This window comes from Pseudomonas sp. XK-1, assembly GCF_038069885.1.
Classification (GTDB): domain Bacteria; phylum Pseudomonadota; class Gammaproteobacteria; order Pseudomonadales; family Pseudomonadaceae; genus Aquipseudomonas.
Window position 1 is genome coordinate 110461 of sequence record NZ_JBBPES010000005.1, and the last position, 109327, is coordinate 219787.

At 64.6% G+C, this 109327-nt stretch carries 106 protein-coding genes (2 of these 106 running past the window's edge); 44 read left to right on the plus strand and 62 right to left on the minus strand.

What is annotated here, in order from left to right; translation table 11 throughout:
• On the plus strand, window positions 1-653 hold the 3' portion of the coding sequence (locus WMW70_RS14305) for a protein kinase (protein WP_341438138.1). 943 nt of this gene lie to the left of the window's left edge; 653 of the gene's 1596 nt are visible here — the last part of the coding sequence; its start codon lies off the left edge, out of view; it ends in the stop codon at window positions 651-653.
• Window positions 654-704: 51 nt separating this feature from the next.
• On the opposite strand, the gene WMW70_RS14310 is transcribed toward WMW70_RS14305, so the two are convergent.
• The 3 genes from WMW70_RS14310 to WMW70_RS14320 form a co-directional block, all read right to left on the minus strand.
• Window positions 705-1172 carry a GNAT family N-acetyltransferase gene (locus WMW70_RS14310; RefSeq protein WP_339461171.1) on the minus strand — a complete coding sequence of 156 codons (468 nt, stop codon included), beginning with the start codon at window positions 1170-1172 and terminating at the stop codon, window positions 705-707.
• A 247-nt stretch (window positions 1173-1419) separates the two neighbouring features.
• Window positions 1420-2232 (minus strand): ethanolamine ammonia-lyase subunit EutC, encoded by an 813-nt coding sequence (gene eutC, locus WMW70_RS14315; RefSeq protein WP_341438139.1) that lies wholly within the window; start codon window positions 2230-2232, stop codon window positions 1420-1422.
• A 14-nt stretch (window positions 2233-2246) separates the two neighbouring features.
• A complete protein-coding gene (locus WMW70_RS14320; RefSeq protein WP_341438140.1) occupies window positions 2247-3641 on the minus strand; it encodes an ethanolamine ammonia-lyase subunit EutB in 1395 nt (464 codons plus the stop codon).
• A gap of 240 nt (window positions 3642-3881) precedes the next feature.
• On the opposite strand from WMW70_RS14320, the gene mpl reads away from it, so the two are divergent.
• The 3 genes from mpl (at window position 3882) to WMW70_RS14335 (ending at window position 6284) form a co-directional block, all read left to right on the plus strand.
• Window positions 3882-5234, plus strand: a complete 1353-nt coding sequence (gene mpl / locus WMW70_RS14325; RefSeq protein WP_341438141.1) for a UDP-N-acetylmuramate:L-alanyl-gamma-D-glutamyl-meso-diaminopimelate ligase — start codon at window positions 3882-3884, stop codon at window positions 5232-5234.
• 134 nt (window positions 5235-5368) lie between these two features.
• The gene (ubiX, locus tag WMW70_RS14330; protein ID WP_325508233.1) at window positions 5369-6001 is read left to right on the plus strand and encodes a flavin prenyltransferase UbiX; all 633 of its coding nucleotides are present in this window, start codon (window positions 5369-5371) and stop codon (window positions 5999-6001) included.
• Window positions 5994-6284: a YceK/YidQ family lipoprotein gene (locus WMW70_RS14335; protein WP_341438142.1), complete on the plus strand. Its 291-nt coding sequence runs from the start codon at window positions 5994-5996 to the stop codon at window positions 6282-6284. Before ubiX ends, WMW70_RS14335 begins: the two co-directional genes overlap by 8 nt.
• 50 nt (window positions 6285-6334) lie before the next feature.
• On the opposite strand, the gene WMW70_RS14340 is transcribed toward WMW70_RS14335, so the two are convergent.
• The 5 genes from WMW70_RS14340 to WMW70_RS14360 all read right to left on the minus strand — a co-directional run bounded on the left by WMW70_RS14340 (window position 6335) and on the right by WMW70_RS14360 (window position 13641).
• On the minus strand, window positions 6335-7201 hold the full coding sequence (locus WMW70_RS14340; RefSeq protein WP_341438143.1) for an MBL fold metallo-hydrolase: 867 nt from the start codon (window positions 7199-7201) through the stop codon (window positions 6335-6337).
• Between the two features lie 203 nt (window positions 7202-7404).
• Window positions 7405-8583: an acetyl-CoA C-acetyltransferase gene (locus tag WMW70_RS14345; RefSeq protein ID WP_341438144.1), complete on the minus strand. Its 1179-nt coding sequence runs from the start codon at window positions 8581-8583 to the stop codon at window positions 7405-7407.
• A gap of 125 nt (window positions 8584-8708) precedes the next feature.
• The gene (locus WMW70_RS14350) at window positions 8709-10481 is read right to left on the minus strand and encodes an acyl-CoA dehydrogenase C-terminal domain-containing protein (protein ID WP_341438145.1); all 1773 of its coding nucleotides are present in this window, start codon (window positions 10479-10481) and stop codon (window positions 8709-8711) included.
• Window positions 10482-10551: 70 nt separating this feature from the next.
• On the minus strand, window positions 10552-11925 hold the full coding sequence (locus tag WMW70_RS14355; RefSeq protein ID WP_341438146.1) for a solute carrier family 23 protein: 1374 nt from the start codon (window positions 11923-11925) through the stop codon (window positions 10552-10554).
• A 93-nt stretch (window positions 11926-12018) separates the two neighbouring features.
• Window positions 12019-13641: an acyl-CoA synthetase gene (locus WMW70_RS14360; RefSeq protein WP_341438147.1), complete on the minus strand. Its 1623-nt coding sequence runs from the start codon at window positions 13639-13641 to the stop codon at window positions 12019-12021.
• 258 nt (window positions 13642-13899) lie between these two features.
• On the opposite strand from WMW70_RS14360, the gene WMW70_RS14365 reads away from it, so the two are divergent.
• Both WMW70_RS14365 and WMW70_RS14370 read left to right on the plus strand, forming a co-directional pair.
• Complete coding sequence (locus WMW70_RS14365) at window positions 13900-16203, plus strand: PAS domain-containing sensor histidine kinase (RefSeq protein WP_341438148.1); 2304 nt, start codon at window positions 13900-13902, stop codon at window positions 16201-16203.
• Window positions 16200-16841, plus strand: a complete 642-nt coding sequence (locus tag WMW70_RS14370; RefSeq protein ID WP_341438149.1) for a response regulator transcription factor — start codon at window positions 16200-16202, stop codon at window positions 16839-16841. Before WMW70_RS14365 ends, WMW70_RS14370 begins: the two co-directional genes overlap by 4 nt.
• 37 nt (window positions 16842-16878) lie before the next feature.
• On the opposite strand, the gene WMW70_RS14375 is transcribed toward WMW70_RS14370, so the two are convergent.
• From WMW70_RS14375 to WMW70_RS14400, 6 genes are all read right to left on the minus strand, one after another.
• The gene (locus WMW70_RS14375) at window positions 16879-19488 is read right to left on the minus strand and encodes an EAL domain-containing protein (RefSeq protein WP_341438150.1); all 2610 of its coding nucleotides are present in this window, start codon (window positions 19486-19488) and stop codon (window positions 16879-16881) included.
• A 67-nt stretch (window positions 19489-19555) separates the two neighbouring features.
• A complete protein-coding gene (locus WMW70_RS14380; RefSeq protein ID WP_341438151.1) occupies window positions 19556-20167 on the minus strand; it encodes a class I SAM-dependent methyltransferase in 612 nt (203 codons plus the stop codon).
• A 17-nt stretch (window positions 20168-20184) separates the two neighbouring features.
• Entirely contained in the window at window positions 20185-20514 is a 330-nt protein-coding gene (locus WMW70_RS14385; RefSeq protein ID WP_341438152.1) for a DUF5629 family protein, read from the minus strand.
• A 16-nt stretch (window positions 20515-20530) separates the two neighbouring features.
• On the minus strand, window positions 20531-21172 hold the full coding sequence (locus tag WMW70_RS14390) for an oxidoreductase (RefSeq protein ID WP_341438153.1): 642 nt from the start codon (window positions 21170-21172) through the stop codon (window positions 20531-20533).
• A gap of 80 nt (window positions 21173-21252) precedes the next feature.
• Complete coding sequence (locus WMW70_RS14395) at window positions 21253-22986, minus strand: C13 family peptidase (protein ID WP_445942148.1); 1734 nt, start codon at window positions 22984-22986, stop codon at window positions 21253-21255.
• 104 nt (window positions 22987-23090) lie between these two features.
• Window positions 23091-23546 carry a MaoC family dehydratase gene (locus WMW70_RS14400; protein WP_325508219.1) on the minus strand — a complete coding sequence of 152 codons (456 nt, stop codon included), beginning with the start codon at window positions 23544-23546 and terminating at the stop codon, window positions 23091-23093.
• A gap of 222 nt (window positions 23547-23768) precedes the next feature.
• Between WMW70_RS14400 and WMW70_RS14405 the strand changes: the two genes are divergently transcribed.
• Genes WMW70_RS14405 through WMW70_RS14415 form a run of 3 tightly spaced genes read left to right on the plus strand, consistent with a single transcriptional unit; the run spans window position 23769 to window position 25448 of the window.
• Window positions 23769-24128: a CidA/LrgA family protein gene (locus WMW70_RS14405; protein ID WP_341438155.1), complete on the plus strand. Its 360-nt coding sequence runs from the start codon at window positions 23769-23771 to the stop codon at window positions 24126-24128.
• 2 nt (window positions 24129-24130) lie between these two features.
• Window positions 24131-24841: an LrgB family protein gene (locus WMW70_RS14410; protein WP_341438465.1), complete on the plus strand. Its 711-nt coding sequence runs from the start codon at window positions 24131-24133 to the stop codon at window positions 24839-24841.
• 10 nt (window positions 24842-24851) lie between these two features.
• Window positions 24852-25448, plus strand: a complete 597-nt coding sequence (locus WMW70_RS14415; RefSeq protein WP_341438156.1) for an LON peptidase substrate-binding domain-containing protein — start codon at window positions 24852-24854, stop codon at window positions 25446-25448.
• On the opposite strand, the gene WMW70_RS14420 is transcribed toward WMW70_RS14415, so the two are convergent.
• Window positions 25442-26758 carry a bifunctional DedA family/phosphatase PAP2 family protein gene (locus WMW70_RS14420; protein ID WP_341438157.1) on the minus strand — a complete coding sequence of 439 codons (1317 nt, stop codon included), beginning with the start codon at window positions 26756-26758 and terminating at the stop codon, window positions 25442-25444. The two genes, WMW70_RS14415 and WMW70_RS14420, sit on opposite strands and share 7 nt — an antisense overlap.
• Window positions 26755-27471, minus strand: a complete 717-nt coding sequence (locus tag WMW70_RS14425) for a DNA-3-methyladenine glycosylase (RefSeq protein ID WP_341438158.1) — start codon at window positions 27469-27471, stop codon at window positions 26755-26757. The genes WMW70_RS14420 and WMW70_RS14425 overlap by 4 nt, the downstream gene beginning before the upstream one ends.
• Window positions 27472-27534: 63 nt before the next feature.
• Here WMW70_RS14425 and WMW70_RS14430 point away from each other — a divergent pair, with 63 nt between their 5' ends.
• The gene (locus WMW70_RS14430; RefSeq protein ID WP_341438159.1) at window positions 27535-28383 is read left to right on the plus strand and encodes a class I SAM-dependent methyltransferase; all 849 of its coding nucleotides are present in this window, start codon (window positions 27535-27537) and stop codon (window positions 28381-28383) included.
• A 126-nt stretch (window positions 28384-28509) separates the two neighbouring features.
• On the opposite strand, the gene WMW70_RS14435 is transcribed toward WMW70_RS14430, so the two are convergent.
• Window positions 28510-29739 carry an alpha/beta fold hydrolase gene (locus WMW70_RS14435; RefSeq protein ID WP_341438160.1) on the minus strand — a complete coding sequence of 410 codons (1230 nt, stop codon included), beginning with the start codon at window positions 29737-29739 and terminating at the stop codon, window positions 28510-28512.
• 293 nt (window positions 29740-30032) lie between these two features.
• Between WMW70_RS14435 and WMW70_RS14440 the strand changes: the two genes are divergently transcribed.
• The 11 genes from WMW70_RS14440 (at window position 30033) to lipB (ending at window position 40243) form a co-directional block, all read left to right on the plus strand.
• Window positions 30033-31301 (plus strand): glutamate-5-semialdehyde dehydrogenase, encoded by a 1269-nt coding sequence (locus WMW70_RS14440; protein ID WP_341438161.1) that lies wholly within the window; start codon window positions 30033-30035, stop codon window positions 31299-31301.
• Window positions 31302-31303: 2 nt separating this feature from the next.
• Complete coding sequence (nadD, locus tag WMW70_RS14445; RefSeq protein ID WP_341438162.1) at window positions 31304-31978, plus strand: nicotinate-nucleotide adenylyltransferase; 675 nt, start codon at window positions 31304-31306, stop codon at window positions 31976-31978.
• A gap of 37 nt (window positions 31979-32015) precedes the next feature.
• On the plus strand, window positions 32016-32387 hold the full coding sequence (rsfS, locus tag WMW70_RS14450; protein ID WP_325508461.1) for a ribosome silencing factor: 372 nt from the start codon (window positions 32016-32018) through the stop codon (window positions 32385-32387).
• Between the two features lie 12 nt (window positions 32388-32399).
• Window positions 32400-32867 (plus strand): 23S rRNA (pseudouridine(1915)-N(3))-methyltransferase RlmH, encoded by a 468-nt coding sequence (rlmH, locus tag WMW70_RS14455; RefSeq protein ID WP_341438163.1) that lies wholly within the window; start codon window positions 32400-32402, stop codon window positions 32865-32867.
• A gap of 13 nt (window positions 32868-32880) precedes the next feature.
• Complete coding sequence (mrdA, locus tag WMW70_RS14460) at window positions 32881-34770, plus strand: penicillin-binding protein 2 (protein ID WP_341438164.1); 1890 nt, start codon at window positions 32881-32883, stop codon at window positions 34768-34770.
• Between the two features lie 38 nt (window positions 34771-34808).
• A complete protein-coding gene (rodA, locus tag WMW70_RS14465; protein ID WP_341438466.1) occupies window positions 34809-35912 on the plus strand; it encodes a rod shape-determining protein RodA in 1104 nt (367 codons plus the stop codon).
• A 17-nt stretch (window positions 35913-35929) separates the two neighbouring features.
• Entirely contained in the window at window positions 35930-36940 is a 1011-nt protein-coding gene (gene mltB / locus WMW70_RS14470) for a lytic murein transglycosylase B (RefSeq protein WP_341438467.1), read from the plus strand.
• A complete protein-coding gene (locus WMW70_RS14475; protein WP_341438165.1) occupies window positions 36940-37947 on the plus strand; it encodes a septal ring lytic transglycosylase RlpA family protein in 1008 nt (335 codons plus the stop codon). Before mltB ends, WMW70_RS14475 begins: the two co-directional genes overlap by 1 nt.
• A gap of 124 nt (window positions 37948-38071) precedes the next feature.
• On the plus strand, window positions 38072-39247 hold the full coding sequence (locus WMW70_RS14480; protein WP_341438166.1) for a D-alanyl-D-alanine carboxypeptidase family protein: 1176 nt from the start codon (window positions 38072-38074) through the stop codon (window positions 39245-39247).
• Between the two features lie 73 nt (window positions 39248-39320).
• The gene (locus WMW70_RS14485; protein WP_341438167.1) at window positions 39321-39590 is read left to right on the plus strand and encodes a DUF493 domain-containing protein; all 270 of its coding nucleotides are present in this window, start codon (window positions 39321-39323) and stop codon (window positions 39588-39590) included.
• Entirely contained in the window at window positions 39590-40243 is a 654-nt protein-coding gene (gene lipB / locus WMW70_RS14490) for a lipoyl(octanoyl) transferase LipB (protein WP_341438168.1), read from the plus strand. The genes WMW70_RS14485 and lipB overlap by 1 nt, the downstream gene beginning before the upstream one ends.
• A gap of 215 nt (window positions 40244-40458) precedes the next feature.
• On the opposite strand, the gene lipA is transcribed toward lipB, so the two are convergent.
• The 6 genes from lipA to leuS all read right to left on the minus strand — a co-directional run bounded on the left by lipA (window position 40459) and on the right by leuS (window position 47636).
• Window positions 40459-41511: a lipoyl synthase gene (gene lipA, locus WMW70_RS14495; RefSeq protein WP_341438169.1), complete on the minus strand. Its 1053-nt coding sequence runs from the start codon at window positions 41509-41511 to the stop codon at window positions 40459-40461.
• A 156-nt stretch (window positions 41512-41667) separates the two neighbouring features.
• A complete protein-coding gene (locus WMW70_RS14500; RefSeq protein WP_341438170.1) occupies window positions 41668-42957 on the minus strand; it encodes a lytic murein transglycosylase in 1290 nt (429 codons plus the stop codon).
• Between the two features lie 71 nt (window positions 42958-43028).
• Entirely contained in the window at window positions 43029-43187 is a 159-nt protein-coding gene (gene arfA / locus WMW70_RS14505; RefSeq protein ID WP_325508181.1) for an alternative ribosome rescue factor ArfA, read from the minus strand.
• 77 nt (window positions 43188-43264) lie between these two features.
• Entirely contained in the window at window positions 43265-44311 is a 1047-nt protein-coding gene (holA, locus tag WMW70_RS14510; protein WP_341438171.1) for a DNA polymerase III subunit delta, read from the minus strand.
• Window positions 44312-44368: 57 nt separating this feature from the next.
• Entirely contained in the window at window positions 44369-44986 is a 618-nt protein-coding gene (locus WMW70_RS14515; RefSeq protein WP_341438172.1) for an LPS-assembly lipoprotein LptE, read from the minus strand.
• A gap of 43 nt (window positions 44987-45029) precedes the next feature.
• Entirely contained in the window at window positions 45030-47636 is a 2607-nt protein-coding gene (gene leuS / locus WMW70_RS14520) for a leucine--tRNA ligase (protein WP_341438173.1), read from the minus strand.
• 204 nt (window positions 47637-47840) lie between these two features.
• Here leuS and WMW70_RS14525 point away from each other — a divergent pair, with 204 nt between their 5' ends.
• Both WMW70_RS14525 and WMW70_RS14530 read left to right on the plus strand, forming a co-directional pair.
• Entirely contained in the window at window positions 47841-48281 is a 441-nt protein-coding gene (locus tag WMW70_RS14525; RefSeq protein ID WP_341438174.1) for a hypothetical protein, read from the plus strand.
• A 26-nt stretch (window positions 48282-48307) separates the two neighbouring features.
• On the plus strand, window positions 48308-49075 hold the full coding sequence (locus WMW70_RS14530; RefSeq protein ID WP_341438175.1) for a YdcF family protein: 768 nt from the start codon (window positions 48308-48310) through the stop codon (window positions 49073-49075).
• Window positions 49076-49252: 177 nt separating this feature from the next.
• On the opposite strand, the gene lnt is transcribed toward WMW70_RS14530, so the two are convergent.
• The 5 genes from lnt to miaB all read right to left on the minus strand — a co-directional run bounded on the left by lnt (window position 49253) and on the right by miaB (window position 54773).
• Window positions 49253-50773 (minus strand): apolipoprotein N-acyltransferase, encoded by a 1521-nt coding sequence (gene lnt / locus WMW70_RS14535; RefSeq protein WP_341438176.1) that lies wholly within the window; start codon window positions 50771-50773, stop codon window positions 49253-49255.
• Between the two features lie 165 nt (window positions 50774-50938).
• Window positions 50939-51778, minus strand: coding sequence for an HlyC/CorC family transporter (locus WMW70_RS14540; protein WP_325504122.1), 840 nt, complete (start codon window positions 51776-51778; stop codon window positions 50939-50941).
• A gap of 40 nt (window positions 51779-51818) precedes the next feature.
• Window positions 51819-52277 carry an rRNA maturation RNase YbeY gene (gene ybeY / locus WMW70_RS14545; protein ID WP_341438177.1) on the minus strand — a complete coding sequence of 153 codons (459 nt, stop codon included), beginning with the start codon at window positions 52275-52277 and terminating at the stop codon, window positions 51819-51821.
• A complete protein-coding gene (locus tag WMW70_RS14550; RefSeq protein ID WP_341438178.1) occupies window positions 52270-53271 on the minus strand; it encodes a PhoH family protein in 1002 nt (333 codons plus the stop codon). The genes ybeY and WMW70_RS14550 overlap by 8 nt, the downstream gene beginning before the upstream one ends.
• Window positions 53272-53447: 176 nt before the next feature.
• A complete protein-coding gene (gene miaB / locus WMW70_RS14555) occupies window positions 53448-54773 on the minus strand; it encodes a tRNA (N6-isopentenyl adenosine(37)-C2)-methylthiotransferase MiaB (protein ID WP_341438179.1) in 1326 nt (441 codons plus the stop codon).
• 134 nt (window positions 54774-54907) lie between these two features.
• Here miaB and WMW70_RS14560 point away from each other — a divergent pair, with 134 nt between their 5' ends.
• A complete protein-coding gene (locus WMW70_RS14560) occupies window positions 54908-55231 on the plus strand; it encodes a DUF1820 family protein (protein WP_090249225.1) in 324 nt (107 codons plus the stop codon).
• Window positions 55232-55371: 140 nt separating this feature from the next.
• Here the strand turns inward: WMW70_RS14560 and WMW70_RS14565 are convergent, their stop codons facing one another.
• The 5 genes from WMW70_RS14565 to WMW70_RS14585 all read right to left on the minus strand — a co-directional run bounded on the left by WMW70_RS14565 (window position 55372) and on the right by WMW70_RS14585 (window position 59463).
• On the minus strand, window positions 55372-55923 hold the full coding sequence (locus WMW70_RS14565) for a tetratricopeptide repeat protein (RefSeq protein ID WP_341438180.1): 552 nt from the start codon (window positions 55921-55923) through the stop codon (window positions 55372-55374).
• A gap of 91 nt (window positions 55924-56014) precedes the next feature.
• On the minus strand, window positions 56015-56671 hold the full coding sequence (locus tag WMW70_RS14570) for a hypothetical protein (protein ID WP_341438181.1): 657 nt from the start codon (window positions 56669-56671) through the stop codon (window positions 56015-56017).
• The gene (gene hemL / locus WMW70_RS14575; RefSeq protein ID WP_341438182.1) at window positions 56671-57960 is read right to left on the minus strand and encodes a glutamate-1-semialdehyde 2,1-aminomutase; all 1290 of its coding nucleotides are present in this window, start codon (window positions 57958-57960) and stop codon (window positions 56671-56673) included. Before hemL ends, WMW70_RS14570 begins: the two co-directional genes overlap by 1 nt.
• 54 nt (window positions 57961-58014) lie before the next feature.
• A complete protein-coding gene (gene thiE, locus WMW70_RS14580) occupies window positions 58015-58641 on the minus strand; it encodes a thiamine phosphate synthase (RefSeq protein ID WP_341438183.1) in 627 nt (208 codons plus the stop codon).
• Between the two features lie 27 nt (window positions 58642-58668).
• The gene (locus tag WMW70_RS14585) at window positions 58669-59463 is read right to left on the minus strand and encodes a hydroxymethylpyrimidine/phosphomethylpyrimidine kinase (protein ID WP_341438184.1); all 795 of its coding nucleotides are present in this window, start codon (window positions 59461-59463) and stop codon (window positions 58669-58671) included.
• 244 nt (window positions 59464-59707) lie between these two features.
• Between WMW70_RS14585 and WMW70_RS14590 the strand changes: the two genes are divergently transcribed.
• The 3 genes from WMW70_RS14590 to WMW70_RS14600 all read left to right on the plus strand — a co-directional run bounded on the left by WMW70_RS14590 (window position 59708) and on the right by WMW70_RS14600 (window position 64573).
• On the plus strand, window positions 59708-62089 hold the full coding sequence (locus tag WMW70_RS14590) for a hybrid sensor histidine kinase/response regulator (protein WP_341438185.1): 2382 nt from the start codon (window positions 59708-59710) through the stop codon (window positions 62087-62089).
• 181 nt (window positions 62090-62270) lie between these two features.
• A complete protein-coding gene (locus WMW70_RS14595) occupies window positions 62271-62924 on the plus strand; it encodes a TetR/AcrR family transcriptional regulator (RefSeq protein WP_341438186.1) in 654 nt (217 codons plus the stop codon).
• Window positions 62921-64573: an acyl-CoA dehydrogenase family protein gene (locus WMW70_RS14600; RefSeq protein ID WP_341438187.1), complete on the plus strand. Its 1653-nt coding sequence runs from the start codon at window positions 62921-62923 to the stop codon at window positions 64571-64573. Before WMW70_RS14595 ends, WMW70_RS14600 begins: the two co-directional genes overlap by 4 nt.
• A gap of 29 nt (window positions 64574-64602) precedes the next feature.
• On the opposite strand, the gene WMW70_RS14605 is transcribed toward WMW70_RS14600, so the two are convergent.
• Entirely contained in the window at window positions 64603-65334 is a 732-nt protein-coding gene (locus WMW70_RS14605) for a hypothetical protein (protein ID WP_341438188.1), read from the minus strand.
• A gap of 108 nt (window positions 65335-65442) precedes the next feature.
• Here WMW70_RS14605 and WMW70_RS14610 point away from each other — a divergent pair, with 108 nt between their 5' ends.
• Both WMW70_RS14610 and amn read left to right on the plus strand, forming a co-directional pair.
• Window positions 65443-65778 carry a DUF3703 domain-containing protein gene (locus tag WMW70_RS14610; RefSeq protein ID WP_341438189.1) on the plus strand — a complete coding sequence of 112 codons (336 nt, stop codon included), beginning with the start codon at window positions 65443-65445 and terminating at the stop codon, window positions 65776-65778.
• A gap of 74 nt (window positions 65779-65852) precedes the next feature.
• Window positions 65853-67325 carry an AMP nucleosidase gene (amn, locus tag WMW70_RS14615; protein ID WP_341438190.1) on the plus strand — a complete coding sequence of 491 codons (1473 nt, stop codon included), beginning with the start codon at window positions 65853-65855 and terminating at the stop codon, window positions 67323-67325.
• A 63-nt stretch (window positions 67326-67388) separates the two neighbouring features.
• On the opposite strand, the gene ahr is transcribed toward amn, so the two are convergent.
• Entirely contained in the window at window positions 67389-68423 is a 1035-nt protein-coding gene (gene ahr, locus WMW70_RS14620) for an NADPH-dependent aldehyde reductase Ahr (RefSeq protein WP_341438191.1), read from the minus strand.
• 204 nt (window positions 68424-68627) lie between these two features.
• Here ahr and WMW70_RS14625 point away from each other — a divergent pair, with 204 nt between their 5' ends.
• The gene (locus tag WMW70_RS14625; RefSeq protein ID WP_341438468.1) at window positions 68628-69197 is read left to right on the plus strand and encodes a pseudouridine synthase; all 570 of its coding nucleotides are present in this window, start codon (window positions 68628-68630) and stop codon (window positions 69195-69197) included.
• Here WMW70_RS14625 and WMW70_RS14630 read toward each other — a convergent pair whose 3' ends face one another.
• From WMW70_RS14630 to WMW70_RS14655, 6 genes are all read right to left on the minus strand, one after another.
• Window positions 69198-69590 carry a globin gene (locus WMW70_RS14630; RefSeq protein WP_341438192.1) on the minus strand — a complete coding sequence of 131 codons (393 nt, stop codon included), beginning with the start codon at window positions 69588-69590 and terminating at the stop codon, window positions 69198-69200. It lies immediately after the preceding gene.
• A 106-nt stretch (window positions 69591-69696) separates the two neighbouring features.
• Window positions 69697-69900, minus strand: a complete 204-nt coding sequence (locus tag WMW70_RS14635) for a DUF2788 domain-containing protein (protein WP_341438193.1) — start codon at window positions 69898-69900, stop codon at window positions 69697-69699.
• A 180-nt stretch (window positions 69901-70080) separates the two neighbouring features.
• The gene (locus WMW70_RS14640; RefSeq protein WP_325504085.1) at window positions 70081-70560 is read right to left on the minus strand and encodes an Lrp/AsnC family transcriptional regulator; all 480 of its coding nucleotides are present in this window, start codon (window positions 70558-70560) and stop codon (window positions 70081-70083) included.
• Window positions 70561-70910: 350 nt separating this feature from the next.
• On the minus strand, window positions 70911-71666 hold the full coding sequence (locus WMW70_RS14645) for a VIT1/CCC1 transporter family protein (RefSeq protein WP_341438194.1): 756 nt from the start codon (window positions 71664-71666) through the stop codon (window positions 70911-70913).
• A 107-nt stretch (window positions 71667-71773) separates the two neighbouring features.
• Window positions 71774-72637: a cation diffusion facilitator family transporter gene (locus WMW70_RS14650; RefSeq protein ID WP_445942153.1), complete on the minus strand. Its 864-nt coding sequence runs from the start codon at window positions 72635-72637 to the stop codon at window positions 71774-71776.
• Window positions 72638-72779: 142 nt separating this feature from the next.
• Window positions 72780-73199, minus strand: a complete 420-nt coding sequence (locus WMW70_RS14655; RefSeq protein WP_341438197.1) for a polyribonucleotide nucleotidyltransferase — start codon at window positions 73197-73199, stop codon at window positions 72780-72782.
• Between the two features lie 130 nt (window positions 73200-73329).
• On the opposite strand from WMW70_RS14655, the gene hrpB reads away from it, so the two are divergent.
• Window positions 73330-75867: an ATP-dependent helicase HrpB gene (gene hrpB, locus WMW70_RS14660; RefSeq protein ID WP_341438198.1), complete on the plus strand. Its 2538-nt coding sequence runs from the start codon at window positions 73330-73332 to the stop codon at window positions 75865-75867.
• Between the two features lie 9 nt (window positions 75868-75876).
• On the opposite strand, the gene WMW70_RS14665 is transcribed toward hrpB, so the two are convergent.
• The 4 genes from WMW70_RS14665 to WMW70_RS14680 form a co-directional block, all read right to left on the minus strand.
• A complete protein-coding gene (locus WMW70_RS14665; protein WP_341438199.1) occupies window positions 75877-76647 on the minus strand; it encodes a substrate-binding periplasmic protein in 771 nt (256 codons plus the stop codon).
• A gap of 96 nt (window positions 76648-76743) precedes the next feature.
• Window positions 76744-77481 (minus strand): substrate-binding periplasmic protein, encoded by a 738-nt coding sequence (locus WMW70_RS14670; protein ID WP_341438200.1) that lies wholly within the window; start codon window positions 77479-77481, stop codon window positions 76744-76746.
• A gap of 149 nt (window positions 77482-77630) precedes the next feature.
• Window positions 77631-78431 (minus strand): substrate-binding periplasmic protein, encoded by an 801-nt coding sequence (locus WMW70_RS14675; RefSeq protein WP_445942149.1) that lies wholly within the window; start codon window positions 78429-78431, stop codon window positions 77631-77633.
• Window positions 78432-78547: 116 nt separating this feature from the next.
• A complete protein-coding gene (locus WMW70_RS14680) occupies window positions 78548-79639 on the minus strand; it encodes an endonuclease/exonuclease/phosphatase family protein (RefSeq protein WP_341438202.1) in 1092 nt (363 codons plus the stop codon).
• A gap of 110 nt (window positions 79640-79749) precedes the next feature.
• Here WMW70_RS14680 and WMW70_RS14685 point away from each other — a divergent pair, with 110 nt between their 5' ends.
• Window positions 79750-79989, plus strand: coding sequence for a CDGSH iron-sulfur domain-containing protein (locus WMW70_RS14685; RefSeq protein WP_341438203.1), 240 nt, complete (start codon window positions 79750-79752; stop codon window positions 79987-79989).
• 212 nt (window positions 79990-80201) lie between these two features.
• A complete protein-coding gene (locus tag WMW70_RS14690) occupies window positions 80202-81041 on the plus strand; it encodes an SDR family oxidoreductase (protein ID WP_341438204.1) in 840 nt (279 codons plus the stop codon).
• A gap of 9 nt (window positions 81042-81050) precedes the next feature.
• Here WMW70_RS14690 and WMW70_RS14695 read toward each other — a convergent pair whose 3' ends face one another.
• Window positions 81051-81485, minus strand: a complete 435-nt coding sequence (locus WMW70_RS14695; RefSeq protein ID WP_341438205.1) for a VOC family protein — start codon at window positions 81483-81485, stop codon at window positions 81051-81053.
• Window positions 81486-81515: 30 nt separating this feature from the next.
• A complete protein-coding gene (locus tag WMW70_RS14700) occupies window positions 81516-82178 on the minus strand; it encodes a YciC family protein (protein WP_341438206.1) in 663 nt (220 codons plus the stop codon).
• Window positions 82179-82488: 310 nt separating this feature from the next.
• Between WMW70_RS14700 and WMW70_RS14705 the strand changes: the two genes are divergently transcribed.
• From WMW70_RS14705 to WMW70_RS14715, 3 genes are all read left to right on the plus strand, one after another.
• The gene (locus WMW70_RS14705) at window positions 82489-82968 is read left to right on the plus strand and encodes an NYN domain-containing protein (RefSeq protein ID WP_339461349.1); all 480 of its coding nucleotides are present in this window, start codon (window positions 82489-82491) and stop codon (window positions 82966-82968) included.
• 3 nt (window positions 82969-82971) lie between these two features.
• The gene (locus WMW70_RS14710) at window positions 82972-83598 is read left to right on the plus strand and encodes a 3'-5' exonuclease (RefSeq protein WP_341438207.1); all 627 of its coding nucleotides are present in this window, start codon (window positions 82972-82974) and stop codon (window positions 83596-83598) included.
• 104 nt (window positions 83599-83702) lie between these two features.
• Entirely contained in the window at window positions 83703-83879 is a 177-nt protein-coding gene (locus WMW70_RS14715; RefSeq protein ID WP_341438208.1) for a DUF6435 family protein, read from the plus strand.
• An 18-nt stretch (window positions 83880-83897) separates the two neighbouring features.
• On the opposite strand, the gene WMW70_RS14720 is transcribed toward WMW70_RS14715, so the two are convergent.
• Genes WMW70_RS14720 through WMW70_RS14730 form a run of 3 tightly spaced genes read right to left on the minus strand, consistent with a single transcriptional unit; the run spans window position 83898 to window position 85881 of the window.
• Window positions 83898-84515 (minus strand): TPM domain-containing protein, encoded by a 618-nt coding sequence (locus WMW70_RS14720; RefSeq protein WP_341438209.1) that lies wholly within the window; start codon window positions 84513-84515, stop codon window positions 83898-83900.
• 26 nt (window positions 84516-84541) lie between these two features.
• Window positions 84542-85273, minus strand: a complete 732-nt coding sequence (locus WMW70_RS14725; protein WP_341438210.1) for a TPM domain-containing protein — start codon at window positions 85271-85273, stop codon at window positions 84542-84544.
• Window positions 85273-85881: a LemA family protein gene (locus WMW70_RS14730; RefSeq protein ID WP_341438469.1), complete on the minus strand. Its 609-nt coding sequence runs from the start codon at window positions 85879-85881 to the stop codon at window positions 85273-85275. The genes WMW70_RS14725 and WMW70_RS14730 overlap by 1 nt, the downstream gene beginning before the upstream one ends.
• A 243-nt stretch (window positions 85882-86124) precedes the next feature.
• Between WMW70_RS14730 and WMW70_RS14735 the strand changes: the two genes are divergently transcribed.
• Window positions 86125-87462: a DEAD/DEAH box helicase gene (locus WMW70_RS14735; RefSeq protein WP_341438211.1), complete on the plus strand. Its 1338-nt coding sequence runs from the start codon at window positions 86125-86127 to the stop codon at window positions 87460-87462.
• A gap of 210 nt (window positions 87463-87672) precedes the next feature.
• Here WMW70_RS14735 and WMW70_RS14740 read toward each other — a convergent pair whose 3' ends face one another.
• The 3 genes from WMW70_RS14740 to WMW70_RS14750 all read right to left on the minus strand — a co-directional run bounded on the left by WMW70_RS14740 (window position 87673) and on the right by WMW70_RS14750 (window position 90721).
• Window positions 87673-88125 carry a PAS domain-containing protein gene (locus WMW70_RS14740; protein ID WP_341438212.1) on the minus strand — a complete coding sequence of 151 codons (453 nt, stop codon included), beginning with the start codon at window positions 88123-88125 and terminating at the stop codon, window positions 87673-87675.
• Window positions 88126-88395: 270 nt separating this feature from the next.
• Window positions 88396-89397, minus strand: a complete 1002-nt coding sequence (locus WMW70_RS14745) for a response regulator (RefSeq protein ID WP_341438213.1) — start codon at window positions 89395-89397, stop codon at window positions 88396-88398.
• 79 nt (window positions 89398-89476) lie between these two features.
• Window positions 89477-90721, minus strand: a complete 1245-nt coding sequence (locus WMW70_RS14750; RefSeq protein ID WP_341438214.1) for a TIGR03862 family flavoprotein — start codon at window positions 90719-90721, stop codon at window positions 89477-89479.
• Between the two features lie 113 nt (window positions 90722-90834).
• Here WMW70_RS14750 and WMW70_RS14755 point away from each other — a divergent pair, with 113 nt between their 5' ends.
• Complete coding sequence (locus WMW70_RS14755) at window positions 90835-91968, plus strand: aminotransferase class V-fold PLP-dependent enzyme (RefSeq protein ID WP_341438215.1); 1134 nt, start codon at window positions 90835-90837, stop codon at window positions 91966-91968.
• 64 nt (window positions 91969-92032) lie between these two features.
• Here WMW70_RS14755 and WMW70_RS14760 read toward each other — a convergent pair whose 3' ends face one another.
• The 3 genes from WMW70_RS14760 to WMW70_RS14770 all read right to left on the minus strand — a co-directional run bounded on the left by WMW70_RS14760 (window position 92033) and on the right by WMW70_RS14770 (window position 94962).
• Entirely contained in the window at window positions 92033-92317 is a 285-nt protein-coding gene (locus WMW70_RS14760; RefSeq protein ID WP_341438216.1) for a hypothetical protein, read from the minus strand.
• 313 nt (window positions 92318-92630) lie between these two features.
• A complete protein-coding gene (gene ampC / locus WMW70_RS14765) occupies window positions 92631-93794 on the minus strand; it encodes a class C beta-lactamase (protein WP_341438217.1) in 1164 nt (387 codons plus the stop codon).
• A 247-nt stretch (window positions 93795-94041) separates the two neighbouring features.
• Window positions 94042-94962, minus strand: a complete 921-nt coding sequence (locus tag WMW70_RS14770) for a histone deacetylase family protein (protein ID WP_341438218.1) — start codon at window positions 94960-94962, stop codon at window positions 94042-94044.
• 179 nt (window positions 94963-95141) lie between these two features.
• Between WMW70_RS14770 and tesB the strand changes: the two genes are divergently transcribed.
• Together tesB and WMW70_RS14780 are read left to right on the plus strand one after the other, a co-directional pair.
• Window positions 95142-96011 carry an acyl-CoA thioesterase II gene (gene tesB, locus WMW70_RS14775; protein ID WP_341438219.1) on the plus strand — a complete coding sequence of 290 codons (870 nt, stop codon included), beginning with the start codon at window positions 95142-95144 and terminating at the stop codon, window positions 96009-96011.
• Window positions 96008-96595, plus strand: a complete 588-nt coding sequence (locus WMW70_RS14780) for an HAD family hydrolase (protein ID WP_341438221.1) — start codon at window positions 96008-96010, stop codon at window positions 96593-96595. Before tesB ends, WMW70_RS14780 begins: the two co-directional genes overlap by 4 nt.
• A gap of 64 nt (window positions 96596-96659) precedes the next feature.
• Here WMW70_RS14780 and cueR read toward each other — a convergent pair whose 3' ends face one another.
• Both cueR and WMW70_RS14790 read right to left on the minus strand, forming a co-directional pair.
• Window positions 96660-97058: a Cu(I)-responsive transcriptional regulator gene (cueR, locus tag WMW70_RS14785; protein WP_341438222.1), complete on the minus strand. Its 399-nt coding sequence runs from the start codon at window positions 97056-97058 to the stop codon at window positions 96660-96662.
• 147 nt (window positions 97059-97205) lie between these two features.
• Complete coding sequence (locus WMW70_RS14790; protein ID WP_341438223.1) at window positions 97206-99593, minus strand: heavy metal translocating P-type ATPase; 2388 nt, start codon at window positions 99591-99593, stop codon at window positions 97206-97208.
• Between the two features lie 149 nt (window positions 99594-99742).
• Between WMW70_RS14790 and WMW70_RS14795 the strand changes: the two genes are divergently transcribed.
• Window positions 99743-99955 carry a heavy-metal-associated domain-containing protein gene (locus WMW70_RS14795; RefSeq protein WP_341438225.1) on the plus strand — a complete coding sequence of 71 codons (213 nt, stop codon included), beginning with the start codon at window positions 99743-99745 and terminating at the stop codon, window positions 99953-99955.
• Here WMW70_RS14795 and WMW70_RS14800 read toward each other — a convergent pair.
• Window positions 99942-100586 carry a TetR family transcriptional regulator gene (locus tag WMW70_RS14800; protein WP_341438226.1) on the minus strand — a complete coding sequence of 215 codons (645 nt, stop codon included), beginning with the start codon at window positions 100584-100586 and terminating at the stop codon, window positions 99942-99944. The genes WMW70_RS14795 and WMW70_RS14800 overlap by 14 nt on opposite strands.
• 148 nt (window positions 100587-100734) lie before the next feature.
• Here WMW70_RS14800 and WMW70_RS14805 point away from each other — a divergent pair, with 148 nt between their 5' ends.
• The 3 genes from WMW70_RS14805 (at window position 100735) to WMW70_RS14815 (ending at window position 106322) form a co-directional block, all read left to right on the plus strand.
• Window positions 100735-101874: an efflux RND transporter periplasmic adaptor subunit gene (locus WMW70_RS14805; RefSeq protein WP_341438227.1), complete on the plus strand. Its 1140-nt coding sequence runs from the start codon at window positions 100735-100737 to the stop codon at window positions 101872-101874.
• A gap of 12 nt (window positions 101875-101886) precedes the next feature.
• Complete coding sequence (locus WMW70_RS14810) at window positions 101887-105027, plus strand: efflux RND transporter permease subunit (RefSeq protein WP_341438228.1); 3141 nt, start codon at window positions 101887-101889, stop codon at window positions 105025-105027.
• Window positions 105028-105134: 107 nt separating this feature from the next.
• Complete coding sequence (locus tag WMW70_RS14815) at window positions 105135-106322, plus strand: Bcr/CflA family multidrug efflux MFS transporter (protein ID WP_341438229.1); 1188 nt, start codon at window positions 105135-105137, stop codon at window positions 106320-106322.
• Window positions 106323-106453: 131 nt separating this feature from the next.
• On the opposite strand, the gene WMW70_RS14820 is transcribed toward WMW70_RS14815, so the two are convergent.
• The 3 genes from WMW70_RS14820 to WMW70_RS14830 form a co-directional block, all read right to left on the minus strand.
• Window positions 106454-106630: a hypothetical protein gene (locus tag WMW70_RS14820; RefSeq protein WP_341438230.1), complete on the minus strand. Its 177-nt coding sequence runs from the start codon at window positions 106628-106630 to the stop codon at window positions 106454-106456.
• A gap of 108 nt (window positions 106631-106738) precedes the next feature.
• A complete protein-coding gene (locus WMW70_RS14825; RefSeq protein ID WP_341438231.1) occupies window positions 106739-108586 on the minus strand; it encodes a PAS domain S-box protein in 1848 nt (615 codons plus the stop codon).
• A 157-nt stretch (window positions 108587-108743) separates the two neighbouring features.
• Window positions 108744-109327: the 3' portion of a zinc-binding alcohol dehydrogenase family protein gene (locus tag WMW70_RS14830; RefSeq protein WP_341438232.1), read on the minus strand. 433 nt of this gene lie beyond the right edge of the window; only the last 584 of its 1017 coding nucleotides appear in the window; its start codon lies off the right edge, out of view; the stop codon is at window positions 108744-108746.

Consider the following 109327-nt stretch of genomic DNA (forward strand, 5'->3'; position numbering starts at 1 on the left):
TGCTGTTCGAATTGCCCGCCAGCGGTATGCGCAGCCTGGTCGACTGGGCGGCAGCCCATGGTCCGCTGGACGGCGCGACCCTGCTGGCCTTGCTGGAGCAGTTGATTGCAGCCGTGCGCGGCTTGCAACGGCGCGGCATGCAGGGCTTGTGGCTGAATCCGGGCAATATCCTGGTGGACGACGGCGGGCACCTGCTGGTGCTGCCCGAGTATGCCGCGTTACTGCCCGGCGTAGCCCGTCAACGCTTGCCCGCGGCGGCGCTGCCCCTGGCCCCTGAGCTGCGTCAGGGCCAGGCGGTGGATGGCCGCGCTGATCAGTTCGCCCTGGCGGCCCTGGCCTACTGGCTGTTCTGCGGCCGCTGGCCGGATACCGCCCGGGGCGATGCCGATGCGCTCAACCGCTATGTACCGCTGGCGCAGTACAGCGGCCATGTGCCGGCCGGCTGGGATGGGGTGTTGGCGCGGGCCCTGGCTCCACGGCCTGAGGCGCGCTTCGAGGCCCTGTCGGAGTTTCAGCAGGCCCTGCAACAGCCGTTGCAGGCGCATCACGCGCTATTGCACGTGCCCAGGCGCAAGCAGCCCTGGCAGTTCGCCCTGATCGGCGTGCTGCTGGTGCAATTGGTTCTGGGGCTCTGGTTGAGCCTGGACGGCTAAAGCAGCGAAGCGCCCTGACGGTCTGACCGCAGGGCGCTTCATGGGGGGCGCTCAGGGCGCGGTGGGGTCGTCGCCGATCGGCAGGACGAAGTTCTTGAACTCGGTGTCTTCGACGAAACCGATGGACTCGTACACCTTGTGCGCCACCGTGTTGTTGATGCTAGAGGCCACGCGCAGGCGCACCGCGTTGGTGTCCTTGGCCATCTGCTTGGCGGCCTGGATCAGGCGATCGGCGACCAGCTGGCGACGGGCGTCCTGGCAGACATAGATGTCGTTGAGAATCCATACGCGCTTGAGCGACAGCGAGGAGAAGCTCGGATAGAGCTGGCAGAAACCGAGGATCTTGTCCTCTTCATCGGCCATGGCCAGGTAGATCACCGACTCCTTGCGGCTGATGCGCTTTTCCAGAAAGCTGCGCGAGGAATCGGGGTAGGGCAATTGGCCGAACAGTTCGCGGTAATTGACGAACAGCGGTGTCAGTTGGTCCAGATGCTCCAGTGTGGCTTGAACGATGCGCATGGTGAGCCTCGACTTCATTAAGGTGGACGGCTTCGGCAACCGGCAGTGCTGCCTGCGAACCTTGCCGATGCTGCCTAAGGCATTTGGAAAGTGCAATCCAAACAAGCGTTTGGTTGTAATTCGGTGCCGCGTCTGGACGCCCTGCACGAATAATTTGTCGTTGCCGTCGCAGGGGTGGGGCGGCGTTCGGCTTCAGCGCCTGCTCGATCAGTCGCGGTTAAAGCCCCTCCCGCATAGGCCTGGCCTGCTAGCCCAGCAGGAAGTTTTCGCGCTTGTCTGAACCCACCAGCAGCGGTACTTCGGCTTCATCCTTGAGGTTGACCCCGGACAGCTGGCGGCGGCAGGCCTCGCGCATCAGGTACAGCAGGCGATGGCTGGCCATGGCGTAGCTCAGGCCTTCCTGGCGCACGTTGGAGATGCAGTTGCGGTAGGCGTCGGTCAGGCCGACCCGAGGCGCGTAGGTGAAGTACAGGCCCAGGCTGTCCGGCGAACTCAGGCCTGGGCGCTCGCCGATCAGGATCACCACCATGCGTGCGCCGAGCAGCTCGGCCACTTCATCGGCTACGGCCACGCGGCCCTGGCTGACCAGGGCCACGGGCGACACGCTCCAGCCTTCGGCAGCGGCCTGTTCCTCGATATGCGCCACCATGGGCAGGGCGTTGCGGTGCACGGCCAGAGCGGACAGACCGTCCGCTACAACGATGGCCAGGTCATAACCGCCCGGATTGTTTTCGCGGTGCTGGCGCAGCAGCTCGGCGGATTCGTGACTCAAGCGCCGACCCAGATCCGGGCGTTGCAGGTAGGTGTCGCGATCCTTGGCGGCGCTGTGCAGCAGCAGGCTCTGCCTATGCTGGCTGGCCAGGCCTGCGGCCAATGCAGCGTGGTCGAACGGCAGGTGCACGGCGTCGCGAGCCTGGGCGTGGGCGAACTGGAAATCCAGCTGGGCGCGGGTTGGCATGCTGGTGCCGGCGCGGCCGAGAGCAATGCGCGCCGGGGTGAGGTTGCGCAGTTGCTGCCAGGGATTCTCGCTGGCACCGCTGAGTGGGCTGTCATCGTACATAAGCGGCTCCTTGATCAACCAAGCTGCGCCAGCGCCTGACGAAACGCCGGCGGCAGGCTGTTGCCCATGCGCGGGCGGCCATCGGCCTGGGTAAAGATGCCCATGCGCTGCAGCCAGGCTTCGAACTCGGGGGCCGGTTTCAGCCCCAGGCTCTGCCGGGCATACAGGGCGTCGTGAAAGGAGGTGGTCTGGTAGTTGAGCATCACATCGTCGGAGCCTGGGATGCCCATGATGAAGTTGATGCCGGCCACGCCAAGCAGGGTCAGCAGCACGTCCATGTCGTCCTGATCGGCTTCGGCATGGTTGGTGTAGCAGATGTCGCAGCCCATCGGCAGGCCCAGCAGCTTGCCGCAGAAGTGGTCTTCCAGGCCGGCGCGGATGATCTGCTTGCCGTTGTACAGGTACTCCGGGCCGATAAAGCCAACCACGGTATTCACCAGAAACGGCTTGAAATGCCGCGCCACCGCATAGGCGCGGGTTTCGCAGGTCTGTTGATCGAGGCCATGGTGGGCACCGGCAGACAGCGCGCTGCCCTGGCCGGTTTCGAAATACATCAGGTTGTCGCCGAGGGTGCCGCGTTTGAGGCTCAGGCCGGCGTCGTAGCCTTCCTGGAGAATCTGCAGGCTGACGCCAAAGCTGGCGTTGGCCGCTTCGGTGCCGGCAATCGACTGGAATACCAGGTCCAGCGGCACGCCCCGGTTGATCGCCTCGATCGAGGTGGTGACGTGGGTCAGTACGCAGGCCTGGGTCGGGATTTCATAGCGCTGGATGATGCCGTCGAGCATCTTCAGCATCTCGCAGATACTCACGACGCTGTCGGTGGCCGGGTTGATGCCAATCATGGCATCGCCGTTGCCATACAGCAGTCCGTCGAGAATGCTTGCGGCGATACCGGCCGGTTCATCCGTTGGATGATTGGGCTGCAGGCGGGTGGACATGCGCCCGCGCAGGCCGACGGTGTTGCGAAAACGGCTGACCACGCGGATTTTCTGCGCCACCAGTACCAGGTCCTGCACGCGCATGATCTTCGATACCGCAGCGGCCATTTCCGGCGTCAGGCCGGGGGCGAGGGCGCGCAGGCTGGCTTCATCGGCGCTGTCGCCGAGCAGCCAGTCACGGAAGCCGCCGACAGTCAGGTGGCTGACCGGGGCGAAGGCCGCCAGGTCATGGCTATCGATGATCAGGCGGGTGACTTCGTCTTCTTCGTAGGGAATCAGCGCTTCGGTAAGGAAGTGTTTAAGCGGAATATCGGCCAGGGCCATCTGCGCCGCGACCCGCTCGCCAGCATTGCTCGCGGCAACGCCTGCGAGAAAGTCGCCGGAGCGTGCCGGGCTGGCCTTGGCCATTACCTCGGCGAGGCTGTCGAAACGGTAGGTTTCACCGCCGATGGTATGCCGGAATCCGGACATTGAACTTCTCCCCCGCGCAATGACCTTAATCTGCGCCAAATCGGTGCCCGTTCCGGGCGTGCTGCACTCTGGCGGGCGGCGCAACCCCTGCGACTGGCCGCCGGCAGTGCTTATTGAAAGGGCGAGCAACGCCTGTGCCAACCCCGCAGGCTCTGCGTGCCGCCGCCGCTGTGCTAACCTGCGGCGATCTTGTTCAGGGCCAGTTCTGGCCGGTTTTCGAGGGCACCTTCAAGGTAAATCATGCATATCCATATTCTCGGTATCTGCGGCACCTTTATGGGCTCGCTGGCTGTGCTGGCCAAGGAACTGGGCCACCGTGTGACCGGTTCCGACGCCAACGTCTACCCACCCATGAGCACCCAGCTCGAAGCCCAGGGCATCGAGCTGACACAGGGCTATGACGCCGCCCAGCTCGATCCCGCGCCGGATCTGGTGGTGATCGGCAACGCCCTGTCGCGCGGCAACCCGGCGGTGGAGTATGTGTTGAACAAGGGCCTGCCCTATGTCAGCGGCCCGCAGTGGCTGGCCGACCATGTGCTGCAGGGCCGTTGGGTGTTGGCGGTGGCCGGCACTCACGGCAAGACCAGCAGTTCGAGCATGCTGGCCTGGGTGCTGGAGCATGCCGGCATGAGTCCGGGTTTCCTGATCGGCGGCGTGCCGCAGAACTTCGGCATCTCCGCGCGCCTGGGCGGCACGCCGTTCTTCGTGGTCGAGGCCGACGAGTACGACAGCGCCTTCTTCGATAAGCGCAGCAAGTTCGTCCACTACCGTCCGCGCACCGCCATTCTGAATAACCTGGAGTTCGATCACGCAGACATCTTCCCGGATCTGGCGGCCATCGAGCGGCAATTCCATCATCTGGTGCGCACCATTCCGGGCGACGGCCTGATCATTCACCCGACCACCGAGCCTGCGCTCAAGCGGGTGATCCAGATGGGCTGCTGGACCCCGGTGCAGACCACGGGTGAAGGTGGCCAGTGGCAGGCGCGCTTGCTGAGCGAGGATGGCTCGCGCTTCGAGGTCAGCTTCGAGGGTAAAACCGCGGGCGTGGTGGACTGGCAACTGACCGGCCAGCACAACGTCGCCAACGCCCTGGCGGTGCTGGCGGCGGCGCGCCATGTCGGCGTGGTGCCGGAACTGGGCATTGCTGCGCTGTGCAGCTTTATCAACGCCAAGCGGCGCATGGAGAAGGTCGCCGAAGTCAATGGCGTGACCATCTTCGACGACTTCGCCCACCACCCCACGGCGATTGCCACCACCCTGGATGGCCTGCGCAAACGCATCGGCAGTGCCAAGCTGATCGCCATCGTCGAGCCGCGCTCCAACTCCATGAAGCTTGGCGCGCACCGCGACGGCTTGCCCGAGTCCGTGGGGCAGGCCGACTCGGTGTACTGGTACGCGCCGCCGAACCTGGGTTGGGACCTGGCCGGCACCGTGGCCACGTCCGCCGTGCCGACCCGGGTGTGCGATTCCCTGGAAGCGATTATTGCTGGGGTCAAGGCCGAAGCCGCGCCGGGCACCCAGATAGTGGTGATGAGCAACGGCGGCTTTGGCGGCCTGCATGGCAAGCTGGCGGCGGCCCTGGCGGCATAAGCTTGTAGGATGGGTTGAGCGAAGCGATACCCATCGGCCCCGATTTGATGGGTATCGTGCGCTACGCGCCTCAACCCATCCTACGGTCTTATAGACGGAACATAAGCAAGCGCAGCAGCATTGAGAGTGAATTTATGAGCGGTCCGGAACGTATTACTTTGGCCATGACCGGTGCCTCCGGTGCCCAGTACGGCCTGCGCCTGCTCGATTGCCTGGTGCGGGAAGACCGCGAGGTGCATTTCCTGATTTCCAAGGCCGCGCAGCTGGTGATGGCCACCGAAACCGATGTCAGTCTGCCGGCCAAGCCGCAGGCCATGCAGGCCTTTCTCAACGAGTACACCGGGGCGTCCTCGGGGCAGATCCGCGTGTATGGCAAGGAGGACTGGATGGCTCCGGCGGCCTCAGGTTCCGGGGCTCCCAGCGCCATGGTGGTGGTGCCCTGTTCCACCGGTACCCTGTCGGCCATCGCCAGCGGTGCCTGCAACAACCTGATCGAGCGCGCCGCCGATGTGGTGCTGAAAGAGCGCCGCCAGTTGATTCTGGTGCCGCGCGAGGCCCCGTTCTCCAGCATCCATCTGGAGAACATGCTCAAACTGTCGAACCTGGGTGCGACCATTCTGCCGGCCGCGCCGGGCTTCTATCACCAGCCGCAGACTATCGACGACCTTATCGATTTCGTCGTGGCGCGCATCCTCAATTGCCTGAATATTCCTCAGGACATGCTGCCGCGCTGGGGCGAGCATCATCAGGTCAGTGGCGATGATTAGTCGGCTGGGAGCATGCCTGGCCCTGCTGGCGCTGCTACCGGGCTGTGCCACGGTCTCCACCCTGGATGCGGCCAAGCCCGGCGCGCCGGTGGTGTATGCCGGTACCCGGCTGGACCTGTATGCGTTGCAGGGTGGCTGCTGCGCCGTCGAGCGCTTCGGCTGCAAGGCACCGAAGTACGCGGCCCTCGACCTGCCGGCCAGCGCCCTGCTCGACACCCTGTTGTTGCCGCTGTCCCTGGCTACCGCCGTGGGGTTGCGGCTGAGTGTCAGCGGCGGGCTCTGATCGGCCGGTGCGCATGGCGCACCCTACAAAGCGCGTCGGCTAATTGGCCGCTATTCGGCCAGCCTGCATACGGCGGCCTGGGTATCGGCAAGGCCGTAACGGCCCTTCGCATCACACACCACGCGGCCCATGGCCACCGCTGGGTCGTGGGTGAACACCAGGCGGCCGCCGCGGGCCTGCAGGTCGCTCAGCAGCGCCTGTTTCTCTTCGATCAGGCCTTCGGGAAAGCGGTCGTAACCCATGGTGATCGGCAGGTGTACCCAGGGCGCGCCGGGGATCAGGTCGCCGGGAAATACCACCGGGCCGTCCGCCATGGCCACTTCGGGCAGGAGCTGGCCGGGGGTGTGGCCGTCGCTCCAGTGCAGGTGCCAGTCCGCGCCGAGCAGTTCGCAGTGCTCGGTTTCGTCCACCAGTTGCAGGCGGCCGCTGGCTTCCAGCAGTTCGAGCAGTTCCGGGATATAGGAGGCGCGGTCGCGGGCGTGTGGCTGGCAGGCGCGCTGCCATTGGCGGCGGCCGGTGACGAACTGGGCGTTGGGAAACAGCAGGCGCGCCGGCTTGCCTTCCTCCCAGGCGGCGAGCAGGCCGCCGGCGTGGTCGAAGTGCAGGTGGGTGAGCAGCACGATATCGATATCGGCATCACTCAGGCCCAGTTCGGCCAGGCTGTCGAGCAGCACGTGACGCTGTTCCTGGACGCCGAAACGCTGTTTCAGCTCGGGGCTGAAGAAGGCCCCGATACCGGTTTCCACCAGGATGTTGCGATCGTCTTCCTGCACCAGCAGGGCGCGGCAGCCGAGGTCGATACGGTTTTCCGGGTCGGGGGTCATCCAGCGCTGCCACAGGGCCTTGGGCGCGTTGCCGAACATCGCGCCGCCGTCGAGTTTCTGGCTATTGCCGGTGAGGGTGGTCAGGGTTCGCATGGTGATCTCTTGTTGTGAACGCTGCTGCAGGGTGAATGAAACATCCGCTTTGGGCCATCACACCTTTGGTGGATAGGTGCTCGATTGAGCTGACGAGGCCGTGCTTGGTGGATCGGTAAAGCGTGATCCACCCTACGGGTTTACGTGGATGCAGGCGTAGGGTGGATGTCGCTTTTTACATCCACCGGTTCGCCTGTTCCAGGCTAACGCTCGATGGCCAGGGCCACACCCTGGCCGCCACCGATGCACAGGGTGGCCAGGCCCTTGTGCGCATCGCGGCGCTGCATCTCGTGAATCAGGCTGACGAGAATACGACAACCGGATGCGCCGATCGGGTGGCCGAGGGCGATGGCTCCGCCGTTGACGTTGACCTTGGCGCTGTCCCAGTGCAGCTCGCGGCCGACGGCGATGGCCTGGGCGGCGAAGGCTTCGTTGGCCTCGATCAGGTCGAGCTGCTCCAGGGCCCAGCCGGCCTTTTCCAGGGCCTTGCAGGTGGCGAATACCGGGCCGATGCCCATGATTGCCGGGTCGACGCCGGCGCTGGCGTGGGCCTTGATCCGCGCCATGACCGGCAGGCCGAGGGTGGCGGCCTTGTCGGCGCTCATCAGCAACACGGCGGCTGCGCCGTCGTTGAGGGTCGAGGCGTTGCCGGCGGTGACGCTGCCGTCGCGCTTGAAGGCCGGGCGCAGTTTGCCCAGGACCTCCAGGGTGCTGCTGGCGCGGGGTTGTTCGTCCGCCGCGACGATCAGGCTGGGGCCCTTGCGCTGGGGGATTTCGATGGGGCAGATCTCAGCCAGGAAGCGTCCGGCCTCGATGGCGGCGCAGGCGCGCTGCTGCGAGCGGGCGGCGAAGGCGTCCTGCTCGCCGCGGCTGATGCCGTATTGCTCGGCCAGGTTCTCGGCGGTGATGCCCATGTGGTAATCGTTGAAGGCATCCCACAGGCCGTCGTGGATCATGCTGTCGAGCAACTGACCGTGGCCCATGCGCAGGCCATTGCGTGAACCGCTGAGGACGTGGGGCGACAGGCTCATGTTCTCCTGGCCGCCAGCGATGATCACCTCGGCATCGCCGCAGGCGATAGCCTGGGCCCCGAGCATTACCGCTTTCAGCCCCGAACCGCAGACCTTGTTCAGGGTCATGGCCGGCACCGTGTGCGGCAGGCCGGCCCTGAGCGCACTCTGCCGCGCCGGGTTCTGCCCGCAGCCTGCGCTGAGCACCTGGCCGAGCAGCACTTCGTCCACCTGTTCGGCGGGCAGGCCGCTGTCCGCCAGCAGCTGACGGATCACCGTGGCCCCCAGTTCGACGGCCGGGACGCTGCTGAGCGCGCCCTGAAACGCGCCGACGGCGGTGCGCCGGGCGGCGACTATTACCACTTCACGCATAGAGTCTCCTCGCCGGGCTCATCTGAGACTCCGGCGCTGTTGTCGGTTGCGCAGGGCGCAGCCGAGGGTTTGAATAAAAAAGCGCGACGCCTCGGTGCGGGACGCCGCGCAAACGCTCAACTGGTTTAGAACTGCTCGGCGGCCAGGCCATAGAGCGCGGCGCTGCCGGCGCGAATGCTGGCTTCCAGGGTCAGGGTGCGCGGCAGCAGGCGGCTGAAGAAGAAGCCGGCGGTGGCCAGCTTGCCGGCGTAGAAGGCTTCGTCATCGGCGCGGCGGGCTTCGGCCACCGCGACCATGCGTGCCCACATATAGGCGTAGGCGACATAGCCGAACAGGTGCAGGTATTCCACCGCGGCGGCTCCGACGGCGTTGGCATCTGCCTTGGCCTGTTCCAGCAGCCAGCCGCTGACCGCCTCCAGGCGCTCCAGGGCGGTGACCAGCTCGCTGCCGTAGGACGCTGGGTGCTGTTGGGCGAAGTGACGGATCTCGCTGGCGAACTGGCGCAGTGCCGCGCCACCGTTGGTCACCACCTTGCGCCCGAGCAGGTCCATGGCCTGGATGCCGTTGGTGCCTTCGTAGATCTGCGCGATGCGCACGTCGCGTACCAGTTGTTCCTGACCCCACTCGCGGATATAGCCGTGGCCGCCGAACACCTGCTGGCCGTGGATGCAGCTATCCAGGCCGGTGTCGGTAAAGAAGGCCTTGGCCACCGGGGTGAGCAGGGCGACCAGCGCTTCGGCGGCCTGGCGCTCGGTGGCATCGATGCTGAACTTGGAGAGGTCCAGTTGCTGGCCGACATAGCAGGCAAAGGCGCGGCCGCCCTCGGTCATGGCCTTCATGCTCAGCAGCATGCGGCGCACGTCGGCATGCACGATGATCGGATCGGCCATCTTGTCCTGGGCCTGCGGGCCGCTGGCAGCGCGGCTCTGCAGGCGCTCGCGGGCATAGCCGACGGCGCTCTGGTAGGAGGCCTCGGCGCAGCCGATACCCTGGATGCCGATGGACAGGCGCTCGTAGTTCATCATGGTGAACATCGCCGCCAGGCCCCTGTTGGCCTCGCCGATCAGGTAGCCAGTGGCACCGTCGAAGTTGATCACGCAGGTGGCCGAGGCCTTGATGCCCATCTTGTGTTCGATCGACCCGCAGCTCAGCGCGTTGCGCTCGCCCAGGCTGCCATCGACCGCCACCAGCACCTTGGGCACCAGAAACAGCGAGATGCCCTTGGGCCCGGCTGGCGCGCCCGGCAGCTTGGCCAGCACCAGGTGAATGATGTTTTCGGTCAGGTCCTGCTCGCCGCCGGTGATAAAGATCTTGCTGCCGCTGATGCTGTAGCTGCCGTCGGCCTGGGGTTCGGCCCTGGTGCGGATCAGGCCCAGGTCGGTGCCGGCGTGGGCCTCGGTCAGGCACATGGAGCCGGCCCAGCGGCCTTCATACATGGGCGGCAGGTAGGTGCGCTTCAGGGTTTCGCTGGCATGGGCGTCGATGGCCAGGCAGGCCCCGGAGCTCAGCGCCGAATACAGGGCGAAGCTGTTGTTGGCCCCGTAGAGCATTTCCTCGAAGGCCACCGCGAGCATCTTCGGCATGCCCATGCCGCCGTAGGCCGGGTTGCCGGACAGGCCGACCCAGCCGCCTTCGATATAGGTGGCGTAGGCCTGCTTGAAACCGGCCGGGGTGCGCACTTCGCCAGCGACCCACTGCGCGCCTTCCTCGTCGCCGCTGCGGTTCAGCGGGGCGATCAGGCCGCCGGTGACCTTGGCCGCTTCTTCGAGGATGGCGTCGGCGGTGTCGGCGTCCACGGTTTCGCGCAGGGCCGGCAGGCGGGTCCACAGGCTGGGGGCGTCGAACACTTCATGAAGAACAAAGCGCAGGTCGCGCAGGGGGGCGTTGTAGTCGGGCATGGGGCACCTCAAAGCAGGGTGCCGCAGGCGAACCTGCGGCGGGTGAGCGGGTGAATAGGGTTATAGCGCGTCAGTCGATTTCGGGGGCACCGCTGGTCTTGTCCTTGCTCGAGGCGAACCTGAGCAGGTGGGTGCGTTCCACCAGGATATACAGCGCCGCCCCGGCGGCCAGGCCCCAGCCCGCGCCGTAGACGGCCAGGACCACGCCCATGGTGCCGGCGACGCCGCGCTCGGTGTTGTTGCCCAGCTGTTCGAAACCGACCATCAGGCAGATATAGCCGGTGAGGATCAGGGTCAGCGACAGGGCGATCGGTAGTACCGGCTGGAAGAAGCTCACCAGCGGCAGCATAAACAGGGCGATAAAGCCGGTGATCCAGAAGGTCCCCGCGCCGCTGTAAATCGAGTCCATGGCCTTGCGCCCGTACTTGTAGCGTTCGGCCATGGTCGCCGCGACGGCGGTCCAAAGCGGTCCGGCCAGGCCCGGATAAGGGGCGAAGAAGGCGTGCAGGGCGTTGCGCAGGGCGGTTACCAGGTGCACACGGTCGATATTGTTCTCGATCACTTCATCGGTGCGCAGTTCATCGGCGCGCTGCATCAGCGACTGGCCGACGATGATGTCGCCGAAGGCGATGATATAGGCGATCACCGCGGTGGGGACGGCCAGCAGGAACACGTCCAGGCCGGGGAAGCCGACGTTGAACGGCAGGTAGTTCCACATCTCGGCGAAGGCCGGCGCGGTGATGCCGAAGCGCACGTCAGGCATCTTGTACTCGCCCACGGCGATGCCGATAAAGATGGCGATCAACATGCCCGGGACCATGCCGTAGTTGACGATCTTGCGCGCCAGGGGCACCCGCTCGGTGAGGCCCTTGAACGACACCGAGAACATCAGATAAAGGCAGATCAGGCTGCCCAGCACCAGGGAGATCGGGGTGTTGGCCAGGCGTCCGCCGGTGGAAATTTCGCCCATCAGCGCGGCGATACCGGCACCGATGATGATGCCGCCCTTCATGGAATTGGGGATGATCTTCACCAGGGTGCTGCCCAGGCGGGTCACGCCCAGCACCAGGAAGATTACGAACACCAGAAACTGCAGGGCGAACAGGGCCTGGATGGCCTGCGGACCGGGCTCGAATTTACCCAGAAACAGCAGCACCACCGGAATGCCCGGGGTGATCCAGCCGGGCACGAAGGGCACGCCGAGCAACGCCGGCAGCATAAAGCCGACGCCGCACACCACCACATAGGCCAGGGCCACGTCGTAAGGCAGGCCGAGGTATTTCTCCAGCAGCGGAATCATCGCCAGGCTGACCACGAACATGATCAGCGCCTGGAGCATTTCCGCGGTTTCCCAGCGGTAATGCACGAAGGGCAGGCGCACCTTGAACGGGCCCACGGGCCAGTGCGGTTGTTCATCGCCGTCGCGACGCTTGAAAATTTGCATAAGGGTTCTCCGTCGGCCGCCTGGGCCGGTTCTTGTTGTTGTGCAAACGGTGTGTTCTTGCCGTAGCCCGGATTGCATCCGGGCTACGGGGAATCAGAGGGCCTTGGCCATATCGCGCAGGACGAATTTCTGAATCTTGCCGGTGCTGGTCTTTGGCAGCGGAGTGAAGACCACGGTCTTGGGCACCTTGAAACCGGCCAGGTGTTCGCGGCAGAAGGCGATGATCTGAGCCTCGCTGGTGGCCTGCTGGTCGACCTTGAGGGTGATGAAGGCACAGGGCGTCTCGCCCCATTTCTCGTCCGGGCGGGCCACTACGGCCGCTTCCAGCACCGCCGGGTGGCGATAGAGCACGCCTTCCACCTCGATGGTGGAGATGTTCTCGCCGCCGGAGATGATGATGTCCTTGAGCCGGTCGCGGATTTCCACATAGCCATCCGGGTGGCACACGGCCAGATCGCCGGTGTGGAACCAGCCGCCCTCGAAGGCCTCGGCGGTGGCGCTGGGGTTCTTCAGGTAGCCCTTCATCACGGTGTTGCCGCGCATGAAGATCTCGCCGATGGTCTCGCCATCGCGTGGGGTCGGCTCCAGGGTCTTGGGGTCGCCGACCATCAGGCCTTCCAGGGTGGTGTAGCGCACGCCCTGACGCGACTTGATCCGCGCCCGCTCATCCAACGCCAGTTCGTCCCATTCGGCATGCCAGGCACATACGGTGACCGGGCCGTAAACCTCGGTCAGGCCATAGACATGGGTGACCCTGATGCCCATTTCTTCCACCGCGCCGATGACCTTGGCCGGTGGTGCCGCGCCGGCGACCATGGCGTTGACCGGGTGCTCGATGGCAGCCTTGGCCGACTCCGGCATATTGACCAGGGCATTGAGCACGATGGGCGCGCCGCACATATGGCTGACCCGGTGTTCGCGGATCAGGTGGAGGATCTTCTGCGGGTCGACGCGGCGCAGGAACACATGCACGCCGGCCAGGGCGGTGATGGTCCAGGGGTAGCACCAGCCGTTGCAGTGGAACATCGGCAGGGTCCAGAGATAGACCGGGTGGTTGCCCATGGCCCAGGTCATCTGGTTGCCCAGGGAATTGAGGTACGCGCCACGGTGGTGGTAGACCACGCCCTTGGGGTTGCCGGTGGTGCCGGAGGTGTAATTGAGGCTGATCGCCTGCCACTCGTCCGTCGGCCACTGCCAGGCGAATTGCGGATCGCCCTCGGCCAGCAGGGCCTCGTAGTCGAGGTCGCTGACCGCCTGGCCTTCGCCATATTCGGGGTCGTCGACGTCGATCACCAGCGGCGGATGATCGAGCATGCCGACGGCGGCGTGGATCACCTCATGGAACTCGCGGTCGGCGATCAGCACCTTGGCTTCGCCATGCTGCAGCATAAAGGCGATGGCCTCGGCATCCAGGCGCACGTTGAGGGTGTTGAGCACCGCGCCGATCATCGGCACGCCGAAGTGGGCTTCGAGCATGGCCGGAATATTCGGCAGCATCACCGCCACCGTGTCGCCCTTGCTGATGCCACGGCCGGCCAGGGCCGAGGCCAGGCGACGGCAGCGTGCGTAGGTCTCGCTCCAGTCGCGGCGGATCGAGCCATGGATCACCGCTGGGTAGTGCGGATAAACGCTCGCGGTGCGCTCGAGAAAGCTCAGGGGCGAGAGGGCGATATGATTGACGGCGGCAGGCGCGAGGCCCTGTTCGTAGATCGACATGCGAGTACCCATGGCAGATTGTTTGCTCTTGTTGGCCGGTACGGCAGTGCCCGGTCGGTGGACGACAGGCGTGCTGCTGTTTTGGCGTGGGTTATTTATAGCTTTTAATAGTTTGATATGGCAACTAAGCCATAGTCTTATAGTAATTTTACTAGTATGGTTTGTCGGCTATAGCCCTTGGTCGCTTTGCATTCGGCCGGCGTTGCCGCGATGCTCGCGTCGGGCCAAGCACTGGGCCGGTGATAAGGAAGCGATGCGATGAGTGAGATCCGCGTGCAGTTGCACAGCTGGCTGCGTTTACAGCGCGAGGCGTTGCCGCTGGCGGTGCGTGCCGACGCCCTGCGCCGCACCCTGCAGGCCTGCCCCGAGGTGCGTCAGGCGTTCTTTCTCGGCTGGCAGGCGGCTACCGGCATCTACAGCCATGAAGGCGCGGCAGCCCATCTGCCGCCGGGCTTCGGCGACCCCTTGCAGGCCAGCGATCTGCTGCTGTTCGAGCGTTTGCAGGTCGAGCCGCGGCTGAGCCTGGGCGAGTTGCGCCAGTTGCCCTGCTGGCTGGCCGGTCGGGTACGCCGCGCGGCCATCAGCCATGGCCAGGTGCTGGCCCTGGAGCTGGATGCCGGGCAGCCCGGCCTGCTGCTGATCGAGTTGCAGGAAGGGGTGGGCCTCGACTGGCTGGGGTTTATCCATGAGCTGCTACTGGCCCTGCTTGCCAGCCTGCCCGCGCAGGCCCGCGGCAGTGCCCTGCTCGGCAGCGACCCGCAACCCAGTCTGCTGCTGGATACCCAGGCGCGACCGCTGCAGCTGAATGCGGCCATGCTCGAGCTGCTCGGCGAGCGGCCCTTGCCGGCGGCGCTGGAGCTGTTGCCGGTCAACGCCGCGCAACTGGTGCGGGCCTGCCTGCAGCAGGGGCGGGCGATCGATGGGGTCGAGGCCCAGGTCGAGGGGCAGATTCTGATCTGGCTGTTTATCCCCGACCCGCTGGAGCAGCAGGTACTGGCCCGCTGTCGCCTGGCCACCGAGCAGGTGCAGGCCGAGCGCGAGGCGGCCAAGGCCAGCCGGCTGTACCGGCTGATTACCGAGAACACTACCGATCTGATCTCCCGGCATACCCCGGAGGGGCGCTTTCTCGATGCCTCGCCGGCCAGCTGGACCCTGCTCGGCTACTGGCCCGAGGAGCTGCGCGGGACCCTGGTGCAGGCGTTGTTCCACGAGCAGGACCAGCTGCAGTTGGTGCAGAGCACCCGCGAGGCCCTGGAGCAGGACGGCTACCACACCATGACCTATCGCATCCGCCATCGCGCGGGGCATTACCTGTGGTTCGAGACCGCCAGCCGGGCCATTCGCGAAACCTACACCGGCGCGGTGGTGGAGGTGGTCAGCGTGTCGCGCGATATCACCGCGCGGGTGCAGGCCGAGGAGAACAAGCGGCGACTGGCCGAAGTGGTGGAAGCCAACACCGACCTGGTGCTGTTTATCGACCCGAGCGGACGTCTGACCCACCTCAACCCCTCGGCCCGGCATGCCCTGAATATCGCGGCGAATCAGGCGCTACCAGCCCTGGATGCGCTGCTCGCCGCGGACGATTTGCAGCAGTTGCAGGCTCAGGGCTGGGCGACTGCCGATGCCTGTGGCGTGTGGAGCGCCGAGGTGCGCCTGTTGCCCCTGGGGCCGCGCGCGCCGCTGCCGGTGTCGCTGGTGCTGCTGGCCCATCGTGGCAGTGGTGGCGAGCGATACTATTCGCTGGTGGCCCGCGACATGACCGAGCGCGAATTGCGCGAAGCCCAGCAGCGCCGCCATCAGGACGAGCTGGCCCATACCGCGCGGCTGGTCACCCTGGGCGAACTGGCCTCCGGCATTGCCCACGAGATCAACCAGCCGCTGGCGGCGGTGGTCAACTACGCCAGTGCCAGCCAGCGTTACCTCAGGGCCCTGGAGACTAATCCGCAGGCAGCGGACAAGGTGGCCCAGGGCCTGGAGCGCATCACCGAACACGCCAACCACGCCTCGGAAGTGATCAAGCGCCTGCGTGCCTTCCTGCGCAAGGGCCAGCGCCGCACCCAGGCCCTGGACATGGCTCAGGTGGCTCGCGAGGCGGTGCGCCTGTGTCAGTGGGAGGCGAGCAACTGGCAGGTGAATATCGTCGAGCAACTGGCGGATAATCTGCCGCCGGTGTATGCCGACCGGGTGCTGCTCGAACAGGTGCTGCTCAACCTGTTGCGCAACGCCATCGACGCCAACCGCGAAGCCCATCCGGGCCAGCCCTCGCGTATCGAGCTGACGGCCGGGGAGCGCGGCGGCCAGCTGTGCGTCTGGGTCAGCGACCAGGGCCCGGGGGTGGAGGCGGCGCAGCTGGGGCATATCTTCACACCCTTCTACACCAGCAAGGCGGAAGGCCTGGGCCTGGGCCTGTCGATGAGCCGCAGCATTATCGAAGGTTTTGGCGGGGCCCTGGAGGCCCGGCCAGGGGAGCACGGCGGCCTGTGCCTGGAATGTCGCCTGCCCCTGGGGCGCAGCGACGAGAGCCCGGGCGAGACAGACAACAATAAGAGGACGAGCCAGTGAGCGCGCAACAGCAACAACGGGTCTATGTGGTCGATGACGACCAGGGCATGCTCGACTCCACCGTCTGGCTGCTGGAGTCAGTGGGGCTGACGGCCTTGCCCTTTACCAGTGGCCGGGATTTCCTCGAGGTCTGCGACGGTCAGAGTCAGGGCTGTGTGCTGCTGGATGTACGGATGCCCGGCATGGGCGGCTTGAATGTGCAGGAAGCCCTGCGCGAGCGTGGTATCGACATGCCGATCATCTTCGTCAGTGGTCATGCCGACGTGCCCATCGTGGTGCGTGCTTTCCGCGCCGGCGCGGTGGACTTTATCGAGAAGCCCTACAACGAACAGCTGCTGCTCGACAGCGTGCAGCAGGCCCTGAACCGCGCCTCGGCCACGGATCCGCGGCTGTTCGAGGTGCAGGCGCGCCTGGCCAGCCTGACCCCGCGCGAGCGCGATGTGCTGCTGCCGCTGGTGCGCGGCTGCACCAATCGCGAGGTGGCCGAGCAGCTGGCCATCAGCGTCAAGACCGTCGACCTGTACCGCTCGCGGGTGATGAAGCGCATGCAGGCCGAAACCCTTGCCGACCTGGTGGGTATGGCCATCGCTGCCGGGCTGGTGGATGCCCTGCGCCTGCGCGAGGCTGCGCCGACCTGAGGTGCCGGCTGCCGGTCTGGCGGGCGACGGGCTGGACTCAGGCGGTGATATCGCGGCTGTTGAGGGTGGGCCATTGCTCCAGCAGCTGGGCTGGCCCCGGTCGGGCGAACAGGTAGCCCTGGAACTTCTGGCAGCCCATCGCCAGCAGCGCTTCGCGCTGTTCGCTGGTCTCCACGCCCTCGGCGGTGACGGCCAGGTCGAGGTTGGCACCCAGGGCCAGGATGGTGCGCACGATGGCGGCATCGCTGGGCTGCACAAGCAGGTCGCGAACAAAACTCTGATCGATCTTCAGCTGGTCCAGCGGCAGGCGCTTGAGATAGTTGAGCGAGGAGTAGCCGGTGCCGAAATCGTCCAGCGAGAGGCGCACGCCGTGGGCCTTGAGCCGGGTCATCTTGGCGATCAGGACTTCCACGTCTTCCACCAGCTGGCTTTCGGTCAGCTCCAGTTCCAGGCGGGCGGGGTTGGCCCCGCTTTCCGTCAGGGTCGCGAGCACGTCCTCGACAAAGTCGCGGTGGTGAAATTGGCGGGCGCTGACGTTGACCGCCAGATTGATATGGCGCAGTTGCGGGTGCGCGGCCCAGGTGACCAGCTGGGCGCAGGCGCTGTGCAGGATCCAGCGGCCCAGGGGCAGAATCAGCCCGGTGCTTTCCGCCAGGGGGATAAAGTCGTTCGGCGCGACCAGACCGCGCCTGGGGTGCTGCCAGCGCACCAGCGCCTCTGCCCCGATCAGCTGGCCCTGCGCGTCGACCTGGGGCTGGTAGTGGAGGATAAAGTGGCGTTCGCTGAGGCTCTGGCGCAGGTCGTTTTCCAGGCTGGCGCGGGCATTGGCTTCGGCCTGCATGTTCGGGTCGAAGAAGCGCATGCCGTTGCGCCCCGCGGATTTGGCCTGGTACATGGCCAGGTCGGCGCGCTTGAGGATCTCCTCGACGCTGGTCTGGTCTTCGGGGAACAGAGCGATGCCGATGCTGGCGGTGCTGGTATGGCTGCGGCCCTCCAGGCTGTAGGGCGCGGCCAGGGCGGCGACCACCTTGTTGGCGACGGTTTCCACCTGGCGCGCGGCCTGCTCCGGGTCGACGCTGAGTTCTTCGAGCATCAGCACAAACTCGTCGCCACCGAGGCGGGCCAGGCTGTCCTGGGCGCGCACATGGCTGCGCAGGCGTTCGGCCACCTGTTGCAGCAACTGGTCGCCCATGTCGTGGCCGAGGGTGTCGTTGAGGTCCTTGAAGTTGTCCAGGTCGATAAACAGCAGGGCTCCCTGCTGTAGGCCGCGGGCATGCTTGGCCAGGGCCTGTTGCAGGCGGTCGAGCAGCAGGCGGCGGTTGGGCAGACCGGTGAGCGGGTCGTAGAAGGCCAGCTGGTTGATCTTCTCCAGGTTCTTGCGGTGCTCGGTGATGTCGGTGGAAATGCCGCACAGGGCATAGATCTGCCCGGCGGCATTGCGCAGCGGCAGCTTGACCGAGAGGAAGGCGTGTTCGGTGGCTCCGTTGAGGCCGCGATTGACTTCCTCCTCCTCGACCCGCTCACCGAACTGCAGGACCCGGCGGTCGTTCTCGTGCAGGTGGGTGGCGGTGTCGAGATCGAAGAAGCATTCGTCGGTCTTGCCGATCACCTGTTCGAGGGGCTGGCCGAACAGTTCGCAGACCTTGCGGTTGGCATACTGGTAACGCAGCTGGGTGTCCTTGATATAGATATAGGCCTCGACGCTGTCGAGAATGGTGTTCAGGCGCTGTTCGCCGGCCAGCAGGTGGCGGGTTTTCTCGGCGACCTGGCGGCGCAGGATTATTGCGCCGCCAAGGGCCAGCAGAAGCAGCACGGCTAGACCGCCCAGGCCCCACCAGACCGCGGTGGGGACCAGCAAAGTGGGGCGTTCGCCGCCCCAGCGTTGCAGGATCTGGTAGTAGTAGGAGTCGGGCGAGCCCTGCCAGTGCTGCAGATGTTTGTCGATGCTGGCCAGCAGCTCGGCATTCTGGCCTTTGCGCGTGGCATAGAAGAGTTGCGCGGGCTGAAACATGATGGGCGTGCTGTACAGCCGGTAATGCGGGGCGTGAAAGTCGCCGAATTGCTGATTGGCCACCACGGCGTCGGCCGCGCCACTGGCGACCTGCTCGAAGCCCTGGAGCAGGCTGGGCACGCCGATCAGCTCGGCGTTGAGGCCGAAACTCTTGAGCAGGTCGCGCAGATAATTCTGCTGGATGGAACCCTCCAGCACCGCGATGCGGTGGCCTTCGAGGTCCAGTACCGAGGACAGTTGCACCCCTTCGCGGCTGTACAGCTGCGACCAGCTGTACAGCGATGGCACCTGATGGAAATCCAGGGAGAGGGCACGGGTTTCATTGAAGGCGACGTCCGGCAGCAGGTCGATCTCGCCGCTCTGGGTCCGCTCCAGGCACTGCTGCCAGTCGCAGGGCACGGCGTTCAGCTGCCAGTCTTCCTGGCGGGCAATTTCCTTGAGCAGTTCGCCGAGGATGCCGGAAATCTGGCCATCCTCGCCCAGCACGATCTTCGGTTCGTTGGCGTACACCCCGACACTGACCTGGCGCGACTGGGCCAGAACCTGGTTGACGGGTGCCAGCATGCCGGCCAGGCACAGGATCAGGGCGATGCTTGCGCGTAACTGCAGACGCTTCATGCGTAAGCCGGCTTCCATTCGATAAGTCCAGAGTATTAACGATAGTCAGGATTTAAGAGGGCTGCCGGTGCGTGCTGGCAATTGGCTAGGTGGCCCAGCCCTGGTAGAGGTAGGTCATGGCCTTGGGGCCTTTCAGGTAGCGGTGCTGCAGCTGGCCGATGCTGAAGCCGCCGGCGCTGATCAGCGCGGCGATATCGCGGTTGAGGTGGCAGCCGCCGGCCAGGGGTTTCCACAGTGGCGTCAGGCGATTCTGCCAGCGCAGCACGGCGGCGTCCGGGGCCTTGCCGTGCTCGCAGAACAGCAGGCGACCGCCGGGCTTGAGCACCCGGCGCATCTCCTTGAGGGCGGCCACGGCGTCGGGGATGGTGCATAGGGTAAAGGTGCAGACGATGCTGTCGAAGCTGGCGTCCTCGGCCTGAATCTGGCCCAGTTCCAGGGCAATCATCTGCACCGGGATGGTGAGGGCCGCTGCGCGCGCCTTGGCCAGCTTCTGCATCTCGGCGCTGGGGTCGACGCCGACGATCGCGCTGACCCTGGCGGCATCGTAGAACTCGAGGTTGAGACCGCTGCCGATGCCGATTTCCAGCACCCGGCCATGGGCCTGGGGCACTGTCTGCGCGCGGGCCTGCATCACCTCGCCCATGCCGCAGGCGAAGTCGATCAGGTGCGGCAGCAGGTAGCGCTCATACAGACTCATGGCGGTTCCTTGGCGGGTTATTCGCCGTCGTTGGCGGCGTCGTCCGGCGCATCGTCATTGTCGCCGCTGATGGCGGCAAAGCACTTGAGGCGATGCGGGCCGGCGGCGCTGTCCAGCATCCAGCAGTCGTCCGCTGCCTCGTAGCGGGCGGCCTGCACCTGGGCCAGGCTAAAGTGCCATTTGCGCAGGGCGCGGCCGTCCATGCACTCGATGCTGAGCAAGGGCGCGTCGCCGCTGCCTTGCAGCTGGGCTTCGTCGAGGCGGAATTGCCAGGCGTGCAGGTCGTCGATTTCCAGCATGTCGGCCGCCGCCAGGGCGTCGATCAGGTTGTCTGGGTGGGTGCTCATAAGGTGTCCGTAGTGGTTAGCGGCCAAGGCGGCGCAACTGGCCGGATTCGATCACGCGGATGCCGTTGTTCTCTTCCAGGGCCAGACGCCACAGGGCCCGGGCCAGTACCGTGGCCTTGATGCCGCGGTACTTGCCGGGCAACCAGCGCATAAAGGGCGCGGCCAGGCGCTCGCCGAGGCGGAACTCCTGGCGTGCGCCGAGCAGCAGGGAAGGTCGCACTATGGTCAGTTGCGGCCAGTCCATGGCACGCAGGGCCTGTTCCATTTCGCCCTTGACCCGGTTGTAGAACACCGCGGAGGCGGGATCGGCCCCCAGGGCGCTGATCACCAGCAGATGGCGCGCGCCGAGTTCGCGGGCGCGCCGGGCGAAGGCCAGTACCAGGTCGTGATCGACGGCGCGGAAGGCTTCCTGCGAGCCGGCCTGCTTGAGGGTGGTGCCCAGGCAGCAGAAGGCGGTGTCTATCGGGCCGTTCAGTTGCGGCAACAGGTCCAGCAGTTCGCCCAGGGGGTTGTCCAGGTGCGGGTGTTCGGCCAGCGCGCGCCGACTGGGTGCCAGCACCCGGGCAACGGTGGGCTCGCTGAGCAGGCGGTCCAGCAGGTGCTCGCCGGTCAGGCCGGAAGCGCCGGCGAGAAGGATGTGCTGGGGCGTCAAATACATGGTCTAGGACTCTCCGCTGATATCAATCAGCTTAACAGGCGTTGGCAAAACGTGCGGGGCGGGGCGGCTTTCTCTGCAGGTCATGGGTTGGGCGTGGGGTTTTTATCGGGGCTGTTGTCCGGCGCATGGCCCTGCTGCTCACGCAGTTTGCGCCATTGCGCAAGTACCGCTGCGGCGCTCCAGAACTGCGGTTCGGAGGCCTCGAAGCCCTCGCTCTGCTCGCGTTCGACGACGCTGGCCCGAGCCAGCTCGAAGGCGCGCTGCAGATCGTCGGTCTGCTCCAGGGCTTCGGCGAACAGGGCGCGGCCGAAGTAGGTGAAGTCGTTCTCCTCCGAGCAGCCGAAGGACACGCGGTCGGCGCGGGCGGCGGTCATGATCAGGGTCTTGTCATCCTGCAGCTGGGGGATAAAACCGCCGGAATAGCAGGCGGAAATCACCAGCACCTTGTGCCGCTCCTTGAGCGGTTCGAGCACCGTCGCCAGGGCGCTGGCGGGTAGGTCGTTGAGTTGCAGGCGCGGCTGGTCGAGGTTCAGTTGGTGGTCCGCCGAGCCGTGGCTGGTCAGGTAGATAAAGATCAGGTCTTCCGGGCCGCTGCGCTCGGCCAGGGCTTGCACCGCACGGCTGAGGTTTTCCCGGGTGGCCAGGGGGCGTTCGGCCAGGTGGTCGCGGTGGTTGACCAGGCTGATGCGGCCATGGGCAGCGAAGCGTTCGTCGAGCAGTTTGGCGACGTAATCGGCTTCGCGCATAAACACGCTCTGCTTGCCGTCGCCGGCCAGGGTCAGGGCATAGAGTTCGATGGCCGGGGTCGAGGCGGGCAGGGCCGCGAGGGCGGCATCGAGCAGGCGGCCCTGTTCCAGCAGGCCGATCTCCAGCGGGTCGGGCAGCAGCACGTCCTGCTCGTCGCGCAGGCGTTGGCCGGCTTGCCAAGTGCCACCGAGGCTGCGCCCGTCGGCCAGTGTCAGGCGGCCCTGGCCACTGTATTGGTCGCGGGCGAAACGGCCCTGGTAGACGCTGCCGTCGGCCAGGCGCAAGCGCCCCTCGCCGTGGTAGCGCCAGTCGCGGAACTGACCCTGGTAGAGGCTGCCGTCGCTGCCGTGGAATTCGCCGGCTCCGCTCAGGCTGCCGCGCACGAAGTGGCCGCTCCAGACATCGCCGTCCACGCTCTGGTAGCGGCCCTTGCCGTGGAACTGGGTGTCGACAAAGTCGCCGCTGTAGTGATCGCCCTCCGGGCTGGTGAAGCTGCCCGGGCCCTTGAGCTGGCCCTGTTCGAACTGACCGCTGAACTGGTTGCCGTCCGCGTCGATCAGGACGCCCTGACCATGGGGCTCGCCTTGGCTGAACTGGCCCTGATAGCTGCCGCCGGCGAGCCACTCCAGCTTGCCCGGGCCGTCGTACAGTCCGTGCGCGAATGCGCCGCTGTAGTTCAGCTCGGCGCTGCTGAAACGGCCTTCGCCGCTTGGCTGGCCGGCCTTGAACGCGCCCTGGTAATGGCTGTCGTCACTGTGCTGCAGGCGGCCCTGGCCATGGAAGCTGCCGTGCTGGAATTCGCCACTGTAGTGTTCGCCATCAGCCCCGTGCCACTCGCCTGCGCCGTGGAACAGACCGTCCTTGAACTCGCCCTGGTAGTAGCTGCCATTGCGGTAGTCCAGGCGGCCCTGGCCTTGCAGGAGGCCATCAACCAGTTCGCCGCGGTAGCGGCTGCCATCGGGCAGCACGGCGTCTGCCGGCAACCAGGATTCGCCGCTGCCGCAGGCGCTCAGCAGCAGGGCGAGGCTCAGCGGAGCCAGGTGGACGAGGCGGCGCATGACAAACATCCAGAGCGATAGGTTGTGGGCGAGTATGCCTCAAAGGCAAAGCTGCAGGCCAAGAAGCAAGGCGCGCGAACCGAGGATCGCGCGCCTGTTTGTTGCGGGCGGGGTCAGACGAAGCAGAGGGTCAGGGGTTCAGCGATATAGGCCGGTTTTTCCGAGCCTTCGATTTCCAGCACGGCCTTGGCCTTGAGCAGCCACTGGCCCGGATTCTTCTCGTTGGCGTCGGTCAGGGTAACCACCAGGCGCACCTTGGAGTTGACCTTGACCGGCTGGATAAAGCGCACGCTGTCCAGGCCATAGTTGACGGCCATTTTCAGGCCCTGGGGCATGATCATGATGCCTTCCATCAGCTTGGGTACCAGGGACAGGGAGAGGAAGCCGTGGGCGATGGTGGTGCCGAAGGGGGTGAGTTTGGCTTTTTCCGGATCGACGTGAATGAACTGGTGGTCGCCGGTGCATTCGGCAAACTGATTGATGCGTTCCTGATCGATGGTCATCCACTCGGAACGGCCGAGTTCTTTGCCGATATAGCTCTGCAGTTCGGCTGTAGGTACTAGGGGCATGGTTTCTCCTTGAAGACGCGGGCTTTGTTGTTTTTTGGGGTGCGTAAATCCTTCTGCCCTAAGATCATCATGGGTTAGCGTCGCGGTCAAGAGGCTTGTAGGCGCTCGCGTGGAGGCCCCGAGGGATGTGCGCGGCCGCTGTAAACCGGTCGTTGCGCGGCGCTTCTGCTTATAATGCGTGGCAGTGCACCTAGGCATTATACGATTCGGAGATTGTTCATCATGCTGCTTCGCGGCCTTTCCTGGCTGGTGCTTTGTCAACTGCTCGGCACTGTCATCAATGTCCTGCTCCTGCCGATGTTGCCGGGGCCGATCATCGGCATGCTGCTGCTGTTTGCTTTCCTGCTGCTGCACGGCGAGGTGGGCGAGTCACTGCATCTGGCCTCCAGCAGCCTGCTCAAATACCTGCCCTTGCTGCTGGTGCCACCCGCGGTCGGGGTCATGGCCTACGCTGCGGATATCGCCGCGGATTTCTGGGCGGTGGTGGGGGCCTTGCTGCTGTCGCTGCTGGTGTCGGTGCTGTTCGCCGGCTGGCTGATGCAGAAGCTGATCGATCGCCAGCAGCGTCGGGAGGCCCCATGAGTCTGGAATGGCAGGCCGCCTGGCAGGCCTTGGTCCATCACCCGCTGTTCGGTGTGGGCATCACCCTGGGGGTTTATCAGCTGGCTATTGCCGGTTACGAGCGCACCCGCTGGGTGTTCCTCCAGCCGGTGCTGGTGTCGATGCTGGCGGTGATCGGGATTCTTCTGGCCTGCGGGCTGACCTTTGTCGAATACCGCGACAGCGTTGCCCCCCTGACCCTGTTTCTTGGCCCCGCGACCGTGGCTCTGGCGGTGCCGCTGTTCCTCAATCTGCGGCGGATTCGCCAGCTGTTCTGGCCGACCCTGATCACGTTGCTGATCGCCGGGGTGTTCGCCACTGTCATGGGTGTGGGCCTGGCCTGGGCCTTCGGGGCCGAGCAGATCATGTTGATGAGCATGGCACCCAAGTCGGTGACCTCGCCGATTGCCATGCTGGTGGCCAGCCAGATTGGCGGCATCGCCGCACTGGCGGCGGTTTTCGTGATGATTACGGGGGTTATCGGCGCAATAGTCGGGCCCTCGCTGCTCAAGCGCTGCGGCATTCATCATCAGGCCGCGCTGGGCATGGCGCTGGGGCTGACGGCTCACGCCGTGGGCACCGCCCGAGCCCTGCAGGAAAGTGAGGAGTGCGGGGCCTTTGCGGCCCTGGCGATGAGCCTGATGGGCGTGTTCACCGCGGTCTTGCTGCCGCTGGCAATTCTGTTGTGGCTATAAGGAGGTGCCTATGACTCTGCCGCTTTTTCCACTCAATACCGTGCTATTTCCCGGTTGTACGCTGGATTTGCAGATCTTCGAGGCGCGCTATCTGGACATGATCAGCCGCTGCATGAAGCAGGGCGAGGGCTTTGGCGTGGTCTGCATCATGGAGGGTGCCGAGGTGGGCGAGGCGGCCGGGCAGTTTGCGGCGATCGGCTGCGAGGCGCTGATCCGCGATTTCCAGCAGCTGCCCAACGGCCTGCTGGGCATTCGCGTGGAGGGTGGGCGACGCTTGCGGGTGCTACGTGCTCAGGTACTGCCTGACCAGCTCACGGTCGCCGAGGTCGAGTGGCTGGCGGACGAGGACGAGCAGCCGCTGCTGGGCGAACATGCGGATCTGGCCGCCTTGCTCGGTGCCCTGAGCGAGCACCCCATGGTGGCCTCCCTGGGCATGCAGGCCGAACCCGTTGGGCAGGCCTCGTTGGCCAATCAGCTGGCCTATCTGTTGCCGCTGGAGGCCGAGCAGAAGCTGCAACTGCTGGCGCTGGATCAGCCACTGCAGCGGCTCGATCTGTTGCATGAGTTGCTGGAGCAGTTGCAGGGCCAGGCGGGCGTGACTCAGTAAGCGTAGCGCAACAGCCCGGCCGACCAGTGCCAGGTGGCGATGCCGCCGAGCAGGCCCAGGCAGGCCGGTAGCAGCAGCCACCAGAGCCTGGCCGGCAGCGCCGGCAACGGCGTGCGCCATTCCACCAGGGTCAGGCTCAGGGCGCAGAAACTGGCAGCCAGCACGGCCCCGGCGAGGATATCGCTGGGCCAGTGCACGCCCAGATAGATTCGCGAACCGGCGATGGCCAGCGCCGGCAGGCTGCCCAGCAGCAACCAGGCCAGGCGCATGCGCGGAGGCTGGCTGCGGCCGGCCAGCAGTGCCAGGACCAGACAGAAGGCAAAGGCCGCCGAGCTGTGGCCGCTGGGGAAGCTGAAGGTCTTCAGCGGCTCCAGCAGCACTTCGGGTCGACTGCGGGCGAAGAAGGCCTTCAGGGAGCCATTGGCCAGTGCCGTGCCGAGCAGCGCGAGGAAGGCAAAGCTCAGCGCTCGCCACTGACGGCTGAGCAGCAACAACAGGCACAGCAGCGCGGCGGCGGCCAGCTGGGTGTTGAAGTCGCCGAGGCGAGTGATCAGCACCATCGGGCCGTCCAGGACGGCACTGCGCTGCGCCTGGATCAGGGCCAGCAAGCCCTGGTCGAGTTGGCTCAGGTGCGGCCAGCCGAGCATCAGGCCAAGCAATAACAGCAGGCTGCAGACGGCTGCGAGCAGGCTGGCATGGCGCTTGTCGCTCAGGCTGCTGTGGCAGCTCAGTGCTATGCCCAGGGCCAGCGCAGCGCCGATAGCCGCGGCCTGCGGCCAGAAACCCGGTGGCAGCGGCAGGCGCAGCGCGGCACCGGTGGCCCAGCCGGGCAGCAGGTAGGCGACGGCCCAGCCGGCCGAGGCCAGCAGGCTGACCAGGATAAAACGCCCTGCCGGCATGTCGAACATGCCGGCGACCATCGGCAGCATGGGCCTGAGCGGGCCGATAAAGCGGCCCACCAGCAGGCTGGCGACACCGTAGCGCTGAAAGTAGCCGTGGGCCCCGGCGAGCCACTGCGGGTTGTGGCGCAGCCCGGGCAGGCGACGGATGTCCTGGTGGAAGTAGCGCCCGCAGGCGTAGGACAGGCAGTCGCCCAGTACGCCGCCGCAGTAGGCCAGCAGCAGGGTTTCGCCGAGGCTCAGGGTGCCGTTGCCGGCCAGCATGGCGACGCCGAACAGCAGCGCCACCCCGGGCACCAGGATGCCGACAATCGCCAGGCATTCGATGCAGGCGATCAGGAAGATCGCCAGGCCCAGCCATTGCGGGTTGCTGCTGAGCCATAGGTTCAGGCTGTCGAACCATTGGCTCATAACGGAGTGTCCAGGGGGTTGAGAAGGTGGAAATCGCGGCCGGCGACCTGCCCGCGGCGCAGCGGATTGCGTGTGCAGTAACGGGCCAGATCGGCATCGACGAACCGGTAGGGCAGTTGTTCGTCGCGGCCCAGGGGGATGCCCAGGCGCGTGCATTGCACCACCTGGGCGGGGCGGATGCCCAGGTCCTCGACAAACAGGCGCTCAGGGTCGAAGCGCTGGCCGTTCCAGTCCGGCACCTTCAGGCCCATGGCCCGGCACAGCAGGGTCTGGCCGGCGCAGAGTTTTTCCGCAGGGCGTGCGTGGCCCCGGGCGTCCGGGTTGTTGGCCTGCATCTGCGTCAGGCTGGCGGTGTCCGAATGGGCGTCCAGCCAAGGCAGGGCGGACTTGATCAGCACCGCATTGCCGGGGCCCTGGGCGCTGAAGTTCAGCGAGTCGCCGCCGCGAGCGTAGTACATATAGAGATGTCCGCCATCGGCGAACAATGCGCGCCGGTTGTGGGTGTAGCCGAGGGAGGCGTGGCTGCCTTTCTCCGCCAGGTAATAGGCTTCGGTCTCGATGATCCGTACGCTCAGCCAGCGTTCGCCATGTTTGTGGCGGATCACCTTGCCGAGCAGTTCGCGGGCAAGCAGGCGTGCATCGCGGTCGAAGAAGGCATTGTCGAGCGCGCGGCCGTGGGGCCAGGGCAAACTAAGGTTGGGTTCGTGTGGCATCCGGTGTCACTGGTGGGCGGCAGGGCATAGGCTCAGGCGATCATAACAATAAGAGCCTGAGCCATGTCTGAACGTGCCAGCAGCGCCCATATCAGTCCCAGTGCCCATTACACCGGTTACGTCTGGTACCGCCATCGTCTGGCGGAGCCGGCTTTCGTGACTGGTTTCGGGCGTTTTGTGCATGGCCTGCTGGCTCCTATCACCTGGGGCGCGCGGGTGGGGTTCGACCTGGATCTCGAACAGTTTCTGCTGCAGCGGCATCTGCAGATCGACGCGCAGCTGACCGCGGCAATCGAGCACGGCGGCGTCTGTCAGGTGGTGGAAATCGCCTGCGGCCTGTCGCCTCGGGGGCGGCGCTTTACCGCGCGCTACCCGCAGCTGCGCTACCTGGAGGCCGACCTGCCGCTGATGGCCGCGCGCAAACGGCTGCTGCTGCGGGCCCAGGGCTGGCTGGGTGCCCGGCATCGGGTGCGCGCGGTGGACATTCTGGCGGCGGACGGCAATCAATCCCTGGCCGGTCTGTTCGCCGAACTGGATCGCAGCCAGCCGGTGGTGGTGATTACCGAGGGCCTGGTGAATTATTTCGAACTGCCGCTGATCGAGTCGTTCTGGGCGCGTCTGGCCGAGCAGTTGCACCAGTTTCCCCAGGCCACCTACCTGACCGAGCTGTACCCGGACCTGCGCGAGCACCCGCGCTACCGTCAATTGCGCTGGGGCGTGGGCCTGGTCGGCCGGTTGACCCGCGGCAGCTACCCGCTGCATTACCGCAATGAGGCGGCCATAGTGGAAGGTTTTCGCCGTTGTGGTTTCACCTCGGTCGAGGTGTTCGACCCGAGTCGCACGGCCCTGGCCCTGGGCCTGCCGCCGAGCAAGCACGAGGGGCTGGTCCGGGTGATCGAAGCGCGCACCTGAAGCGCGGCCGGCTTGGGTCTGTTGCTGAAAAACTATCTGCGTTGCCGGGTTTAGCTAGTCATTTCTCAAGGCAAGGATTTTGACCAGGGCCGCGGCCGACCCCGGTGCACCCTACTTATCGAGCTTTCAGGCGCAGGCCGCTGCGGGCAGGCTGTGGGGCTGGAACAGCGTGACCATGGCCTGGCTGGCCTGCTGGTCGCTGTGGGGGAAGACAAAGGCCAGGCCGTTGGCATCCTGACGCAGCGGCAGCAGGGGTTGCGCCGGCAAGTCCCGGTGCAGCAATTGCCAGCCGCGCGGTGCCAGCTCCTGGGGCAGGTCGCCGCGCAGCAGCCCGCCGAAAAAGCCCAGTTCGCGTACGTCCACTGTCCACTCACCGCCCTCGACATGGCGCAGGCGGGCCTGACGATGGCTGGGTGGTTGGCGCGGTTCGTGGCGTCTTTCCAGTTGGCGCAGCTGCCCGCGGGCCAGCAGGCTGCTGCCCGGGCTGCGCTGGGGTAGCGCTTCGCCGCGCAGAAACGGGCTATACAGGCCGGCGCAGGCGGCACGCTGTTCGAACTGGGCCAGGTGGTCGGCATTGTGGATCAGGGCACAGCTGGCGCTGGCGCAATCCGCGGCGAACTGGGCGTGCTCCCAGGGCTGAGTGAAGTGGTCGTATTCGCCGGCCAGGACCAGGGTCGGGCAGGTCGGGTGTTGGGCGAAGCCCTGGAAGTCCAGCAGGCGCTGGCTGTTCTGCCGGTAGCGCTCCACGTCGGCGGGTGACAGACGCTGGATTTGCCGCAGCAGGGCCTTGCGAAACACCGCGCCGACGCCGGTCTGCTGCAGGCGCAGTGGGTTGAGCAGGCCGGTCAGGGCACCGTGGGCAAAGCCTTGATTGTCGCCCTCGGCGAGCAGCGCCAGGCCTTCCTGCAGCAGCAGGCGGGCCCCGGGGCGGCCAAAGGCGGTGATCCCGGCGAGCAGCAGGCGGGCGCAGTGGCGGGGGTGGCGTGCGGCGAACAGGGCGGCCAGGGCGGAGCCGTAGGACAGGCCTATCGGTAGCAGTGGCGGCAATTGCAATTCGTCGGCGAAGGCGGCGATCAGGTCGGCCAGCTGTTCCAGTCTCAGTTCCGGTACCAGTTGCAGATTGCCGCCCTGGCTGGGCAGGTCGAGCAGAATCACCGGGTGATCGCCGAGCAGCTCGGCGACTTCACTGGCGAACGAGCGAAAGCTCTGAAAGGCCCCGCCCAACAGCAGTACGGGGGCGCGCCGATCATTGCTGCGGCTGGCATAGGCCTGGTAGTGCAGGCACCAATCACCCAGTTGCAGCACTCGGGGAGCGCTGTTCAGTAACGCGGGGCTGTAGTCGGTACGATAGTGCATGGCTCTCTCACCCCGGCGCTGGGCCGCCTGTGCTGGTTTTTATGCAAGGTAAACATTCGGGTGGTTTTTGTTTACCTAACCTTCGGGCGGCTGAGCGGGGCAGGTGTCACTGTTTCGCGCGGTGCCAGAGCGGCCGTGGCCGGGCGACGTTACCGTCGAGGCGGGCGAACAGGCTGTTTACCACTTGTCAGCGTCGGCCGATTAAGCGCGCGGGGCTCCCGGCAGCGCTGGGCGGGAGGCTGCGCGACCGTTATACTCAGCGACTTTTTCCAGCTGCCAGACCTTCGTTGCCCATGACTGAGTCCGTGCTCGACTATATGACCCGCCTGGGACAGGCTGCTCGCCAGGCTTCGCGCGTGGTGGCCGGTGCCACTACCGCCCAGAAGAACCGTGCCCTGCAGGCCGCTGCCAGCGCGCTGGACGCGGCGCGCGCCGAACTGACCGCGGCCAATGAACTGGACCTCGCCGCCGGTTGCGCCAGCGGCCTGGAGCCGGCCCTGCTTGACCGCCTGGCCCTGACCCCGGCGCGCATCGATGGGATGATCGAAGGCCTGCGTCAGGTTGCCGGCCTGCCCGATCCGGTGGGGGCGATCCGCGATATGAGCTACCGCCCGTCGGGAATTCAGGTGGGCAAGATGCGCGTGCCGCTCGGCGTGATCGGCATCATCTACGAGTCGCGACCCAATGTGACCATCGACGCTGCCAGCCTGTGCCTGAAATCGGGTAACGCCACCATCCTGCGCGGCGGTTCCGAGGCCATCCACTCCAACCGCGCGATTGCCACCTGCATTCAGCGTGGTCTGGCCGAGGCCGGGCTGCCGGCAGCGGCGGTGCAGGTGGTGGAGACCACCGACCGTGCCGCGGTGGGCGCGCTGATCAGCATGCCGGAGTTTGTCGACGTGATAGTGCCGCGTGGCGGCAAGGGCCTGATCGAGCGCATCAGCCGCGACGCCAAGGTGCCGGTGATCAAGCACCTGGACGGCATCTGCCACGTTTATGTCGATGCCCTGGCCGAGCTGGGCAAGGCCCAGGCGATTGCCTTCAATGCCAAGACCTACCGCTACGGCATCTGCGGTGCCATGGAGACCCTGCTGGTCGACCAGGCCATCGCGGCGCAGTTTCTCCCGGGCATGGCGCAACTGTTTGTCGACAAGGGCGTCGAGCTGCGCGGCTGCGACCGCACCTGTGCGCTGATCGAAGCTGTGCCTGCGACAGAAGAAGACTGGAACACCGAATACCTGGACGCGATCCTGTCGATCCGCGTGGTCGACGGCCTGGAACAGGCCATCGACCACATCAATCACTACGGTTCGCACCATACCGATGCCATCGTCACTGAACACCAGGGCCGTGCCCGGCGCTTCCTCGCCGAGGTGGACTCCAGCTCGGTGATGCTCAATACCCCGACCTGTTTTGCCGACGGCTTCGAGTATGGCCTGGGCGCGGAGATCGGCATCTCCACCGACAAGCTGCACGCCCGCGGCCCGGTCGGCCTGGAGGGGCTGACCTGCGAGAAGTATGTGGTGATCGGCGATGGTCAGCTGCGCGGGCAGAATCTGTAACAGTGGACAGACGTAGCGACGCCCGGCGTAGCGACGCCCGACGCATTGGCATCCTGGGCGGCACCTTTGACCCGGTGCATATCGGCCATTTGCGCAGTGCCGTGGAAGTGGCCGAGTTTATCCAGCTCGACGAGCTGCGTCTGATCCCCAGCGCAAGGCCGCCCCATCGCAGGACGCCGCAAGTGGGGGCCGCCGAGCGCCTGGCCATGGTCGAGCTGGCGGTCGCCGGGGTGTCGCCGCTGCGGGTGGACGATCGCGAACTCAAGCGCGACAAGCCGTCCTACAGCATCGACACCCTGGAGTCGTTGCGCGCCGAGTTGGCCGCTGAGGATCAGCTGTTTCTGATTCTCGGTTGGGATGCTTTCTGCGGCCTGCCCGGTTGGCACCGCTGGGACGAGTTGTTGCAGCACTGCCATATTCTGGTGCTGCAGCGCCCGGATGCCGACAGCGATGCGCCGGAAAGCCTGCGCAACCTGCTGGCGGCGCGCAGTATCAGCGACCCGTTGGCCCTGGAGGGGCCGGCGGGGCAGATTTCCTTTATCTGGCAGACGCCCCTGGCGGTGTCCGCTACCCAGATCCGCTCATTGTTGGCGAGCGGAAAGTCGGTGCGTTATCTGGTGCCCGACACGGTGCTGGCCTATATCCATGCCCACGGCCTTTACCGTGACGCGAATTGAACACGAGGCAAACGAGCTACTTATGACAAAGGCAAAAATGTTGAGCGAAGATCTGGTCAAACTGGCCATCGCCGCTCTGGAAGAAATCAAGGCGCAGGACATCACCACCATTGATGTGCGCGGCAAGACCAGCATCACCGACTTTATGCTGATCGCCAGCGGCACCTCCAGCCGTCACGTCAAGTCGCTGGTCGACAACGTGCTGGAAAAGGTCAAGGAACAGGGCGTGCGCCCGATCGGTACCGAAGGCATGGATACCGGCGAGTGGGCACTGCTCGACCTGGGCGATATCGTCGTCCATGTGATGCTGCCGACCGCGCGCCAGTTCTATGACCTCGAGCGTCTGTGGCAGGGTGCCGAGCAGAGCCGTGCGCAGTTCAGCGCCGAAACCGGCCCCGAGCAGGAATAAGGACGCGCAGCGGTGCGGATCAAACTGATCGCCGTTGGCTCGCGGATGCCGCGCTGGGTGGAAGAAGGTTGGCAGGAATATGCCAAGCGCATGCCCAGCGAGCTGTCCCTAGACCTGGTGGAAATTCCCCTGACCACCCGCGGCAAGAATGCCGATGTGGCGCGGATGATCCGCCAGGAGGGCGAGGCCATGCTGGCCAAGGTCGGGCCCGGGGAACGCATCGTCACCCTGGAAGTCGAAGGGCGACCCTGGAGCACCGAGCAGTTGGCGGTCGAACTGGACAAGTGGCGCCTGGATGCACGCACCGTCAATCTGATGGTTGGCGGCCCGGAAGGGCTGGCACCTGAGGTGCAGGCACGCAGTGAGCAACGCTGGTCGCTGTCGCCCCTGACCCTGCCGCACCCGCTGGTGCGAATTCTGATTGGCGAGCAGATTTACCGTGCCTGGACAGTTCTGTCCGGCCACCCTTATCACAAGTAATCAGCAGCCACCGATGCCGCAGCCCATTCGCCTGAAGGACCATGAAAAAGACGCTCGCCTGATTCGTCGGCGGACGCTGGTCGGTGCTGCGTTCTTTTTACTGCTGACCGCCGTGTTGGCCGCGCGCATGTACTACCTGCAGGTGGTGCAGTACGAACACCACAGCACCCTGGCGGAAAACAACCGCATCCATGTGCAACCGCTGCCGCCGACCCGCGGGCTGATCTTCGACCGCAACGGCGTGATCATCGCCGACAACCGCCCCAGCTTCAGCCTGACCTTGACCCGCGAGCGTGCCGGCGACTGGGCGCAGGTGCTGGACGTTATTGTCGAGGTGCTGGAGCTGAGCGATGACGAGCGCGCGTTGTTCGAGAAGCGCGTACGCCAGGGGCGTCGCCCCTTCGAACCGGTGCCGGTGCTGTTCGAACTCTCCGAGGAGCAGATTGCCCGGATCGCCATCAACCAGTTTCGTATGCCTGGGGTTGAGGTGGTGGCGCAGCTGGTGCGGCATTACCCGCAGGGCGAGCATTTCGCCCATTCGGTGGGTTATGTCGGGCGGATCAACGAAGCTGAGCTGGAAAAGCTCGACAAGGTCTCCTACAGCGGCACCCACCATATCGGCAAGACCGGTATCGAGCGCTTCTATGAAGACGAGCTGCACGGCGAGGTGGGTTACGAGGAAGTCGAAACCAATGCCCGCGGCCGCGTGCTGCGGGTGCTCAAGCGCACCGATCCGCTGCCCGGCAAGGACATCGTGCTGAGCCTCGACGTGCGTCTGCAGGAAGCCGCCGAAGCCGCGCTGGATGGCCGCCGCGGGGCCATTGTGGCAATCCAGCCGCAGACCGGCGAAGTGCTGGCGATGGTCAGTCAGCCGAGCTTCGACCCCAACCCCTTTGTCACCGGTATCGGCTTCAAGGCCTATGCCGACCTGCGCGACTCCATCGACCGGCCCCTGTACAACCGGGTGCTGCGCGGCCTCTATCCGCCCGGCTCGACCATCAAGCCGATGATGGCAGTGGCCGCTCTGGACGCCGGGGTGCTGACCCCTTCAACCCGGGTGTTCGACCCCGGCTTCTATCAATTGCCCAACCTCAGTCACAAATACCGCAACTGGAACCGCAACGGTGATGGCTGGGTGGATATGGAACTGGCGATTTCCCGTTCCAACGACACCTATTTCTATTCCCTGGCCCACAAGATGGGCATCGACCGCATGCACGAGTACATGACCCGCTTCGGCCTTGGCCAGCGGGTCTCCCTGGACATGTTCGAGGAAACCGCCGGCCTGATGCCGTCGCGCGAGTGGAAGCGGGCGCGCTATCGTCAGGCCTGGTACCCGGGCGAGACCCTGATTCTCGGTATCGGTCAGGGCTATATGCAGACCACGCCGCTGCAGCTGGCCCAGGCCACTGCGCTGATGGCTACCCGCGGCAAATGGATTCGCCCGCACCTGGCCAAGAGCATCCAGGGCGCGATCCCGGTGGACAAGGACCCGATGCCGGATATCGTGCTGCGCGATCCGTCCTATTGGGACAGTGCCCGTTTCGGCATGGAGCAGGTCATGCACGGCCCGCGCGGCACCGCGCGCAAGGTCGGCGACGCCTCGGTCTATCGCATCGCCGGCAAGAGCGGCACCGCCCAGGTGGTGGCGATCAAGCAGGGCGAGAAGTACGACCGCAGCAAGGTTCAGGAGCGCCATCGCGACCACGCCTTGTTCGTCGCCTTCGCCCCGGCAGACAACCCGCAGATCGCCGTGTCGGTGATGGTGGAAAACGGCGAGTCCGGTTCCGGTGTGGCCGCTCCGGTGGTCAAGCAGGTGATGGATGCCTGGCTGCTGGATGACAACGGTCAGTTGAAAGCCGAATACGCACCGCCTGTGGCGGCTGAGGTCGCCGCGCCATGAACAGTAATTTTGATCGCAACCTGTCCACTGAGGACCTGATGCGCAGGCGGGCAACTCTGCTGCAGCGCGTGCATGTCGACGGCATTCTGCTGCTCCTGCTGCTGGTGCTGGCCAGCGGCAGCCTGTTTATCCTCTACTCGGCCAGTGGCAAGAACATCGAGTTGCTGGCCAAGCAGGCCAGCTCCTTCGGTATCGGCCTGGTCGGTATGTTTATCATCGCCCAGTTCGAACCGCGCTTTATGGCGCGCTGGGTGCCCCTGGCCTACCTGATCGGGGTGGGCCTGCTGGTGGCGGTGGACGTGATGGGCCACAACGCCATGGGCGCGACGCGCTGGATCAATATTCCTGGGGTGATCCGCTTTCAGCCCTCGGAATTCATGAAGATCATCATGCCGGCGACCATCGCCTGGTACCTGGCTCGGCGTAGCCTGCCGCCGCGCTTCAAGCACATCGTGGTGAGCATGGCGCTGATCGTCATTCCCTTTGTGCTGATTCTTTTGCAACCGGACCTGGGCACCTCGCTGCTGATCATCACCTCCGGGTTCTTCGTGCTGTTTATGGCAGGCCTGCAGTGGCGCTGGATCATCGGCGCGGCTGCGGCCGTGGTGCCGATTGCCGTCGGCATGTGGTTCTTCGTGCTGCGCGAGTACCAGAAGCAGCGGGTGCTGACCTTCCTCAACCCGGAAAGCGATCCGCTGGGCAGTGGCTGGAATATCATCCAGTCCAAGGCCGCCATCGGCTCGGGCGGGGTGTGGGGCAAGGGCTGGCTTGCCGGCACCCAGTCGCACCTGGACTTTTTGCCGGAAAGCCACACCGACTTTATCATCGCGGTGCTGGCCGAAGAGTTCGGTCTGGTGGGCGTGTGTTTGTTACTGCTGGTGTATCTGCTGTTGATCGCGCGCGGCCTGGTGATTACCGTGCAAGCGCAGACGCTGTTCGGTAAGCTGCTTGCCGGCGCGCTGACCATGACGTTCTTCGTCTATGTTTTCGTCAATATCGGTATGGTCAGCGGCCTGTTGCCGGTGGTCGGTGTGCCTTTGCCCTTTATCAGTTATGGCGGCACCTCGCTGATCACCCTGCTGGCAGGCTTTGGAATTTTGATGTCGATCCACACTCATCGTAAGTGGATGACACAGGCTTGATTGGGATTATGAATTCAATGCAAAACGCACGTGGTTGGATGGTACGTACGGCTCCTTGGCTGGCGTTGGCCGGAGTGTGCGCAGTGGCTCAGCCCGTGCTGGCCGGGGATTATCAGCAGTCGCCGCAGGTGGCTGAATTCATCGGCGAAATGACCCGTGACTATGGCTTTGCCGGCGAGCAGCTGGTTGCGCTGTTCGCCGAAGTCGAGCGCAAGCAGGCGATCCTCGATGCCATCTCGCGTCCGGCGGAGAAGGCCAAGCCGTGGAAGGATTACCGGCCGATCTTTATCACCGACAAGCGCATCAGCCAGGGCGTCGAATTCTGGAAGCAGCACGAGGCAACCCTGGCTCGCGCCGAGGCTGAGTACGGTGTGCCGCCAGAGGTGATCGTAGCGATCATTGGTGTGGAAACTTTCTACGGCGGCAATACCGGCAGCTGGCGGGTGATGGATGCACTGTCGACCCTGGCCTTCGATTATCCGCCGCGTGCGCCGTTCTTCCGCAAGGAGCTGCGCGAGTTCCTGTTGCTGGCCCGTGAAGAGCAGGTCGAGCCGCTGAACATGACCGGCTCCTACGCCGGGGCCATGGGCCTGCCGCAATTTATGCCGAGCAGTTTCCGCGCCTATGCCGTGGACTTCGACAACGATGGCCACATCAATATCTGGAGCAATCCGGTGGATGCCATCGGCAGCGTCGCCAGTTACTTCAACCGCCACCACTGGCAGCCAGGGCAGCCGGTGGTCAGCGCCGCCAGCGTCGAGGGCGCACAGATCGAGCAGGGGCTGACTGTCGGCCTGGATCCGGTGAAGAATGTTGCCGAGTTGCGCAGCCTGGGCTGGACCAGCGCCGACCCGCTGAGCGACGAGTTGCCGGTAACGGCCTTCCGCCTGGAAGGGGCCGAGGGCGACGAGTACTGGCTGGGCTTGCCCAACTTTTTCGTGATCACCCGCTACAATCGCAGTGTCATGTATGCCATGGCGGTGAATCAGTTGGCCGAGCTGATGGTCGATGCGCGGGGTAATAATTGATGTCGAGTCTGTCCTTCAAGTTGGCCGCCGCGGGCAGCCTGGCGCTGCTGCTGGCCAGCTGTTCGTCCAGTCGTGCACCGCAGTCTGTGGCTCCGATGGCGCAACCGGGCGGCGCAATTTCCGGACCGTCCGAGTTCAACCGCCCGCACAAGGACGGCGCACCTTGGTGGGATGTAGATGTTTCGCGGATTCCCGATGCGACCCCGATGCCCCATTACGGCCGGGTCAAGGCCAGCCCCTACACGGTATTCGGCAAGCAGTACTACCCGATCCAGGATGCCCGTCGTTATAAGGCGATCGGTCCGGCTTCCTGGTACGGCACCAAGTTCCATGGTCAGGCCACCGCCAACGGCGAAACCTATGACCTCTACGGTATGACCGCCGCGCACAAGACCCTGCCACTACCCAGCTATGTGCGGGTGACCAATCTGGACAACGGCAAGAGCGCGATCCTGCGGGTCAACGACCGCGGACCGTTCTATTCCGACCGCATCATCGACCTGTCCTTTGCCGCGGCGAAGAAGCTCGGCTATGCCGAAAGCGGCACCGCACGGGTCAAAGTCGAGGGTATCGACCCGCACGAGTGGTGGGCGCAGCAGGGCCAGCCGGTGCCCATGGTCCTGGCTCAGCCGCAGCAGGTGGCGCAGGTCAAGACCGTGGCCCAGCCGGTGGTGCAGCCCCTCGAGCAGTACACGCCGCCCCCGCAGCAGCATGCCGCGGCCGTGGTGCCAGTGCAGATCGACGCAAAAAAAAACGATTCAGTCGTAGCCTCTGGCCTGTATCTCCAGGTAGCAGCCTTCGCCAATCCGGACGCTGCGGAGCTGCTCAAGGCGAAACTGAGCGAGGCCGTGGCTGCCCCGGTGTTCATCAGCTCAGTGATGCGCAACCAGCAGATTCTCCACCGCGTAAGGCTGGGGCCGCTGAACAGTCCGGGCGAGGCTGAGCAGCTGCGGGACAGCGTACGCATGGCCAACCTCGGCCAGCCGACGCTGGTCCGGGCGGATTGAGGCGGCACTAATTGCCCGCTGGCAGGACTAAGCACTCATGCGCGCCCGGCAGCTCTGCTGTCGGGCGCGCCCTCTGAATTTGCCCGTTGGGGCCTGTTTGACCATTAGCAACCTAGAGAGACGGATGAATATCACCTGCTTTGCGCAACGCGTTTTCTTGTCACTTCTCCTGCTCGGCACACCAGCTGCCTGGGCCAACCAGCAAGCAATTCCGGCACCGCCGCAACTGGCCGCCAAATCCTATGTGCTGCTCGATGCCGCCAGCGGCAAGGTGCTGGTGGAGAACAATGGCGACCAGCGTCTGCCGCCGGCCAGCCTGACCAAGCTGATGACCGCCTATATCGCCACCCTGGAAATTCGCAAGGGCAAGATCGGCGAGCAGGATATGGTGCCTGTCAGCGAGCATGCCTGGCGCACCGGCGGTGCGGCTTCCGGCGGCTCCACCATGTTCCTGCCACTGAACAGCCAGGCCAGTGTCGATGACCTGCTGCACGGGGTGATCATCCAGTCCGGCAACGACGCCAGCATTGCCCTGGCTGAGTACATTGCCGGCAGCGAAGACGCTTTCGCCGACATGATGAACGAAACCGCTGCGCGTCTGGGCATGAACGACAGTCACTTTATGAACGCCACCGGGCTGCCCCATCCCGAGCACTATTCCAGTGCCCGCGATATGGCCATCCTGGCGCGCGCCATCATCAACGAAGATCAGGAACACTATGCGATCTATGCGCAGAAGGAGTTCCTCTGGAACGACATCAAGCAGGGCAACCGCAACCTGCTGCTGTGGCGTGACAAGACCGTCGATGGTCTGAAAACCGGCCATACCCAGGAAGCCGGTTACTGCCTGGTGGCTTCGGCCGTACGCGATGGCGCGCGGATGATCACCTCGGTATTCGGTACCGACAGCGAGTCGGCTCGCGCCGCCGAAACCCAGAAGCTGCTGACCTATGGTTTCCGCTTCTTCGAAACCCGCACCTTCTACAAGCAAGGCCAGGAACTGGCCCAGACCCAGGTCTGGAAAGGCACCACGCGCCAGCTCAAGGCTGGTCTGGCGCAAGACCTGAGTCTGACCCTGCCCAAGGGCCAGCTGGAGAAGCTGCAGGCCGGCATGACCCTGAATCCACAACTGATTGCACCGATCGCCCAGGGCGATGTGATCGGCAAGGTGGAGGTCAAGCTGGGTGACGAGGTGGTGCACAGCGCCGACCTGGTGGCCCTGGAAGCCGTCGAGGAAGGTGGTTTCATGCGCCGTCTGTGGGATAGCATTCGCCTGTTCTTCTTCGGCTTGTTCAACTGATAGCGTGACCGGCACGCCCCTGCCGACCCGCAGGGGCGTTGTTGTTGCCACGGCTTACGAGGCCGTTACTGCCATGACCGACGTTAAATCGCACATAATCGAATTCCCCTGCGCCGATTACCCGATCAAGGTGGTGGGCGACAGTGGTGCCAATTACAAGAACATGGTGATCGAAATCCTTAGCAAATATGCCAAGGTCGATCTCAGTACCCTGGCCGAGCGCCAGAGCAGTAATGGCAAGTACACCACTGTGCAGCTGCATATCGAGGCCACTGGCGAGGACCAGTTGCGCGATATCAATAGCGCCCTGCGCGCGACCGGCATCGTCCATATGGTGCTCTGATGAGCCTGCCGCTCGGCTTTCGCGAGTTGGGCCAGGTCGACTACCAGCCTACCTGGCATGCGATGCAGCGCTTTACCGACACCCGTGGCGCGGATACGCCTGACGAGATCTGGCTGCTCGAACACGCCCCGGTGTTTACCCAGGGCCAGGCCGGCAAGGCCGAGCATGTGCTGTTTCCGGGGGATATTCCGGTGGTGCAGGTCGATCGCGGCGGCCAGGTGACTTACCACGGCCCCGGCCAGCTGGTGGCTTACCTGCTGCTGGATGTGCGTCGCAGCGGTATTGGCGTGCGCGAGCTGGTCAGTCGCATCGAGCGCAGCCTGATCGACCTGTTGGCCAGCTACGGTGTCAGCGCCAATGCCAAGCCGGATGCGCCAGGGGTGTATGTGGATGGGGCGAAGATCGCCTCGCTGGGGCTGCGTATCCGCAACGGTCGCAGCTTCCACGGCCTGGCGCTGAATGTGGACATGGATCTACAGCCCTTTCAGCGTATCAACCCCTGTGGTTATGCCGGCATGGCCATGACCCAGCTGGCCGATCAGGTGGATGGTCCGATAGTGCTTGCCGAGGTCAGTGCGCGGCTGCGGGAGCAGCTGGTCAAGCACCTCGACTATCCAGAGCAGCAGACTCTGAAGGGCGTAATAGACTGCTAAGCCTTGGTTTATCCACCGTACGCATGGGTATGTACCCATTAGGTGTTGCATAGGTCGGGGAGGCTTGCAGCGGCCGCAATCTGTAGGGTGCGCTGTGCGCACCAGGCGTCTGTGACTTGCACCAGTGTTGGTGTTGGTGCGCACGGCGCACCCTACGCCTGGGTGGCGATGCCTGACCCCGGGCAAAGCCCAGGGCCTGGCATCGTGTTGCGCGATCAGTTCAGATTGAGAGTCGGAATCAGGCTGCTGTCGACTTGCTGGCCCGGTACGGGCACCGGGGCGGCTAGGCCCAGGTTGTTCTTCTCGAACACCTTGTCGGCGCGGTAGCTGGAGCGTACCAGCGGGCCGGCGGCGACTTCCATAAAGCCTTTTTCCAAGCCGATTTCGCGGAAGCGATTGAACTCTTCCGGGCTGACCCAGCGCTTGACCGTCAGGTGGTTGCGGGTCGGTTGCAGGTACTGGCCGAGGGTAAGGATGTCGACGCCGATGGCGCGCAGGTCATCCATGGTTTGTATCACTTCCTCGTCGGTCTCGCCCAGGCCCAGCATCAGGCTGGTCTTGGTCAGCACGTCCGGGCGATGACGCTTGGCGTGTTCCAGTGCGCGCAGGGTCTTCTCGTAACCGGCGCGGGGGTCGCGCACTTCATGGGTCAGGCGCTTGACCGTCTCGACGTTCTGCGCGAACACCTCAAGGCCTGAGTCCACCACGCGCTCGATGGCCAGCAGGTCGCCGTCGAAGTCCGGGGTCAGGGCTTCCACCACCACCTGCGGGGTGTTTTCCTTGATCGCCCGCACGCAGGCTGCATAGTGCGCTGCACCACCGTCGTCCAGGTCGTCGCGGTCCACCGAGGTCAGCACGATATAGCGCAGCGCCATCAGTTCCACCGACTTGGCGGTGTTCTGTGGCTCTTCCAGATCCAGCCAGCCGTTGGGGTTGCCGGTGTCCACCGCGCAGAAGCGGCAGGCGCGGGTGCACACCGAGCCCATCAGCATGATGGTGGCGGTGCCGTTGGACCAGCATTCGCCCATGTTCGGGCAGTGGGATTCCTGGCACACGGTGCTCAGGCGGTGTTCGCCGACGTTGCGCTTGACTGCTTCGAAGCGGCTGCCGCCGGGGGCCTTGACCCGCAGCCACTTGGGCTTGGGTTCGAACACCTGGGGTTCACTTGAGGCGCGGCGTTTCTGGCCATCCTTGATCGCGGTGATGCCCTGGGTGGTGCGGAATTTTTCGCCGCTGGCGACGTTTTTTGGCGGGGAGGTATCGGACATCGGCAATCTGGGCTCCGCTAGAGGCTCCGTGGACGAGGCGGCTTGTGGCCGCCGCGCAGTTTATCACAGAAGCTGACTGTTCAGTCCGGCTAGCGTCGGACGGTCCAGGCTGGCCGCAGGTGGCAGGCGCGCAGCGTCTGGGCGCTGCGCGGGCGCTTATCTGAGTTGTTGCAGCAGCTCATGGCTGGGGTAGCCATCGGCGGGTTGGCCCAGGCTCTGCTGAAAGGCGCGTACCGCCTTGCGCGTGTTGGCCCCGATGATCCCGTCTGCCGGGCCTGGCTCGTAGCCTTTGCTGGTCAGCAGCTCCTGCAGTTCGATGCGCTCACTGCGGCCCAGTTGGCGGTCGCTGCGCGGCCAGGCGGCCTGCACGCCGGGGTTGCCATCCAGCGCATCGCTGAGCAGGCCGATGGCCAGGGCGTAGGCGGTGGAGTTGTTGTACTTGAGGATGCTGCGGAAGTTATTCAGCAGCAGGAAGGCCGGGCCGCGATGACCTGCGGGCAGAAACAGCGTCGCCAGGCTCTGCTCATTGGCGTCGATGGCTCGCACCGGGTTGATCCCTAGGGCGCGCCACTGCGCCAGGCTGCGACGGACTTCCGGATCAGCCAGGGCGTAGTCGAAGCCAGCCGGCAGGTTTACTTCAAAGCCCCAGGGTTGACCGTTTTCCCAGCCCGAAGTCTGCAGATAGTGTGCGGCAGAGGCGAGGGCGTCGGGGGCGGAGCTCCACAGGTCGCGCTTGCCATCGCCGTCAAAGTCCACGGCATGCTGATTGAAGGTGGTCGGCATAAACTGGGTCTGGCCCATGGCCCCGGCCCATGAACCGATCAGTCCCTGGGCAGGGCCGTCACCGGCTTGCAGGATCTGCAGCGCTGCCAGCAACTGGCTGCGCCAGAAGACCTGGCGGCGGCCGTCGTAAGCCAGGGTGGCGAGGGAGCGGATCACGTTATGGCTGCCGATATTGCTGCCGTAATTGCTTTCCATGCCCCAGATCGCGATCAGCACTTCATGGTCCACGGCGTAGGTGCTGCGAATGGCTTTCAGGGTCGGCCGGTGCTGCGCCTTGAGCAGGCGGCCCTGAGCGATGCGCGAAACCGAAACGGCACCGTCGATGTATTCCCAGACCGGACGGGTGAACTCCGGCTGGCTGCTGTCAGCCTTGACCACATTCGGGTCCAGGGTAATGCCGGCGAAGGTGCGATCGAACAGCTCGGCATCGATGCCGGCGGCAATGGCGTCGCTGCGCAGCAGGCTGCGCCATTCGTCGAAGCTCAATAGCGGGCTGCTGACGGCCGCAATGACCGGGCTGGGGGTTGCCGTGACGGTAGGGGCGGGGGCAGGTGTCGGAGCAGTCGAGAGCGACTGTGCGGGTGCTTCGGCACAAGCAGTCAGGAGCAGGAAGATGCAGGCTGAGGCGGTGTGGAGCACGCCGCGAAGAAGCAGGTAAGGCATGGTGGTCTCGGCACATTTTGCAGGCCGTTACCTTAGCATGAATGAGGTGATATGCGGGTTGTAGCGCAGTTTCAGGCAGCCAGAACGAATGAAGCCTCCCAGTTTTGCTGGGAGGCTTCGCGGCGGTAACTGCCTTTGCCTTTGCCGGGTTGTTCCTGACGACAGCGGAACAGGGGTTGGGCGATCAGGGATTTGGCCTTGTTCGGGGCCGCTTTGCGCTTCTTGGCCATGCGTTATCCTCGTTTGCTACCGCAAGGTTGCGGCGAGAGGATGATGAGCTTCTGGTTAAAAAATGTCCAGTGGCCTGCTAGAGGCTAGTGTCGCTGGCCAGCCCCAGTCGTTGACCGCACATGGTCAGGCTCAGCAGACTCAGACCGCGCCATGGGTCGCCCGCGGCCTGGCCCTTGATTTGCGCGTCGATATGCTGAGCGTCCTGTAGAAGGGCGGCCCAGCGTGCCGCGGAAAGACGCTGCAGGGCCTTGCTGACCAGCGGCCGGCGCTTGTCCCAGACCGGCGGTCGCGCCGAGCTGAAGGCCTTGTCCAGGGGGATGCCCTGGCTGTACTGCTGGGCGATAGTGGCCAGCAGGCGGATCTCCCGGGCCAGAGCCCAGAGAATCACCGGCGGCTCGACGCCTTCGCCGCGCAGGCCGTCGAGCATGCGCAGGGCATGGGCGGCTTCGCCATTGAGGATGGCGTCGATCAGACCGAACACATCGAAACGGGCGCTGTCGGCCACTGCGGCATGCACGGTGTCGACATCGATCTGGCTGCCGTCGGCCAGCAGTTTGAGTTTTTCGATTTCCTGGGCGGCGGCCAGCAGGTTGCCCTCCACCCGCACGGCGATCATCTCTACGGCTGGTGCGCTGGCGCTGAGGCCGGCCTGGGCCAGGCGCTGGCGAATCCATTGCGGCAACTGGTGGGCATCCACCGGCCAGATCTGCAGAAACTGGGTGTCTGCGCCGTCGATCAGCGCCTTGCCCCATTTGGTCTTCTGCGCACTGCCGTCGAGCTTGGGCAGGCTGATCAACAGCACAGTGTCGTCGGCGGGGCGCTTGAGGTATTCGAGCAGGGCAGCTGCGCCCTTGTCGCCGGGCTTGCCACTGGGCAGGCGCAGTTCCAGCAGGCGTTTGTCGGCGAACAGCGACATGCTGGCGCAGGCCTGCAGCAGGTTGCCCCAGTCGAAACTGGCGTCGGCGTTGAACACCTGGCGCTCGCTGAAGCCCTGCTGACGGGTGGCGCTGCGGATGGCGTCGCAGGCTTCCTGGCAGAGCAGGGGCTCATCGCCACTGACCACATACACCGGTGCCAGGCTGCCCTGCAGGTGTTTGCCCAGTTGTGCAGCGTTGAGTTTCATGGCTGGCAGCGCTTCATCGGATTGCCGAGTCGGGCCGCTTGGGGCGGCCCGGCGCGCTTACTTGACGGGGATAGGCAGTTGCACGGGCGACTGCTGAGGTTGCGCCGCACGCTGTTGGCGCGCTGCTTCCAGAGCCTGCGCTTCGGCTTCTGCCTTGGCGTCGGCGGTCTGCTGCAGTTGTTCCAATTGCTGCGGGGTGACCTGCTGCAGGCGCTGCACCAGTTGCTGGATCAGCTCGCGGCGCATTTCGCTGCGCGCCTGCTGGGCTTCCTGATCGCCGCCGACCAGGTTGTTGCCATCCTGGGCGTAGTAGCTCTGGGCTTCCAGCTTGTTGCTGAGCAGCAGCAGGTTCTTGCTGCCGCGGATCTCGTACTCGAGGGTATTGGTCAGCTCATATTCGGCGGTACGGGCCGAACTGGTGAAGCTGGCGGCGCGGCGGTTCTCTTGTTCGTTGCTAAGCACCAGCTGGTATTGAGCGCCTGGGAAGACCCGCACACCGCTGTTCTCCAGCGCTTCACGCAGTTCCTGCACGGTGTCGCCATGGGCGTTGCGCGCGCTCACGGCCAGCTCGTCGAGGGCAAAGTCTGCCGCCGCGCTGCCGGTGCCGCGCAACTGAAAGCCGCAAGCGCCGAGCAGGGTGGCCAGGCCAATTACCAACAGATTCCGTTTGATCATCTTTGTTATCCCCTTGGCGAGTCTTGCGGCGCGCCGTACGTAATTAGTTGGCGACTATATTAACCAGCTTGCCCGGCACCACGATGACCTTGCGAATACTCAGGCCTTCGGTAAAGCGCAGTACGTTTTCGTTGGAGCGTGCGGCGGCTTCGATTTCCTCGCGGCTGGCGCTCGCCGGCACTTCGATCTGCCCGCGCAGTTTGCCGTTGACCTGGATCACCAGGGTCAGGCTGTCCTGCACCAGCGCCGCTTCATCGACCTGCGGCCACTGGGCGTCGATGATCGCGTCGTCGTGGCCCAGTTCCTGCCACAGCTGATGGCTGATATGCGGAGTGATCGGAGCCAGCAGCAGGGCTACCGCTTCCAGACCTTCCTGAAGCAGGGCGCGGTCCTGTGCGGTTTCCTGGGCGGCTTTTTCCAGTACGTTCATCAGCGTCATCACCTGGGCGATGGCGGTGTTGAATTTGTGGTGCTGGCCAATATCGAAGCTGGATTGCTTGATCGCCAGATGAATCGCACGGCGCACGGCCTTCTGCTCGTCATCCAGGCTGGCGAGGTCGAGCGCGCCGGCGATGCCCTGGCTGACGTGGTTATGCGCCAGGCGCCAGACGCGGCGCAGGAAGCGGTTTGCGCCTTCAACGCCGGCATCGGACCATTCGCAGCTCATGTCGGGCGGCGAGGCGAACATCATAAACAGGCGGCAGGTGTCGGCCCCGAACTGATCGATCATCGACTGTGGGTCGACGCCGTTGTTCTTTGACTTGGACATCTTCTCGGTGCCGCCGATCTCGACCGGCAGGCCGTCGGATTTCAGTTTGGCGCTGATGACCTTGGCTTTGGCATCACGCTCCAGCTCGACGTCGGCCGGGTTGAACCAGTCCTTGCCACCGTTTTCCAGCACGCGGTAGTAAGTGTCGGCCACCACCATGCCCTGGGTCAGCAGGTTCTTGAACGGCTCGTCGGAGGACAGCAGGCCCTCGTCGCGCATCAGCTTGTGGAAGAAGCGCGCATACAGCAGGTGCAGGATCGCGTGTTCGATACCGCCGATATATTGATCCACCGGCAGCCAGTGGTTGGCCGCGGCCGGGTCGACCATGCCGCCGGTGTAGTGCGGCGAGGCGTAGCGGGCGAAGTACCAGGACGATTCGACGAAGGTGTCCATGGTGTCGGTTTCGCGCTTGGCCGGTGCACCGCAGGTCGGGCAGCTGCATTCGTAGAAGTGCGGCATGCGCGCCAGTGGCGAGCCGGCACCATCCGGCACCACATCTTCGGGCAGCACGACAGGCAGCTGGTCTTCCGGCACCGGCACGTCGCCACAGCTGTCGCAATGGATGATCGGGATCGGGCAGCCCCAGTAGCGCTGACGGCTGATGCCCCAGTCGCGCAGGCGGAACTGGGTGCGCGACTTGCCCAGGCCCCTGTCCAGCAGGGCCACTTCGATGGCGTCGAACGCGCCAGGGAAGTCCAGGCCGTCGAACTTGCCGGAGTTGATCAGTTGACCATGCTCGCCGTACGCGTCCTGCCAGGGCGCTGGGGTTTCGTCACCGGCGGCGGTGCGGATCACGGCCTTGATCGGCAGGCCGTATTTATGGGCGAACTCGAAATCGCGCTCGTCGTGAGCCGGTACGGCCATTACCGCGCCGTCGCCGTAGTGCATCAGCACATAGTTGGCGACCCATACCGGGAGTTTTTCGCCGGTCAGCGGGTGCTCGACGAACAGGCCGGTGGGCAGGCCCTTCTTTTCCTGGGTGGCGACATCGGCTTCGGCGACGCTGCCGCTTTTGCATTCGTCGATAAAGGCCTGCAGCTCGGCGTTGCCTTGCGCAGCCAGGGTGGCCAACGGGTGCTCGGCCGCGACGGCGACATAGGTCGCGCCCATCAGGGTGTCGGGGCGGGTGGTGAAGACGTTGAGCTTGCCTTCGCTGCCGATCGAGGCCAGGTCGTAGGGGAAGCTGACTTCCATGCCGCGGGACTTGCCGATCCAGTTGCGCTGCATGGTCTTGACCTGTTCAGGCCAGCCATCGAGATCGTCCAGGCTACTCAGCAATTCTTCCGCATAAGCGGTGATCTTGAAGTAGTACATGGGGATTTCGCGCTTCTCGATCACCGCGCCGGAGCGCCAGCCGCGGCCGTCGATGACCTGCTCGTTGGCCAGTACGGTCTGGTCGACAGGGTCCCAGTTGACGGTGCCGTTCTTGCGGTAGATCACGCCCTTCTGGAACAGGCGGGTGAACAGCCATTGTTCCCAGCGGTAGTAATCCGGCTTGCAGGTGGTCACTTCGCGAGTCCAGTCGACGGCCAGGCCCAGGCTTTTCAGCTGGGTCTTCATGTACTCGATGTTCTCGTAGGTCCACTTGGCGGGCGCGACCTTGTTCTTCATCGCGGCGTTTTCCGCCGGCATGCCGAACGCATCCCAGCCCATCGGCTGCAGTACGTTCTTGCCCTGCATGCGCTGATAGCGGGCGATCACGTCACCGATGGTGTAGTTGCGCACATGGCCCATGTGCAGCTTGCCGCTCGGGTAGGGGAACATCGACAGGCAATAGAAGGTCTCTTTACCTGGCTGCTCGCTCACTACAAAGGATTGTTGCGAGTCCCAGTGGGACTGCGCAGCGGCTTCGATTTCACGTGGCTGATACTGTTCGTGCATGGCTACCGGCGCTAAGAATAGGGGCTTGCGGAAAACGCCGTAGCATACATGACCCCCCCTTGCTGAGGGAAACCCTGATTGCACTGCCGAATGGGTGGCAAGGCCCGCAGAACCGCCGTTTGTCGCGGCGCGGCGCTGCTTGAAGGGCGGCCGCTAAGCTTGCTATATGGGCTGCGTGAAAAGGGCCCGTCGTGAGGTGAATGGATGGGCGAATCAAGGCGTGCAGGAACTGGCGGCGGACTCTACGAGCGACTATTGCAACGCCTTGCCCTGGCGCTGGAGGAGGCCGATAGCCTGAGCGATCTGGCGACCGACCCGCCGCAGGAGCTGGAGCTGCGGGACCTCACGGCAGCTGAAATGGAGCTGATCCGCGCCTACCTCAATCGCGATCTCGACTGGTTGCGCGGCTGGCATGCGGCGGCCCAGGAGATGGCGCAGATCGAACAGATGCAGGTCCGGCGCAAGGTCGCCCGACCCATGCAGAAGGTCGTGTCCGCGTTGCCGAGCCCCAAGCCGCTGTTGCGCCGCCAGCCGCGTCTCTGCTGTGCGCTCTGCGGAACCCTGGCCAGCGGCCAACTTGGGCATGGCGTGCAGGCGTGCCGAACCTGCGGCTCGCAACTGTTCCGGGCGAGCAATCCCCGTTAGGCTTTGGGCACCTCTGGAGGTGCCCGATGCCGATTCGCTACATCCTTAAACAACTGCTGATGCCGCCGGGTATTTTCCTGCTGCTGTTGCTGATCGCCTGGTGGTTGCGCCGGCGCGCGCCGCGGCTGGCGACGGCTTGCTTCGGCCTGGCGCTAGGCGGCTTGTGGTTGATGAGCCTGCCGGTGGTGGTGGAATGGTCGGCGCGGCAACTGGAAAGCGAACCGGCCCTGGCCGAATTGCACTGGCCCCGGTTGGCCGAGCAGGCGCAGGCGATTGTCGTGCTCGGCGGCGGGCGCGAGCAGAATGATCCGGCCTGGGGTGGCGATCAGCCCAGCCTGATGGCCTTGGAGCGGGTGCGCTATGCCGCACGGCTGGCCAAGGCCTCGGGCCTGCCGCTGCTGATCAGTGGTGGGCTGCATTACGGCGCGCCGCCAAGTGAGGCGGCGCTGATGGCCGATGTGCTGGCGCGCGATTACGGGGTCAGGGTGCGCTGGCAGGAAGGGCTAAGCCGTACCACCTGGGAGAACGCGACCCACAGCGCCGACATTCTGCGCAAAGAAGGCATCACGCGCGTGCTGCTGGTCACCCAGGCCTGGCATTCGCCCAGGGCGCGCTGGTGTTTCGAACAGGTAGGCTTCCAGGTGCTGAGTGCGCCCATGGGCTTTCTCGGCGTGGCCAACGGCCGTCCGGCGGGTGGCTGGCTGCCGGAAGGCAAGGCGCTCTGGCAGAACGGCCTACTGCTTAACGAGGCCGTTGGTTTGTGGCTGTATCCCTGGGTATATGGGCGGGAGTAAGCGGTAAGAGAGGGGGCGTTGGGTTGCGCGACGGTCGTCGGCGATGTCGTTGGGTTAGCCGCGTTAATCGCCGCTAACCCAGCGGCTTCGGCATACCGTTGCGTAGGGTGGGTGCAACCCGTCGGGCCTTGCTTGGGCCTTGGCGGGGTTCACCCGCCCTACGGGGACCTGCCTTTCTTACACCGTCTTCGCCATGCGGTTGGCCAGCAGGGCCCAGGCAAACAGCAGCAGGCAGAGGATCAGCAGGGGCCAGCCGCGCCAGTAGAGGTAGGGCGTCAGCTGCTGCATGGGTACCACTTCACCATACAGCACGCCCTGTTCGAACTGCGGCAGTTGCTCGGTGATCTGCCCGTAAGGGTCGATCAGCGCGGTAACGCCGTTGTTGGTGGCGCGGATCATCCAGCGGCCGGCCTCCAGGGCACGCATCTGCGCCATCTGCAGGTGCTGCAGCGGGCCGATGGAGCGGCCGAACCAGGTGTCATTGCTGATGGTCAGCAGCAGGTCGCTCTGGGCGGCGAGGCCGGCGGCGAACTCGGGGTAGACCACCTCGTAGCAGATATAGGCGGCGATCCGGTAGCCCTGAGCTTCCAGCAGTGGCTGTGCAGCCGAGCCGCGGGCGAAATCCGACATGGGCAGGTCGAAGAAGGCGATCAGGCCGCGCAGCAGCTCCTGCAGCGGCACGTACTCACCGAAGGGCACCAGCTTCTGCTTGAGGTAATCGCCGCTGCCCTGGCCGACCACGCTAATGGCGTTGTAGTAGCGCAGCTCGCCGCGCTCGTTGGCCTGGCGGATTGGTACCCCGGTGATCAGCGCCGTCTGGCGCTGCTTGGCAAATTCGGCCATCGCCGCGAGGTAGCCCTGGGCGTGTTCCTTTAGGACCGGTATGGCGGTTTCCGGCCAGACGATCAGGTCGGTCGGCGCGGCGTTGAGGCTCAGGTTACGGTACAGCGCCAGCTGTGCGTTGAGCTGCGCCGGGTCCCACTTGAGGTTCTGCTCGATATTGCCCTGCACCGCGGCCACCGTCATGGGTGCGCCGGCGGGCAGGGTCCAGGCGTGCCCCTTGAGGGTCAGGCCAGCGATCCAGGGGGCCAGCAGCAGGAGGATGCCGGTGGCGAGAAAGGCCTTGCGTGCGCGCAGCTGCGCCAGGTTGACCAGCAGTGCGGCGCTCAGGGCCAGCACCAGGGAGATCAGCCAGACACCGCCCACCGGGGCCAGGCCGGCCAGGGGGCCGTCGAGCTGGCTGTAGCCGGCGTAGAGCCAGGGGAAACCGGTGAGAAACCAGCTGCGGAAGGCTTCCTGGGCCAGCCACAGGGCAGCGAAAGCCAGGGCGTCGGCCAGTGGTGCTTCCACCCGGCGCAGCCAGCGGGTCCAGACCCAGGCGCTAAGGGCGAACAGCAGGCCGAGGCCGGCGACAAACAGCAGGGTGAGGAAGGCGGCCAGGGGCGGCGAGGCCGCACCGTAGTCGTGAATGCTCACATAGACCCAGCTGGTGCCGGCGGCGAACAGGCCGAAGCCATAGCACCAGCCGCGTAGCCCTGCCTGGCGCGGGCTGAGGTCGCGCAGGCCGAGGTAGAACAGGGCGATGGACAGCAGCGCCAGCGGCCAGAAGTCGTAGGGGGCCAGGGCCAGTGGAGTGATGGCCCCCGCCAGCAGGGCGATCAGGTTGCCGGGCCAGCCAGCTCGGGTTATCCAGTGCATTGCATGCAGATCCTTGGATTGGGGTGGCGCTAGGGTAGAGGGGAATGCGGAAGGGGGGAAGGCGGGTGCAGTCGCTGTAGGAGCCAGGGGGACGCCCAGTGCTTGCTGGCGATTATGTTCGCCGCTGATCGCCAGCAAGCTGGCTCCTACAAGGCGCGCTGGGCCTTAGCTGCGCAGCGGAGTCAGACGCAGCAGGTGAATCCGCCGGCTGTCGGCGCTGATCACGCGGAAGCGGAAGCCGCCGATGTCGGTGACTTCGTTGCGCTTGGGCAGATGGCCGAAGGCGCTCATTACCAGGCCGCCGACGGTGTCGAATTCATCATCGGAAAACTCGCTGTCGAAGGATTCGTTGAAACTGTCGATCGGGGTCAGCGCCTTGACCAGGAAGTCGCCCGAGGGCAGCGGCTTGACGTAGCTGTCTTCCTCGACGTCATGCTCGTCCTCGATATCGCCGACTATCTGTTCAAGCACGTCCTCGATGGTCACCAGGCCAGCGACGCCGCCGTACTCGTCGATCACCACGGCCATATGGTTGTGGTTGGCGCGGAACTCGCGCAGCAGCACGTTAAGGCGCTTGGACTCGGGCACGAAGGTGGCCGGGCGCAGCAGGTCCTTGATATTGAAGTTGGGCTGTTCGCCCGAGAGGATCAGCGGCAGCAGATCCTTGGCCAGGAGGATGCCGATGACATCGTCGAGGCTCTCGCCCACCACCGGATAGCGCGAGTGCGCGGCTTCGATGATCGAGGGCAGAAATTCCTTGGGCGTCTGGTTGGCCTTGATGCTCATCATCTGTGAGCGTGGCACCATAATGTCGCGAACCTGCAGGTCGGCGACCTGAATTGCACCTTCGACGATGGCCAGTGCTTCGCTGTCGAGCAGCTTGTTCTGATGCGCTTCGCGCAGCACTTCCAGCAATTCCTTGCGGTTCTTCGGCTCATGAGCAAAAGCCTGGGTCAGTCTGTTAAACCAGGACTTCTGCTCGTTGCTCGATCGGTCTTCGCTCATGGTGGTTACTCAGGAACCTTTTGTAATTTCTGTGGGTGGGTTATTCGTGGTCGGCGTAGGGGTCGGGGTGCCCCAGTTCGGCGAGCAATTCTCGTTCCAGTGCTTCCATCTCTTCGGCTTCCGCGTCCTCGATATGGTCGTAGCCGAGCAGGTGCAGGCAGCCGTGGATCACCAGGTGCGCCCAATGTGCATCCAGGGTCTTGGCTTGTTCCTGGGCTTCGCGCTCAACCACCGGCACGCAGATCACCAGATCGCCGAGCAGCGGGATATCCAGCATCTCGTCCGGCACATCGGCAGGGAAGGACAGTACGTTGGTGGCGTAATCCTTATGCCGCCAGGTGTTATTCAGCTCGCGGCCCTCGGGCTCATCGACCAGGCGGATGGTCAGCTCGGAGTCGGCACTGCGCTGGCGCAGGGCGAGCGCGCACCAGGTGCGAAACTGCGCTTCGCTCGGCAGATCGGCGGCTTCACTGGCGATCTGCAGGTCCAGCTCAAGCATTGCTGTCGTCCTCGTCTACCAGCTTGCCGTGCATGCGATTGTCATAGCGCTCGTAGGCCTCGACGATACGTTGCACCAGGGGGTGGCGCACCACGTCCTTGGGTTTGAAGTGGGTGAAGCTGATGCCGGGCACGTCGCGCAACACGTCGATCACGTGGGTCAGGCCGCTCTTGGTGCCGCGCGGCAGGTCGACCTGGGTGATGTCGCCGGTTATCACCGCGGTCGAGCCGAAGCCGATGCGGGTGAGGAACATCTTCATCTGTTCCAGGGTGGTGTTCTGGCTTTCGTCGAGGATGATAAAGCTGTTGTTCAGGGTGCGGCCGCGCATATAGGCCAGCGGCGCGACCTCGATCACCTGCTTCTCGATCAGCTTGGCCACCTGCTCGAAGCCGAGCATCTCGTAGAGTGCGTCGTAGAGCGGGCGCAGATAGGGGTCGATCTTCTGCGAGAGGTCGCCAGGAAGGAAGCCGAGCTTCTCGCCAGCCTCTACCGCCGGGCGCACCAGCAGGATGCGGCGAATCTGCTCGCGCTCCAGGGCATCCACGGCGCAGGCCACCGCCAGGTAGGTCTTGCCGGTACCGGCCGGGCCGACGCCGAAGTTGATGTCGTGCTCGAGAATGGCTTTGACGTAGCGCTGCTGGTTGACCCCGCGCGGGCGGATCATGCCCTTGCGTGTACGCAGGGCGACGCTGGCTTCGGCGATGGGGTTGGCCAGCTCTTCGATGCCGGATTCCTGCAGAAACAGGTGAACCAGGTCGGGCGACAGCTCGGTGCTCTTGCTTTCGCGATAGAGGCGGCGCAGCAGTTGTTCCGCGGAGCGGGTCTGCTCCGGCGTGCCGATCAGCTCGAACTGGTTGCCGCGGTTGCGGATTTCGATCCCCAGACGCTGCTCGATCAAACGCAGGTGCTCGTCGAGTTGGCCGCACAGGTTAGCGAAGCGGCGGGCCTCAAAGGGTTCAAGGATAAAACGATGGGGTTCTATGGGTGTGTTCAAGGTCGTTTGATGGCCGCCAGTCGGCTGGGGTAATGGGCGAAGAATAGCGCTAGCGGCCGCTAGGGGGAAGCTCGGCCTACCAGCGGTCTGTTGCAGAGCCGCTCGCGTAGGGTGGATGACGCCTCACCCATCCACCAGTCACGCAGCCATGGTGGATGTAAAAAGCGACATCCACCCTACAGCAGGGTGCCGCGCAGCGAGTTGGGCATGGCTTCGTCGATGTGCACGTCGACAAACTGGCCGATCAGGCGCGGGTTGTCGGAGCGGAAGTTGACCACCCGGTTGCTCTCGGTGCGGCCCTGGAGCATGCCCGGGTCCTTCTTCGAGTAATCGTTGACCAGAATGCGCTGCACGGTGCCGGCCATGCGTCGGCTGTTTTCGAAGCCCTGTTGGGTGATGCGGTGCTGCAGCAGTGCCAGGCGCTGTTTTTTCAGCTCCAGCGGCGTGTCGTCGGGCAGGTCGGCCGCCGGAGTGCCGGGGCGCGCGCTGTAGACGAAGGAGTAGCAGAAGTCGAAACCGACATCCTCGACCAGCTTCATGGTCTGCTCGAAGTCCTTCTCGGTTTCTCCGGGGAAGCCGACGATAAAGTCCGAGCTGATCAGGATGTCCGGCACCGCGGCGCGCAGCTTGCGGATGCGCGACTTGTATTCCAGGGCGGTGTGGTTGCGTTTCATCGCTGCGAGAATGCGGTCCGAGCCCGATTGCACCGGCAGGTGCAGGTATTTCACCAGCTCGGGGATCTCGGCGTGGGCCTGGATCAGCGCGTCGGAGAACTCCAGCGGATGGCTGGTGGTGTAGCGAATACGGTCGATGCCGTCGATCGCCGCTACTGCATAGAGCAGTTCGGCGAAGTCGGCGATCTGCCCGCTCTGGGTCGCGCCGCGGTAGCCGTTGACGTTCTGCCCGAGCAGGGTGACTTCACGCACGCCGTGTTCGGCCAGGTGGATGATTTCGCCGAGCACATCGGCCATCGGGCGGCTGACTTCTTCGCCGCGGGTATAGGGCACCACGCAGAAGGTGCAGTACTTGCTGCAACCTTCCATCACCGACACGTAGGCGCTGGGGCCGTCGACGCGCGGTTCGGGCAGGCGGTCGAATTTCTCGATCTCGGGGAAGCTGATGTCGACCTGGGCGATCTTGGTGGTGCGCGCAGCGTCGATCATTTCCGGCAGGCGATGCAGGGTCTGCGGGCCGAAGACCACGTCGACGTAGGGCGCGCGATCACGGATCGCCGCGCCTTCCTGGCTGGCTACGCAGCCGCCGACGCCGATCACCAGGTCCGGGTTGGCAATCTTCAGCTTTTGCCAGCGGCCAAGTTGCGAGAACACCTTGTCCTGGGCTTTTTCGCGGATCGAGCAGGTGTTGAGCAGGATGATGTCGGCGTCTGCCGCCTTCTCGGTGACTTCCAGGGCTTGATGTTCGCCCAGCAGGTCGATCATGCGCGAGCTGTCGTACTCGTTCATCTGACAACCGTGGGTTTCGATATAAAGCTTCTTGGTCATGCGCGCTCAACAAGGGGGAACGAAGAACCGCGCATTATAGAGGCCGAAGGCTCGGGTTCCTAGCATTGGCTGCTCGGCGGCTATGCTATGATTTCCGCCCTCCAAAATTAACCCCCGGTGCGAACTGCATAGCCATGAGCAAACGCGAGCCTATCTACAAGGTGATTTTCCTTAACCAGGGCCAGGTGTACGAGATGTACGCCAAGCAGATCTTTCAAAGCGATCTGTGGGGCTTTCTGGAGGTGGAGGAGTTCGTCTTCGGCGAGCGCACCCAGGTGGTGGTCGACCCCAGCGAAGAAAAGCTCAAGGCCCAGTTCGACGGTGTGGTGCGCAGCTTTATCCCCATGCACGCAATTATCCGCATCGACGAAGTCGAGCGCCTGGGCACGCCGAAGATCAGCGAAGCCAAGGGCGGCGGCAATGTGATGCCCTTCCCCATGCCGATGCCGGATAAGTAAACCTGTAGAAGCCAGGAGGACGCCTGGTCCTTGCTGGCGATGGCGATTGTCGCGTAATGCATAGGATGGGTTGAGCGAAGCGATACCCATGCGGCCTGATGATGGGTATCGCAGACTCAACCTACGCCGCCCGACCCACCCTACGGCAGCGGGGCAAACGGCGAGGTAAGGGCGTCGGCGTTCTGCAGCTCCAGCAGGTAGCTGCGGAAGATCTGCCCGAGCACCTGGCTGGCGATTTCCAGTTCTTCGCGGGGCATTTGCGCGGCGATCAGGTCGGCGCTGTCCATGGCTTCGTCCGAGCCATTCACCGCCGCCATCTTCAGCACTATATAAGCCTGGACGTTATTGGCCGGCACACCTTCGCCGCGGAAGAACATCATGCCCAGGCGGTACTGCGACGGGGCATGGCCCTGCAGCGAGGCCTGTTCGAACCATTTAAGCGCCTGGCCCAGATCGCGCTCGGTGCGTTTGCCGTCGTAATAGAACTCACCCAGCTCGTACTCGGCCTGCAGGTCGCCGTTCTGCGCGGCCTGCTGGCAGGCCGCGAGGGCGTCGGGCAGGTCTTCGGGGGCGGTATTCAGCGAGCAACTGCCAGGCGCAGGGATCAGCAGGGTATTGCCTCCCGCCATTGCGAGCAGGGGGAGCAGAAGCAACAGGCAGCCCATGGACAGGGTGCGGCCGGTGCGTTTCATGAAAATCCATTTACCTCGAGTGCAGAGCAGGCGGTGTGCCTGGCCGACGAAACGCGTCGGCCTTCGCATTATGAAATAAGCAGCGGCGTTCTTACAAAGTCTTTACCGGGTTTTCTCCCAGGTCAGCTATTTTGGCGCTGCCCGGCAGGTTTAGCAGTAGCCAGGCCAGCAGCGGATAGGCCGGTGTCAGTAGGCCATGAAACAGGTCGACGCGGCGTAGCGGACCGATAAAACCCTCGGTGCCGACGGCCAGCCCGGCCAGCAGAAACAGGCCGACCACTGTAGCTGCGGCCGCCAGCGGCAGGCGACGCGGCCATTGCACCGCGCCGGCATAGAGAATCAGCAGCAGGGTGGCCAGGTTGAGCAGCAGGCGGTAGTCGTCGAGCAGGTTCATCTGCCGGAACAGCTCGAAAAAGGCGCACAGGCCCAGCACGATGCGGCCCCAGTTCGGCCGACTCCAGGCCCAGCCGCGACCCAGAGCCAGGGCGGCGGCCCCCAGCAGCGGCAGGGCGAGAAATTTGCTGGCCTGGCTTAGCCACAGGTGCGCGGCCTGCCAGTCGGAGTCGACGCCGTAGCGCATCACCCCGACCGAGGCGGCCGCAGCTGGCAGCAGAAAGCCCAGCAGGGCGCAGAACAGCGCCGGCTGGTCGCCCTCGCCATAACGCTTGCGCGCCGTGCCGATCACCGCCACGCAGGTCAGGCAGGCCAGAGCCAGCAGGCCGTCGGACAGTGCGGTGCTGTACTGCATCAGGCCTTCTGCAGCTCGGCGAACGCGCGTTCGGCGGCGTCCAGGGTGATCTTCAGCTCGGTTTCGCCGTGGGCGATGGAGGTGAAACCGGCCTCGAAGGCGCTCGGAGCCAGGTACACGCCGCCCGCCAGCATCAGGTGGAAGAAGCGCTTGAAGCGCTCGGCGTCGCTGGCCATCACGTCGTCGAAGGTGACGATATCGTCGGCCCCACTGAAATACAGGCCGAACATGCCACCGGCCTGGGTGGTGACGAACGGGATGCCAGCGGCATCGGCACGATCCTGCAGGCCTTGCAGCATCAGGCTGGTGTAGTCGCTGAGGGCGGCATGGAAGCCCGGCGCGCTGATCAGCTTGAGGGTGGTCAGGCCGGCGGCCATGGCCAGCGGGTTACCCGACAGGGTGCCGGCCTGGTAGACCGGGCCGAGCGGGGCGATGCAGGACATGATTTCGCGCTTGCCGCCGAAGCAGCCGACCGGCATGCCGCCGCCGATGATCTTGCCGAAGGTGGTCAGGTCCGGGGTCACGCCGTAATGGGCCTGGGCACCGCCGAGGGCGACGCGGAAACCGGTCATCACCTCGTCGAAGATCAGCACCACGCCATGCTTGTCGCACTGCTCGCGCAGGCCCTGGAGAAAGCCCGGGGCCGGCGGCACGCAGTTCATATTGCCGGCCACCGGCTCGACGATGATGCAGGCCACTTCGCTGCCGACTTCGCCGAGCATCTGCGCGACCGCGTCGATGTCGTTGAACGGCAGGGTCAGGGTGTGTTTGGCGAAGGCCGCCGGCACGCCCGCCGAGCTGGGTACGCCCTGGGTCAACAGGCCCGAGCCGGCCTTGACCAGCAGGCTGTCGGAATGGCCGTGGTAGCAGCCTTCGAACTTGATGATGCTGTCGCGGCCGGTAAAGCCGCGGGCCAGGCGGATGGCGCTCATGGTCGCCTCGGTGCCGGAGCTGACCATGCGCACCATCTCCATCGACGGCACCATGGCGCAGACCAGGTCGGCCATCTCGGTTTCCATGGCGGTCGGCGCGCCATAGGACAGGCCGTGTTCCAGCTGGCGACGCACCGCATCGAGTACGTCCGGGTGGCTGTGGCCGAGGATCATCGGGCCCCAGGAGCCGACGTAGTCGACATAGCGCTTGTCGTCTTCATCGGTGACGTAGGCACCTTCGGCGTGTTTGAAGAACAGCGGGGTGCCGCCGACGCTTTTGAACGCGCGCACCGGCGAGTTGACGCCGCCGGGGATGTGTTTCTGGGCACTGGCGAAGAGGATTTCGGAGCGGGACATGGCAGGGCCTCTCAAGCTGGGAGTCGGGGCGAGCAGGGTCGCCCTCTATCGATATTAAGCAGTGATAAACAGGTCGCTAAAGGCGCGGGCGCGGCGTTCGACCTCGCTGGCCGAATCGGCACCGAACAGGCCGTGGACCACCGCAACCATGCTGGCACCGTGGGCGATCAGCGCGGGAGCGTTGTCCAGGGTCACGCCGCCGATGGCGACGATCGGCAGGTTGACCTTGGCCTTCGCCGCCGCCAGCAGTTCGAGCGAGGCGGCCGGTGCGCCAGGCTTGGTGTTGGAATTGAAGAAGCGGCCGAAGGCGACATAGCTGGCTCCTTCCCTGGCAGCGGCCTCGGCCAGCTCCAGCTGGGCGTGGCAGGTGCCGCCGATGATCGCCTTGCGCCCGAGCAGGGCGCGGGCGACGGACAGCGAACCGTCGGTTTGCCCCAGGTGCAGGCCTACACCGAGGCGGGCGGCCAGTTCGGCATCGTCGTTGATGATCAGCGCGGCACCATAGCGGTTGCACAGCTCGCGCAGGGCCTCGGCTTCGCGCAGGCGGCGGGCCTCGTCGGTCGATTTGTCGCGGTATTGCAGCAGCGTCGCGCCGCCCTTGAGGGCAGCCTCGACGTAAGGCAGCAGCTTGCCCTTGAGCAATTCGCTGTCGGTGATGGCATACAGGCCACGCAGTTTCATCGCAAGCGCTCCATCAGCTGCTTTCTATTAATACGCATCCAGCGGCAGGCGGCGCGGAATGTACTGGCCGTGGCCAGGCTGTTCGGCGTCGCGCAGGGTGCGCCAGGTGTAGTCGAGGGCGAACTGCACGGCGCTAACCAGTTCCTGGCCCAGTGCCAGGCGACCGGCCAGGGTGCTGGCCAGGGTGCAGCCGGAGCCGTGGTAGCTGCCGGGCAGACGCTGGCAGGTAAAGGTGTGGCGGCTGCCGTCGCGGCTGTAGAGGCGGTTGTGCACTTCATGCTCATCGCCATGGCCGCCGGTGATCAGCAGGTGCTGGATATAGGGCAGCAGTTTCTCGGCGCACTCATCGGCCGTGCCATCCGGCAGTTCGGCGAGGATGCGTGCTTCCGGCAGGTTAGGCGTGGCGATGGTCGAGACGGCGAACAGCCGTTCGCGCATGGCATAGCCGACTTCATCCTTGCCCAGCGCGCCGCCGCCGCCAGCGCGCAGCACCGGGTCGCAGACCAGGGGAATGCCCGGCAGACGCTGCATGATCTCGATTACGGTTTCGACCATCTCCACCGAGCCAAGCATGCCCAACTTGACCGCTTCGATCGGCAGGTCGTTGATCACCGCATTGGCCTGGGCCAGCACCCACTCGCGGTCGAGCACGCGGAAGTCGGAAACGTTGACGGTGTCCTGCACGGTCAGCGCGGTCACGGTTGGAGCGGCGTGACAGCCCTGGGCGAGCAGGGCTTCGATATCGGCTTGCAGGCCGGCACCGCCACTGGGGTCGTGACCGGACAGGCACAGCACTACGGGGCGAGAAGTAGGCGTTTTCATGGTGCGCGAGCTTACCACCAAACCGGCGATTGCAGACCCCAAAACGGCAGGAAAGCCAGACTGGAAGACGATCTTTCGCATGTCGGTATAGCGCAGTGGCTCGGCCCATCGAAGGTTGTGAGACTCCAGGCTGTTCAGGTTTTTCTGGGGCTCTGGCGCAAAGGCCTATGCTAGAGTGCCGGCATCCCAACACACCGTTCCAGCGGCGTTCTTAGGCGCTGCTGGCTTACTCTGGCTGAGCTGCATGCATTACATCCTTCTCTGTTTCTTTATGTTGCTGCCAGGTTTGGCCGGGGCCTTGGTGTTTGATGAAAACACCCGCAGCCTGTCTCTCGGCAAGACCATGTCGGTATTCGAGGATGTACGCGGCGATGCCAGCATCGAGGACATCACCTCGCCGGCGCTGCAGGCCAGTTTCCGCCCCCATGACAAGGCGGTGCTGAATGCCGGCTACTCGCGTTCGGTGTTCTGGTTGCGCCTCGACCTGGATTATCAGCCGGTTCAACTGAAGGGGGCGCAGCCCTGGTTGCTGGAGTTGGCCTACCCGCCCCTGGATTATCTCGAGCTCTACCTGCCCGCGCCCGAGGGCGGCTTCCGTCTGGCCCAGCGCACCGGTGACGCCCTGCCGTTTGCCAGTCGGGAGATCAAGCAGCACAACTACCTGTTCGAGCTCAAACTGCCGCCGAACCAGCCGCAGCGCATCTATCTGCGCCTGCAGAGCCAGGGCTCGATCCAGGCTCCGCTGACGCTCTGGGCCCCGAATGCCTATCTGGAAGAGCAGCCGGCGCGGATCTATGTGCTTGGCATCATTTACGGCGTGCTGCTGGTGATGCTGATCTACAACCTGTTTATCTTCCTCAGCGTGCGCGACACCAGCTATCTGTATTACATCTTCTATATCGCCTCGTTCGGCTTCTACCAGGTCTCGGTCAATGGGGCCGGTATCGAGTACTTCTGGCCCAATAACCCCTGGTGGGCGAATGCCGCCACCCCCTTTCTGATCGGCTCGGCGGCGCTGTTTGGCTGCCAGTTCGCCCGCAGCTTTCTGCATACCGCCGAGCACAGCCCCTGGGTCGACCGCATCCTGCTGGTGATGATGGCCTGCGGTGCCGGGGTGATGGTGCTGGCGGTCACGGTCAGCTATGCGCTGGCCCTGCGTCTGGCCACCTTCCTGGCGCTGACCTTTACCGTGGTGATCTTCGTCGCCGGGGTGCTGGCCTGGTTGCGCGGCATGCGTGTGGCGCGCTACTTCATCATCGCCTGGAGCGCCTTTCTCGCCGGCGGGGCGATCAATACGCTGATGGTGCTGGGCTACCTGCCGAATATCTTCCTGACCATGTATGCCAGCCAGATCGGTTCGGCCCTGGAGGTCGGCCTGCTGTCCCTGGCCCTGGCCGACCGGATCAATGCGATGAAGGAGGAGCGCGCGCGCATCCTGCATGACGCCGGGCTCGAACTGGAGGCACTGAACCAGGAGCTGGCCAACAACAACCGGCTCAAGGACGAATTTCTCGCCACCGTCACCCATGAGCTGCGCACGCCGATGAACGGGGTGATCGGTTCGCTGGAGCTGATGCAGATGGTCCGGCTCGACGGCGAACTGGCGCAGTACCAGAAGACTGCGGCCAGCTCGGCGCGGGACATGATGCGCATGGTCAACGACATCCTCACCCTGACCGAGCTGCAGGCCGGCAAGCTCTACCCGCGGCGCGAGCCCTTCAGCCTGCGCGGCCTGTTCGACGGCCTGCGTGCGCAGTATGCGCCGCGCGCCGAGGGCAAGGGTCTGCGCTTCGAGCTGCAGCTGGATGAAAGCCTGCCCGACACCCTGGAGGGGGACGCCGGCAAGCTGGCGCAAAGCCTGGGTTGTCTGCTCGATAATGCGATCAAGTTCACCTGTCATGGCGCGGTTCAGCTAAGGGTCAGTCGTGTGGGTAACGGCTCCGACAACCTGCCGCTGTGCATCGAGGTGGTAGACAGCGGTGTGGGCTTCGAGACGCCGCCGGACGTGCGCCTGTATCAGCGCTTCCAGCAGCTGGATGGCTCCATGACCCGCGAATATGGCGGTCTGGGTATCGGTCTGGCGATCTGTCGGCAGCTGGTCGACCTGCTCGGCGGCAGCCTCAGCCATGAGTCGCAGCCGGGGCAGGGCAGCCGTTTTCGCCTCGAAGTGCCTCTGGCGTTACCGGTGCATACTCCGGAGCAGGCGGCTGTGCCGCGGCCTGTCAATGCGCCGGTGCTGCGCCAGCCGCAGCAGTGCACGGTGCTGGTGGTGGAAGACAACGCCATCAATCAGCTGGTGACCCGCGGCATGCTGCTTAAACTGGGCTACCAGGTGCGCACCGCCGACAACGGTGCCGAGGCCCTGGAGTTACTGCGTAACGAGCCGGTCGACGCCATTCTGCTGGATTGCCAGATGCCGGTGATGGATGGCTTTGCCACCTGCCGGGCGCTGCGCAATCTGCCAGGCTGCGCCGATGTGCCGGTGCTGGCCATTACGGCCCATAGTCATAGCGGCGACCGCGAGCGCTGCCTGGCCGCGGGGATGAGCGACTACCTGGCCAAGCCGGTGAAATTCGAGCAGTTGCGCCGCCTGTTGCATGACTGGTTGCTCTGCCGCGAGGCCTAGGAGCTGTCGGACTTAATGCTGTTCTACTGTGGAAAAGTCCGACAGGCTCCTGACCTCAAACAGCTGCCATGCGATATGCGCCATCGCATGGCATTTATGCCTGCTGTTGTGCCCGGAATCGCCCTTTAGCCAAACTCTGAATCCTGATTCACTTGAGCAATAGTGAATCAGGATTCAGATCATGGCTTACCGCACCACAGCCCTGCGTATCGACCGCGACCAGGCCCTGCGTGAACGTATACTCGCCTGCGCCCTGGCGCTGGTGGTCGAAGGCGGGTTCGCCGCCTTGACCATGCAGGCCCTGGCCGATGCCGCGGGCGTCGCCACCGGCAGCCTGTATCGGCATTTTCGCAACAAGGGCGAACTGGCCGCTGAAGTCTTTGCGATAGCCAGTCAGGGCGAGCTCGATGCGCTGCTGCAGACCCTGCGCGGCCCGGGTCCACCTGCCGAGCGTCTGGCTGCCGGCTTGCAGCAGTTTGCCGCGCGCGCCTGGCACAGCCGGCGTCTGGCCTTTGCTCTGATCGCCGAGCCGGTCGAGCCGCAGGTCGACGAGCAGCGCCTGCTCTTCCGTGAGGCCTATGCCGAGCTGTTCGGCGAGTTACTCGAACAAGGCAGCGCCGCAGGCGTATTCCACGTGCCCCATCTCGGCCTGACCGCCGCCTGCCTGGTCGGGGCCATTGCCGAAGCCCTGGTCGGACCTTTATCGCCCCCTGCTCGCGCCGCCCGCGAAGCCGGTTATCCCGCCCCCAGCCTGAGTGAAGTCAGTCAGGGTCTGGTCACCTTCTGTCTACGCGCCGTGGGCGCACCCTTGCCTGAAAAGGAGCCGCAGCCATGAATGCCAGTCAGCATGCCGAAACCCATGAAGTGTTCAACCAGGTGCCGCCGCTGGATGGGGCCAACCTGTACCGCCTCGACCTGCCGCTGCAGGAGTGGACCAAGCGCTTCGGCGGCGGCTGGGCTGAGCAGCGTCTGGATGCCTACGGGGCTCTGGCCGGCGGCGAACTGATGGCCGCGGGCTTTCTCGCCAACGAGAACAAACCGGTGTTCAAGAGCCACGACCGTTACGGTCATCGCGTCGATCTGGTGGAGTTCCACCCGGCCTATCACCAGTTGATGAGCGCGGCCATCGAGCATGGCCTGCCGTCCATGCCCTGGACCGAGCCGCAGTCCGGTGCCCAGGTGGCCCGCGCCGCCATGAGTTACCTGCACAGCCAGGCCGAGGCCGGCAGCGGTTGCCCGCTGACCATGACCTTCGCCAGCGTGCCGGCGTTGAAGCTGCAGCCGGACCTGGCCGAGCTCTGGCTGCCGAAAATCCTCTCGACCCAGTACGACCCGCGCAATCTGCCGATCGAGCAGAAAACCGGCGCGACCATCGGCATGGCCATGACCGAGAAGCAGGGCGGCACCGATGTGCGCGCCAACACCACCCGCGCCTATGCGGTGGGCCTCGGCGGCCCGGGCCAGGCTTACGAGCTGGTCGGCCACAAGTGGTTCTGCTCGGCTCCCATGTGCGACGCCTTCCTGACCCTGGCTCACACCGACAAGGGCCTGACCTGCTTTCTGCTGCCGCGCCATCGCCCGGACGGCACGCGCAACGAGTTCTATATCCAGCGCCTGAAGAACAAGCTGGGCAACTGGTCGAACGCCTCCAGCGAAGTGGAGTTTCGCGGTGCCCTGGCCTGGATGGTCGGCGACGAAGGCCGCGGCGTGCCGACCATTATCGAGATGGTGGCGCTGACCCGTTTCGACTGCATGATCGGCTCCAGCGCCCTGATGCGTCAGGCCCTGACCCAGGCCGCCCACCACTGCGCCCATCGCCAGGTTGGCGGTCGCGTACTGAGCGAGCAGCCGCTGATGCAGAACGTGCTGGCCGATCTGGCCCTGGAGAGCGAGGCGGCGCTGGCCCTGACCCTGCGCATGGGCAAGGCGCTGGACAACCCCACAGACCCGCAGGAAAGCAAGTTCGCCCGCCTGGTCACCGCCGTGGGCAAATACTGGATCTGCAAACGCGCGCCAGCGATGATCAACGAGGCCGCCGAGTGCATGGGTGGAGCCGGTTATGTCGAGGACACCATTCTGCCGCGGCTGTACCGCGAGGCACCGGTCAACTCCACCTGGGAAGGCTCGGGCAACGTGCAATGCCTGGACGTGCTGCGCGCTCTGTCCAAGGAACCCGGCGTCCTCGATGCGCTGTTCCATGAACTGGGCGACGGCCATGGCGATGCCCGCCTCAAGGCGCATATCGAAAAACTCCAGGCGGATTTTGCCGACACCGCCGATATCCAGTACCGCGCCCGCCAGCTCACCGAAGACGTGGCCCTGGCCCTGCAGGCCAAGCTGCTGCTGGAGGCGGGCAACGCTCAGGTGTCCGACGCCTTTATCGCCAGCCGTCTGGGCGGCCAGGGCGGGCGGGTCTACGGCACCTTGCCGCGAGGTATTGATGTTGAGGCGCTGGTGGCGCGCAGCGCGCCGGCTGGGCTCTGAGGGCTGGTCAGGCTTTTGCGGTGGCGCTGTCAGCGCTTCTGCCAGATCAGCTTGCCGGTATTGCTTTCGGTGATCAGGTACTGCTCGCTGAAGCGGTAGTAGGCGGCGGGTTGGTAGTCGTTCTGGCCGTGCAGTTGCACCATCAGCAGGCCATCGACGCTTTGCCAGAGGCCGCTGTATTGCAATTCGCCGGGGCTGTCGTGGTGCCAGTCTGCGCCGCCTGCGACGCTGCGGGTCCATTGCGACACGCGGCCGTCGGCGTTCAGTTGCAGGATCATCTGGGTGCTCATGCTGGCGAAGCTGGCACCGCCGCTATTGATCTGCTGCTCGTGCACCCAGGTGCCGACCAGTGCCGGATCGCGTTGCTGACTTTGCTCCTCTGCCTTGGCGGTCTGCAGACGTTGGGTCTGCCGGTGGAACAGCGCCTCGCGTTCCAGCACCTCGCCGCTGCGTGGGCTGCGGGCGGCGATGCGTACATTGAGCATGCCGCTGGCGTAGTTGGCATTCATATTGGCGATCAGCAAGCCCGAGCCCGGCTCGCTGATCTGCGCCGTCAGTAACTGGCCGTCAAAGTGGCCGCTGATCTTCAAGCGCAGGTTGTTGCGCTCCACATATTCGCCCTCGACCTGTGAACCCTGGCTGCGCAGGATCATCTCGGCCGGCTGGCCGTCGAGGCGGGCGAGGTAGTGACCGTCCAGTTCGGCGGCGGCCAGTAGCGCAGGCAGCAGGCCAAACAGGCAGATTATCGATAGGCGCAGCATGCCGTGATCCTTGGGCGGTGGTGTTGAACAGATTAGCCGTTGGCGCTTGACCTGGGGGCGGCCCCGCAGCTGCAGACTGGCTGCAAATCAAGCCAGAGGTGCCCCGCAATGAACCGTCAACAAGCCTTTTGCCATGAATACCAGCAAGCTCTGCTGCAGCGTGGTCTGAATCCCGCGGCCGAGCTCTATCACCTGGAGCGCGCGCACATTCTAGGCCAGTCGGTGTTCCTTGAGCACCTGCGCAGCCATCTGTGGCTGCTCGCCTGGGCCTGGCGGCAGCGCGACTGGGCCGAATGCGCCGCGCAACTGCTGCGCGTGCCTGGGAGTCTGGGTTCGCTCTTCGGCCTGTATCCCCTGGGCAATCCCGGTACGCGGCGGGTCGGGCCGCTGAAGCCGCAGGCGCTGCCCGAGGATTTGCGGCAGCTGCTGGCTGCGCGCGAGTAAGCGATGTCGCGCTATCGCAAACGCGGCGGATCAGGGCAAGATAGAGCCATTGAGATCAGCCAGGAAGGTGCCCTGTGAACCCTTGTTCCGATGACTTTATTGTCGCCAACACCGCTGAAGAAGCGGTGGATCGTCTGGCCGCCTTGCACCTGCAGGCGACCACGGGCTTGAGCCAGGCGCTCAAGCGCTATCTCAAGGAACGTATCAAGCCGGATGCCGAACAGCAGTCGCGTTTTCGCTACCCGGAGCTGCGCCTGATCTACCTGTGTCAGGGCGAAGTGCCGACCACCGTGCGCGCCTACGCCAAGGTGCAGGTGCCGGGCACCTACAGCGTCACCGTCACCCACCCGGCGGCGTTTCGCAAATACCTGCTGGAGCAGCTGCGCCCGCTGATGAGCGACTTCACCGTGCGCGTCGAGGTGGGCATCAGCCAGCAGAACATTCCCTACCCCTACGTGGTCGAGCAGGGCGATGAACTGGCCGGCTCCGGGGTGACCGCCGCCGAATTGGCGCGGGTCTTCCCCAGCACCGACCTGTCCGCTGCCACCGACGGCACCGCCGATGGCCTGTACGACTGGGAAAATACCGACCCGCTGCCACTGGCGCTGTTCGATGCCGCGCGGGTGGACTTCTCCCTGCGCCGCCTGGTGCATTACACCGGCAGCGACTGGCGGCATGTGCAGCCGTGGATTCTGCTGACCAACTACCACCGCTACGTCGACCAGTTCATTCGTCACGGTCTGGACATGCTTGTGGGCGAGTCGCGCTTCAACCGCATGGTGCTGCCGGGCAACGTGGTGATCGAGCGCGGCATGGCCGAAGGCGAGATGCAGGCGGTCATCGAGAACGTCATCTGGCACCGTTACCAGATGCCCGCCTACCACCTGCAGGCCGAGGACGGCCATGGCATCACCCTGGTCAATATCGGTGTCGGCCCATCCAACGCCAAGAACATCACCGATCACCTGGCCGTGCTGCGCCCCCATTGCTGGCTGATGATCGGCCACTGCGGCGGCCTGCGTCAGTCGCAGACCATCGGCGACTACGTGCTGGCCCACGCCTATATGCGCCGCGACGGCATTCTCGACCGCGTGCTGCCGCCGAACATCCCGCTGCCGGCCCTGGCCGAAGTGCAGCAGGCGTTGCAGGAGGCGGCCCGGCAGGTGACCGGCGAGCAGGGCGACGAGCTGAAGAAACGCCTGCGCACCGGCACCGTGCTGACCTACGACGACCGCAACTGGGAACTGCGCTGGGCCCAGGAGCGACCGCTGATCAACCTGTCCCGCGCCGTGGCGGTGGACATGGAAAGCGGCACCATCGCCGCGCAAGGCTACCGCTTGCGGGTGCCCTACGGCACCTTGCTCTGCGTCTCGGACAAGCCGCTGCACAGCGAGATCAAGCTGCCCGGGGCGGCGGGGGCTTTCTACGAGCGGGCGGTTACCCAGCACCTGCATATCGGCATCACCGCCCTTGACCTGCTACGCGGCCAGCTCAACTCGTTGCACTCGCGGAAACTGCGCAGCTTTGATGAGCCGCCGTTCCGCTAGCGGTACGTGTTGCATAAAAAAGCCCGAGGTTTGCGCCTCGGGCTTTTCTATTTCAAGCTCAGTTTATTTGCGGGCATCCAGCACCACGCGGTAGCGCGCTTTACCAGCGCGCAGGTGGTCGATGGCCTCGTTTACCTTGCTCATGGGGAAGTGCTCGACCTGCGGCAGGATCTGATGGCGCGCGCAGAATTCCAGCATTTTCGCCATATTCGCCGGTGAACCGACGGGCGAGCCGGACATGCTCTTCTGCTTCGGGATCAGGTTGAACACATGCACCGGAATTGCGCTGGGCACGATGCCGACGAAGTGCAGCCGGCCCTTGCCGCGCAGGGTGCCGATCATGGCGTTCCAGTCGAGGTCCGCGCTGGCGGTGACCAGCAGGAAGTCCAGGCTGGCGGCAATGGCTTTCAGCGCAGCGCTATCGGTTGATGCCACTACCTTGTGCGCACCCAGGCGTTTGGCTTCTTCCTGTTTGCTCAGCGATGAGGTGAAGGCGGTGACTTCGCAGCCCCAGGCATTTAGGAAGCCCAGCGCCAGATGGCCAAGGCCGCCGATGCCCACCACGCCGACCTTATCGGTGGGTTTTACGTCGAAATCCAGCAGCGGGCTGAACACGGTTGAGCCGGCGCAGAACAGCGGGCCGACCAGTGCCGGGTCGAGGCCGTCCGGCAGCGGTACGGCCCAGGCCCAGTGACTGCGCAGGCGGTCGGCGAAACCGCCATTGCTGCCAACGATCGTTGGTTTTACCGTGCCGCACAGCTGGTGCGCGCCTTCCATGCAGGAGCTGCAATGCATGCAGCTGCCCTTGTACCAGCCGATACCCACCCGCTGGCCAAGCTTGAGGCCGCGGGCCTGCGGGCCGAGGCGCACCACGGTGCCGACCACTTCATGGCCAGGGATAAAGGGGTAGCGCGCATTGCCCCACTCGTTGTCGATCATCGATTGGTCGGAGTGGCAGATGCCGCAGTACTCCACTGCCACTTCGACCTCTTCGGCACCCAGCGGGCCGGGGTCATAGCTGTGCGGTTCGAGGGGGGCACCGGGGGCCTTGGCGGCCCAGCCGGTGAAGGTATCGACGATGGATTCGGACGAACTCATAACAATGGCCTCGGGACGGGAAACGCAACCTTGCCAGCATAGCCCGCCACGCCGGGGAAGGCTGTGCGGATCACTCAGACTGATAGTCCTACCTTGGCCTCGGTTACACTGACCGCCTCGTAACCTTCAGCTGGATCACCTATGTCGCGCCCATCTCGCCCTGCGTCCTCTCGTCCGCACAGCGGCAAACCTGCCGTGCGCCGTGTGGCCAAGGCACCGCCCGCCGAGCCGCGTTTGCTGCTGCTGAACAAGCCCTTCGATGTGCTGACCCAGTTCAACGACGAGCAGGGCCGCGCCACCCTCAAGGATTTTGTCGATGTGCCTGGCGTCTATCCGGCTGGCCGGCTGGATCGTGACAGCGAAGGTCTGCTGCTGCTGACCAACGACGGCGGCCTGCAGGCACGCATCGCCGACCCTAAGCACAAGCTGGCGAAAACCTATTGGGTGCAGGTTGAAGGTGAGCCGAGCGAGGCGCAGTTGCTGCAGTTGCGTGAGGGTGTGCAATTGAATGATGGGCCGACCCTGCCGGCCGAAGCGCGTCTGCTGAATGAGCCGCAGCTTTGGGAGCGCAACCCGCCGGTACGCTTTCGCAAAAGCATCCCGACGGCCTGGCTGGAACTGGTGATTCGTGAGGGGCGCAACCGCCAGGTGCGCCGTATGACTGCAGCGGTAGGCCTGCCGACCCTGCGCCTGGTGCGGGTGCGTATCGGCCCGTTCAGCCTGGATGATTTGCAGCCGGGGCAGTGGCGCGAGGTGCCGGCCCGGCTGGATTGATCAGTAGCCGGCCTTGATAACGGCGATGCCCTTGTCCAGCACCTCATTCCAGGCGCTGCGGGTTTCGTTGCAGTACTGCTGATCATGCTCGCCGATGGTCTGCAGCAGTGCCTGTTGCCACAAGACATACAGCTCTGGGCGAATGTCCATGGCGGCGCGGGAGTGACTGCAGCCCAGGGCGCGCAGCTTGGTGTCGGGCATGCCGCGCGCATGCATCACCAGGTTGAGAATGCCCTGACGCAGCAGCAGCTTTTGTCCGTTCATCTCGGTATTGGCGAACTTCTCCCGCACCTCGGCTGAGCTGGCGAGGAAGTGCCGGTAAAAGCTGTCGAAAAAATCCGGGCTGGCACAGCAGCGTCCATAGCTCTGCATTACGCGATCGGCGGCGTTCATGGTTTCTCCTGAAAAAAAGCCTGCCCGGGCCGCATCTATATGCAGCCTGGGTGAGTGGTTAGGTCGTGTGTAAGGGTTCTGGGAGCCTGTTCTTGACGCAGCGGGCCTAAACGCCTTCCAGCCCGGCGATAACAAAGGTCTTGATAATAAAACCGAGCACGCCCAGGCCCAGGGCGAGGAACAGGATCATGGTGCCGAAGCGGCCGGCCTTGGATTTCTTCGCCAGGTCCCAGACGATAAACGCCATAAACAGCACCAGGCCGCCGACCAGTACGGTCATCATCAGCTCTTCAAACAACGCAGTTTCCATCGCAACCTCTAATCAGCGAAAACAGGACTGTGCCGCCAGCAGTGGCGGGAGGTGGGCGAGGCGATTGTTATTGTTTGAGCACCAGGCTCTTATGGCGGGGCCGCACAAGGCACAGTAAAACGCCGGCGAGTATACGCCGCGCGTGCCCTCGCTGCGATGCCCTGCGGATGCGCGGTGGCTTCAGCTACGCAGGTGCTGCAGGGGCAGCTGGGTGCTGGAGAGGATCTGCTGCAGCACGAAGCTGGAACGCACGCTGGAAACCCCCTCGATACGGGTCAGGGTGCCCAGCAGCAGCTTCTGGTAATGATCCATGTCCGGCACCACCACCTTGAGCTGGTAGTCGGCATCCATACCGGTCACCAGGCAGCATTCGAGCACCTCCGGGCATTTGCGAATTTCTTCCTGAAAATGCTCGAAGCGTTCCGGGGTGTGTTTGTCCATGCCGATCAGCACATAGGCGGTCAGGCTCAGGCCGAGCTTCTTGCGGTCGAGCAGGGCCACCTGGCCGAGGATATAACCGTCGTCTTCCAGCTGCTTGACCCGCCGCGAGCAGGGTGAGGGCGACAGGCCGATGCGTTCGGCCAGATCCTGGTTGGACAGGGTGGCGTCACGCTGCAGTTCGGCGAGGATATTCAGGTCGTAGCGGTCAAGTCTGTTCATATTTCCCATGCTTGCGTTATTTGCTTGTGCAGAATCATGTACCTGTGGCGATTAATTGCGCAAGTTATAGGTATATCAGCAATATTCGCAATCTTCTGCTGCGCGGGTGCGGGTAAGCTTTACCTCAGTTTCAAGGCCCGGACGACTCGTCCAGCCGCTTCGCCCAATCAGGTGAGCGGACGCCGCCGATCCTACCGGATCGCCACGGCACCCGGGTCCGCACTGCCCAACCAGGCGGGCGAAGAAAAAGGCGTTATCGTCGCCAATCACGGACACACAAAAAAGGGAGGCCTGCAGGTCTCCCTTTTTTGTGTCAATTAGATGCGCCGCCGACTAAGCCTGCCTGTCATCTATCCGGTGGCCAATACATGGCGCAATACATACCCCGTCAGATATGCCAGGCTGGCCGCCGCGCCGCCAGTAAGCAGGGTGCTCAAGCCCGCACGCAGCATGGGTTTGGCAAATACCAGGCTCTTCAACGTGCCAATGCCAAAAAACACGATCGCCGCCAGAATCGCGCTGAAGATGAATTGTCGTTTGATGCCCTGCGCGTTGAAAAACAGCGGTAACAGGGGGATTGCCCCGGCCAGCAGAAAGGCCGCGAAGGTCGCGCTGGCCGAGCGAATGGGGTCCAGCTCGATAGTCTGCAGGCCGTGTTCTTCAGTCAGCATGGTTTCGACCCAGAGCTGACGATCTTGGCTGATCGTCTGGACTATCGACTCGAGTGTTTCGCCACTGAAACCTTTACGGTAGAACACCTGGCGAATCTCTTCGAGTTCACCTTCCGGTATTCGATCAATGTGCTCCTCTTCCATGCACCTGATCTTTTCGCGGAATTCACGTTGAGCTTTGATCGCCTCGTAATTGCTCACAGCCATGCTGAAGCCGTCGGCAAATAGGTTGGCGAAGCCCATGATCAGCGCCACGGGTGCCGAGAACCCGGCCCCGACAGCGCCTGCGACTACGGCGAAGGTGGTAACACAACCATCTATGCCGCCGAGTACGGCGTCGGAAATAAGTTGCGGCTTGTGCTGGATGTCCAGTCGCTTTTCGATCGCATCGGGCAGATGCTCGCGATAAAGTTTTTCGAAACTGGTCTTCTTCATGGTGCACGTTCCACGGAGCAGGAATGCCTGTTCAGCATATGCGGGAAATCCAGTTCGGCCGAGTTATGCAGTTGTGCCTGTAATCCCTGGTTGTGCCGGGAGTGGGGTCAGCTCTGCAAGGGCGTGCTGGCGTCACATGGGTCCGCATGCACCAGAACTTCGGCGCGGGGGAACTCGGCGCGTATCGCCGCTTCCACCTGCTCGCTCAACACGTGGGCTTGAAGCAGGGTCAACTCGCTCGGCAGCTCCACATGCAGCTGTACGAACCATTGGGTGCCGGACTTGCGCGTGCGCAGGTCATGAGCCCCGAGCACTCCGGGTACACCGCATGCCAGAAGGTGGATGCGCTCGCTGAGCTCCGGTGCCAGCTCCTGATCCATCAGCACGCCCGCTGCCTCGCGGGCGATAGTCAGCGCACTCCAGAGAATAAACAGCGCAATACCGATGCCAAACAGCGCATCCAGTTGTGGCCAGCCGTAACTGGCCAGTAGCAGGGCAAGCAGAATGCCGCTGTTGAGCAGCAGATCGGAGCGGTAGTGCAGCGAGTCGGCGCGAATCGCCGTGGAACCGGTCAGGCGCACGACGTGGCGCTGGAACAGCAGCAGTGCCAGGGTTGCCGCCAGTGACAGCAGCATTACAGCGATGCCCAGCGCGGGCGCACCTATGGGTTGCGGATCGAGCCAGCGCTCGATGCCATGGACGCCCACCAGCAAGGCACTGGCCCCAATAAACAGGGCCTGTCCCAGCCCGGCCAGGGCTTCGGCCTTGCCGTGGCCGTAGCGATGATTCTCGTCGGCGGGGCGCAGGGCGTAATGCACGGCGATCAGGTTGAGCAGCGAGGCTGCGCCGTCGAGCAGCGAGTCGGTCAGCCCCGCCAACAGGCTGACTGAGCCGCTGAGCCACCAGGCGATGGCTTTGGCCAGCGCCAGAGTGAGTGCGGTCGCCAGCGCGGCAAAGGTGGCCAGGCGCATCAGGCGGGCGTGTTGCGGCAATATGGTCACGGGCTATCCAGTATGGGGCGAGTTCTGCCAAGGCTAGCGCGCCCGGATTCAAATAATAAGAAAAGCCCGTCGCAATAGCGGGCTTTTACTTTGGAGCTTTCTAGTGACGAGCTTAGGCTGCTGGACGCAAGCCGTAGGCCGCCAGCTGTTCGGCGCTGCCGCTGTGGCGGATCAGGCGCGGATCATCGAGCGGCAGGCTATGGCCGGTCTGCACTTCGATCAGGGCCTTGAGCTTGGTCGGGTCGATCTGGCCGTCGGCCTCGACCAGGTTGTGCAGGTCTTCAGGGTTGACCTGGGAGGTCAGGCCGCCGGGCAGGTAGATCGCGCCAGTGGCAAAGTCGATGCCGAAGGCGATCAGGCCGGGAATCACATAGAACAGGATGCCGATGGCGTTCAGGGCTGCCACCGCTGGGTCGATCCGACCTTCGATCTGGCCGCGGCGCTCCGGAAAGAACAGGGTGCCGCAGGCGCTGAGTTGAGTCAGCAGGGTGGCGGCCAGCAGGCCACTGAGTACGCGCTTATGGATGGGCATTGAGCATCTCCTGAGAAAAACTGGCGCAACTATACAATCCCGGCATGGCAATAGCGCTATGCCGTATTTAAGACCGCGGCAATGCTCTCCGGGTTCGCCGCTATAATCGGCTCCCCCGATTGGAGCCGTCATGACTTCCCTGCCTATCGATGCCCTGTTGCCCGCCCTGTGCGCGGCCCTGGCCAGCCGCCACGAAGCCGTACTGGAAGCGCCGCCCGGTGCCGGCAAGACCACCCGCGTGCCCCTGGCCGTGCTGGAGCAACCCTGGCTGGCCGGGCAGACCATCATCATGCTCGAACCGCGCCGTCTGGCCGCGCGCGCCGCTGCCGAGCGCCTGGCCAGCGAGCTGGGCGAGCGGGTGGGGGAAACCGTCGGCTATCGCATCCGTCTGGACAGCAAGGTCGGCCCGCGTACCCGTATCGAGGTGGTCACCGAAGGCATACTGACCCGGCGGCTGCAGGACGATCCGGCGCTGGAAGGCGTGGGCCTGGTGATCTTCGATGAATTTCACGAACGCAGCCTGGATGCCGATCTGGCTCTGGCCCTGTGCCTCAACGGCCGGGCGATGTTGCGCGGCGAGGACTCCGGCGAGCCGCCCCTGAAGGTCTTGCTGATGTCGGCGACCCTGGAAGGCGAACGCCTGGCCGGCCTGCTCGACGATGCCCCGGTGCTGCGCAGCGAGGGGCGCATGTTCCCGGTGGATATTCGCTGGGGTGCGCCGTTTCAGCCCGGCGACTGGCTTGAGCCGCGGGTGGTGCAGACGGTATTGCAGGCCCTGGACGATGAGCCGGGCAGCCTGCTGGTGTTTCTCCCTGGCCAGGCCGAAATTCGCCGAGTCGCCGAACAGCTAACCACGGCCCTGGAGGGCCGCATGGATATTCTGCTCTGCCCGCTGCATGGCGAGCTGGAACTGAGCGCCCAGCGCGCCGCCATCGAACCCGCACCGCCGGGCCTGCGCAAGGTGGTGCTGGCGACCAATATCGCCGAAACCAGCCTGACCATCGACGGCGTGCGAGTGGTGGTCGACGCCGGCCTGGCGCGGGTGCCGCGCTTCGACCCGAACAGCGCCATGACCCGTCTGGACACCCAGCGTATTTCCCGCGCCTCGGCCACCCAGCGCGCCGGGCGGGCCGGCCGTCTGCAGCCGGGGGCCTGTTATCGGCTGTGGTCCCAGACCCAGCACGAACAGCTGGCGGCTTACGGCGCGGCGGAAATCCTCCAGGCTGATCTGACCGGCCTGGCGCTGCAGTTGGTGCGCTGGGGTGTGCAGCCGGCCGAGCTGGTCTGGCTCGATCCACCGCCGGCGGCGGCCTATGCCCAGGCCATGGAGTTGCTGGCGCGCCTGGGGGCGGTGGATGCCCAGGGCGTGCTGACCCGTCACGGTCAGGCCATGGCCGAGTTGCCGACTCATCCGCGTATCGCTCACCTGCTGTTGCGTGGCCAGGAGCTGGGGCTGGGGGCATTGGCCTGCGACCTGGCCGCGCTGCTGGGCGAGCGCGATATTCTGCGCGGTGCGGGGGCCGATCTGCACAGTCGTCTGGTCCTGCTGGCGGGCGAGTCGCGGGCTGCCCGAGGTGCAGCTCAGGGTGGGGTGCAGCGGGCGCGGCAACTGGCTCGGCAGTTTCACGGTTACCTCAAGCGCCGGCCCAGCCCGCAGGCGCTCAGCGACCCCGAGCATCCACGCTGGCTGGGCGCGCTGCTGGCGTTCGCCTACCCGGACCGGATCGCCCAGCAACGCCGTGCCGGCGGCGCGGAGTATCGCCTGGCCAACGGCCGCGCGGCACTGTTTGCCGAGGCCGATGCGCTGATGAAGCACGCCTGGCTGGTGGTGGCTGACCTCGGCAGCCGTCAGGGCCAGCGCGAGGAACGCATCTATCTGGCCGCCGAACTCGATCCGCAGCTGTTCGACAGCGTGCTGGCCGAGCAGGTCAGCGACCTTGATGTGCTCGACTGGGACGAACGCGAAGGCGTGCTGCGGGCCGAACGTCAGCGTCGGGTCGGCGAGCTGGTGCTGGCCCGCGAAGCCCTTGCCGGGCTGGATGAACAACGACGCAGCCAGGCCCTGCTCGGCATGGTGCGGCGCAAGGGCCTGGCGCTGCTGCCCTGGACTCCTGAGCTGCGCCAGTGGCAGGCGCGGGTGGCACTGCTGCGCGGGCTCGACCTGGCAAGCAAGGGCCAGAGCGAATGGCCGGATGTCGGCGATGCCGCGCTGTTGGCCAGCCTGGAGCACTGGCTGCAACCCTATCTGGACCGGGTCACCCGCCTTAGTCATTTCGCCAGCCTGGATCTGCCCGGGCTGCTGCACAACCTGCTGCCCTGGCCGTTGCCGCCGCGCCTCGATGAACTGGCCCCGCGCAGCCTGCAGGTGCCCTCTGGTTCGCGCATCGGTCTGGATTACAGCGAGCAGCCACCGGTGCTGGCGGTGCGTCTGCAGGAGCTGTTCGGCCTGGCCGATACGCCGCGTATCGCCGGTGGTCGGCAGGTGGTCAAGTTGCACCTGTTGTCGCCGGCGCGCCGTCCGGTGCAGGTGACCCAGGACCTGGCCAGCTTTTGGGCCAATACCTATGCCGAGGTCAAGAAGGACCTAAAAGGTCGCTATCCAAAACATTACTGGCCCGATGACCCGCTGATCGCCGAGCCGACGGCGCGGGCCAAGCCGCGCAAATAGTCGGCCCGCTCAGGGCTGCGGGCTGGCTGAGGAGCGCAGTTCGGTAATCGCTCTATTGATCCTGTCCAGGCTGTGTTGGGGGACCTGCTTGCTGCACCACAGATGACGCTGGCCGCCGTCGGGGCTGTCGCTGAAGTGAATATATTTGAAGTCGCCCGGTTCGAATTCGGATTGGCGGATCAGTTCGCTGGCCTCTTCCTCGGCGATAAAGAAGTAGTCGGCGCGGTCGAGGGCGATCATGCGCAGCATATTGATGTTTTCCACCGTGGTTTTCATTCGCCGAGGATCGAGTTGGTGAATAAGCGCATCGATATGCTCGCCGTAGGAATAACCATCCTTGACCAGTAGGCGCAGTTCGCGGTTCTGCAGCACCTGCGCCAGGGGGCTGCCACTGTCGATATTGATATTGCTGAACAGCGCCAGGCCGATGGTCGGCTTGTCCTGGTACAGGGGCAGGGAAAAATTGCCGATCAGTTCGCGCTGCGGGTTCTTGAACCAGCCGACCATGCAGTCCACGCCGGCATTCCTTTCGAGGAGCTGAATCTGCCGGTTGGAAGGGGTTTTCTCCCATTTGAAGTCAATGCCGGCGTGGCGCAGGGCCTGTGCCGCGGGGGTCGCCGTAAGGCCTGCTATCTCGCCGTTTTCCAGGGTCTGCAGGTAAGGCGCGCGTTCGTTGTAATGCAGGGTGATAAAGGGGCTGTCCTGGGCCGTGGCCGTGAGTGTCGCTGCCAATAGCCAGCAGGCCGTCTTGATGATGAGGAATTTCTGCTTGTTGGCCATGCTTGCCGTTGGTCCGTGAGTGGCTGCGTTAACAGTTTCAGCCTAGCAGGCGGCTGTTGGAGGGTGGATATGCCGCTGCCGCGACGGGCGGCGCGTTTAATACAGGCGTAAATCCTCGCCCTCTGCCTGCAATTGCTCGTAGGCCTGGTCCAGCGCATCGCGCAGGGCTGCGGCGTTGGGGGCTTTTTGGGAGATGATCAGTTTGGCCGTCAGCCGATACAGGACCTGGTACGGCATGGGGGGTATGTCGAGCTGGCGACGGACCAACTCCACTGGGGTGCGATAGTCGAGGAGGAGGTCGCCGCGATGACGCTGGAGCATTTCCAGGGCGGCACTGTGGCTGCTGGTGCTGTGGATGCGCAGGTTCAGGCTGGGGTCTTGCAGCCAGTCGCTGAAAGGCTTGAAGTAGGTGTAGCCGCTGATCACGATAACGCTGCGCCCGGCCAGTTCTTCCGGCAGTTTGAGTGCTGGCATGCTCGGGCGGCGGTAGAGCACCAGATCGAGTTTGCCGAGCTCGCGATTGCTTTCCAGTACCTGATCGCGCAGTACTTCCTTGCCGGCCACGCCCGGCCAGATGTGCACGCTGCCGTCACGCAGGCCGGCGTACAGCCGCGCGCTGGGCAGGCCGCGGAACTCGCTGTGGTAACCGGCCTTGTCCAGCAGGCGCCGGAGCAGATCCAGGGTGGCACCCACGGAGCGACCTTCAGCGTCGGTGTAGGTGTAGGGCGGGAATTCGTAATAACCAACCTTGACCAGCGGCCTCGGAGCTTCCTCGGCGAGGCTCGTGCCGCTGAGCAGGACGCTGCAGAACAGAAGGCAGAAAAATAATCGCATGGGTCACCTCGCCGTGCCGTTATTTTCAGTTTATGCCGCCGTTAGCTGTTGCACCTGCTGTGGGCGCGGCTTCAGCCGCTAAATTCGTGGGTAAGTCCGCTTCCGCAAGAGTCGCAGAGCTCCATCAGTCAATACTCTGAGCCTAATCCTTATTTAAGGCCCTGGTCCGGTGATGTGCTGCGCAATGTTCGAGCCGCCCCCTCGTGCGGCAGGCTCAAGTCGGCACCGGCCGCCTGTAGCTCTTCGTAGGCGCGATCGAGGGCGTCGCGCAAGGCTTCTGCGCCGGGGGTGTGGCGCGAGATGATCAGTTTCAGGGGGATGCGCTGCAGCTGGATAAACGGCAGCTCGCCCATACCCAGGCGTCTGCGTGCCTGTTCCACCGGGGTCTGGTAGTCGAGCAGGTAATCGGCGCGGCGGCGCTGGAGCATCTCCAGGGCGGCGGTGTGGGTGCTGGTGCGATGCTCTTCGATGGCCAGGCGCGGGTCGTTGATCATCCGGTTGACCGATTTCCAGTAGGTGTAGCCGGTGATCATGATGACTCCGCTGTTCTTCAGATCATCCGGCAGGCGCGGCAGCAGGGTGTCCTTGCGAAAGTACAGGTTGAGGGCGATTTCACCGATCACGGCGCGGGTTTCCAGGGTGTGATCGAGCAGTTCGCTCTTGCCCGGGGCACCCGGCCAGATATGCACGCTGCCGTCCTGCAGGCCGCTGTACAGTCGCGCGCTGGGGTAGGCGCGGGTGGCGACGGCATAGCCAGCGTGCTCCAGCAGGCGCTGGGTCAGGTGCAGAATGGCTCCGCTGGGGCGTCCCTGGCTGTCGCTGTAGGAGTAGGGCGGAAATTCGTAATAGCCCACCTGCACCAGGGGTTGTGCGGTGCGGGCGGGGGAGTCGGCGTGGCTGGTAGCGGACCAACCCAGGGCGACAAACATGAGGCAGAGCAATCTTGGCATCAAAATAGGCACGTACTGCGGCGCTATGCCGTTTTTTCGTTCTTTTGGTTTGGTGCTGTCACGGCCAAGCATGGCCAAGGGCTGGTGATTTTGTCCAGCCGCATTGCCGGTACAGGTTAGTCCAGTGCCGGCAGCAGCAGGCGGGCCAGCAGCGGCAGGTGGTCGGAAATCTTCAGGGTGTCGTGCTGCCTGACCTGGGCGTCGAGCAGCGTCAGTTGCGGGCTGTGGAACAGGTAGTCGAGGGTGCGGTCGGCCCGTGGCGCGCCTGTGCTGTTGGGTGCATGGGTGTACCAGGCCGCCTGCCCGGGACCGCTGGCCTGGGCCGTGTTGGGGATCATCGGGTAGCGCGCGGCCAGTTGCTGCAGTTCGCTGCGCGCGGCATACCAGCCGCGCTGCTCGGCGGGCAGGTGCCGGTACTGGCCGGGCGGCAGCAGGTTGAAGTCGCCGCCGAGTACCCAGGGCGTGCTCCGGCCTTGCAGCTGGTCGAGCAGGCGGCCGGTCATGGTCACCTGTTGCTGCATGGTGTCGTCGCCCTGGGCGAAGGCATCGAGGTGGGTGTTGATCGCCGCCAGCTCGCCGCCGCCACGCAGCGGCAGGTAGCTGACCAGCAGGGCGCGTTTGAGGTTGAACAGGCGGCTGATCGGGTTGCCGGGCATCTGCGGCAGTTGCAGGCGTTCGGCACGCTCGATCTGGTAGCGGCTGAGGGTGGCGAGTTTCATGCCGACGCTGCCGAGAATCTTCGGGTGCGGGACGAACCCGGCCTTCCAGTAGAAGGCCTGGGTGCTGCAGGGGTAGAGGTCGCGCAGGCGCGCCTGCAGCAGGCCCAGCTGGTCCTGATAGTCGCTGGCCCGGGCCCCGTCGTGCAGCTCTTGCAGCAGGACGATATCCGCCTGTTCGTCGCGCACCACCCGAACCACCTCATCCAGGGTAAAGGCCAGGTCGGCGCTGCTGGGGCGCAGGTCCGGGCCGCTGCCGCCTTCCAGGTCGTACCAGAACACATGATTCTTGCCGGCCAGGTACTGGATATTCCAGGTCATCACCTTCAGTGCCTGGCCCGGTTGCAGCAGTGGGGCCTGGCTCCGGCATTCGACGGCCGCGATCTCCCGCGGCGCGGGTCGCCAGGTCAGGGCATAGACCAGTGCGGCGAGGATGCAGAACAGGCTTAGCAGGCTGAACAGGGCAATGGGCAGTAGGCGAGGCAGGGGCATGGGCGGGTCGGGGCGCAGGGGCTTGGGCTATGCTGAAGTCATCGAGCATACCCGAGATGCCCCCGGGTGCCGATGTTCTTCCAGTTGGCCAGCTACTGCGGGAGGTAGGCATGAGCGAACCGATCATTGCCCAGCGTGGCCCCTATGAGGTGGCCGTGCAGGCTGGGCAGGATTATTTCTGGTGCCGCTGTGGCCGCAGCGCCGCCCAGCCGTTCTGCGATGGCAGCCACAAGGGCAGCGGCATCACGCCCCTGCGTTACCGCGCCGAGGCGGACGGCAAGCTGTTCTTCTGTGGCTGCAAGCACAGCCAGACGCCACCCTGTTGCGATGGCAGCCATAAAAGGTTGTAGTAGCGGCTTAGCAGACCGTTGAAAAACTACCTGCGTTGGCAATACTGCGTTAAAAACAGGCTCGGAATGCTCATTTACAACCCGTAAACTCGGGTGCGAGCGCAGTCCGCTTCCTCGCCTGTTTTTGTGGGGCCGCCATCGGTATTGTCTTGCCTGCCTCGCCTACATTTTTCAACGGCCTGTTTACCGTCAGCCGCGCGTAAGGGACAGCCATGTATCGCAAGGTATTCGCCAGCAAGGTATTCGACCGCAAGGTCGTCGTCATCACCGGCGGTTGTGCCGGTATCGGCCGCGCGCTGGCCGTGCGTCTGGCTCAGGCCGGTGCTCGTCTGGTGATCTTCGACCTGCAGCAGCAGGCCCTGGACAGCCTGGTGCAGCACCTGGCCGATCACCACAACGCCGAGGCCCTTGGCGTGCTGTGCGACGTCGCCGATGCCGCGGCGGTGGAGCGCGCCATGGCCCTGACCATTGAACGTTTCGGTGGCATCGATGTGCTGGTCAACAACGCCGGCATCACCCACCGCAGCAGCTTTGCCGATACCGAGCTGGCGGTGTTCCAGCGGATCATGGCGGTCAACTATTTCGGGGCCCTGCACTGCACCAAGGCGGCCCTGCCCAGCCTGATCGCCCGGGGCGGGCAGATCATCGTGCTCAGTTCGCTGTCCGGCTTCGCGCCGCTGCTCTATCGCAGCGCCTACAACGCCAGCAAGCATGCCCTGCACGGGCTGTTCGAAACCCTGCGTTATGAACTCAAAGGCTCGGGGGTCAACGTGATGCTGGTGTGTCCCGGCTTTACCGCCACCGACCTGCGCAAGAATGCCCTGGTGGGGGATGGTTCGGTGGCCGCGCAGCCGCCGCTGGCGATGGGCAAGGTGGCGTCGCCGCAGGATGTCGCCGAAGCCATCTACCATGGGGCCCTGAAGCGCCGGCGCTTGCTGGTGCTGTCCAATGTCGACTGGCGGGCACGGGTGCTGGCGCGGTTCTTTCCGCGGCTGTTCGAGCGGGTGCTGTTGCCGCGGCTGTCCGGGATGAAGCCGCGGCCGGGCGGCTAACAGGCGCTGTCAGTGTTCGTGGGGCTCGATATAGAGCTCGTACACCTGATCCAGATCCCAGAACGTCGCTTCGATCTTGTGCCCGTCGAGGTCGCGGACAAAGCAGCCGTAATAGGGCTCGCCGTATTCGGCGCGGGGCCCGGGCGCGCCCTCGTCCGTGGCCCCGGCATCCAGCGCGGCGCGGTAGAACTCATGCACGGCGCTCTTGGTCGGGGCGACAAAACCGAAATGACTGCCGTTGCCGATACTCGCCGGTCGGCCATTGATGGGCGTCTGCACCCAGAATTCCGGGTATTCGCGGCCGTAGGCGATGGCACCAGGGTGGGTGAGGATACGTTTGCAGCCCAGGGTGGCCAGCACCTGATCATAGAAGGCGGTGGCCTGCTCGAAATTGTTGGTGCCGATGGATATATGGGAAAGGATGCTGGGATTGGCGTCAGCCATGAGCCGTCCTCCTTGAAGGGGTAGCTGCCTTCACTCGATAGCAGGCTGGGTGCTGCGCAGCATAAATAGTCGGAATAGCACGACACTTGAGAATAGCTGCAGAAAGCGATTCATGCTGCTCAGCAGCAGGCTGGCAAGGGGCTCGGCGTCCAGCCCGGCACTCTCCTGCACCCAGGCTTCGAACAGCCACAGGGGCAGCATCACGCCGAGCACGCACAGGAGGATCGGCCAGAAGTAGCCGTTGGTCATCTCGAAGCTCTCGCGCATGGCCTTGAGCGGGCCGAGGCCGCGCAGCACCAGCAGGTATTCGGCAAAGGCCAGCTTGATCATCAGCCACAGCCCCGGCAATACGAACAGCGAGGCCCCCAGCAGAATCGCCAGAGTGCTCATGGCTGCCAGCAGGGCAAAGCTCGGCCACAGGCGCAGGCTGAACGCCAGCAGGTCGCGGGCGCGGGGCGTCTGACCGTTGCTGCGGGCATCGAGAAACAGAATCAGTGCGGCGGCATACAGCGGGTAGAACAGCAGGCCGGCAAGAATCCGCGAGGCGGCGGCCGAGTCGCCCTCGACCAGGCTGCTCACCTGCTGCAGAAACAGGCTCTCCAGCACGATCAGCGGCAGGCACAGACGGGCGATGGCCAGCAGGTTATGGCTGAAGAAGAACCAGGAGTCGCGGAGCACGTGGAGCGGATTCATTGAGGGGCGGCGTCATGTCGAAGGGCGGGCCGCCACTTTAGCAGGCCGTTGAAAAACTACCTACGTTGGCAATACTGCGTTAAAAACAGGCTCGGAATGCTCATTTACAGCCCGTAAACTCCGCTTCCTCGCCTGTTTTTGCCTTGTCTTGCCTGCCGCGCCTACGTTTTTCAACGGCCTGCTCGCCGATTGGCGGGTAGGGCTCCAACGCAGTGCTGCCGACTGATCGCCGGCTGGGCCTTTTGCGGCCAGGGTGCTGCGCCTTCTGGCATACTGCCCGGCGCTTAATGCATAGCCACGAGGATTGCCGGTGAAGAAGATCGCCGTATTCGCCGATGTACAGAACCTCTACTACACGGTGCGCCAGGCCTATGGCTGCCACTTCAACTATGCCGCGCTGTGGGCCGATATCAGCCAGCACGGGCAGATAGTCGAAGCCTATGCCTATGCCATCGACCGTGGCGATGCCAAGCAGCAGCAGTTCCAGCAGATCCTGCGCAACCTGGGCTTTACCGTGAAGCTCAAACCCTATATCCAGCGCAGCGACGGCTCGGCCAAGGGCGACTGGGACGTGGGCATCACCATCGACATCATGGACGCCGCGCCGCGGGTCGATCAGGTAGTGCTGGCTTCCGGCGATGGCGACTTCGACCTGCTGCTGGAGAAGATCCGCCACAGTCATGGCGTCGAGGCGGTGGCCTATGGCGTGCCAGGGCTGACCGCGCAATCGCTGGTGCGCGCCGCCAGCCGCTATGTGCCGATCGAAGGCAGCCTGTTGCTGAGAAACTGATAAATGCTTGCAGATTCCATCGCCGTACTCGACTTCGAAACCACCGGCCTGTCGCCGGCCCAGCAGGCCCGCGCCACGGAGATCGGTGTGGTGATAGTCGAGGGTGGGCAGATCGTCGCCCGCTACCAGAGCCTGATGAACAGCGGTGCCTGGGTGCCGCCCTTTATCGAGCAGCTCACCGGCATCAGCAACGCCATGCTGCGCAACGCCCCGCCGGCCGCCCAGGTGATGAACGAAGTAGCAGACTTCGTCGGCGAGCGGCCATTGCTGGCGCACAACGCCAGTTTCGACCAGAAGTTCTGGGATGCCGAACTGGCCCTGGTGCGCCGTCGCCGGGTGCAGTCCTTCGCCTGCTCGCTGCTGCTGGCGCGCCGGCTGCTGCCCATGGCCCCCAGCCACAAGCTCGGCAACCTCAATCGCTGGATCGGCCTACCCGACACCGGCCAGGCTCACCGGGCCCTGGCCGATGCGGAAATGGCCGCCAACCTGACCTGCTTTATGGCCGCCCTGCTGCGCGAGCGCCATGGCCTTGCCGAAGTGTCCCACGGCTTGCTCTGCAGCCTGCAAAAAGTCCCCGCCGCCAAAATGGCTCTGACCTTGCAGAAACACCGCGAGCGCCTCTCGGTCTGAAACCATTGTTTGCGTTTGGTTACATCTGCATGGCCGCGAGCGCGAGTGCATGACTTAAGCTGGGGCGCGCTTATTTCAGCGCACTCCGATAGAGGCATGCACCCATGTTCGGTTTGTTCAAAAGTGATCCTGCCAAAAAGCTGCGCAAGCAATACAGCGCCAAGCTCGAAGCCGCCATGCACGCTCAGCGCAATGGCGACATTCGCGGCTACGCAACCTTGACCGAAGAGGCCGAGGCGTTATGGAAGCAACTTGAACCGCTGGAGCGGGATAAGCCCTGAGGGTTTACCCCGAAACCCTCAGGGCAGCACCACCAGATGGTTGGGCAGTTCGTTGCGTTGGTGGGTGGCTGGCACATGTTGCTTGAGTTGTGCGCCGCAGGCCTCGATGCAGCCGAGAAAGCCCTGCAGGGTCTGGCCCTGTTTCACCTGTTGGGTAAAGGTCGCGACTATCGCCTGCCAGGTTTCGTCGGGTAGCCGGGCGGAAATGCCGCGGTCGACCAGAATCTCCACATAGTGCTCGGCCTCCGCGACGAATATCAGCATGCCGGTGGCCCCTGCGGTGTGGTGCAGGTGGTGTTCGAGGAACTGCCGGCGCGCCATATTGGCCGCGCGCCAGTGGCGCACCGCGCGGGGTATCAGGCGACTGGTCAGCGCCGGGATGCGCAGCAGCAGGCTCAAGCCGGCAAAGCTCAGCCATTGCACCAGCAGCAGTTCCTGGGCGCTGAGCCAGCCACCAAAATAATTCAGCGCGCCTGGCACCAGCAGTGCCAGCACGCTGGCCCAGAGCAAGGGAATATAGGTGTAATCGTCGGCCCGCGCCGCCAGCACTGTGACCAGTTCGGCATCGGTCTCGCGCTCGACCGCGTTGATCGCCGCGGCGACCTGCCGCTGTTCGCTTTCATTCAATAAGGCCATGGGGTCTTCTTACTCGTTGAATTGAATTACCAACCGCCGGAAGCGCCGCCGCCACCGAAGCCGCCGCCACCGCCGCTAAAACCGCCGCCGCCACCGCCACCAAAACCGCCGCGGCCGAGGCTGGCCCCCAGCAGGCCGGCTGCCAGTGCACCACGACGTCCACGGCCGCCGCCACCACCGATCAGGCCCATGACAACCATCATCAGGATGAAAAACAGGAGGGCCGGGGGTTGCTCTTCCTTGGCCCCATCGGCGCGTTCGACCTCCGCCAGCGGCTCGCCGCCGAGCACCTGGAGTATCGCCGTCACGCCGTCGCTGATGCCCTGGGCGTAGTCGCCGCTCTTGAATGCCGGGGTGATCACCTGGTTGATGATCACCGAAGCCTGCGCATCGGTCAGGCGACCCTCGAGGCCGTAGCCGACCTCGATGCGCAGTTTGCGCTCGTCGCGGGCGACCAAGAGCAGGGCACCGTTGTCCTTGTCTTTCTCGCCGATGCCCCAGTGGCGGCCCAGTTGATAGCCGAAGTCCTCGATCGGCAGCCCTTGCAGGTTCGCCAGGGTGACCACCACCAGCTGTTCGCCGCTGGCTTTCTCGTGGGCCGCGAGCTGCTCCGTCAGGCGGGCTTCGGTGGCGGCGTCGAGCATCTGCGCCTGATCCACCACGCGCCCGCTCAGCGCCGGGAGTGCTGGTTGCGCCTGGGCCAGCCAGGCCCAGGCGCACAGCAGCAGAAACAGCGGCAAGCGCAGTGCGGCTGCCATCAGAATTTCACTTCTGGGGCTTTTTCCGCCGCCGGTGTGGTCGCTTCGAAGTTCGCCCGCGGCTGCATGTCGCTGTACATCAGGCTATGCCAGATGCGTCCGGGGAAGGTGCGCAGCTCGGTGTTGTAGCGCTCGACCGTGGTGATGAAATCGCGCCGGGCCACCGCGATACGATTTTCCGTGCCTTCCAGTTGCGACTGCAGAGCGAGGAAGTTCTGGTTGGATTTAAGGTCAGGATAGCGCTCGGAGACTGCCATCAAGCGGCTCAGGGCACCGCTCAATTGCTGCTGGGCTTGCTCGAACTGGCGCATTTTTTCCGGCTGATTGAGGGTGCTGGCGTCCACTTGAATGGAGGTGGCCTTGGCTCGCGCCTCGATCACTGCAACCAGGGTGTCCTGCTCCTGTTTGGCGAAGCCTTTGACGGTTTCCACCAGGTTGGGGATCAGGTCGGCACGCCGCTGATATTGGTTCTCCACCTGGGCCCAGGCGGCCTTGACCTGTTCGTCGTAGGTGGGGATGTTGTTGATGCCGCAGCCGCTGAGCAGCACTGCCATCACCAGCAAGGCGGCTATCCGCCCACTGAACCCGTATCCCGCTGTTGTCTGCATCTGCATGATTCGTCGATTTCCATTTCAGGCGTGAACAAGAGGGTCACCCTAACGCGCCCTCGGCGAATAAGCCAAGGGCGACGGTTGTCGGATAAGGCCCGCGTGTGATGTTCGACAGCCCTGCGCGCGGAAGATTCGTTGCTCCGCCAGAGGCTCGGTAAGGCCACGTAACAGAAATGCGAAGGTCGGCGCTGGGCAGGGTAAACTGCGCGCATCCGCCTATTTGCCTTGCTGGTTACCCCTATGACTTTTGCCTCCCTCGGCCTGATCGAGCCTCTGCTGCGTACCCTCGATAGCCTCGACTACAAGATCCCCACGGCCGTGCAGGCCCAGGCCATTGTGCCGATCCTTCAGGGCCGCGACCTGATGGCCGCTGCGCAGACCGGCACCGGCAAGACCGCAGGCTTTGCCCTGCCGGTGCTGCAACGGCTGATGATGGAAGGGCCGCAGGTGGCGAGCAACTCAGTGCGCGCCCTGGTGCTGGTGCCGACCCGCGAGCTGGCCGAGCAGGTGCTGCAGAGCTTTATCAGCTATGGCCAGGATCTGCCGCTGCGCAGTTATGCGGTGTATGGCGGGGTCAGCATCAACCCGCAGATGATGAAGCTGCGCAAGGGCTTGGACGTGCTGGTGGCCACCCCTGGCCGTTTGCTCGACCTCTACCGGCAGAACGCGGTGAAGTTCAACCAGGTGCAGACCCTGGTGCTGGATGAGGCCGACCGCATGCTCGACCTGGGGTTTGCCAACGAGTTGGAGAGTGTGTTCCGCGCGCTGCCGAAAAAGCGCCAGACCCTGCTGTTCTCCGCCACCTTCTCCGAAGCGATCCGCGCCATGGCCGGCGAGATGCTCAATGACCCGCTGAGCATCGAGGTCAGCCCGCGCAACGCCGCCGCCAAGACGGTCAAGCAGTGGCTGATTCCGGTGGACAAGAAGCGCAAGAGCGAGCTGTTTCTGCATCTGTATCAGGCCAAGCGCTGGAGTCAGGCCTTGGTTTTCGTAAAAACTCGCAAGGGTGTCGATGAGCTGGAAGCCGAGCTGCAGCGCCACGGCATCAGCGCCGACTCGATCCATGGCGACAAACCCCAGGCCACCCGCCAGCGCGCCCTGCAGCGGTTCAAGGATGGCGAGGTCAAGGTGCTGGTGGCCACCGATGTGGCGGCTCGTGGCCTGGATATCGACGACATGCCGCTGGTGGTCAACTTCGACCTGCCCATCGTTGCTGAAGACTATGTGCACCGCATCGGCCGCACCGGCCGTGCCGGCGCGGTGGGGCAGGCGGTGTCGCTGGTCTGCGCCGATGAAGTGCAGCTGCTCTCGGCCATCGAGACCCTGACCCAGCAAGTGCTGCAGCGTATCGACGAGCCGGACTTTATCCCCGACCACCGTGTACCGCAGACCTTGCCCGGCGGCCAGGTGGTGAAGAAACCGAAGAAGGCCAAGAAGCCGAAAGTGGTTGGCGGTGGCAAGGGCGGCAGTCTGGGGCGCTGGATGGAGGCAGATGAGCCGGCCGCGCCGGCAGTCAAAGCTGTGCGCAAGGTGCCGAGTTTTGGCGGCAAGCCGGCCAAGGGCGGTAGGAAGCCGTAGCTCGGACCTATTGTCCTTTCAGATCAAGCAAAGCTCGCGGGCAAGCCCGCTCCTACACGGGCAACGCAGTCCCTGTAGGAGCGGGGGGCACCCAGTTATTGCCCGCGATTATTATCGATGGATCATCGAGATTATTCGGCCAGGAGTCGACGTCCTCCACCAACCGCTGTGGCCTTGGGGCTTATTGGGTGGCGCTTTGCTCACACCGACCTACCTGGCCTGCATCGCTTCCAGCTGCTTCTTGTGGGTCGCCGCAGCGGTCATGTCGTAGATCACCACGCAGATATGCTCGACGCTGCCCTGGCCGCCGGCCAGCGGCAGCAGGGTGACGTTCTGGTACATAAAGTCTTCCTGGCCGGTGATCGGCTGGTAGTTCTTGAAGTGCATCAGGTAGGGGTGCTGTTCCCACAGGCTGAACGCGCGCGTGCCCAGTTGCACCACGGTATCGACCTTGCGCCTTAGCCAGGCTTCGTCGATTTCCGGGAACAGGCTGAACAGGGTTTTGCCCTGCACTTCATCCGGGCCCATGCCCGAATGGTTTTCCATAAAGCTGTTCCACACCTCCACCTGGTACTGGCGGTCGAGGACGATCACCCCTACATCGATGCACTGCACGATATCGAGCAGCCAGTGCACTTCGTGGATATCTATCTGCGCGGGCATGGCTGAGGGTCTGCTCCCGTTTCGTTAGCGGTCGCGCCGGAGCCTGTTTTTGTGCGAGGCAAGGCGCGAGACGCGAAGTTTGGTGTACCAAATGAGTGTCGAGAAACACAGCATCGCACAAAAACAGGCCCGGCCCTGCGGGTTGCGCGGGAAATGGCCCCCGCTGTCGTTGCAGGACTTGGCAAGGGGGCGACCATTACCTGCGTCCTACGCCTAACCGGGGGCCATTTCTCGCGGCAACGCGATCCGCGAACGAAACGGGAGCAGACCCTACCCCATCAGGTAGTTGATCTTGTGGGTCAGGCGCTTGATCGAGTCTTCGGTAAACAGCAACAGCAGGTCGAAGTGGATATTCTGCGCTTCCAGGCTGTAGCTGATTTCCACCGCCAGGGTCTTCTTCCAGCGCCTCTGGTTGATATGGATCAGCCGTTCGATGGAGGCATGCTGACCCAGCAGCAGGGGGTGGCCCTGGGAAAAGCGCACATCGATCTGCTCGGCAATCCCGGCCAGGCACGCGCCGATCAGGATGCTGGCCAGGTCCAGGAGCATTTCCGAGGTTTCCAGGTCGTCCTTTGGCTGCCAGCCGAGCAGGCGCGCCATATCTGCGGTTTCCGAGTCGTGGAACAGCAGCAGCGCCTCGCCGGCGATGCCGTCGCCGATAAAGCCCTGGCACACCGCGCTCAGGCGCTCGCCGCGCATGGCGTCGGTGAGGGTCATGTGCAGCTCGCTGACCTCGAAGATATTCACCTGGGGCAGCGGCAACTGTACAAACACCCCCAGTACCTGAGCCAGCAGCGCCGCCGCGCGGCCCATGGCGACGTTACTCACCTCGCGCAGGGCATCGCGAAAATTCACCTTCAATTCATCGAGCATTGCCGCCTGGGCCATGGCTCCGGGCGTGGCCTTGGGGTCGAACAGGCCGAGTTCTAGCAGGGTGCTGCGCAGTATTTCGGGGTCGGCGGGTTTCTTGATAAAGGCCAGCGCACCGAGTGCCTTGACCCGCCGTAAGGCTTCTTCCTGCACGTCACCGGAAACCACCACCACCTTGCAGGCCAGGCCTTCGGCGCGCAGCGCGGCAAGGGTTTCGTAGCCGTCCAGCACCGGCATGGTCAGGTCCAGCAGCATCACCTGGCCCAGGCCCTGGCGTATTGCAGCAAGGGCCTCCTCACCGTTGCCGGCCTGGCGGATGGTTACCGGCCATTCGGGCGGCAGCGCGCGGATCAATTGCTTGCGCGCCATATTCGAGTCGTCGCAGACCACTAGTGGGATCACGGCTGGAGAGCACCTGTTCGCGTGGAAAGACGGGGGCGGCTTCAGGCAAGCATAGCCGTTAAGGTTGTGCCCGCGGGGCTTATTCGGCCGGGCGTTGCAGCCATGCGAGTACGCCCTGGGCGGCGCGGCGGCCGCTGGCAAAGCAGGCGGTCAGTAGGTAGCCGCCGGTTGGCGCTTCCCAGTCGAGCATTTCCCCGGCGCAGAAGGTGCCGGGCAGGGCCTTGAGCATCAGCTCCGCGGTCAGCTGCTCGAAAGGTACGCCGCCGGCCGTGCTGATGGCTTCATCCAGCGGCCGTGGGCGGATCAGCTCGATGGGCAGGGCCTTGATCGCGCCGGCCAGCTGTAGCGGATCGTTGAAGACCTCGGCGCTGGCCAGTTCGCGCAGCAGCGCGGCCTTGACCCCGTCGATCCCGGCCCGGCGATGCAGGTGTTTGGCCATGGACTGCGAGCCGCGCGGTTTGCTCAGCGCGGTCTGCAGCTTGGCCAGCGGCGTCTGCGGCAGCAGGTCGAGGAGCAGGGTGGCGCGGCCATGCCGGTTGATCGTCTCGCGAATATCCGCCGACAGGGCATAGACCAGGCTGCCTTCGATACCGCTGGCGGTCAGCACAAACTCACCCAGACGTGGCGTGGCACCGAGCAGATTCAGGCTGACGTTCTTCAGCGGCGCGCCGGCGAACCTGTCGCGCAGAAAGGGGCTCCAGGCGCTGACATCGAAGCCGCAGTTGCTCGCCTGCAGGGGCGCGATAGTCACACCGCGTGCTTGTAGCAGCGGCACCCAGGCACCGTCCGAACCCAGCCGCGCCCAGCTGCCGCCGCCCAGGGCCAGCAGGGTGGCGTCGGCCATGATCAGCTGTTCGCCGGCGGGAGAGGCGATGCGCAGCGCGCCTTGGTTATCCCAGCCCAGCCAGCGATGGCGGGTGTGGATCTGCACGCCCAGCTCGCGCAGGCGTTTGAGCCAGGCGCGCAGCAGGGGCGCGGCTTTCATATCGGTGGGGAACACCCGTCCCGACGTGCCGACAAAGGTGTCGATGCCCAGGCCGTGAATCCAGGCGCGCAGGGCGTCCGCATCGAAGTCCTGCAGCAGCTCGGCCACCTGTGCCTGGCGCTGGCCGTAGCGGGCGACAAAGGCCGGCTTGGCCTCGGAGTGGGTGATATTCATGCCGCCGACCCCAGCCAGGAGGAACTTGCGCCCCACCGAGGGCATGCCGTCGTATAGATCGACCTGCATGCCGCCCTTAGCCAATACCTCGGCCGCCATCAGCCCGGCGGGGCCGCCGCCGATAATGGCAACGCGAGGGGCAGGCTGTTGGCGGGTCGTGGTCATGATGAGATCGGCTGCGGTAAACGGGCTGGCATTCTAACCGAGGCTGCCGCGACCTTGTTATTTGCCCGGGCTTCGGGCAGGGTCGTGAGGAGAATTTCTGCCTGGAGCGCCTTATGTCTGACCTCTATCCCAGCATCGACCCCGACGGCCTGATCGAATACTCGGTGGTCTACACCGACCGCTCCCTCAACCATATGTCGCAGTCGTTCCAGGGCATGATGAAGGATATCTCCAGCACCCTGAAACAGGTCTACAACGCCCATGCCGTGGCTATCGTGCCCGGTAGCGGCACCTTCGGCATGGAGGCGGTGGCGCGCCAGCTGGCCACCGGGCAGAAGTGCCTGGTGATCCGCAACGGCTGGTTCAGCTACCGCTGGACGCAGATTTTCGAGATGGGCCAGATCCCCTCTGAAGCCATTGTGCTCAAGGCCCGGCCGGTAGCCGAAGGCAGCCAGGCAGCATTCGCCCCGCCGCGGCTTGCCGATGTACTGGCGGTTATCGCTCTGGAAAAACCCCAGGTGGTCTTTGCGCCGCACGTGGAAACCTCGTCCGGCATGATCCTGCCGGATGATTACCTGCGCGCCGTGGCGGATGCCGTGCATGCGGTTGGCGGTCTGTTTGTACTCGACTGCATCGCCTCTGGCACCCTCTGGATGGATATGCAGGCCTGCGGCATCGACGTGCTGATCAGCGCCCCGCAGAAAGGCTGGAGCGCCTCACCGTGCTGCGCCCTGGTGATGCTTAGCGAAGCGGCCCAGGCCCGCGTCGAAGCCACGCAAAGCACCAGCTTTGCCTGCGACCTGAAGAAATGGCTGCAGATCATGCAGGCCTACGAGCAGGGCGGCCACGCCTACCACGCCACCATGCCCAGCGATGCCCTGGCGCGTTTCCGCGATGCCATGTTTGAGGCCAAGACCCTCGGCTTTGCCGCCGTGCGCAACCAGCAGCAGGAACTCGGCGATCGGGTGCGCGCACTGCTGGCCAGCAAAGGCTTTAAAAGTGTCGCCGCGCCCGGTTTCGAAGCCCCCTGCGTGGTGGTCTGCTACACCACCGATGCCAGCATCAAGAACGGCAGCAAGTTCGCCGCCCAAGGCCTGCAGATCGCCGCTGGCGTGCCGCTGCAGTGCGATGAGCCGGCCGACTTCCAGACCTTCCGCCTGGGGCTGTTCGGGCTGGACAAGCTGGGCAATATCCAGCGCACCGTCGCGACCCTGGAGCTGGCGCTGGATAAGGTGTTGGCCGGCTAAAACCCCAGGGCTTGATGCCGGGCCTGACCCTGAGGGTTCAGCTGCGTCTTAAGCACGCATGCGGCTAGACAAAAGGCTGCCCGCCGAAGCCTCTGGGCAACCGCTGCCGCCCTGGCAGGTCGGTGAGCCGCTGTTGCCAGGATGCGCGCCAGTCATTGCTCGCGTGGGCGACCTTGGCTTTGCGTGTGGCCCTTCGCGCCGCGTTGCGCGCAGTTTTGCGGTTTTCCTTAAATACCTCGGTGCCGCGGCAGCTGCGGCACTTCACCTGAGCCAGTTCGCTGGTGGAACTGAGGTTGCTGCCATGGTGGCCGCAGGCGAGATGGCCGGCGACCCGGTAGTGAATGACCATAGGTAAATCTCCTTGGCAAAGAGTGCGCTGCGTAGCAGAGAGCCAGGCGATCATTAAAGAGGTGATCGCTTGGGCGCGCCGCCATGACGTCAGTCACGCCGCAGCCGAGGGCCCTGGACAGCCTTGCGCCTATGCAAGAAGACGGGGTGACCTGGTCCCTGTCTGGATCGCTGCCTGGTCCCGGCTTGCACAAGCTCCGGGTTTGTTCGGTCGCGACCCCATCAACGCTTTAGACCCCCGAGTCTGGGGGCGGTTCGGTGGTGAGCTTTTCAGCGTGTGGATGGGTATCGCTACCCCCAACTCCATCCGATGGTTATTGCTTCGACGCGTTCGTGGACTTGTCCAGCGCGGTCACTATGGCGTGCGCAACCTTGATCCTGGCCGCGTTGGGGTAGTTCTTGTTGGCCAGCAGTACCAGGCCCAGTTGCTGGCTGGGGACAAACAGGGCGTAGGCACCGAAGCCGCCGGTGGAGCCGGTTTTGTTGAACAGGCTGTCGCCCGGCTCGAGCTCCGGTGGCAGCAGGCGCGTGGCGGGTTGCGCTTCCAGGGCCATGGCCGGGGAGTTGCCGGCCTGCAGGCGCTCCAGGCTGATCGGATAAGGGTAACGCTCCCAGCCGAGGCCCTGGGTCATGTCGCCGACGCGGTAATAGCCGGTGTGGGTCATGGCGATGGCGCGCTGCAGTTCAATGCTCAGGCCTGCAGGATTCAGGTTGGCCTGGACAAAACGCAGCATGTCCCGCGCGTTGGTTTTTACCCCGTAGGCTTCGGCGTCGAGCATCCCCGGGGTGACCCGCAGCGGCTGGTTGTCTTTGCTGTAGCCGTAGGCATAGCGCGGCATCTGCGCTGCCGGCACCTTGATATAGCTGTGCGACATGCCGAGCGCGGGGAACAGCGTGCCTTCCATCAGGCTGGGGAAGGGCTGGCCCATGCTCTTGGCCGCGAGCATGCCGAGCAGGCCGATGCTGGGGTTGGAATAGCGCCGATGGGTGCCAGCGATATGCTCGGGCTGCCACTGGCGGTAATAGGCGAGCATGCTGGCCGGGTCGGTCACGCTATCAGGGAACTGCAGCGGCAGCCCGCCAGCGGTGTAGGTGCCAAGGTTGAGCAGGCTGGCGTGTTCCAGTTGGCTGCCGCGCAGCTGGGGCCAGTGCTGGCCGGCGCTGTCCATCAGGGTCAGCTTGCCGGTGGTCTGGGCCAGGGCGGCGAGGGTGGCGGTGAGGGGTTTACTGAGCGAGCCGATTTCAAACAGGGTGTCGCGGGTCACCGGCTGCTGGTCGTCCAGGCGCGCCACGCCATAGTTGAAGTAGTGGGCCTGGCCCTTGTGGCTGATGGCCACGGCCATGCCGGCGATGTCGTATTCCGCCATCAGCGGACGGATGGTTTCGTCTACCAGTGGCTGCAGCCTGTCTGTTGCTTGCGCGGCAGTGCAGGTGGCAAGTGCTATTGCTGTCAGCAGTGTTTTGAGTCTTCCGTGCATGCTGTGCGAGATTCCTTGGTCGTGAAGATGCGCGATATGACCGCGCCCGGTACTGGTTATATCCCGGCTCTGCGCCGTTGATGCGTTGCCTGACTGGGCAGGCTAGAACCCGTCTAGCAGAGACTGCAACAGGTAGGCTGCGCCGTGCGCACCAAGGATTCGCAGCCGGGTTGGTGCGCACAGCGCACCCTACGGGATTAGGCCATCCCAGGCTCAGTGGTGATGGTCGAATGCACTACGTTAGCCTTTATCCCAGCCCGCGCGCCTGCCAGACCTTGGCCGCGCTGTGATGCAGTATGCCGTGACGCCTGGCCAGGGCCATGCGGTCCTTGTCGTAGCCGCCGCCGATCAGCCCGACCACCGGGATATCGCGGCTCAGGCAGTGGTTGAGCACGGCTTCGTCACGGGCAGCGATGCCGGCGTCGGTCAGGTTGAGATAGCCGAGGGCATCGTGCTGGTGCACATCGACGCCGGCGTCGTAGAGCAGGATATCCGGCTGGTACAGCGGCAGCAGGTAGTTGAGGCAGTCATCCACCACCTTGAGATACTCGGCGTCACCCATGCCCTTGGGCAGGGGAATATCCCAGTCGCTGAGCGCCTTGCGTGCCGGGTAATTGTTTTCGCAGTGCAGGGAGACGGTGATCGCCTCCGGGGTGTTTTCCAGCAGGCGCGCGGTGCCATCGCCCTGATGCACGTCGCAGTCGAAGATCAGCACGCGCTGGGCCTTGCCGCTTGCCAGCAGATACTGACTGATCACCGCCAGGTCATTGAAGATGCAGAAACCGGCCGGATGATCGTAATGCGCATGGTGAGTGCCGCCTGCCAGATGGCACGTCAGGCCGTGCTGCAGCGCCTGCTCGGCCGCCAGCAGCGAGCCACCCACGGCGCGAATGGTGCGCTGCGCCAGGGCGGCGCTCCAGGGTAGGCCGAGGCGGCGCTGCTCTTCATAGGCCAGCTCGCCGCTGGCAAAGCGCTGGATATAGGCCGGGCAGTGGGCCAGGGCGAGTACATCCGCTGGGCAGAGGTCGGGGCGCAGCAGTTCGGCATCGGTGCTCAGGCCGCTGGCGACGATGTGGTCACGCAGCAGGCGGAACTTCTCCATGGGGAAGCGGTGGCTGGCCGGGAAGGGCGGGCTGTAATCGTCGTGATAGACCAGCGGCAGGCGCATGGCAGTGGGCTCGGGCGGAAGTGGCCGAAGTATGGCCGCAGGCTCTGCTTAGGCTCAAGTCCAGCGGTCTATTGGCTAGAATGCTGCCATTATTGTCCGCATCCATCTTTCAGTCGGGCCGACAAGCCTTGGTAAAGGCTTTACCATCTCGCCCCCAGTGCGTTTACAGGAGAGCATGCATGAGTCAGGTGTTGAATGAGTTGGTCGCCCTGCTGACCCTGGAAACCATCGAAGAAAATCTATTCCGCGGCGTCAGCCAGGACCTCGGCTTTCGCCAGTTGTATGGCGGCCAGGTGCTGGGCCAGTGTGTCTCGGCGGCCAGCCAGACGGTGGATACGGCGCGCCATGTGCATTCCATGCACGGCTACTTTCTGCGTCCGGGTGATGCCACGCTGCCGGTGGTCTATCAGGTCGACCGGGTGCGCGATGGCGGCAGTTTCAGCACCCGGCGGGTGACGGCGATTCAGAAGGGCAAGCCAATCTTTACCTGCAGCGCCTCCTTCCAGTTCGATGAAGAAGGCTTTCATCACCAGAACCCGATGCCGGAAGTGCCGGGGCCGGAAGAGCTGAAGTCGGAAACCGAGCTGGCGCGCCTGGTTGCGGCGATGATTCCCGAGCGCATGCGTGAGCGTGCCACCAGCGACAAACCCATCGAAATCCGTCCGGTGACGCTGATCAATCCCTTTGCGCCCAAGCCCTGTGAACCGGTCAAGCATGTGTGGTTCCGCGCCGCCGGTGAACTGCCGGACGAGCCCCAGCTGCACAAGCTGCTGTTGGCCTATGCCAGTGACTTCAACCTGTTGACCACCTCGATGCAACCCCATGGCGTGTCGGTGTTCCAGAAGTTTATGCAGGTCGCCAGCCTCGACCACTCGCTGTGGTTCCACGGCAACCTGCGTATGGACGACTGGCTGCTGTACAGCATGGACAGCCCCTGGGCCGGCAATGCTCGCGGTTTCTCCCGCGGCAGTATCTTCAATCGCCGGGGCCAGCTGGTCGCCTCCGTCGCCCAAGAGGGGCTGACTCGCGTGCGTGAGGACTGGAAGTGAGCCTGAGCAGTGCGAAGCACTGGGTGTTCGATATGGATGGCACCCTGACCCTGGCGGTGCACGACTTCGAGGCGATCAAGCGAGCGCTGGATATTCCTCTGGAGGACGACATCCTCGGCCATCTGGCCGTGCTGCCCGAGGCGGTGGCCGCAGCCAAACACGCCTGGCTGCTGGAGCATGAACGTGAACTGGCGCTGGCCGCCGAGCCCGCCCCTGGTGCGATTGAACTGGTGCGCGAGCTGCACGGCCGGGGTTGTCGCCTCGGCATTCTCACCCGCAACGCCCATGAGCTGGCGTTGCTGACCCTGCGCGCCATCGGTCTGGATGACTGCTTTGCCGTGCCGGATGTGATCGGCCGCGATGAGGCACCGCCCAAGCCCGATCCCGGCGGCCTGCTGCATTTCGCCCAGGCCTGGCAGGTGGCACCTAGCGAGCTGGTGATGGTTGGTGATTACCGCTTCGACCTGGAGTGCGCCCGCGCCGCCGGGGCGCGCAGCGTGCTGGTCAATCTGGCGGAAAACCCCTGGCCGGAGCTGGCCGATCATTTCGCCGTGGATTGCCGGGCGTTGCAGCGCGCCTTGTAGGGTGCGCCGTGCGCACCGTCTGGCAATTGTTGTGGTGCGCGCAGCGCACCCTACGTGTGGCTTTTCAATGACAGCAGCCGGACTCCAGATCCTTGAGGATCGGGCAGTCCGGGCGGTCGTTGCCCTGGCAGTTGTCCATCAACTCCTTGAGGGTGTCGCGCAGGCCGCTGAGTTCCTCGATCTTGCGCTCCAGTTCGGCGATATGCCCGGCGGCCAGGGCCTTGACGTCGGCGCTGGCGCGCTGGCGGTCCTGCCACAGGGCCAGCAGCTGGCTGACTTCGGCCAGAGAAAAGCCCAGATCGCGCGAGCGTTTGATAAAGGCCAGGCGATGCAGATCCTGCGGGCTGTACTGGCGGTAGCCGCTGTCGGTGCGGCCGGCGGCGGGTAGCAGGTCGATGCTCTCGTAGTAGCGGATCATCTTGGCGCTAAGGCCGGTTTGCTTGGCGGCTTGGCCGATATTCATGGTTGCCTCCCAATTTTCGGTCTGTCCGTGAAATCGTGATCGCGGGTATGGACTAGGCGTCCCCGCCGCTCCTACAGAGGAGGTGCGGGTTAATCCGCAATCGTGTAGGAGCGGCGGGGACGCCCATTCCCATGGCCGCGAATAGGGTTATGAGCGCTCGGTGGGCTTCCAGGTTTTCAGCAGCAAGGCATTGCTCACCACGCTGACGCTGGACAGCGCCATGGCCGCGCCGGCAAGCATCGGGTTGAGCAGGCCGGCGGCCGCCAGGGGGATGCCGACCAGGTTATAGGCGAAGGCCCAGAACAGGTTCTGGCGGATCTTGTTGTAGGTGCGTCGGCTGATATCCAGGGCGTCGGCCACCAGACGCGGGTCGCCGCGCATCAGGGTGATGCCGGCGGCGTGCATGGCCACATCGGTGCCGCTGCCCATGGCGATGCCAACATCGGCGGCGGCCAGGGCCGGGGCGTCGTTGATGCCGTCGCCGACCATGGCCACCACCGCGTCTTTCTTCAGCTCAGCGATGATCGCCGCCTTGTCTGCCGGCAGCACTTCGGCATGGGCCGCCGTGATGCCCAGGGTCTGGGCCACGGCCTGGACGCTGCCCTGGTTGTCGCCGCTGATCAGGTGGCTGGCGATGCCCTGGGCGTTCAGCGCGGCGATGGCTTCGCCTGCGCCTTCTTTCAGGGTGTCGCCAAAGGCAAACAGGCCCAGCACCCGCGGTTGCGGTGCCAGCTCCAGCAGCCAGGATAGGGTACGGCCTTCGGCTTCCCAGGCCTGGGCGTCTGCGGCCAGCGCCTCATTGTGCAGCTGCTGCTCGTCGAGCAGGCGCTTGTTGCCCAGGGCCAGTTGCCGCTCGCCTATCCGTCCGGCGATGCCGCGGCCGGCCAGGGCCTTGCTTTCGGTGACATCGGCCAGTTCCAGCTGTTGCTGGGTGCAGGCATCCAGCACTGCCTTGGCCAGCGAGTGTTCGCTGCCGCGTTGCAGGGCACCGGCCAGTTGCAGCAGGCTCGCGGTGTCGCCGTCGACAGCCTTCATATGGGCGATGCGCGGTGCGCCCGAGGTCAGGGTGCCGGTCTTGTCGAAGGCCACCAGATTGACCGAGTGAGCGATTTCCAGGGCTTCGGCGTCCTTGATCAGGATGCCGTGGCGCGCCGCCACGCCGGTCCCGGCCATGATCGCGGTGGGGGTGGCCAGGCCCAGGGCGCAGGGGCAGGCGATCACCAGCACGGCCACGGCATTGAGTAGCGCGGTTTCGATACCTGCGCCTGCCAGCAGCCAGCCGAGCAGGGTCGCCAGGGCGATCAGCAGCACCGCCGGGACGAACACCTGGCTGACCTTGTCCACCAGCTTCTGGATCGGAGCCTTCGCGGCCTGGGCGTCCTCGACCAGGCGGATGATCCGCGCCAGTACGGTTTCCGCGCCGAGGGCGGTGGTTTCCACCAGCAGGCGACCTTCGCCGTTGATCGCCCCAGCGGTGACGCTGTCTCCCGGCTGCTTGGGCTGTGGCAGGCTCTCGCCGCTGATCAGCGCCTCGTCAGCATGGCTCTGGCCTTGGGTTACCCGTCCGTCCACCGGAAAGCGCTCGCCGGGCTTGACCACTATGGCGTCGCCCAGTTGCAACTCGCCCAGCGCCACCCACTGCTCGACACCATTCTGCAGGCGCAGGGCGCGTTCCGGGCGCAGCGCCTGCAGGGCGCGGATGGCGCTGCTGGTCTGGCGCTTGGCGCGGCTTTCGAGGTATTTGCCGAGCAGGATCAGGGTAATGATCACCGCCGAGGCTTCGAAATACAGATGGGGCATGCTGCCGGACGGGCTTATCGCCCATTGATAGAGGCTCAGGCCGTAGGCGGCGCTGGTGCCGATGGCCACCAGCTGATCCATATTTCCGGCACGGGCGCGCAGGGCGCTCCAGGCGGCGCGGTAGAAGCGTGCGCCGAAGACGAATTGTACCGGGGTGGCCAGGGCGAATTGCAGCCAGGCTGGCAGCATCCAGTGCAGGCCGAAGGGGGCGGCGAGCATGGGGATGACCAGCGGCAGGGTCAATAGCATGGCCAGGCCCAGCGCCCAGCGCTCCCGTTGCAGCAGGCGCTCGGCCCCGGCCTGTGCGGGGCGCTCGGCGTCTACCAGGCTGGCGCTATAGCCGGCCTGCTGCACCGCACTCAGCAGGGTTTGTGGGTCGAGACCGCGAACGATCTGCACTTGCGCGCGCTCGCTGGCCAGGTTGACGCTGACCGACAGCACGCCCGGCTGTTTGGCCAGGGCGCGTTCAATGCGTCCGGCGCAGCTGGCGCAGGTCATGCCGCCGAGGGCCAGTTCCAGGCGTGTGCTGGGTACCTGGTAGCCGGCGCTTTCGACGGCGTGCACCAGGCGTTCCAGGCTGTCGGCCGGTGCCTGGATGCGCGCCTGCTCGCTGGCCAGATTGACGCTGACCGTGCCGACCTCGGCCACCTTGGCCAGGGCGCGTTCGACGCGTCCGGCACAACTGGCGCAGGTCATGCCGCTGATCGGCAGATCGAAGGTAGTAAGGCTGGACATGGGGGGGCCTCCATTGAGTTCCAGCACAGGATCAACCTTTCCATGTTGGCAAGGTCAAGCCCTTTTATCGCTTGACCATACGCTTATGGCAAGACCAACACTGCAACGACCCGTTTATCATGGCGGCTTATTTATTCAGGAGGTTGTTTATGCAGGTATCTCAGGTTCACACATTCCGGGTCGACGGCATGACCTGTCAGCATTGCGTCAAGACCATCACCGAGGCGCTGCTGGCCTGCGACCCGGCGGCTGATGTGAAGGTGAAGTTTCCCGGCGGCGAAGTACGGGTGAGCAGCAGCATGCCGGTGGACCAACTGATGGTCGCAATCGTCGAGCAGGGCTACGGCGTCAGCCTGGCGTAAGCACTGCAGTGTCTGGCCAGTCGCGGATCAGCCCGCGAAAGCAGGCATCGACCATCGGTGCGGTGTCGTTGAGCGGGTCGAACAGATTGGGGTCGCGTAGCCAGTCGTGAAACAGGCCAACAATTAATGCATGCACTGCCCGCGCAGCCAGGCGCGGGCTTAGCCCAGGGTGCAGGCGCGGGGCGACGGCCGGGGCACTGAATTGCTGCTCGCAGAGTTCGATAAACCGGTTGATAAAGGCCTCGTGGCGCTCTTCGGCCTCGCGCAGTTCTTCGGTGAATTCGCAGCGGCGCAGCAGGATGGTGAAGATGCGCCGCTTCTGTGGCGAGCGGGCGAGATTTTCGATGGCCTCGATGCACAGCTCGCGCAGGGTCAGTAGTGGGTCGTGCTCGGGGCAGCCGCGCATGCGTTCGGCCAGCTGCTCGGGCGGCAGGCGCACCTGGCCGAGCATGGCATTGAACAGATCGGCCTTGTTGGCAAAGTGCCAATACACCGCGCCGCGGGTCACCCCGGCGTGGCGGGCGATATGTTCCAGGCTGGTGTGGGCCACGCCTTTTTCCAGAAACAGGGTCTCGGCGGCCGCCAGAATGGCGCAACGGGTTTTCTCGGCTTCTGCTTTGGTTCGGCGCATGGCGGCTGGCTGATTTCTGGCTAGGCTCAAGGCGTTGGTGCACAAAGTGTAATGAAGTTAGGGGTAATGTTCTATTTACAAACACTTGTGTATGTAACTAGCATTGCCGGTCTCAAATGAAGCGCCCCGCTTTGCCCCGGAGACACTCATGCTTTTTCCCCGTCATTTCCCCGCTACCCTCGGGGCTTTGCTGTTCGCCTCCCTCGCGTCGGCGTTGCAGGCCGCCGATGCGCCGCCTGCACCCGAGGTGCTGGTGGAGACCGTCAAGGTCGAGGCGCTGCCCCTTGAATTCGAATATTCAGCGCGGACCGCCGGTTACCGCGAGGTTCAGGTGCGTGCCCAGGTCAGCGGCATCCTGCAGGAACGCACCTATCTTGAAGGCAGCCAGGTCAAGCAGGGCCAGGTGATGTTCCGTATCGATCCGCGCACCTACCAGGCCGCACTGAGCCGCGCCAAGGGCGCACTGGCCCAGGAGCAGGCGCGCTACCGGCAGACCGAGCGCGACCTCAAGCGCATCCGCGAGCTGCAGAAGAAGGGCTTTGCCAGCGAGAGCGAACTGGACAACGCCATCTCCAACTTCGAGCAGAGCAAGGCCAATATCCAGGCCGCCGAGGCCGAGGTGCAGTCCAAGCAGATCGACCTCGACTACACCACGGTGAAAGCGCCGATTTCCGGGATCACCAGCAAGGAAACCGTGTCCGAAGGCAGCCTGATGGTGGCCGGTGACCCGAACGCCAGCCTGCTGAGCAATATCACCCAGCTCGACCCCATCTACGTCAACTTCGCCGCCCCGGACTCCGATGTGGAAAGCGTGCGCAGCGGCCTGCAGAACGGCAGCCTGGTGCTACCGGAGGACGGCCTGATGCGGGTGCAGATCACTCTGGGCGACGGCAGCAGCTACCCGCTGGAGGGCAAGGTGAACTTTACCGACAGCCTGGTCGACCGCGGCACCGGCACTGTCAGCGCCCGCGCCGTGGTGCCCAACCCCGAGCAGACGCTGCTGCCGGGGCAGTTCGTGCGGGTGCAGGTCAAGGGCCTGAGCATGCCCAACGCCATGACCTTGCCGGAGCGCGCCATCGCTCAAGGGCCGGGCGGCACCTTCGTTTATGTGGTGGATGAGGGGGGCGTGGCGCGGATGCGTCAGGTCACCACCGGGCACACGGCCAAGGGCCGCTGGGTCATCATCTCCGGCATCAGCGCCGGTGAGCGGGTGATAGTCGAGGGCCTGCCCAAGGTTCGTCCGGACAGCCCGGTAAAAGTTGTCGCCCCCGCCGCCAGCCAGTCCTAAGGAGCGTCCCCGGTGATCTCACGCTTCTTTATCGACCGCCCGGTATTCGCCGCGGTCATTTCCATCGTCATCGTGCTGGCTGGCCTGCTGGCCATGCGTGCGCTGCCGATTGCCCAGTACCCGCAGATACTGCCACCGCAGGTGTCGGTCAGCGCCAGCTATGCCGGTGCCAGCGCCCAGGTGATCGCCGAAACCGTGGCCGCGCCCCTTGAGCAGTCGATCAACGGCGTGCAGGGCATGATCTACCAGCAGTCCAACTCCGGCGGCAACGTCATGAGCCTGTCGGTGTATTTCGAGGTGGGTACCGACCCCGATCAGGCCACCATTGACGTCAACAACAGGGTCCAGGCGGCCCTGGCCAAGTTGCCGGAAGAGGTGCGCCGGCAGGGCGTCAAGGTGCAGAAGAAATCCTCGGACATCCTCCAGGTGGTCACCCTGTACTCTCCGGACGGCTCGCGCGACCCGGTGTATATCAGCAACTACGCGCTGATCAACGTGATCGACGAACTCAAGCGCCTGCCTGGGGTCGGCGATGTCAGCCAGTTCGGCTCCAAGGATTACTCCATGCGCATCTGGCTGCGCCCGGACAAACTGGCGCAGTACAACCTGACGCCCACCGATGTGGTCAACGCGATTCGCGAGCAGAACTCCCAGTTCGCCGCCGGCAGCTTCGGCCAGCAACCGCTCAAACAGGAGCAGGACTTCACCTACACGGTGACCACCCAGGGCCGCTTTACCGACCCGAAAGAATTCGAGAACGTGATTCTGCGTACCGATGAAACCGGTGCCAGCCTGCTGCTCAAGGATGTCGCGCGGATCGAGCTGGGGGCCCAGGACTACTCGCTGATGACCTCGCTCAACGGCCAGCAGAACGCTGCCTTCGGCGTGTACCTGCAGCCCGGGGCGAATGCTCTGGACACCGCCGAGGCGGTCAGCACCACGCTGGCGCGGCTGTCAAAGAACTTCCCCAGCGGCATGACCTACAGCGTGCCTTACGACACCACCAAATTCGTCCGGGTGTCGATCGAGGAGGTGATCAAGACCTTCTTCGAAGCCCTGGTGCTGGTGGTGCTGGTGGTGTTTATCTTCCTGCAGAACTGGCGTGCCACGCTGATCCCACTGCTGGCCATCCCGGTGTCGCTGGTTGGCACTTTCGCCGGCATGTACCTGCTGGGCTTTTCCATCAACCTGCTGACCCTGTTCGGCATGGTGCTGGCCATCGGCATCGTGGTGGACGATGCCATCGTGGTGATAGAGAACGTCGAGCGCTCGATGCACAGCGATAAGCTCGCCCCGCGCGAGGCGACCATCAAGGCCATGGAGGAGGTCACCGGCCCCATCATCGCCACCAGCCTGGTGCTCTGCGCGGTATTTATTCCGGTGGGCTTCCTCGGCGGCCTGGCCGGGGAAATGTACAAACAGTTCGCCATCACCATCGCCGTCTCGGTGGCAATCTCCAGCCTGGTGGCCCTGACCCTGAGCCCGGCGCTCTGCGCGGTGCTGCTCAAACCGGGCCAGCATGAACCGGCTGCGCCGTTCCTCGCCTTCAACCGCGTGTTCGATCGCCTGACCGCGGGCTATACCGCTGGCGTGCGCTTCTTCCTCAAACGCTCGCTGGTGGGCTTGGCGCTGTTCGGTCTGATGATTGCTCTGACCCTGGTGTTGTTCAACCGAGTCCCCAGTTCCCTGGTACCCAGTGAGGACCAGGGCTATGTGATCAACGCCTACTTCCTGCCGCCAGCGGCCTCGCTGACCCGTACCGAAACCCTGACCAGCGATGTGACCCAGCAGCTGATGCAGCACCCGGCGGTACAGGATGTGGTGACCTTCGCCGGTTTCGACATTCTGACCTTCGGCACGCGCAGCAATGCCGGAGTGTCGTTCGTGCCGCTGAAGGACTGGAGCGAGCGCACCACCCCCGAGCTGGATGCACGTAATCTGACCGGCACCTTTATGGGCATGGGCGCGGCGCAGAAGGATGGCGTGGTGCTGAGCTTCAACCCGCCGCCTATCACCGGCATGAGCACCACCGGCGGTTTCGAGGGCTATATCCAGGACCGTAGCGGCGGCACCACCGAGCAGTTGGCGGCCAAGGTTCAGGCCTTTCTCGCCGCGGTGAACCAGCGTCCGGAGCTGGGCGGGGTGCAGAGCACCTTCAGCGCCAACGTGCCGCAGTACTTTATCGATCTGGACCGGACCAAGGCGCGCGCCCTGGGCGTGCCGGTCAACGATGTGTTCACCGCCATGCAGGCGACCTTCGGCAGCTACTACGTCAACGACTTCAGCCTCTATGGCCGCACCTTCCAGGTCAGCCTGCAGGCCGAGGCGGAGTTTCGCAGCAAGCCGGAAGACCTGTCCCAGGTCTATGTGCGCTCGGCCAGCGGTGAGCTGATCTCGTTGTCGAGCCTGGTCAAGGTCAAACGCATCCTGGGGCCGGACAGCTACGCGCGTTTCAACGTCTACCCTTCGGCGAAGATCCTCGGCGGACCGGCACCCGGCTACAGCTCCGGGCAGGCCCTGGCGGCGGTGCAGGAGGTGGCCAGCGAGGTGCTGGGCAGCGACTACAGCATCGGCTGGACTGGCTCGGCCTACCAGGAAGTGGCCACTCAAGGCTCAGGCAGCAGCGCCTTCATCTTCGGCCTGATTCTGGTGTTCCTGATCCTCGCCGCCCAGTACGAGCGCTGGACCCTGCCATTGGCGGTGGTCACCGCGGTGCCCTTCGCGGTGTTCGGGGCGATTGTCGCGGTGTGGCTGCGCGGCATCGAGAACGACCTGTACTTCCAGGTTGGCCTGGTCACCCTGATCGGTCTGGCGGCGAAGAACGCCATCCTGATTGTCGAGTTCGCCGTGCTCTGCCGGCAGCAGGGCATGAGCATCTTCGAGTCGGCGCTGGAGGCTTCGCGCCTGCGCTTCCGGCCGATCATCATGACCTCGCTGGCTTTCGTGCTCGGCGTCATGCCGCTGGTCACCAGCACGGGGGCTGGTTCCGCCAGCCGCCACTCGATTGGTACCGGGGTGCTCGGCGGCATGCTGGCAGCCACGGTGCTGGCGGTGTTCCTGATCCCGATGTTCTACCTGCTGGTTGAGTCGCTGGCTTCGAAGCTCGGCAAGGGGCGCAAGACGGCCGAGGCGCTGGTGGAACCACCGCAATAGTCAGACCCTAGCCCGGACCTGGTCCGGGCTACGGCGTTCCCATGGCCTGCGGTCAATGGGCGACCCCCGATCAATCAATGGCCTTGGCCAATCTGTGCTGGACATCCATGCCGTTACGTATTCTGTTGATCCTTGGCGCGCTGAGCGCCTTCGGGCCTCTGGCCATCGATTTCTATCTGCCGAGTTTCCCCACCCTGGCGCGGGTGTTCGCCACCGATGTCGAGCATGTGCAGCTGTCGCTGTCGGCCTACTTTGCCGGGCTGGCCATCGGCCAGCTGATCTATGGGCCCCTGGCCGATCGTTTTGGCCGACGCAAGCCGCTGCTGGCCGGGGTGCTGCTGTTCAGTCTGGCGTCCCTGGCCTGCGCCCTGGCTCCGAGCCTGGAGTGGCTGATCGGCGCGCGTTTCGTCCAGGCCCTGGGCGGCTGCGCCGGCATGGTGGTGTCGCGGGCGGTGGTGCGCGACCTGTGCGACCCGATCAATTCGGCCAAGGCGTTTTCCCAGCTGATGCTGGTGATGGGGCTGGCCCCGATCCTCGCGCCGCTGGCAGGTGGCTTGCTGCTGAGCACCCTGGGCTGGCCGTCGATCTTTATCTGCCTGGCCCTGTTCGGCACCCTGTGCCTGCTGGCCGTGGCCCTGTGGCTGCCGGAAACCCTGGCCAAGGATGCGCCGCCCGCGCCGTTGCGCGGGGCCCTGGGCGAGTATCGCCGGTTATTCGGCGACTGGCCGTTTCTCGGTTATGCCCTGACCGGCGGATTCGCCATCGCCGGGATGTTCGCCTATATCGCCGGCTCGCCCTTCGTCTTTATCGAACTCTACGGCGTGCCGGCCGAACACTACGGCTGGCTGTTCGGCAGCAATGCCCTGGGCTTTATCCTGGTGGCGCAGCTCAATGCCTGGCTGGTGGCCCGTCACGGTCCGGGCTACTGGCTGCGCATTACCGTATGGTTCTACCTGGGCGCGGCCCTGGTGCTGGTGCTGGTGGCAAACGCCAGGCCGCAGATGCTCTGGCCCCTGCTGATCCCTCTGTTCGCCTGCATCGCCAGCCTAGGCATCCTGCTGCCCAATGCCTCGGCCTGCGCCATGGCCGGGCAGGGCAGCCACGCCGGCAGCGCCTCGGCGTTACTCGGCAGCCTGCAGTTCGTGATTGCCGCCAGTGCGGCGGCCATGGTCGCGCTGCTCCATGACGGCAGCGCCTGGCCTGTGGCCGTGGTGATCTTCGGTTGCGGCCTGCTGGCCGTGCTGTTCTCGCGACTTACCCGTTGGGCCGAACGGCGCGCCAGTTCGGCTGGGTAAAGGCGATGTTCTTTTGAGTAGCCAGGCGATAAAGCCCAGCCACACATGTCACTGCCTGTTGGGCTTCGCTGCGCTCAACGGCAACAGACCCTAAGACGGTGCGCACGGCCCCGCCTACCCATTGCACGCTGTTAGCTGGCGATACGCTGCCGCTCCCGGGGCAGGCTATGGGGGGCTTGCAGGCGCGCCTGCAGGGTGGCGACGAACTGACGGGCCTCGGCTTCGTTGCGAAAGGTCACGCGGTGCTGATCGAGGCGTACCTGCCAACAGCCCTGGGGCTGGTTTACCGGCTGTATCACAAGCTTCATGGGCGCATTCTCCGCTAAGGGGAACCCCAGTTTAGTCGGCGAATATGAATGTTCTCTGACCTGCATCAATTGTCTGCCCGGCGGCCTGCCGTTGGTCCGATACTGTGCTCAGTAATTGCGCTGCTGCTGCACGGCCAGGCCGGCCAGGCGGGTGAACTCGGTGACCAGGGCAATATCCTCGGCACTCGGGCTGGCGCAGTGGTGGTAGTAGATGCCGAAGGTGCCCAGCACCCTGTTGCTGTCATCCTTGAACGGCAGCGACCAGCAGGCGCGCAGGCCGGCGGCGCTGGTCAGCTCGCGGAAGTCGCGCCAGAAGGGGTGCTGGCTGAGGTCTTCGGCAATCACCAGGTCGCCGTTGCAGGCCGCATGTCCGCAGGAGCCTACTTCCGGTGCCGCCTGCAGGCCGTCGATGGCCTTGCAGTAGCTCTCCGGCAGACTGGGTGCGGCTCCCAGATGCAGGCGTTGTTGCGGGTCCAGCAGCATGATCGACACCAGCATATGCGGGTTGAGGCCCTGCAGCCGACGGCTGATATTGTCGAGAATATGCGGCAGCGGGAGGCGCGCCAGCAGTTCATCGAGTACCGCATTGCGCGCGTTTTGCAGCTCCTGGGTCTGGAAGCGCTCATGGATGTCGCGCAGAAAGCCGCGCAGGCTGTTGTCCGGCTGGCTGCGGCTGAGCTGCAGTTCGATCCGGCGCATTTGCCCATTGCGGGTCAGTAGGCGGTACTCGCTGCGCAGGCTGGTTTCCTCGCCCCTGGCCAGAGCACTGATCTGTTTGGCCAGTTTTCGGCCGTCCTCGTCATCGAGAAACTGGGTCAGCGGGCGGCCCAGGCTTTCATCGCTAAGATAACCGCTGAGCTTTTCCCAGGCCGGGTTATGGAAGGTCAGGTGGCCGTGGGCATCGGCGAGGAAGATCACATCGCTCAGCTGCTCGACCAGCTCGCGAAAGCGCTCTTCGCTGGCCAGCAGTTCGCCGTAGACCTGCTTCTGTTCGCTGAGGTCGATATCGATGCAGTACAGCTCCAGCTGGTCGCGGCTATTGCGCAACATCGAGTGGCTGGAATAGACCCACACCTGGCTGCCGTCCTTGCGTTGCAGGCGCAGCTCCGCGGCGGGAATGGCGGGGCCGCCGAGCAGCCAGCTCTGGATGGCGGCAGCCACCTGGGTACGCGAGGTGGGCGGGATGATCAGGTCTTCCAGGCGCTTGCCGATGGCCTCCTGCAGGCTGTAGCCATACAGCTGGGTGCTGGCCTGGTTCCAGTAGATCACCCGGCGCTCGCGGTCGTAGCCCTGCACGGCGATACGCGGCGTCTGTTCGAACAGCTGGCGAAAGCGCTGTTCGCTCTCGCGCAGGGCGCTTTCGTCGCGTTTCTGGCTGCTGATGTCCTGCACCGTACCGATGATGCGGTCCTGTTCGTTGACTTCACCGTGCAGCAGCAACCAGGTGGCCTGCAGCTTGTGTGGCTGATACGGGCGGGCGCTGAGGGTCATGGGTTTGCGCTCGAGCAGCAGGGCCTGCAGGGCGCGTTGCGCTGCGGGGCGATCGGCCGGGTGCAGCCAGCTGAGCAGGCGCTCCAGGCTGCACTGGCGGTTGTCGAGTTCCTCATCCTGGGCGTGGCCGAGCAGGGCCAGGGCTTCCGGGGTCCAGATGAAGCAGGTGCCGTATTCCCAGCTGCCGAGGCCGGCATGACGTTGCGTCTGCTGCAGCAGGCTGGTGCTGTGGGTCAGCTCTTCGAGCAGGTGCCGTTGAGCGCGGCGGTCGCGGTAGCTGACAACGAAGATCAACAGGGTGCTGAGCAGAATAAACAGCATGCCCTTGGCGGTCTGCAGGTTGGCCGCCAGCTCGCCGTCCTTGACCATTGCCTGCAGCAGGTTATCGCTGCCAAATATCCATAGGCTGCTGAACAGGCTGTATACGCCGGCCAGACGCAGTGGACCGTGAAGATCGGGTCGCATCCATTACCGCCAATGGCTAAATAGGTCGAAGAATGAAGTGGGTCTGCCGGATTAAAGAGGCAATGCACTGATTCTAGCTGGCCCATCGCCGAATGCCGCACATGCAGTAAAAAAGCTGTCCGGCGCGCGATGTACGCGCCAGCTTTGCTTGAGGCTTTTAGAACCCTTCGAGGACGATCTTGCCCTTGGCTGTGCCACTCTCCAGCAGAGTATGCGCGCGGCGCAGGTTGGCTGCGTTGATGCTACCGAAATGCTCGCCGAGGGTGGTCTTCAGGGTGCCGGCATCCACCAGTTCGGCAACCCGCTGCAGCAGGCGATGCTGTTCAATCATGTCTGCGGTCTCGAACAGCGAGCGGGTAAACATCAACTCCCAGTGCAATGACAGGCTTTTGCGCTTGAGCTGCATGATGTCCAGTGGTTGCTCCGGGTCGTCGATCAGCGCCAGGCGGCCCTGTGGGACGAGGGCTTCGACCAGTTGCGCGAAGTGCTGATCGGTCTGGGTCAGGCTGGCGACGTGGGTGACCTGATCGATACCGATACGTTTCAGCTCTTCACTCAGCGGCTGGCGATGGTCGATCACATGGTGTGCGCCCAGCTGGAGAACCCAGGCTTGGGTCTCGGGGCGGGATGCTGTGCCGATCACGGTCAGGCCGGTGAGCTGACGTGCCAGCTGCACCAGAATCGAACCGACCCCACCGGCGGCACCGACGATCAGCAGGCTCTGGCCCAGGTCGGTGTTGC

What these genes read in the sequence shown, in the direction of transcription:
- WMW70_RS14310 (WP_339461171.1), bottom strand. Translation starts at nt 1,172, where the DNA reads ATGCGCATCGTTCAAGCCACACTGGAGCATCTGGACCAACTGACACCG.
- eutC (WP_341438139.1), bottom strand. Translation starts at nt 2,232, where the DNA reads ATGTACGATGACAGCCCACTCAGCGGTGCCAGCGAGAATCCCTGGCAG.
- WMW70_RS14320 (WP_341438140.1), bottom strand. Translation starts at nt 3,641, where the DNA reads ATGTCCGGATTCCGGCATACCATCGGCGGTGAAACCTACCGTTTCGAC.
- mpl (WP_341438141.1), top strand. Translation starts at nt 3,882, where the DNA reads ATGCATATCCATATTCTCGGTATCTGCGGCACCTTTATGGGCTCGCTG.
- ubiX (WP_325508233.1), top strand. Translation starts at nt 5,369, where the DNA reads ATGAGCGGTCCGGAACGTATTACTTTGGCCATGACCGGTGCCTCCGGT.
- WMW70_RS14335 (WP_341438142.1), top strand. Translation starts at nt 5,994, where the DNA reads ATGATTAGTCGGCTGGGAGCATGCCTGGCCCTGCTGGCGCTGCTACCG.
- WMW70_RS14340 (WP_341438143.1), bottom strand. Translation starts at nt 7,201, where the DNA reads ATGCGAACCCTGACCACCCTCACCGGCAATAGCCAGAAACTCGACGGC.
- WMW70_RS14345 (WP_341438144.1), bottom strand. Translation starts at nt 8,583, where the DNA reads ATGCGTGAAGTGGTAATAGTCGCCGCCCGGCGCACCGCCGTCGGCGCG.
- WMW70_RS14350 (WP_341438145.1), bottom strand. Translation starts at nt 10,481, where the DNA reads ATGCCCGACTACAACGCCCCCCTGCGCGACCTGCGCTTTGTTCTTCAT.
- WMW70_RS14355 (WP_341438146.1), bottom strand. Translation starts at nt 11,925, where the DNA reads ATGCAAATTTTCAAGCGTCGCGACGGCGATGAACAACCGCACTGGCCC.
- WMW70_RS14360 (WP_341438147.1), bottom strand. Translation starts at nt 13,641, where the DNA reads ATGTCGATCTACGAACAGGGCCTCGCGCCTGCCGCCGTCAATCATATC.
- WMW70_RS14365 (WP_341438148.1), top strand. Translation starts at nt 13,900, where the DNA reads ATGAGTGAGATCCGCGTGCAGTTGCACAGCTGGCTGCGTTTACAGCGC.
- WMW70_RS14375 (WP_341438150.1), bottom strand. Translation starts at nt 19,488, where the DNA reads ATGGAAGCCGGCTTACGCATGAAGCGTCTGCAGTTACGCGCAAGCATC.
- WMW70_RS14380 (WP_341438151.1), bottom strand. Translation starts at nt 20,167, where the DNA reads ATGAGTCTGTATGAGCGCTACCTGCTGCCGCACCTGATCGACTTCGCC.
- WMW70_RS14385 (WP_341438152.1), bottom strand. Translation starts at nt 20,514, where the DNA reads ATGAGCACCCACCCAGACAACCTGATCGACGCCCTGGCGGCGGCCGAC.
- WMW70_RS14390 (WP_341438153.1), bottom strand. Translation starts at nt 21,172, where the DNA reads ATGTATTTGACGCCCCAGCACATCCTTCTCGCCGGCGCTTCCGGCCTG.
- WMW70_RS14395 (WP_445942148.1), bottom strand. Translation starts at nt 22,986, where the DNA reads ATGTTTGTCATGCGCCGCCTCGTCCACCTGGCTCCGCTGAGCCTCGCC.
- WMW70_RS14400 (WP_325508219.1), bottom strand. Translation starts at nt 23,546, where the DNA reads ATGCCCCTAGTACCTACAGCCGAACTGCAGAGCTATATCGGCAAAGAA.
- WMW70_RS14405 (WP_341438155.1), top strand. Translation starts at nt 23,769, where the DNA reads ATGCTGCTTCGCGGCCTTTCCTGGCTGGTGCTTTGTCAACTGCTCGGC.
- WMW70_RS14415 (WP_341438156.1), top strand. Translation starts at nt 24,852, where the DNA reads ATGACTCTGCCGCTTTTTCCACTCAATACCGTGCTATTTCCCGGTTGT.
- WMW70_RS14420 (WP_341438157.1), bottom strand. Translation starts at nt 26,758, where the DNA reads ATGAGCCAATGGTTCGACAGCCTGAACCTATGGCTCAGCAGCAACCCG.
- WMW70_RS14425 (WP_341438158.1), bottom strand. Translation starts at nt 27,471, where the DNA reads ATGCCACACGAACCCAACCTTAGTTTGCCCTGGCCCCACGGCCGCGCG.
- WMW70_RS14430 (WP_341438159.1), top strand. Translation starts at nt 27,535, where the DNA reads ATGTCTGAACGTGCCAGCAGCGCCCATATCAGTCCCAGTGCCCATTAC.
- WMW70_RS14435 (WP_341438160.1), bottom strand. Translation starts at nt 29,739, where the DNA reads ATGCACTATCGTACCGACTACAGCCCCGCGTTACTGAACAGCGCTCCC.
- WMW70_RS14440 (WP_341438161.1), top strand. Translation starts at nt 30,033, where the DNA reads ATGACTGAGTCCGTGCTCGACTATATGACCCGCCTGGGACAGGCTGCT.
- rsfS (WP_325508461.1), top strand. Translation starts at nt 32,016, where the DNA reads ATGTTGAGCGAAGATCTGGTCAAACTGGCCATCGCCGCTCTGGAAGAA.
- mrdA (WP_341438164.1), top strand. Translation starts at nt 32,881, where the DNA reads ATGCCGCAGCCCATTCGCCTGAAGGACCATGAAAAAGACGCTCGCCTG.
- rodA (WP_341438466.1), top strand. Translation starts at nt 34,809, where the DNA reads ATGCGCAGGCGGGCAACTCTGCTGCAGCGCGTGCATGTCGACGGCATT.
- mltB (WP_341438467.1), top strand. Translation starts at nt 35,930, where the DNA reads ATGCAAAACGCACGTGGTTGGATGGTACGTACGGCTCCTTGGCTGGCG.
- WMW70_RS14475 (WP_341438165.1), top strand. Translation starts at nt 36,940, where the DNA reads ATGTCGAGTCTGTCCTTCAAGTTGGCCGCCGCGGGCAGCCTGGCGCTG.
- WMW70_RS14480 (WP_341438166.1), top strand. Translation starts at nt 38,072, where the DNA reads ATGAATATCACCTGCTTTGCGCAACGCGTTTTCTTGTCACTTCTCCTG.
- WMW70_RS14485 (WP_341438167.1), top strand. Translation starts at nt 39,321, where the DNA reads ATGACCGACGTTAAATCGCACATAATCGAATTCCCCTGCGCCGATTAC.
- lipB (WP_341438168.1), top strand. Translation starts at nt 39,590, where the DNA reads ATGAGCCTGCCGCTCGGCTTTCGCGAGTTGGGCCAGGTCGACTACCAG.
- lipA (WP_341438169.1), bottom strand. Translation starts at nt 41,511, where the DNA reads ATGTCCGATACCTCCCCGCCAAAAAACGTCGCCAGCGGCGAAAAATTC.
- WMW70_RS14500 (WP_341438170.1), bottom strand. Translation starts at nt 42,957, where the DNA reads ATGCCTTACCTGCTTCTTCGCGGCGTGCTCCACACCGCCTCAGCCTGC.
- arfA (WP_325508181.1), bottom strand. Translation starts at nt 43,187, where the DNA reads ATGGCCAAGAAGCGCAAAGCGGCCCCGAACAAGGCCAAATCCCTGATC.
- holA (WP_341438171.1), bottom strand. Translation starts at nt 44,311, where the DNA reads ATGAAACTCAACGCTGCACAACTGGGCAAACACCTGCAGGGCAGCCTG.
- WMW70_RS14515 (WP_341438172.1), bottom strand. Translation starts at nt 44,986, where the DNA reads ATGATCAAACGGAATCTGTTGGTAATTGGCCTGGCCACCCTGCTCGGC.
- leuS (WP_341438173.1), bottom strand. Translation starts at nt 47,636, where the DNA reads ATGCACGAACAGTATCAGCCACGTGAAATCGAAGCCGCTGCGCAGTCC.
- WMW70_RS14525 (WP_341438174.1), top strand. Translation starts at nt 47,841, where the DNA reads ATGGGCGAATCAAGGCGTGCAGGAACTGGCGGCGGACTCTACGAGCGA.
- WMW70_RS14530 (WP_341438175.1), top strand. Translation starts at nt 48,308, where the DNA reads ATGCCGATTCGCTACATCCTTAAACAACTGCTGATGCCGCCGGGTATT.
- lnt (WP_341438176.1), bottom strand. Translation starts at nt 50,773, where the DNA reads ATGCACTGGATAACCCGAGCTGGCTGGCCCGGCAACCTGATCGCCCTG.
- WMW70_RS14540 (WP_325504122.1), bottom strand. Translation starts at nt 51,778, where the DNA reads ATGAGCGAAGACCGATCGAGCAACGAGCAGAAGTCCTGGTTTAACAGA.
- ybeY (WP_341438177.1), bottom strand. Translation starts at nt 52,277, where the DNA reads ATGCTTGAGCTGGACCTGCAGATCGCCAGTGAAGCCGCCGATCTGCCG.
- miaB (WP_341438179.1), bottom strand. Translation starts at nt 54,773, where the DNA reads ATGACCAAGAAGCTTTATATCGAAACCCACGGTTGTCAGATGAACGAG.
- WMW70_RS14560 (WP_090249225.1), top strand. Translation starts at nt 54,908, where the DNA reads ATGAGCAAACGCGAGCCTATCTACAAGGTGATTTTCCTTAACCAGGGC.
- WMW70_RS14565 (WP_341438180.1), bottom strand. Translation starts at nt 55,923, where the DNA reads ATGAAACGCACCGGCCGCACCCTGTCCATGGGCTGCCTGTTGCTTCTG.
- WMW70_RS14570 (WP_341438181.1), bottom strand. Translation starts at nt 56,671, where the DNA reads ATGCAGTACAGCACCGCACTGTCCGACGGCCTGCTGGCTCTGGCCTGC.
- hemL (WP_341438182.1), bottom strand. Translation starts at nt 57,960, where the DNA reads ATGTCCCGCTCCGAAATCCTCTTCGCCAGTGCCCAGAAACACATCCCC.
- thiE (WP_341438183.1), bottom strand. Translation starts at nt 58,641, where the DNA reads ATGAAACTGCGTGGCCTGTATGCCATCACCGACAGCGAATTGCTCAAG.
- WMW70_RS14585 (WP_341438184.1), bottom strand. Translation starts at nt 59,463, where the DNA reads ATGAAAACGCCTACTTCTCGCCCCGTAGTGCTGTGCCTGTCCGGTCAC.
- WMW70_RS14590 (WP_341438185.1), top strand. Translation starts at nt 59,708, where the DNA reads ATGCATTACATCCTTCTCTGTTTCTTTATGTTGCTGCCAGGTTTGGCC.
- WMW70_RS14595 (WP_341438186.1), top strand. Translation starts at nt 62,271, where the DNA reads ATGGCTTACCGCACCACAGCCCTGCGTATCGACCGCGACCAGGCCCTG.
- WMW70_RS14600 (WP_341438187.1), top strand. Translation starts at nt 62,921, where the DNA reads ATGAATGCCAGTCAGCATGCCGAAACCCATGAAGTGTTCAACCAGGTG.
- WMW70_RS14605 (WP_341438188.1), bottom strand. Translation starts at nt 65,334, where the DNA reads ATGCTGCGCCTATCGATAATCTGCCTGTTTGGCCTGCTGCCTGCGCTA.
- WMW70_RS14610 (WP_341438189.1), top strand. Translation starts at nt 65,443, where the DNA reads ATGAACCGTCAACAAGCCTTTTGCCATGAATACCAGCAAGCTCTGCTG.
- ahr (WP_341438191.1), bottom strand. Translation starts at nt 68,423, where the DNA reads ATGAGTTCGTCCGAATCCATCGTCGATACCTTCACCGGCTGGGCCGCC.
- WMW70_RS14630 (WP_341438192.1), bottom strand. Translation starts at nt 69,590, where the DNA reads ATGAACGCCGCCGATCGCGTAATGCAGAGCTATGGACGCTGCTGTGCC.
- WMW70_RS14635 (WP_341438193.1), bottom strand. Translation starts at nt 69,900, where the DNA reads ATGGAAACTGCGTTGTTTGAAGAGCTGATGATGACCGTACTGGTCGGC.
- WMW70_RS14640 (WP_325504085.1), bottom strand. Translation starts at nt 70,560, where the DNA reads ATGAACAGACTTGACCGCTACGACCTGAATATCCTCGCCGAACTGCAG.
- WMW70_RS14645 (WP_341438194.1), bottom strand. Translation starts at nt 71,666, where the DNA reads ATGAAGAAGACCAGTTTCGAAAAACTTTATCGCGAGCATCTGCCCGAT.
- WMW70_RS14650 (WP_445942153.1), bottom strand. Translation starts at nt 72,637, where the DNA reads ATGCGCCTGGCCACCTTTGCCGCGCTGGCGACCGCACTCACTCTGGCG.
- WMW70_RS14655 (WP_341438197.1), bottom strand. Translation starts at nt 73,199, where the DNA reads ATGCCCATCCATAAGCGCGTACTCAGTGGCCTGCTGGCCGCCACCCTG.
- hrpB (WP_341438198.1), top strand. Translation starts at nt 73,330, where the DNA reads ATGACTTCCCTGCCTATCGATGCCCTGTTGCCCGCCCTGTGCGCGGCC.
- WMW70_RS14665 (WP_341438199.1), bottom strand. Translation starts at nt 76,647, where the DNA reads ATGGCCAACAAGCAGAAATTCCTCATCATCAAGACGGCCTGCTGGCTA.
- WMW70_RS14670 (WP_341438200.1), bottom strand. Translation starts at nt 77,481, where the DNA reads ATGCGATTATTTTTCTGCCTTCTGTTCTGCAGCGTCCTGCTCAGCGGC.
- WMW70_RS14675 (WP_445942149.1), bottom strand. Translation starts at nt 78,431, where the DNA reads ATGCCAAGATTGCTCTGCCTCATGTTTGTCGCCCTGGGTTGGTCCGCT.
- WMW70_RS14680 (WP_341438202.1), bottom strand. Translation starts at nt 79,639, where the DNA reads ATGCCCCTGCCTCGCCTACTGCCCATTGCCCTGTTCAGCCTGCTAAGC.
- WMW70_RS14685 (WP_341438203.1), top strand. Translation starts at nt 79,750, where the DNA reads ATGAGCGAACCGATCATTGCCCAGCGTGGCCCCTATGAGGTGGCCGTG.
- WMW70_RS14690 (WP_341438204.1), top strand. Translation starts at nt 80,202, where the DNA reads ATGTATCGCAAGGTATTCGCCAGCAAGGTATTCGACCGCAAGGTCGTC.
- WMW70_RS14695 (WP_341438205.1), bottom strand. Translation starts at nt 81,485, where the DNA reads ATGGCTGACGCCAATCCCAGCATCCTTTCCCATATATCCATCGGCACC.
- WMW70_RS14700 (WP_341438206.1), bottom strand. Translation starts at nt 82,178, where the DNA reads ATGAATCCGCTCCACGTGCTCCGCGACTCCTGGTTCTTCTTCAGCCAT.
- WMW70_RS14710 (WP_341438207.1), top strand. Translation starts at nt 82,972, where the DNA reads ATGCTTGCAGATTCCATCGCCGTACTCGACTTCGAAACCACCGGCCTG.
- WMW70_RS14715 (WP_341438208.1), top strand. Translation starts at nt 83,703, where the DNA reads ATGTTCGGTTTGTTCAAAAGTGATCCTGCCAAAAAGCTGCGCAAGCAA.
- WMW70_RS14720 (WP_341438209.1), bottom strand. Translation starts at nt 84,515, where the DNA reads ATGGCCTTATTGAATGAAAGCGAACAGCGGCAGGTCGCCGCGGCGATC.
- WMW70_RS14725 (WP_341438210.1), bottom strand. Translation starts at nt 85,273, where the DNA reads ATGGCAGCCGCACTGCGCTTGCCGCTGTTTCTGCTGCTGTGCGCCTGG.
- WMW70_RS14730 (WP_341438469.1), bottom strand. Translation starts at nt 85,881, where the DNA reads ATGCAGACAACAGCGGGATACGGGTTCAGTGGGCGGATAGCCGCCTTG.
- WMW70_RS14735 (WP_341438211.1), top strand. Translation starts at nt 86,125, where the DNA reads ATGACTTTTGCCTCCCTCGGCCTGATCGAGCCTCTGCTGCGTACCCTC.
- WMW70_RS14740 (WP_341438212.1), bottom strand. Translation starts at nt 88,125, where the DNA reads ATGCCCGCGCAGATAGATATCCACGAAGTGCACTGGCTGCTCGATATC.
- WMW70_RS14750 (WP_341438214.1), bottom strand. Translation starts at nt 90,721, where the DNA reads ATGACCACGACCCGCCAACAGCCTGCCCCTCGCGTTGCCATTATCGGC.
- WMW70_RS14755 (WP_341438215.1), top strand. Translation starts at nt 90,835, where the DNA reads ATGTCTGACCTCTATCCCAGCATCGACCCCGACGGCCTGATCGAATAC.
- WMW70_RS14760 (WP_341438216.1), bottom strand. Translation starts at nt 92,317, where the DNA reads ATGGTCATTCACTACCGGGTCGCCGGCCATCTCGCCTGCGGCCACCAT.
- ampC (WP_341438217.1), bottom strand. Translation starts at nt 93,794, where the DNA reads ATGCACGGAAGACTCAAAACACTGCTGACAGCAATAGCACTTGCCACC.
- WMW70_RS14770 (WP_341438218.1), bottom strand. Translation starts at nt 94,962, where the DNA reads ATGCGCCTGCCGCTGGTCTATCACGACGATTACAGCCCGCCCTTCCCG.
- tesB (WP_341438219.1), top strand. Translation starts at nt 95,142, where the DNA reads ATGAGTCAGGTGTTGAATGAGTTGGTCGCCCTGCTGACCCTGGAAACC.
- cueR (WP_341438222.1), bottom strand. Translation starts at nt 97,058, where the DNA reads ATGAATATCGGCCAAGCCGCCAAGCAAACCGGCCTTAGCGCCAAGATG.
- WMW70_RS14790 (WP_341438223.1), bottom strand. Translation starts at nt 99,593, where the DNA reads ATGTCCAGCCTTACTACCTTCGATCTGCCGATCAGCGGCATGACCTGC.
- WMW70_RS14795 (WP_341438225.1), top strand. Translation starts at nt 99,743, where the DNA reads ATGCAGGTATCTCAGGTTCACACATTCCGGGTCGACGGCATGACCTGT.
- WMW70_RS14800 (WP_341438226.1), bottom strand. Translation starts at nt 100,586, where the DNA reads ATGCGCCGAACCAAAGCAGAAGCCGAGAAAACCCGTTGCGCCATTCTG.
- WMW70_RS14805 (WP_341438227.1), top strand. Translation starts at nt 100,735, where the DNA reads ATGCTTTTTCCCCGTCATTTCCCCGCTACCCTCGGGGCTTTGCTGTTC.
- WMW70_RS14815 (WP_341438229.1), top strand. Translation starts at nt 105,135, where the DNA reads ATGCCGTTACGTATTCTGTTGATCCTTGGCGCGCTGAGCGCCTTCGGG.
- WMW70_RS14820 (WP_341438230.1), bottom strand. Translation starts at nt 106,630, where the DNA reads ATGAAGCTTGTGATACAGCCGGTAAACCAGCCCCAGGGCTGTTGGCAG.
- WMW70_RS14825 (WP_341438231.1), bottom strand. Translation starts at nt 108,586, where the DNA reads ATGCGACCCGATCTTCACGGTCCACTGCGTCTGGCCGGCGTATACAGC.